107 protein-coding genes, 3 tRNA genes, 1 pseudogene and 1 other annotated feature (2 of these 112 running past the window's edge) are annotated in these 115,343 nt (G+C 52.6%); of the genes and pseudogenes, 42 read left to right on the forward strand and 69 right to left on the reverse strand.

Translation table 11 applies throughout. The features are described 5' to 3' along the window. The 5 genes from OGX91_RS14530 to OGX91_RS14550 all read right to left on the reverse strand — a co-directional run. Nucleotides 1-122 carry the 5' portion of an MFS transporter gene (locus OGX91_RS14530; protein ID WP_005124490.1) on the reverse strand. Its footprint begins 1,222 nt before the window's first position, so 122 of the gene's 1,344 nt are visible here — the first part of the coding sequence; the start codon lies at nucleotides 120-122; its stop codon lies off the left edge, out of view. A gap of 147 nt (nucleotides 123-269) precedes the next feature. After that, complete coding sequence (gene fixX / locus OGX91_RS14535; protein WP_000203736.1) at nucleotides 270-557, reverse strand: ferredoxin-like protein FixX; 288 nt, start codon at nucleotides 555-557, stop codon at nucleotides 270-272. Then, nucleotides 554-1,840 carry an FAD-dependent oxidoreductase gene (locus OGX91_RS14540; RefSeq protein ID WP_199947471.1) on the reverse strand — a complete coding sequence of 429 codons (1,287 nt, stop codon included), beginning with the start codon at nucleotides 1,838-1,840 and terminating at the stop codon, nucleotides 554-556. Before OGX91_RS14540 ends, fixX begins: the two co-directional genes overlap by 4 nt. Before the next feature lie 48 nt (nucleotides 1,841-1,888). Then, a complete protein-coding gene (locus tag OGX91_RS14545; RefSeq protein ID WP_188232450.1) occupies nucleotides 1,889-2,830 on the reverse strand; it encodes an electron transfer flavoprotein subunit alpha/FixB family protein in 942 nt (313 codons plus the stop codon). Nucleotides 2,831-2,845: 15 nt separating this feature from the next. Continuing rightward, a complete protein-coding gene (locus tag OGX91_RS14550; protein ID WP_040230169.1) occupies nucleotides 2,846-3,616 on the reverse strand; it encodes an electron transfer flavoprotein FixA in 771 nt (256 codons plus the stop codon). Nucleotides 3,617-4,096: 480 nt separating this feature from the next. On the opposite strand from OGX91_RS14550, the gene caiT reads away from it, so the two are divergent. The 6 genes from caiT (at nucleotide 4,097) to caiE (ending at nucleotide 11,283) form a co-directional block, all read left to right on the forward strand. Continuing rightward, nucleotides 4,097-5,614 (forward strand): L-carnitine/gamma-butyrobetaine antiporter, encoded by a 1,518-nt coding sequence (gene caiT, locus OGX91_RS14555; RefSeq protein ID WP_040230170.1) that lies wholly within the window; start codon nucleotides 4,097-4,099, stop codon nucleotides 5,612-5,614. A 34-nt stretch (nucleotides 5,615-5,648) separates the two neighbouring features. Continuing rightward, nucleotides 5,649-6,791 (forward strand): crotonobetainyl-CoA dehydrogenase, encoded by a 1,143-nt coding sequence (gene caiA, locus OGX91_RS14560; protein WP_005124373.1) that lies wholly within the window; start codon nucleotides 5,649-5,651, stop codon nucleotides 6,789-6,791. 111 nt (nucleotides 6,792-6,902) lie between these two features. Then, complete coding sequence (gene caiB, locus OGX91_RS14565) at nucleotides 6,903-8,120, forward strand: L-carnitine CoA-transferase (RefSeq protein ID WP_040230171.1); 1,218 nt, start codon at nucleotides 6,903-6,905, stop codon at nucleotides 8,118-8,120. 62 nt (nucleotides 8,121-8,182) lie between these two features. After that, entirely contained in the window at nucleotides 8,183-9,736 is a 1,554-nt protein-coding gene (caiC, locus tag OGX91_RS14570) for a crotonobetaine/carnitine-CoA ligase (RefSeq protein ID WP_286626620.1), read from the forward strand. A gap of 54 nt (nucleotides 9,737-9,790) precedes the next feature. Next, nucleotides 9,791-10,576: a crotonobetainyl-CoA hydratase gene (gene caiD, locus OGX91_RS14575; protein ID WP_199947467.1), complete on the forward strand. Its 786-nt coding sequence runs from the start codon at nucleotides 9,791-9,793 to the stop codon at nucleotides 10,574-10,576. Nucleotides 10,577-10,686: 110 nt separating this feature from the next. Then, nucleotides 10,687-11,283 carry a carnitine operon protein CaiE gene (gene caiE, locus OGX91_RS14580; RefSeq protein WP_199947466.1) on the forward strand — a complete coding sequence of 199 codons (597 nt, stop codon included), beginning with the start codon at nucleotides 10,687-10,689 and terminating at the stop codon, nucleotides 11,281-11,283. A 76-nt stretch (nucleotides 11,284-11,359) separates the two neighbouring features. Here the strand turns inward: caiE and caiF are convergent, their stop codons facing one another. The 11 genes and pseudogenes from caiF to OGX91_RS14635 form a co-directional block, all read right to left on the reverse strand. Continuing rightward, nucleotides 11,360-11,755 carry a carnitine metabolism transcriptional regulator CaiF gene (gene caiF, locus OGX91_RS14585; RefSeq protein WP_003018912.1) on the reverse strand — a complete coding sequence of 132 codons (396 nt, stop codon included), beginning with the start codon at nucleotides 11,753-11,755 and terminating at the stop codon, nucleotides 11,360-11,362. Nucleotides 11,756-12,028: 273 nt separating this feature from the next. Beyond that, nucleotides 12,029-15,256 carry a carbamoyl-phosphate synthase large subunit gene (gene carB / locus OGX91_RS14590; protein WP_005124094.1) on the reverse strand — a complete coding sequence of 1,076 codons (3,228 nt, stop codon included), beginning with the start codon at nucleotides 15,254-15,256 and terminating at the stop codon, nucleotides 12,029-12,031. A gap of 17 nt (nucleotides 15,257-15,273) precedes the next feature. Continuing rightward, entirely contained in the window at nucleotides 15,274-16,422 is a 1,149-nt protein-coding gene (carA, locus tag OGX91_RS14595) for a glutamine-hydrolyzing carbamoyl-phosphate synthase small subunit (RefSeq protein WP_040230177.1), read from the reverse strand. A 454-nt stretch (nucleotides 16,423-16,876) separates the two neighbouring features. Next, nucleotides 16,877-17,698, reverse strand: coding sequence for a 4-hydroxy-tetrahydrodipicolinate reductase (gene dapB, locus OGX91_RS14600; RefSeq protein WP_286626623.1), 822 nt, complete (start codon nucleotides 17,696-17,698; stop codon nucleotides 16,877-16,879). A 173-nt stretch (nucleotides 17,699-17,871) separates the two neighbouring features. Then, the gene (rihC, locus tag OGX91_RS14605; RefSeq protein WP_155021511.1) at nucleotides 17,872-18,786 is read right to left on the reverse strand and encodes a ribonucleoside hydrolase RihC; all 915 of its coding nucleotides are present in this window, start codon (nucleotides 18,784-18,786) and stop codon (nucleotides 17,872-17,874) included. A 66-nt stretch (nucleotides 18,787-18,852) separates the two neighbouring features. After that, nucleotides 18,853-19,803 (reverse strand): 4-hydroxy-3-methylbut-2-enyl diphosphate reductase, encoded by a 951-nt coding sequence (gene ispH / locus OGX91_RS14610; RefSeq protein WP_005124087.1) that lies wholly within the window; start codon nucleotides 19,801-19,803, stop codon nucleotides 18,853-18,855. A 1-nt stretch (nucleotide 19,804) separates the two neighbouring features. Continuing rightward, nucleotides 19,805-20,254 carry an FKBP-type peptidyl-prolyl cis-trans isomerase gene (fkpB, locus tag OGX91_RS14615; protein ID WP_199947465.1) on the reverse strand — a complete coding sequence of 150 codons (450 nt, stop codon included), beginning with the start codon at nucleotides 20,252-20,254 and terminating at the stop codon, nucleotides 19,805-19,807. Nucleotides 20,255-20,370: 116 nt separating this feature from the next. Continuing rightward, nucleotides 20,371-20,868 carry a signal peptidase II gene (gene lspA, locus OGX91_RS14620; RefSeq protein WP_003018932.1) on the reverse strand — a complete coding sequence of 166 codons (498 nt, stop codon included), beginning with the start codon at nucleotides 20,866-20,868 and terminating at the stop codon, nucleotides 20,371-20,373. Further along, nucleotides 20,868-23,684, reverse strand: coding sequence for an isoleucine--tRNA ligase (ileS, locus tag OGX91_RS14625; RefSeq protein ID WP_199947464.1), 2,817 nt, complete (start codon nucleotides 23,682-23,684; stop codon nucleotides 20,868-20,870). The genes lspA and ileS overlap by 1 nt, the downstream gene beginning before the upstream one ends. A 37-nt stretch (nucleotides 23,685-23,721) precedes the next feature. Next, nucleotides 23,722-24,660 carry a bifunctional riboflavin kinase/FAD synthetase gene (gene ribF / locus OGX91_RS14630; protein WP_040230181.1) on the reverse strand — a complete coding sequence of 313 codons (939 nt, stop codon included), beginning with the start codon at nucleotides 24,658-24,660 and terminating at the stop codon, nucleotides 23,722-23,724. Between the two features lie 7 nt (nucleotides 24,661-24,667). After that, a pseudogene (locus OGX91_RS14635) lies at nucleotides 24,668-24,871 on the reverse strand (DUF2575 domain-containing protein). Nucleotides 24,872-24,988: 117 nt separating this feature from the next. Between OGX91_RS14635 and rpsT the strand changes: the two are divergent. After that, nucleotides 24,989-25,252: a 30S ribosomal protein S20 gene (gene rpsT, locus OGX91_RS14640; RefSeq protein WP_003018940.1), complete on the forward strand. Its 264-nt coding sequence runs from the start codon at nucleotides 24,989-24,991 to the stop codon at nucleotides 25,250-25,252. 59 nt (nucleotides 25,253-25,311) lie between these two features. On the opposite strand, the gene nhaR is transcribed toward rpsT, so the two are convergent. The 8 genes from nhaR to dnaK form a co-directional block, all read right to left on the reverse strand. Continuing rightward, on the reverse strand, nucleotides 25,312-26,211 hold the full coding sequence (gene nhaR, locus OGX91_RS14645) for a transcriptional activator NhaR (protein WP_188232445.1): 900 nt from the start codon (nucleotides 26,209-26,211) through the stop codon (nucleotides 25,312-25,314). Nucleotides 26,212-26,249: 38 nt separating this feature from the next. After that, on the reverse strand, nucleotides 26,250-27,416 hold the full coding sequence (gene nhaA, locus OGX91_RS14650; RefSeq protein WP_040230184.1) for a Na+/H+ antiporter NhaA: 1,167 nt from the start codon (nucleotides 27,414-27,416) through the stop codon (nucleotides 26,250-26,252). Nucleotides 27,417-27,549: 133 nt separating this feature from the next. After that, entirely contained in the window at nucleotides 27,550-28,809 is a 1,260-nt protein-coding gene (locus tag OGX91_RS14655; RefSeq protein WP_149691189.1) for an IS1/IS1595 family N-terminal zinc-binding domain-containing protein, read from the reverse strand. Nucleotides 28,810-28,835: 26 nt separating this feature from the next. Further along, entirely contained in the window at nucleotides 28,836-30,032 is a 1,197-nt protein-coding gene (locus tag OGX91_RS14660) for an anaerobic sulfatase maturase (protein ID WP_040230186.1), read from the reverse strand. Between the two features lie 103 nt (nucleotides 30,033-30,135). Then, entirely contained in the window at nucleotides 30,136-31,629 is a 1,494-nt protein-coding gene (locus OGX91_RS14665; protein ID WP_286626628.1) for a sulfatase family protein, read from the reverse strand. Between the two features lie 20 nt (nucleotides 31,630-31,649). After that, nucleotides 31,650-32,414 (reverse strand): outer membrane protein OmpK, encoded by a 765-nt coding sequence (locus OGX91_RS14670; protein ID WP_040230187.1) that lies wholly within the window; start codon nucleotides 32,412-32,414, stop codon nucleotides 31,650-31,652. 441 nt (nucleotides 32,415-32,855) lie between these two features. After that, the gene (gene dnaJ / locus OGX91_RS14675; RefSeq protein ID WP_003837322.1) at nucleotides 32,856-33,989 is read right to left on the reverse strand and encodes a molecular chaperone DnaJ; all 1,134 of its coding nucleotides are present in this window, start codon (nucleotides 33,987-33,989) and stop codon (nucleotides 32,856-32,858) included. Between the two features lie 85 nt (nucleotides 33,990-34,074). Beyond that, nucleotides 34,075-35,997 carry a molecular chaperone DnaK gene (gene dnaK / locus OGX91_RS14680; protein WP_003018959.1) on the reverse strand — a complete coding sequence of 641 codons (1,923 nt, stop codon included), beginning with the start codon at nucleotides 35,995-35,997 and terminating at the stop codon, nucleotides 34,075-34,077. A gap of 384 nt (nucleotides 35,998-36,381) precedes the next feature. Between dnaK and OGX91_RS14685 the strand changes: the two genes are divergently transcribed. The 3 genes from OGX91_RS14685 to satP all read left to right on the forward strand — a co-directional run bounded on the left by OGX91_RS14685 (nucleotide 36,382) and on the right by satP (nucleotide 38,248). After that, complete coding sequence (locus tag OGX91_RS14685; protein ID WP_005124069.1) at nucleotides 36,382-36,786, forward strand: DUF2541 family protein; 405 nt, start codon at nucleotides 36,382-36,384, stop codon at nucleotides 36,784-36,786. A 33-nt stretch (nucleotides 36,787-36,819) separates the two neighbouring features. Next, nucleotides 36,820-37,533: an acidic protein MsyB gene (gene msyB / locus OGX91_RS14690; protein WP_286626631.1), complete on the forward strand. Its 714-nt coding sequence runs from the start codon at nucleotides 36,820-36,822 to the stop codon at nucleotides 37,531-37,533. A gap of 148 nt (nucleotides 37,534-37,681) precedes the next feature. Continuing rightward, complete coding sequence (satP, locus tag OGX91_RS14695) at nucleotides 37,682-38,248, forward strand: acetate uptake transporter (RefSeq protein ID WP_286626632.1); 567 nt, start codon at nucleotides 37,682-37,684, stop codon at nucleotides 38,246-38,248. Between the two features lie 34 nt (nucleotides 38,249-38,282). On the opposite strand, the gene OGX91_RS14700 is transcribed toward satP, so the two are convergent. The 3 genes from OGX91_RS14700 to tal form a co-directional block, all read right to left on the reverse strand. Next, nucleotides 38,283-39,590 carry an MFS transporter gene (locus OGX91_RS14700; RefSeq protein WP_286626634.1) on the reverse strand — a complete coding sequence of 436 codons (1,308 nt, stop codon included), beginning with the start codon at nucleotides 39,588-39,590 and terminating at the stop codon, nucleotides 38,283-38,285. A 124-nt stretch (nucleotides 39,591-39,714) separates the two neighbouring features. Then, nucleotides 39,715-40,302, reverse strand: a complete 588-nt coding sequence (mog, locus tag OGX91_RS14705) for a molybdopterin adenylyltransferase (protein WP_003018973.1) — start codon at nucleotides 40,300-40,302, stop codon at nucleotides 39,715-39,717. A gap of 110 nt (nucleotides 40,303-40,412) precedes the next feature. Further along, on the reverse strand, nucleotides 40,413-41,366 hold the full coding sequence (gene tal, locus OGX91_RS14710) for a transaldolase (RefSeq protein ID WP_005124064.1): 954 nt from the start codon (nucleotides 41,364-41,366) through the stop codon (nucleotides 40,413-40,415). A 274-nt stretch (nucleotides 41,367-41,640) separates the two neighbouring features. Here tal and OGX91_RS14715 point away from each other — a divergent pair, with 274 nt between their 5' ends. Then, nucleotides 41,641-43,071 (forward strand): alanine/glycine:cation symporter family protein, encoded by a 1,431-nt coding sequence (locus OGX91_RS14715; protein ID WP_005124062.1) that lies wholly within the window; start codon nucleotides 41,641-41,643, stop codon nucleotides 43,069-43,071. Between the two features lie 77 nt (nucleotides 43,072-43,148). Further along, nucleotides 43,149-43,922, forward strand: a complete 774-nt coding sequence (yaaA, locus tag OGX91_RS14720) for a peroxide stress protein YaaA (RefSeq protein WP_199947462.1) — start codon at nucleotides 43,149-43,151, stop codon at nucleotides 43,920-43,922. Between the two features lie 84 nt (nucleotides 43,923-44,006). Here the strand turns inward: yaaA and thrC are convergent, their stop codons facing one another. The 6 genes from thrC to yjjY form a co-directional block, all read right to left on the reverse strand. Further along, a complete protein-coding gene (thrC, locus tag OGX91_RS14725; protein WP_005124058.1) occupies nucleotides 44,007-45,293 on the reverse strand; it encodes a threonine synthase in 1,287 nt (428 codons plus the stop codon). 3 nt (nucleotides 45,294-45,296) lie between these two features. Next, nucleotides 45,297-46,226: a homoserine kinase gene (thrB, locus tag OGX91_RS14730; protein WP_005124056.1), complete on the reverse strand. Its 930-nt coding sequence runs from the start codon at nucleotides 46,224-46,226 to the stop codon at nucleotides 45,297-45,299. Between the two features lies 1 nt (nucleotide 46,227). Further along, the gene (gene thrA, locus OGX91_RS14735; RefSeq protein ID WP_199947461.1) at nucleotides 46,228-48,690 is read right to left on the reverse strand and encodes a bifunctional aspartate kinase/homoserine dehydrogenase I; all 2,463 of its coding nucleotides are present in this window, start codon (nucleotides 48,688-48,690) and stop codon (nucleotides 46,228-46,230) included. A gap of 23 nt (nucleotides 48,691-48,713) precedes the next feature. Further along, nucleotides 48,714-48,840 (reverse strand) — a sequence feature (Thr leader region). After that, nucleotides 48,770-48,835: a thr operon leader peptide gene (gene thrL, locus OGX91_RS14740; protein ID WP_032337689.1), complete on the reverse strand. Its 66-nt coding sequence runs from the start codon at nucleotides 48,833-48,835 to the stop codon at nucleotides 48,770-48,772. It overlaps the preceding feature by 66 nt. Before the next feature lie 206 nt (nucleotides 48,841-49,046). After that, nucleotides 49,047-49,733, reverse strand: coding sequence for a tRNA/rRNA methyltransferase (locus OGX91_RS14745; protein WP_149691184.1), 687 nt, complete (start codon nucleotides 49,731-49,733; stop codon nucleotides 49,047-49,049). 399 nt (nucleotides 49,734-50,132) lie between these two features. Then, nucleotides 50,133-50,273, reverse strand: coding sequence for a YjjY family protein (yjjY, locus tag OGX91_RS14750; protein ID WP_001541509.1), 141 nt, complete (start codon nucleotides 50,271-50,273; stop codon nucleotides 50,133-50,135). Nucleotides 50,274-50,368: 95 nt separating this feature from the next. On the opposite strand from yjjY, the gene arcA reads away from it, so the two are divergent. After that, the gene (gene arcA, locus OGX91_RS14755) at nucleotides 50,369-51,085 is read left to right on the forward strand and encodes a two-component system response regulator ArcA (RefSeq protein WP_001194359.1); all 717 of its coding nucleotides are present in this window, start codon (nucleotides 50,369-50,371) and stop codon (nucleotides 51,083-51,085) included. Nucleotides 51,086-51,145: 60 nt separating this feature from the next. Here arcA and creD read toward each other — a convergent pair whose 3' ends face one another. The 4 genes from creD to creA are packed head-to-tail and all read right to left on the reverse strand — an operon-like array spanning nucleotide 51,146 to nucleotide 55,149. Next, nucleotides 51,146-52,492 carry a cell envelope integrity protein CreD gene (gene creD / locus OGX91_RS14760; protein WP_286626638.1) on the reverse strand — a complete coding sequence of 449 codons (1,347 nt, stop codon included), beginning with the start codon at nucleotides 52,490-52,492 and terminating at the stop codon, nucleotides 51,146-51,148. 57 nt (nucleotides 52,493-52,549) lie between these two features. Continuing rightward, complete coding sequence (gene creC / locus OGX91_RS14765) at nucleotides 52,550-53,974, reverse strand: two-component system sensor histidine kinase CreC (RefSeq protein WP_005123957.1); 1,425 nt, start codon at nucleotides 53,972-53,974, stop codon at nucleotides 52,550-52,552. Continuing rightward, a complete protein-coding gene (gene creB / locus OGX91_RS14770; protein ID WP_005123955.1) occupies nucleotides 53,974-54,663 on the reverse strand; it encodes a two-component system response regulator CreB in 690 nt (229 codons plus the stop codon). The genes creC and creB overlap by 1 nt, the downstream gene beginning before the upstream one ends. A 12-nt stretch (nucleotides 54,664-54,675) precedes the next feature. Then, nucleotides 54,676-55,149 (reverse strand): protein CreA, encoded by a 474-nt coding sequence (gene creA / locus OGX91_RS14775; protein WP_005123953.1) that lies wholly within the window; start codon nucleotides 55,147-55,149, stop codon nucleotides 54,676-54,678. 211 nt (nucleotides 55,150-55,360) lie between these two features. Between creA and robA the strand changes: the two genes are divergently transcribed. Continuing rightward, nucleotides 55,361-56,230 (forward strand): MDR efflux pump AcrAB transcriptional activator RobA, encoded by an 870-nt coding sequence (gene robA, locus OGX91_RS14780; RefSeq protein WP_188232436.1) that lies wholly within the window; start codon nucleotides 55,361-55,363, stop codon nucleotides 56,228-56,230. On the opposite strand, the gene gpmB is transcribed toward robA, so the two are convergent. After that, a complete protein-coding gene (gpmB, locus tag OGX91_RS14785; protein ID WP_005123948.1) occupies nucleotides 56,227-56,874 on the reverse strand; it encodes a 2,3-diphosphoglycerate-dependent phosphoglycerate mutase GpmB in 648 nt (215 codons plus the stop codon). The genes robA and gpmB overlap by 4 nt on opposite strands. Before the next feature lie 52 nt (nucleotides 56,875-56,926). On the opposite strand from gpmB, the gene yjjX reads away from it, so the two are divergent. Then, the gene (gene yjjX, locus OGX91_RS14790; protein WP_005123947.1) at nucleotides 56,927-57,442 is read left to right on the forward strand and encodes an inosine/xanthosine triphosphatase; all 516 of its coding nucleotides are present in this window, start codon (nucleotides 56,927-56,929) and stop codon (nucleotides 57,440-57,442) included. 55 nt (nucleotides 57,443-57,497) lie between these two features. On the opposite strand, the gene trpR is transcribed toward yjjX, so the two are convergent. Together trpR and sltY are read right to left on the reverse strand one after the other, a co-directional pair. Further along, the gene (gene trpR / locus OGX91_RS14795; RefSeq protein WP_005123945.1) at nucleotides 57,498-57,824 is read right to left on the reverse strand and encodes a trp operon repressor; all 327 of its coding nucleotides are present in this window, start codon (nucleotides 57,822-57,824) and stop codon (nucleotides 57,498-57,500) included. 89 nt (nucleotides 57,825-57,913) lie between these two features. Further along, nucleotides 57,914-59,851, reverse strand: coding sequence for a murein transglycosylase (gene sltY, locus OGX91_RS14800; RefSeq protein ID WP_005123943.1), 1,938 nt, complete (start codon nucleotides 59,849-59,851; stop codon nucleotides 57,914-57,916). Nucleotides 59,852-60,057: 206 nt separating this feature from the next. Here sltY and ettA point away from each other — a divergent pair, with 206 nt between their 5' ends. Further along, a complete protein-coding gene (gene ettA, locus OGX91_RS14805; RefSeq protein ID WP_005123940.1) occupies nucleotides 60,058-61,725 on the forward strand; it encodes an energy-dependent translational throttle protein EttA in 1,668 nt (555 codons plus the stop codon). A gap of 99 nt (nucleotides 61,726-61,824) precedes the next feature. Here ettA and nadR read toward each other — a convergent pair whose 3' ends face one another. The 3 genes from nadR to serB all read right to left on the reverse strand — a co-directional run bounded on the left by nadR (nucleotide 61,825) and on the right by serB (nucleotide 65,556). Further along, nucleotides 61,825-63,054: a multifunctional transcriptional regulator/nicotinamide-nucleotide adenylyltransferase/ribosylnicotinamide kinase NadR gene (nadR, locus tag OGX91_RS14810; RefSeq protein ID WP_371414855.1), complete on the reverse strand. Its 1,230-nt coding sequence runs from the start codon at nucleotides 63,052-63,054 to the stop codon at nucleotides 61,825-61,827. A 139-nt stretch (nucleotides 63,055-63,193) separates the two neighbouring features. Next, nucleotides 63,194-64,576, reverse strand: coding sequence for a DNA repair protein RadA (gene radA / locus OGX91_RS14815; protein ID WP_001728171.1), 1,383 nt, complete (start codon nucleotides 64,574-64,576; stop codon nucleotides 63,194-63,196). Nucleotides 64,577-64,587: 11 nt separating this feature from the next. Next, a complete protein-coding gene (gene serB / locus OGX91_RS14820; RefSeq protein WP_003019027.1) occupies nucleotides 64,588-65,556 on the reverse strand; it encodes a phosphoserine phosphatase in 969 nt (322 codons plus the stop codon). Between the two features lie 115 nt (nucleotides 65,557-65,671). On the opposite strand from serB, the gene OGX91_RS14825 reads away from it, so the two are divergent. After that, complete coding sequence (locus OGX91_RS14825) at nucleotides 65,672-66,313, forward strand: YtjB family periplasmic protein (RefSeq protein ID WP_040230199.1); 642 nt, start codon at nucleotides 65,672-65,674, stop codon at nucleotides 66,311-66,313. A 21-nt stretch (nucleotides 66,314-66,334) separates the two neighbouring features. Further along, nucleotides 66,335-67,351, forward strand: coding sequence for a lipoate--protein ligase (gene lplA / locus OGX91_RS14830; RefSeq protein WP_286626643.1), 1,017 nt, complete (start codon nucleotides 66,335-66,337; stop codon nucleotides 67,349-67,351). Between the two features lie 140 nt (nucleotides 67,352-67,491). Here the strand turns inward: lplA and OGX91_RS14835 are convergent, their stop codons facing one another. The 5 genes from OGX91_RS14835 to deoC form a co-directional block, all read right to left on the reverse strand. Further along, nucleotides 67,492-67,983 (reverse strand): REP-associated tyrosine transposase, encoded by a 492-nt coding sequence (locus OGX91_RS14835; protein WP_155021504.1) that lies wholly within the window; start codon nucleotides 67,981-67,983, stop codon nucleotides 67,492-67,494. A gap of 183 nt (nucleotides 67,984-68,166) precedes the next feature. Next, nucleotides 68,167-68,886: a purine-nucleoside phosphorylase gene (gene deoD, locus OGX91_RS14840; protein WP_000224864.1), complete on the reverse strand. Its 720-nt coding sequence runs from the start codon at nucleotides 68,884-68,886 to the stop codon at nucleotides 68,167-68,169. A 103-nt stretch (nucleotides 68,887-68,989) separates the two neighbouring features. Then, the gene (gene deoB / locus OGX91_RS14845; protein ID WP_003019037.1) at nucleotides 68,990-70,213 is read right to left on the reverse strand and encodes a phosphopentomutase; all 1,224 of its coding nucleotides are present in this window, start codon (nucleotides 70,211-70,213) and stop codon (nucleotides 68,990-68,992) included. 51 nt (nucleotides 70,214-70,264) lie between these two features. Further along, nucleotides 70,265-71,587 (reverse strand): thymidine phosphorylase, encoded by a 1,323-nt coding sequence (gene deoA, locus OGX91_RS14850; protein ID WP_188232432.1) that lies wholly within the window; start codon nucleotides 71,585-71,587, stop codon nucleotides 70,265-70,267. A gap of 112 nt (nucleotides 71,588-71,699) precedes the next feature. Then, nucleotides 71,700-72,479, reverse strand: a complete 780-nt coding sequence (deoC, locus tag OGX91_RS14855) for a deoxyribose-phosphate aldolase (protein ID WP_223237018.1) — start codon at nucleotides 72,477-72,479, stop codon at nucleotides 71,700-71,702. Nucleotides 72,480-72,740: 261 nt separating this feature from the next. Here deoC and OGX91_RS14860 point away from each other — a divergent pair, with 261 nt between their 5' ends. Both OGX91_RS14860 and OGX91_RS14865 read left to right on the forward strand, forming a co-directional pair. Continuing rightward, nucleotides 72,741-74,291: a YjjI family glycine radical enzyme gene (locus OGX91_RS14860; protein ID WP_286626644.1), complete on the forward strand. Its 1,551-nt coding sequence runs from the start codon at nucleotides 72,741-72,743 to the stop codon at nucleotides 74,289-74,291. After that, complete coding sequence (locus OGX91_RS14865; RefSeq protein WP_286626645.1) at nucleotides 74,263-75,126, forward strand: YjjW family glycine radical enzyme activase; 864 nt, start codon at nucleotides 74,263-74,265, stop codon at nucleotides 75,124-75,126. The genes OGX91_RS14860 and OGX91_RS14865 overlap by 29 nt, the downstream gene beginning before the upstream one ends. 95 nt (nucleotides 75,127-75,221) lie before the next feature. Here OGX91_RS14865 and OGX91_RS14870 read toward each other — a convergent pair whose 3' ends face one another. The 8 genes from OGX91_RS14870 to holD all read right to left on the reverse strand — a co-directional run bounded on the left by OGX91_RS14870 (nucleotide 75,222) and on the right by holD (nucleotide 81,611). Further along, the gene (locus OGX91_RS14870; RefSeq protein WP_286626646.1) at nucleotides 75,222-75,998 is read right to left on the reverse strand and encodes a metal-dependent hydrolase; all 777 of its coding nucleotides are present in this window, start codon (nucleotides 75,996-75,998) and stop codon (nucleotides 75,222-75,224) included. Further along, a complete protein-coding gene (locus OGX91_RS14875) occupies nucleotides 75,995-77,068 on the reverse strand; it encodes a patatin-like phospholipase family protein (protein WP_286626647.1) in 1,074 nt (357 codons plus the stop codon). Before OGX91_RS14875 ends, OGX91_RS14870 begins: the two co-directional genes overlap by 4 nt. A gap of 130 nt (nucleotides 77,069-77,198) precedes the next feature. Next, nucleotides 77,199-77,360 carry a DUF1328 domain-containing protein gene (locus OGX91_RS14880; protein ID WP_003019081.1) on the reverse strand — a complete coding sequence of 54 codons (162 nt, stop codon included), beginning with the start codon at nucleotides 77,358-77,360 and terminating at the stop codon, nucleotides 77,199-77,201. Nucleotides 77,361-77,488: 128 nt separating this feature from the next. Continuing rightward, nucleotides 77,489-78,106, reverse strand: coding sequence for a molecular chaperone OsmY (gene osmY, locus OGX91_RS14885; protein ID WP_005123891.1), 618 nt, complete (start codon nucleotides 78,104-78,106; stop codon nucleotides 77,489-77,491). A 299-nt stretch (nucleotides 78,107-78,405) separates the two neighbouring features. Then, nucleotides 78,406-79,995, reverse strand: coding sequence for a peptide chain release factor 3 (gene prfC, locus OGX91_RS14890; protein WP_005123889.1), 1,590 nt, complete (start codon nucleotides 79,993-79,995; stop codon nucleotides 78,406-78,408). 92 nt (nucleotides 79,996-80,087) lie between these two features. Beyond that, nucleotides 80,088-80,765, reverse strand: coding sequence for a pyrimidine 5'-nucleotidase (gene yjjG / locus OGX91_RS14895; protein WP_005123888.1), 678 nt, complete (start codon nucleotides 80,763-80,765; stop codon nucleotides 80,088-80,090). Between the two features lie 17 nt (nucleotides 80,766-80,782). Beyond that, on the reverse strand, nucleotides 80,783-81,229 hold the full coding sequence (gene rimI / locus OGX91_RS14900; protein ID WP_005123887.1) for a ribosomal protein S18-alanine N-acetyltransferase: 447 nt from the start codon (nucleotides 81,227-81,229) through the stop codon (nucleotides 80,783-80,785). Next, nucleotides 81,198-81,611, reverse strand: a complete 414-nt coding sequence (gene holD, locus OGX91_RS14905; protein WP_005123886.1) for a DNA polymerase III subunit psi — start codon at nucleotides 81,609-81,611, stop codon at nucleotides 81,198-81,200. Before holD ends, rimI begins: the two co-directional genes overlap by 32 nt. A gap of 102 nt (nucleotides 81,612-81,713) precedes the next feature. Between holD and rsmC the strand changes: the two genes are divergently transcribed. From rsmC to OGX91_RS14925, 4 genes are all read left to right on the forward strand, one after another. Further along, on the forward strand, nucleotides 81,714-82,745 hold the full coding sequence (gene rsmC / locus OGX91_RS14910) for a 16S rRNA (guanine(1207)-N(2))-methyltransferase RsmC (protein ID WP_286626648.1): 1,032 nt from the start codon (nucleotides 81,714-81,716) through the stop codon (nucleotides 82,743-82,745). 139 nt (nucleotides 82,746-82,884) lie between these two features. Then, nucleotides 82,885-82,971: transfer RNA gene (locus OGX91_RS14915), tRNA-Leu, on the forward strand. Between the two features lie 28 nt (nucleotides 82,972-82,999). After that, nucleotides 83,000-83,085: transfer RNA gene (locus OGX91_RS14920), tRNA-Leu, on the forward strand. Nucleotides 83,086-83,117: 32 nt separating this feature from the next. After that, nucleotides 83,118-83,203 (forward strand) — tRNA-Leu (locus tag OGX91_RS14925). A gap of 39 nt (nucleotides 83,204-83,242) precedes the next feature. Here the strand turns inward: OGX91_RS14925 and OGX91_RS14930 are convergent. Further along, nucleotides 83,243-83,479, reverse strand: coding sequence for a DUF1435 domain-containing protein (locus tag OGX91_RS14930; protein ID WP_082031706.1), 237 nt, complete (start codon nucleotides 83,477-83,479; stop codon nucleotides 83,243-83,245). A gap of 252 nt (nucleotides 83,480-83,731) precedes the next feature. On the opposite strand from OGX91_RS14930, the gene OGX91_RS14935 reads away from it, so the two are divergent. Together OGX91_RS14935 and fhuF are read left to right on the forward strand one after the other, a co-directional pair. Continuing rightward, a complete protein-coding gene (locus OGX91_RS14935; RefSeq protein ID WP_005134665.1) occupies nucleotides 83,732-84,808 on the forward strand; it encodes a GGDEF domain-containing protein in 1,077 nt (358 codons plus the stop codon). A gap of 108 nt (nucleotides 84,809-84,916) precedes the next feature. Further along, on the forward strand, nucleotides 84,917-85,705 hold the full coding sequence (gene fhuF / locus OGX91_RS14940; protein ID WP_005134664.1) for a siderophore-iron reductase FhuF: 789 nt from the start codon (nucleotides 84,917-84,919) through the stop codon (nucleotides 85,703-85,705). 29 nt (nucleotides 85,706-85,734) lie between these two features. Here fhuF and OGX91_RS14945 read toward each other — a convergent pair whose 3' ends face one another. Then, on the reverse strand, nucleotides 85,735-87,078 hold the full coding sequence (locus OGX91_RS14945) for a PTS sugar transporter subunit IIC (RefSeq protein ID WP_286626650.1): 1,344 nt from the start codon (nucleotides 87,076-87,078) through the stop codon (nucleotides 85,735-85,737). 365 nt (nucleotides 87,079-87,443) lie between these two features. Between OGX91_RS14945 and OGX91_RS14950 the strand changes: the two genes are divergently transcribed. Further along, nucleotides 87,444-87,902: a YbaK/EbsC family protein gene (locus OGX91_RS14950; RefSeq protein WP_005134662.1), complete on the forward strand. Its 459-nt coding sequence runs from the start codon at nucleotides 87,444-87,446 to the stop codon at nucleotides 87,900-87,902. A 45-nt stretch (nucleotides 87,903-87,947) separates the two neighbouring features. Here OGX91_RS14950 and bglJ read toward each other — a convergent pair whose 3' ends face one another. Then, nucleotides 87,948-88,637, reverse strand: a complete 690-nt coding sequence (gene bglJ, locus OGX91_RS14955; RefSeq protein ID WP_149691172.1) for a DNA-binding transcriptional activator BglJ — start codon at nucleotides 88,635-88,637, stop codon at nucleotides 87,948-87,950. Further along, complete coding sequence (locus tag OGX91_RS14960) at nucleotides 88,598-89,323, reverse strand: helix-turn-helix domain-containing protein (protein ID WP_149691171.1); 726 nt, start codon at nucleotides 89,321-89,323, stop codon at nucleotides 88,598-88,600. Before OGX91_RS14960 ends, bglJ begins: the two co-directional genes overlap by 40 nt. Nucleotides 89,324-89,770: 447 nt before the next feature. Between OGX91_RS14960 and OGX91_RS14965 the strand changes: the two genes are divergently transcribed. From OGX91_RS14965 to opgB, 6 genes are all read left to right on the forward strand, one after another. Next, the gene (locus OGX91_RS14965; RefSeq protein WP_040230223.1) at nucleotides 89,771-90,547 is read left to right on the forward strand and encodes a threonine/serine exporter family protein; all 777 of its coding nucleotides are present in this window, start codon (nucleotides 89,771-89,773) and stop codon (nucleotides 90,545-90,547) included. Beyond that, the gene (locus tag OGX91_RS14970; RefSeq protein WP_040230225.1) at nucleotides 90,538-91,011 is read left to right on the forward strand and encodes a threonine/serine exporter; all 474 of its coding nucleotides are present in this window, start codon (nucleotides 90,538-90,540) and stop codon (nucleotides 91,009-91,011) included. Before OGX91_RS14965 ends, OGX91_RS14970 begins: the two co-directional genes overlap by 10 nt. A 122-nt stretch (nucleotides 91,012-91,133) precedes the next feature. Continuing rightward, nucleotides 91,134-91,673 (forward strand): primosomal protein DnaT, encoded by a 540-nt coding sequence (dnaT, locus tag OGX91_RS14975; protein ID WP_188232429.1) that lies wholly within the window; start codon nucleotides 91,134-91,136, stop codon nucleotides 91,671-91,673. 2 nt (nucleotides 91,674-91,675) lie between these two features. Beyond that, nucleotides 91,676-92,413, forward strand: a complete 738-nt coding sequence (dnaC, locus tag OGX91_RS14980; RefSeq protein ID WP_188232428.1) for a replicative helicase loader DnaC — start codon at nucleotides 91,676-91,678, stop codon at nucleotides 92,411-92,413. 70 nt (nucleotides 92,414-92,483) lie between these two features. Continuing rightward, nucleotides 92,484-92,972, forward strand: coding sequence for a YjjA family protein (locus OGX91_RS14985; protein WP_149691168.1), 489 nt, complete (start codon nucleotides 92,484-92,486; stop codon nucleotides 92,970-92,972). A gap of 232 nt (nucleotides 92,973-93,204) precedes the next feature. Next, nucleotides 93,205-95,496, forward strand: coding sequence for a phosphatidylglycerol--membrane-oligosaccharide glycerophosphotransferase (gene opgB, locus OGX91_RS14990; RefSeq protein WP_286626654.1), 2,292 nt, complete (start codon nucleotides 93,205-93,207; stop codon nucleotides 95,494-95,496). Nucleotides 95,497-95,539: 43 nt separating this feature from the next. Here opgB and OGX91_RS14995 read toward each other — a convergent pair whose 3' ends face one another. Both OGX91_RS14995 and OGX91_RS15000 read right to left on the reverse strand, forming a co-directional pair. Continuing rightward, nucleotides 95,540-96,985 (reverse strand): tagaturonate reductase, encoded by a 1,446-nt coding sequence (locus tag OGX91_RS14995; RefSeq protein WP_040230230.1) that lies wholly within the window; start codon nucleotides 96,983-96,985, stop codon nucleotides 95,540-95,542. 12 nt (nucleotides 96,986-96,997) lie between these two features. Further along, nucleotides 96,998-98,020, reverse strand: coding sequence for a zinc-binding alcohol dehydrogenase family protein (locus tag OGX91_RS15000; protein ID WP_005134646.1), 1,023 nt, complete (start codon nucleotides 98,018-98,020; stop codon nucleotides 96,998-97,000). Nucleotides 98,021-98,157: 137 nt separating this feature from the next. Here OGX91_RS15000 and OGX91_RS15005 point away from each other — a divergent pair, with 137 nt between their 5' ends. The 3 genes from OGX91_RS15005 to OGX91_RS15015 all read left to right on the forward strand — a co-directional run bounded on the left by OGX91_RS15005 (nucleotide 98,158) and on the right by OGX91_RS15015 (nucleotide 101,217). Next, nucleotides 98,158-99,072: a GntR family transcriptional regulator gene (locus tag OGX91_RS15005; RefSeq protein ID WP_005134644.1), complete on the forward strand. Its 915-nt coding sequence runs from the start codon at nucleotides 98,158-98,160 to the stop codon at nucleotides 99,070-99,072. 215 nt (nucleotides 99,073-99,287) lie between these two features. Continuing rightward, complete coding sequence (locus OGX91_RS15010) at nucleotides 99,288-100,649, forward strand: MFS transporter (protein WP_005134633.1); 1,362 nt, start codon at nucleotides 99,288-99,290, stop codon at nucleotides 100,647-100,649. Nucleotides 100,650-100,701: 52 nt separating this feature from the next. Beyond that, nucleotides 100,702-101,217 (forward strand): GNAT family N-acetyltransferase, encoded by a 516-nt coding sequence (locus OGX91_RS15015; RefSeq protein WP_199947450.1) that lies wholly within the window; start codon nucleotides 100,702-100,704, stop codon nucleotides 101,215-101,217. A gap of 30 nt (nucleotides 101,218-101,247) precedes the next feature. Here the strand turns inward: OGX91_RS15015 and OGX91_RS15020 are convergent, their stop codons facing one another. Continuing rightward, on the reverse strand, nucleotides 101,248-101,427 hold the full coding sequence (locus OGX91_RS15020) for a hypothetical protein (protein ID WP_286626658.1): 180 nt from the start codon (nucleotides 101,425-101,427) through the stop codon (nucleotides 101,248-101,250). Then, the gene (gene tsr / locus OGX91_RS15025; RefSeq protein WP_286626659.1) at nucleotides 101,399-103,060 is read right to left on the reverse strand and encodes a methyl-accepting chemotaxis protein; all 1,662 of its coding nucleotides are present in this window, start codon (nucleotides 103,058-103,060) and stop codon (nucleotides 101,399-101,401) included. Before tsr ends, OGX91_RS15020 begins: the two co-directional genes overlap by 29 nt. 355 nt (nucleotides 103,061-103,415) lie before the next feature. On the opposite strand from tsr, the gene btsT reads away from it, so the two are divergent. The 4 genes from btsT (at nucleotide 103,416) to OGX91_RS15045 (ending at nucleotide 108,874) form a co-directional block, all read left to right on the forward strand. Continuing rightward, nucleotides 103,416-105,566, forward strand: coding sequence for a pyruvate/proton symporter BtsT (gene btsT, locus OGX91_RS15030; protein ID WP_040230232.1), 2,151 nt, complete (start codon nucleotides 103,416-103,418; stop codon nucleotides 105,564-105,566). A gap of 110 nt (nucleotides 105,567-105,676) precedes the next feature. After that, nucleotides 105,677-105,871 (forward strand): YbdD/YjiX family protein, encoded by a 195-nt coding sequence (locus OGX91_RS15035; RefSeq protein ID WP_003830038.1) that lies wholly within the window; start codon nucleotides 105,677-105,679, stop codon nucleotides 105,869-105,871. Between the two features lie 12 nt (nucleotides 105,872-105,883). After that, on the forward strand, nucleotides 105,884-106,840 hold the full coding sequence (gene yjiA, locus OGX91_RS15040; RefSeq protein ID WP_286626660.1) for a GTPase: 957 nt from the start codon (nucleotides 105,884-105,886) through the stop codon (nucleotides 106,838-106,840). Between the two features lie 186 nt (nucleotides 106,841-107,026). Beyond that, a complete protein-coding gene (locus OGX91_RS15045; RefSeq protein ID WP_005134107.1) occupies nucleotides 107,027-108,874 on the forward strand; it encodes a UvrD-helicase domain-containing protein in 1,848 nt (615 codons plus the stop codon). A gap of 297 nt (nucleotides 108,875-109,171) precedes the next feature. On the opposite strand, the gene OGX91_RS15050 is transcribed toward OGX91_RS15045, so the two are convergent. The 4 genes from OGX91_RS15050 to OGX91_RS15065 form a co-directional block, all read right to left on the reverse strand. Then, on the reverse strand, nucleotides 109,172-110,236 hold the full coding sequence (locus OGX91_RS15050; RefSeq protein ID WP_149691166.1) for a DUF2955 domain-containing protein: 1,065 nt from the start codon (nucleotides 110,234-110,236) through the stop codon (nucleotides 109,172-109,174). Beyond that, nucleotides 110,226-111,293 (reverse strand): HlyD family secretion protein, encoded by a 1,068-nt coding sequence (locus tag OGX91_RS15055; protein WP_286626663.1) that lies wholly within the window; start codon nucleotides 111,291-111,293, stop codon nucleotides 110,226-110,228. The genes OGX91_RS15050 and OGX91_RS15055 overlap by 11 nt, the downstream gene beginning before the upstream one ends. 6 nt (nucleotides 111,294-111,299) lie before the next feature. Further along, complete coding sequence (locus tag OGX91_RS15060; protein WP_286626665.1) at nucleotides 111,300-111,764, reverse strand: MarR family winged helix-turn-helix transcriptional regulator; 465 nt, start codon at nucleotides 111,762-111,764, stop codon at nucleotides 111,300-111,302. A 147-nt stretch (nucleotides 111,765-111,911) separates the two neighbouring features. Continuing rightward, nucleotides 111,912-112,076, reverse strand: coding sequence for a DUF1127 domain-containing protein (locus tag OGX91_RS15065; protein WP_005134111.1), 165 nt, complete (start codon nucleotides 112,074-112,076; stop codon nucleotides 111,912-111,914). Nucleotides 112,077-112,253: 177 nt separating this feature from the next. Here OGX91_RS15065 and OGX91_RS15070 point away from each other — a divergent pair, with 177 nt between their 5' ends. Further along, entirely contained in the window at nucleotides 112,254-113,666 is a 1,413-nt protein-coding gene (locus tag OGX91_RS15070; protein WP_005134112.1) for an aminotransferase-like domain-containing protein, read from the forward strand. 14 nt (nucleotides 113,667-113,680) lie between these two features. Here OGX91_RS15070 and OGX91_RS15075 read toward each other — a convergent pair whose 3' ends face one another. Next, nucleotides 113,681-114,655, reverse strand: a complete 975-nt coding sequence (locus tag OGX91_RS15075; RefSeq protein WP_286626668.1) for an Rpn family recombination-promoting nuclease/putative transposase — start codon at nucleotides 114,653-114,655, stop codon at nucleotides 113,681-113,683. A gap of 499 nt (nucleotides 114,656-115,154) precedes the next feature. On the opposite strand from OGX91_RS15075, the gene mdtM reads away from it, so the two are divergent. Beyond that, nucleotides 115,155-115,343 carry the 5' portion of a multidrug efflux MFS transporter MdtM gene (gene mdtM / locus OGX91_RS15080; protein WP_286626670.1) on the forward strand. 1,053 nt of this gene lie beyond the right edge of the window, so only the first 189 of its 1,242 coding nucleotides appear in the window; the start codon lies at nucleotides 115,155-115,157; the stop codon falls past the right edge of the window.

The raw sequence follows: 115,343 nt of genomic DNA on the forward strand, positions 1-115,343 counted from the left end.
AGCGCCACGCCAATCATCACCAGCACATACCCATCCAGGAATGGCCCACCGCTGCCCCACAGCATTATCCGGCGGTGAATAGAGGTAAATTTGATGTCATCAAAGTTCCTGGGCTGCTGCATAGCGACTTCCTGTTTCAACACGGACAAAGCGTCATCTGTAGGCCGGATAAGGCATTTACGCCGCCATCCGGCATTGGCGCCACATGATTGCCGGATGACGACGCTACCGCATCTTATCCGGCCTACGGGTGCACAACCTGGTACTTATTAGCCGTAGCGGAACTCCACGCCAAACGTCCCACGCGGGTATTCCCATTTCTCCAGCGCCGTATCGAGTCCAAGAATTCGACACGTCCCACACTCCAGGCACCCGGCGTAATCAAAACGTACGCTGCCGTCGTCCTGCTTTTTATACAGTCCAGCCGGGCAGGCCTTAATCAGCACCTCCAGCGCCTGTTTATCAGGATCGGTTTTGAGAATGATGTGCGGGCTGTCTTCATCGACATTGAACTTATTGACGCCCAGTTTGACGTCCACATTGACGGGAGATGTCATAATACGGTCACTCCTTTCAGGCCATCTTTCATCAGGTTGATGAAGCCCACTTTCTTCGCATGGCGCAGGATTTTTTTGCGCATTGGCACTGGGGCGGAACCATCCACGGTGAACAGGTCGCGCGCGATACTGACCGCCATTTCGGGATAGGCGGTAAACATGCGTGGGTTATCAAGAAAAGCAGGCAGCTTCTGGTACATACGCATATCGCGCATCGGGCCATCGTCCAGATGCTGACGGTATTCACCCAGTGACTGCTTGCTAAAGTCGTCGCGCTTCATGGCTGAAAGCACCGTTTTCGCCGCCGCTTCGCCTGCGGAAATGGCGAGATCCATACCGCGAATGGTAAAGCCGAGGTTCATACACATTCCGGCTGCGTCACCAGCAATCAGTACGCCATCACCCACCAGTTCTGGCTGCATGTTGATACCGGCTTCCGGTACGACGTGCGCGGCATATTCCACCAGCTTGCCACCGGCGATCAGCGGGGCAACCGCCGGATGCTGTTTGAAATCTTCCAGCATTTGCGGGACCGATTTTTTCGCGTCTTTCAGATGATGAAGGCCGCAGACCAGCCCCAGAGAAAGGGTTGTGTCGTTCGTATAGAGAAAGCCACCGCCCATCAATCCATCGGTTGGCGACCCGGCAAACAGACAGGCTGCGCCTTCGTTCCCCTGTAACTGGAAACGATCTTCAATCACTGATTTTGGCAATTCGATCAGCTCTTTTACACCGACGGCAACATGTGATGCCTCGACGCGCTTTGCCATGCCCAGCTTTTCCGCCAACAGAGAATTTACGCCATCAGCAAGGATCACGACTTTGGCTTCCAGAATATCGCCATCGGCTTCCACGCCTACGACTTTACCCTCGCGCTGCACAACGTTATCCACGCGAATACCGGTGATGAGCTGAGCTCCCGCCTCTTCGGCCTGTTCCATCAGCCAGGCGTCAAATTTGCTGCGTAAGACGGAATAAGAAACCTGCGACGATGCGGCGTCTTCGCCATTGCAATAGTCGATGGTCATCGCCCCTTTGTCGGTCATAAAGGCGAGTTTTTCGTGGGTGATGATGCGTTCAATGGGGGCCTGCTCAGCAAAACCGGGAATGATGCGCTCCAGGCTATGCGCATACATGCGCCCACCGGTGACATTCTTCGCGCCAGCAGAATTGCCGCGCTCGATAACCAGCACCTGTGCGCCTTCCCGAGCCAGCACCAGCGCCGCAACCGAACCAGCCAGACCTGCACCCACGATGATGGCATCAAAGATATCTTCGGACATATGTACTCCTGTCAGCGGCAGGACACCTTCGCATCCTGCCCGAATGGTTTAACGCGCTAAGGCCGCCGTCAGCGCAGGCAGGATCTTCAGCGCATCACCAACGATGCCGTAATCCGCATACTGGAAAATCGGCGCATTTTTATCTTTGTTAATGGCGAAAATCGTCTGTGCGCCGTTGGCACCGACCATATGTTGGATCTGCCCGGAGATCCCCACGGCCAGATACAGTTCAGGCTTAAGCATCAGGTTGGAGATGCCGACGTAGCGTTCATGCTCCATCCACTTCTCGTTTTCCGCCACCGGACGGGAACAGGCCAGCTCAGCGCCAATCGTCTGGCACAGCGCTTCTGCCAGCGAGATATTTTCTTTGCTACCAATACCGCGTCCCACGCTGACCACCAGACGGGCTTTGTCGAGATCAACGCTGTTGCTCTGACGCGCCTGAGTTGCCGTACGCGTTACGGCAATGGCCGGAGCCTGCCATTGCACGGTATGCATTTCGCCGCTGCGGGTGCTATCCGGTTGCTGCGCGTCAAACGTTCCGCTGCTGAGCGTTACCACGGCAAACGGCGAAGCGATGGTTTCTGCCCCTATCGCCAGGCCGCCGTAAACCATATGTTTGACCGCCGCTTTTCCATCCTGCACGGCGACTGCGCTGGCGTCATTTGAGACTGCCGCTGACAAACGAAAACCCAGTTTTGCCGCCAACAGCTTGCCCCGACGCGTGTTCGGCAGCAGCACTGCGCCGCCCTCACTGTGCTGAAGAATCGTCTCAGCCATTACCCCGGCGTAATCCTCCATCATGCGATCTTCTGGCTTACCGCTGAGCAACCAGGCATGATCCGCACCTAGCTGGAATGCCATCGCGCTATCAGCGTCACTCAGTACGAATGTGTTAACTTTTTCACCTAAAGCCTGCGCACCACTCATCAGTTCCGGCAGACGAGAAGGGGTATCGCTGAATACCCAGACACTGGAAAACTTGTTCATAACATCCCCTGATAATTAAATGATTTTGCGAAGATTCTCGACAAACGCGGCAATCTGTTCTTCACCGTCACCTTCAATCACAACGCGCTGACGCTCGCGCTGTTTCGGCGCAGCAACCTGCTGTGCGGAATACGCCTGCACGCTGTTCAGCCCAATGTCTGCAGGCGACCAAACCTGAACCGGTTTTTTCGCCGCGCCAAGAATGGCTTTCATGGAAGGGATTTGAGGGGTGTTGATGTCAGTTGAGACCGCAATCACCGCTGGCAGCGGTATGCTCAGTGTTTCGACTTCATCTTCCAGTTCACGCTCTACCGTCAGAGTGCTGTCGGTAAGAGAGAGGATTTTACTCACGCCATTAATCGTGGGAACGTTCAGCGCTTCGCCCACCAGCAGACCAACCTGCTGAGCATAAAGATCGGAAGAACCGTCGCCGCAAATAAGCAGATCAAAACCTGATTTTTGCGCGGCGGCAGCCAGCGCAGTGGCAGTTTGTTGCGGCAGCGCCTGTTCAAATTGATCGTCAATGACAACAATCAGTTCATCAGGGCCACGGGAAAGCACATCTTTGCGCCCTTTTGCATTGGTCAGCGCTTTGCCGCCGACGCTCATGGCCACAACCTGGGCCTCGCCTGCCTGTTGTTTTAACTGACAAGCCGCTTCGATCGCATTCAGATCGTATTGGCTGATTTTGCCATCCGCTTTGCTGAAATCGAGCGAACCATCAGCATTATTAATCGCAATATCCTGTTCATCAGGTACGCATTTGTAGCAAGTAATTATCTTCATTGCATCTCCAGAAATCATGAAGGAAACGTATTTATATCGGCGGTGTTAAATACAGATATCACGCTCTTTAATTCGGAAATAAAACCTTAATCACCAATATTGAAAATGTCACACATTGAAATTCGTAACTTTCAATAGTGTTACGTACCTCACCAATATTGAAAGAATTACGTCAAATATGAAAATTTTCAATATTGTCTGCGGGTTCAACAATATTGAACGCCAGTCACTTAAAAAAGTTAAAAAACTACAAACAACATATTGATAAATAACAAAAAATACAGAATATCCAAGCGAATTAACCAGCGTAGAAAAGTGTGACACAGGTAACAGAATCGCCCGAAATGAATACTCATTATGAGTTACTCACTGAGGCGTTCCCAGAGGTTAAAAGTTATCAACAAATCATTAATAACAAATAAACAAAAGATCATGCACGGGCTCGCTAAATAAATTTCGTTTTCACACTGGAATTCACTTATGAAAAATGAAAAGAGAAAGTCGGGAATTGAACCGAAGGTTTTTTTTCCGCCATTAATAATAGTTGGAATACTTTGCTGGCTAACAGTAAGAGATCTTGATGCCGCTAACGTCGTTATTAATGCGGTATTCAGTTATGTCACCAATGTCTGGGGTTGGGCATTCGAATGGTATATGGTCGTCATGCTTTTTGGCTGGTTCTGGCTGGTTTTTGGCCCATATGCCAAAAAGAAATTAGGCGACGAAAAACCGGAGTTTAGTACCGCCAGCTGGATCTTTATGATGTTCGCTTCCTGTACATCCGCCGCAGTGCTGTTCTGGGGTTCCATCGAGATCTACTACTATATCTCTACTCCCCCCTTTGCTCTCGCCCCTAACTCTACAGGTGCGAAAGAAATAGGCCTGGCGTACAGCCTGTTCCACTGGGGGCCGTTGCCGTGGGCAACCTATAGCTTCCTCTCCGTTGCCTTCGCCTACTTCTTCTTTGTGCGCAAGATGGACGTCATCCGTCCCAGCTCTACGCTGGTACCGTTAGTGGGCGAAAAGCATGCGAAAGGGCTGTTCGGCACCATCGTTGATAACTTCTACCTGGTGGCGCTGATTTTTGCAATGGGTACCAGCCTCGGTCTGGCGACGCCGCTGGTAACCGAGTGTATGCAATGGCTGTTCGGTATTCCGCATACGCTGCAATTAGATGCCATCATCATTACCTGCTGGATCATTCTGAACGCCATTTGCGTGGCTTGTGGCCTGCAAAAAGGGGTCAGGATCGCCAGCGACGTGCGTAGCTACCTGAGCTTCCTGATGCTGGGCTGGGTGTTTATCGTCAGCGGCGCCAGCTTCATCATGAACTACTTCACCGACTCGGTCGGCATGCTGCTGATGTATCTGCCGCGTATGCTGTTCTATACCGATGCCATCGGCAAAGGCGGCTTCCCGCAGGGCTGGACTGTTTTCTACTGGGCATGGTGGGTCATTTACGCCATCCAGATGAGCATCTTCCTGGCGCGTATTTCTCGTGGTCGTACCGTACGTGAACTGTGCTTCGGGATGGTGCTGGGCCTGACCGCCTCCACCTGGATCCTGTGGACAGTCCTTGGCAGCAATACCCTGCTGCTGATGGATAAAAACATTCTCAACATCCCACAGCTGATTGAACAGCACGGTGTGGCGCGCGCCATTATCGAAACCTGGGCCGCCTTGCCATTCAGCACCGCCACCATGTGGGGCTTCTTTATCCTTTGCTTTATTGCCACCGTCACGCTGATTAACGCCTGCTCTTACACCCTGGCGATGTCCACCTGTCGCGAAGTCCGCGACGGTGAAGAACCACCGCTGCTGGTACGTATCGGCTGGTCGGTACTGGTGGGCGTCATCGGTATCGTTCTGCTGGCGCTGGGCGGGCTGAAGCCCATCCAGACGGCGATTATTGCCGGAGGATGCCCGCTGTTCTTCGTCAACATTATGGTGACGCTGTCCTTTATTAAAGACGCCAAAGTGCACTGGAAAGACAAGTAATTCTCATTAACTCAATTGATCAAGAGGCTGAAAGATGGATTTCAACTTAAATGACGAGCAGGAGCTGTTTGTCGCCGGTATTCGTGAACTGATGGCCAGTGAGAACTGGGAAGCTTATTTTGCCGAGTGCGATCGCGACAGCGTCTACCCTGAGCGTTTTGTGAAAGCGCTGGCGGATATGGGCATCGATAGCCTATTGATTCCGGAAGAACACGGTGGACTGGAAGCGGGATTTGTCACCGTGGCCGCCGTCTGGATGGAACTCGGCCGCCTCGGCGCGCCAACCTATGTGCTGTACCAGTTACCGGGGGGTTTTAACACCTTCCTGCGTGAAGGGACTCAGGAACAAATCGATAAAATCATGGCGTTCCAGGGAACCGGTAAGCAGATGTGGAACTCTGCAATCACCGAGCCGGGAGCGGGATCGGATGTTGGCAGCCTGAAAACCACTTATACACGTAAAAATGGTAAGGTTTATCTTAATGGCAGTAAGTGCTTTATCACCAGTAGCGCCTATACCCCATACATCGTGGTGATGGCGAGAGATGGCGCATCGCCGGATAAACCTGTTTACACCGAGTGGTTCGTTGACATGAGCAAAGCGGGTATCAAGGTCAACAAACTGGAGAAACTCGGTCTGCGCATGGATAGCTGCTGTGAAATCACCTTTGACGACGTTGAGCTGGACGAGAAAGACATGTTCGGTCGGGAAGGTAATGGTTTCAACCGCGTGAAAGAAGAGTTTGACCATGAACGCTTCCTCGTTGCACTGACCAACTACGGTACGGCAATGTGCGCGTTTGAAGACGCCGCGCGCTACGCCAATCAGCGCGTGCAGTTTGGCGAAGCTATCGGCCGTTTCCAGCTGATTCAGGAGAAGTTTGCGCATATGGCGATCAAACTGAACTCCATGAAAAACATGCTGCTGGAAGCCGCGTGGAAAGCGGATAACGGTACCATTACCTCGGGCGACGCGGCCATGTGCAAATACTTCTGCGCCAACGCGGCATTTGAAGTGGTAGATACCGCCATGCAGGTGCTGGGTGGCGTGGGTATCGCGGGTAACCATCGCATCACACGCTTCTGGCGTGACCTGCGCGTTGACCGCGTTTCTGGTGGTTCTGACGAAATGCAGATCCTGACGTTGGGTCGTGCGGTACTCAAGCAATACCGTTAATCGACCCCTTGTAGGCCTGATAAGACGCTCGCGTCGCCATCAGGCAATTATGCCGGATGGCGCTGTGCTTATCCGGCCTACATACCGCAAAAAAATGCCAGGAGCAAAATTATGGATCACTTACCAATGCCAACCTTTGGCCCACTTGCCGGGGTACGCGTTGTCTTTTCAGGGATCGAGATTGCCGGTCCGTTCGCCGGACAGATGTTCGCCGAATGGGGTGCAGAGGTTATCTGGATTGAAAACGTTGCGTGGGCCGATACCATCCGCGTACAGCCTAACTATCCGCAGCTCTCACGTCGTAACCTGCACGCCCTGTCACTCAATATTTTCAAAGATGAAGGTCGGGAAGCGTTTCTGAAGCTCATGGAAACCACCGATATCTTCATTGAAGCCAGTAAAGGCCCGGCCTTTGCCCGTCGCGGTATTACCGATGAAGTGCTGTGGCAACATAACCCAAAACTGGTTATCGCCCACCTTTCCGGCTTCGGCCAGTTTGGTACCGAGGAGTACACCAATCTTCCGGCGTATAACACTATCGCGCAGGCGTTCAGCGGCTATCTGATCCAAAACGGCGACGTTGATCAGCCAATGCCTGCCTTCCCGTACACCGCCGACTACTTCTCAGGGATGACCGCAACGACAGCGGCGCTGGCTGCCCTGCACAAAGTACGCGAAACGGGCAAAGGTGAAAGCATTGATATCGCCATGTACGAAGTCATGCTGCGCATGGGTCAGTACTTCATGATGGATTACTTTAACGGCGGCGAAATTTGCCCGCGTATGACCAAAGGCAAAGACCCGTATTACGCTGGCTGCGGCCTGTATAAATGCGCCGATGGTTATATCGTCATGGAGCTGGTCGGCATCACGCAAATCAACGAGTGCTTCAACGATATTGGCCTTGCCCACATTCTTGGCACACCGGAAGTCCCGGAAGGCACCCAGCTTATCCATCGCGTGGAATGCCCTTACGGCCCGCTCGTGGAAGAGAAACTGGACGCGTGGCTGGCAACGCACACCATCGCCGAAGTCCAGGCGCGCTTTGCTGAGCTAAATATCGCCTGCGCGAAGGTGCTGACCATTCCGGAACTGGAAGGCAACCCGCAGTACGTTGCCCGTGAGTCTATTACTCAGTGGCAAACGATGGACGGTCGCACCTGCAAAGGACCGAATATCATGCCGAAATTTAAAAACAACCCGGGGAAAATCTGGCGTGGCATGCCGTCACACGGCATGGATACCGCCGCCATTCTGAAAAACATTGGATATAGCGAAGCAGACATAAATGAGCTGGTCGGCAAAGGCCTGGCCAGAGTTGAGGAATAAACACGACGCGCTGACCCGCGAATGGGTTAGCGCTCACGCCTGATTTCAGTGGATAAAGCAATATGGATATCGTTGGCGGACAAAACTTACGTCTGATGTGGGACGACCTGGCCGGGGTGTACGGAGATAAAACGGCGTTAATTTTCGAATCCTGCGAAGGAAACGTTCGGCAGTTTAGCTATGCCTCGCTCAATGAAGAGATTAACCGCACGGCGAACCTTTTCCATTGCTTAGGGATCCGCAAAGGCGACAAGGTCGCGTTGCATCTGGATAACTGTCCGGAATTCATCTTTTGCTGGTTTGGGCTGGCAAAAATTGGCGCCATCATGGTACCAATTAATGCCCGTTTGCTGGGTGAAGAAAGCGCCTGGATCCTGCAAAACAGCCAGGTAAGCCTGCTGGTCACCAGCGCCAAGTTTTATCCTATGTACCGCCAGATACGGCTGGAAAATACCACACCGCTTAATCATATCTGTCTGATTGGCGAACAGCTTCCGGTTGACGACGGCGTGAGCCACTTTACCCAACTGCAATCCCGCCAGTCCGCCACGCTGTGCTATACACCTGCGTTATCCACTGACGATACGGCGGAAATTCTGTTTACCTCTGGCACCACCTCACGGCCTAAAGGGGTGGTGATTACCCACTACAACCTGCGATTTGCCGGCTACTACACTTCCTGGCAAATCGCCCTGCGCGATGACGACGTCTACATGACGGTGATGCCCGCTTTTCATATCGACTGTCAGTGTACGGCAGCCATGGCGGCATTCTCCGCAGGCAGCACCTTTGTGCTGTTGGAAAAATACAGCGCCAGGGCGTTTTGGGATCAGGTACGTAGATACCAGGCGACGGTCACCGAATGCATTCCGATGATGATCCGAACGCTGATGGTTCAACCCCCAGCACCAACGGACAGACAGCATCACCTGCGCGAGGTAATGTTCTATCTCAATTTATCCGAGCAGGAAAAAGACGCCTTTACCGAACGTTTTGGCGTCAGGCTGCTGACCTCCTATGGTATGACCGAAACCATCGTCGGCATTATCGGCGATCGCCCTGGAGACAAACGGCGCTGGCCTTCAATTGGTCGCGTGGGGTTTAGCTATGAAGCCGAAATCCGTGACGATCACAACCGTCCCCTGCCCGCCGGAGAAATTGGCGAAATCTGCATTAAAGGCGTGCCGGGCAAAACCATCTTCAAAGAGTACTATGCCCAGCCGGAGGCTACCGCCAAAGCACTGGAACCTGAGGGTTGGTTACATACCGGAGATTCGGGTTACCAGGATGCGGACGGTTTTTTTTATTTCGTCGACAGGCGCTGCAACATGATTAAACGCGGCGGGGAAAATGTCTCCTGCGTCGAGCTGGAAAATATTATTTCTGCGCATCCGAAAATTCAGGACATTGTGGTTGTCGGTATTAAAGATTCGATCCGTGATGAAGCCATTAAAGCTTTTATCGTCCTTAATGAAGGTGAAACATTAAGCGAAGCTGAGTTCTTCAGTTTCTGCGAAAACAATATGGCGAAATTCAAGGTTCCCTCGTTTATGGAGATCAGAACTGACCTGCCGCGCAATTGTTCAGGAAAAATAATCAAAAAAAATCTGAAATAACCCTTCCGGCTGGAATTCCTCCTGTCGGGAAATCTATTTATCTGGAGATGAACTATGAGTGAATCATTACATCTGACCCGTAATGGCCCGATCCTGGAAATTACATTAGATCGCCCAAAAGCGAATGCCATTGACGCCAAAACCAGTTTTGCCATGGGCGAGGCTTTTCTTAATTTCCGTGACGATCCGGAATTACGCGTCGCGATTATCACCGGCGGCGGTGAGAAATTCTTTTCTGCGGGCTGGGACTTAAAAGCGGCGGCCGAAGGTGAAGCGCCGGATGCCGACTTTGGCCCAGGCGGTTTCGCCGGTTTAACCGAAATTTTCGACCTCGATAAGCCGGTTATCGCCGCGGTCAACGGCTATGCGTTTGGGGGCGGTTTTGAGCTGGCGCTGGCAGCGGATTTTATCGTCTGTGCGGAAAATGCCTGCTTCGCGTTACCAGAAGCCAAACTGGGGATCGTGCCTGACAGCGGCGGCGTACTGCGTCTGCCGAAACTGCTGCCGCCGGCTATCGTCAACGAAATGGTGATGACCGGCAGACGAATGAGTGCCGAAGAAGCGCTACGTTGGGGTATCGTCAACCGCGTTGTCAGCCAGAGCGAACTGATGGATAGCGCGCGCGAACTGGCGCAGCAGCTGGTGAATAGCGCCCCGCTGGCGATCGCCGCGCTGAAAGAGATTTATCGTGCAACCAGCGAAATGCCGGTGGAAGAAGGCTACCGTTACATCCGCAGCGGTGTGCTGAAGCACTATCCGTCAGTGCTGCACTCCGAAGATGCGCTCGAAGGACCGCTGGCATTTGCAGAAAAACGCGATCCGGTGTGGAAAGGTCGTTAATGTGACTATGCCGGATGGCGCTTCACTTATCCGGCCTACAACACATGCACAACCTTAGGCCGGATAAGGTGTTTACGCCGCCATCCGGCAAAAAAAATCGAGGAGCAACTATGAGCTATTACGCCTTTGAAGGCCTGATTCCGGTAGTGCATCCAGAGGCGTATGTTCATCCCAGCGCCGTGTTGATTGGTGATGTGATCGTGGGGGCTGGCGTCTACGTCGGCCCACATGCCTCACTGCGCGGTGACTATGGTCGCCTGATTCTGGAGGCAGGTTCTAACGTGCAGGATGGCTGCATCATGCACGGTTATTGCGACACTGACACTATCGTGCATGAGAATGGGCACATCGGTCATGGCGCAATCCTGCACGGTTGCGTGGTGGGCAGAGATGCGCTGATCGGCATGAACAGCGTCATTATGGACGGCGCAGTGATTGGTGAAGAGAGCATTGTCGCCGCCATGAGCTTTGTCAAAGCCAGGTTTCAGGGGGAGGCAAGGCAGATGCTGGTGGGCTCACCCGCTCGCGTATTGCGTGAAGTCACAGATCAGGAGCTGCACTGGAAACGGCTGAACACCAAAGAGTATCAGGATCTTGCGATCCGCTGTCGGGCAGGTTTACGCGAAACACAGCCCTTAACGCAGGTCGAAGAAAACCGGCCGCGCCTGCAAGGCACGACAGATGTGAAACCGAAATCGGCCCAGTAATCTATGCCGGATGCGCTGACGCTTATCCGGCCTGCGAGTCAATCACCGTTAACGCTGTCATCAGGTAAGCTAATCATTAGCGACGCATGCTTTTTGACAGCATCATCTGCCATTTCTGCTCACGGTTGAGCTCTGTTGGGGGAACGGCAGACAGTCGCGGTGTTTTCGCCACACTCACCTTTTTTTCCTGCAAATTGTGGCTCAATCGGTTGTAGAGGTGAGAATCAATACTGATGACTTTTACCAGACGCTGGCACTGGCAGCCCCGGCCTGCTATCTGGTTAGGGATCATCTTAACTTCACAAACAATTTCTCCCACTTCCGACAGAATATAAGAGAGCGTATTAATTGCTTTGCAGTGTTCAATATCAAAATGGCGGGAAATCTCCTTTGCGGTGATCCAACGATCTTCAGCCATCATCCAGTCAGCAATTAACAAATAGAGCGGTCTTTCAACATATTTTTCACACATAAGCACACCATTTCACAAATTAAAAATCTGGCTACGGCCTGTCCAAATTAATAAAAACTAAGCCATATTAAAATTGTGGATATAAAAGATAGTATGCGACTTGAATGTTGATTAGTGTGAGCAATATCGTGCTTATTACATTGAAAATGTGGTTATGAAACTGCATTTGGCCAGGAATGACCTTACGAGAGATAAAAAAAGGGTTTCTTTACAGAAACCCTTTCAAGATTATATTGCAGGTCCGGTTAACGCAATTATCACCGGACTCTTTGTTTATGACTTTTTGATCTGCGCGTGCATTTCCTGCACCGAGGTCACCTTCTCAGTGGCATCGGCATTCAGCGCCATCGCCGTCGCGAAACCGCCGTTCAGGGTAGTGTCATAATGCACTTTATACTGCAGTGCGCTGCGGCGAATCAGCTTAGAGTCTTCAATCGCCTGACGACCTTCGGTGGTGTTGATGATGTAAGTGTACTCGCCATTCTTGATACGGTCCTGAATGTGCGGACGCCCTTCATGCACCTTGTTCACCAGACGTGGATTGATACCCGCTTCGCCCAGCACAATCGCCGTGCCGTGCGTGGCATCCAGCTCGAAACCAAACTTCAGCAGCTTCGCCGCCAGGTCAACCACGCGCTCTTTATCGCCTTCGCGAACGGAGAGCAATGCACGACCCTGTTTTTTCATGGTGGAGCTGCTACCCAGCTGTGCCTTGGCGAACGCTTCCGCGAAGGTACGGCCCACGCCCATCACTTCCCCGGTAGAGCGCATTTCTGGCCCTAACAGCGGGTCAACGCCCGGGAACTTATTGAACGGCAGCACCACTTCTTTTACCGAGTAGTACGGCGGGATAACTTCTTTGGTGACGCCCTGCTGTGCCAGCGTTTTTCCGACCATTACGCGCGCCGCGACTTTCGCCAATGGTACACCCGTTGCTTTGGAGACGAATGGAACGGTACGTGCCGCACGCGGGTTCACTTCAATCAGGTAAACTTCGTTATTCTTCACGGCAAACTGGACGTTCATCAGACCGCGAACCTGCAGTTCGAAGGCCAGTTTCTGCACCTGCTGGCGCATTACATCCTGAATTTCCTGGCTCAGCGTGTACGCAGGCAGAGAACATGCGGAGTCACCTGAGTGTACACCCGCCTGTTCGATGTGCTCCATGATGCCGCCAATCAGCACCATTTCGCCGTCGCAGATAGCATCGACGTCCACTTCAACCGCATCATCAAGGAAACGGTCCAGCAGCACTGGCGCATCGTTAGAAACGCTGACAGCCGTCTGGAAGTAGCGACGCAGGTCGGCTTCATCATAGACGATTTCCATCGCGCGACCGCCGAGAACGTAGGACGGACGTACCACCAGCGGGTAACCAATCTCTTTTGCCTTTTCAACAGCCTGTTCAATGGCCGTTACGGTGGCGTTCGCCGGTTGTTTCAGCTTCAGACGGTCAACCGCGTGCTGGAAGCGCTCACGGTCTTCCGCACGGTCGATGGCATCCGGGCTGGTGCCGATTACCGGCACGCCTGCGGCTTCCAGCGCACGCGCCAGCTTCAGCGGAGTCTGACCGCCGTACTGCACGATAACGCCTTTCGGCTTCTCGATGCGCACGATTTCCAGCACGTCTTCCAGGGTTACCGGCTCGAAGTACAGACGGTCGGAGGTGTCGTAGTCGGTAGAAACGGTTTCCGGGTTACAGTTGACCATGATGGTTTCATAACCGTCTTCGCGCAGCGCCAGCGAGGCGTGTACGCAGCAGTAGTCAAACTCTATACCCTGGCCGATACGGTTTGGACCGCCGCCCAGCACCATGATTTTATCGCGGTCGACGGACGGATTCGCTTCACACTCCTCTTCATAAGTGGAGTACATGTAAGCGGTGTCGGTGGCAAATTCTGCCGCGCAGGTATCCACGCGCTTGTAGACCGGGTGCAGGTTGTACTGGTCACGCAGCTTGCGGATTTCCGCTTCGCGAACGCCGGCCAGTTTCGCCAGACGCGCATCGGCGAAACCTTTACGCTTCAGCATGCGCAGGAAGTCAGCGTCGAGGCCGTTGATGCCAAGGTCAGCTACTTTTTCTTCCAGGCGCACCAACTCTTCAATTTGCACCAGGAACCAGCGGTCGATGTTGGTCAGGTTGAACACGCCGTCGACGGACAGACCCGCGCGGAAGGCATCGGCGATATACCAGATACGCTCAGCGCCCGCGTCTTTCAGCTCGCGGCGAATTTTGGTCAGCGCTTCAGGGTCGTCCAGGCTTACTTTCGGGTCAAAGCCGGTCGCGCCGACTTCCAGACCGCGCAGCGCTTTCTGCAGAGATTCCTGCTGGGTGCGGCCAATTGCCATCACTTCACCGACAGATTTCATCTGGGTGGTCAGGCGGTCGTTAGCACCGGCGAACTTCTCGAAGTTGAAGCGTGGAATCTTCGTCACAACGTAGTCGATGGACGGCTCAAACGAAGCCGGAGTACGGCCACCGGTGATATCGTTCATCAGCTCGTCGAGGGTATAACCAACTGCCAGCTTGGCGGCAACTTTAGCAATCGGGAAGCCGGTGGCTTTGGACGCCAGCGCAGAGGAGCGGGAGACTCGCGGGTTCATCTCGATAACAATCAGGCGACCGTTTTTCGGGTTTACCGCAAACTGGACGTTAGAACCGCCGGTTTCTACGCCGATTTCACGCAGTACCGCCATCGAGGCGTTACGCATGATTTGATATTCTTTGTCGGTCAGCGTCTGGGCAGGTGCTACGGTGATGGAGTCACCGGTATGGATGCCCATCGCGTCGAAGTTTTCGATGGAGCAGACGATGATGCAGTTGTCGTTTTTATCACGCACCACTTCCATCTCGTACTCTTTCCAGCCAATCAGCGATTCATCAATCAGCAGTTCGTTGGTTGGGGAAAGATCCAGACCGCGTTCGCAGATTTCTTCGAACTCTTCACGGTTGTAAGCGATACCGCCGCCGGTGCCGCCCATGGTGAAGCTAGGGCGGATAATGCACGGGAAGCCAACGTCAGCGGCAACCGCCAGCGCTTCTTCCATGGTGTGAGCGATGCCTGAACGCGCGGTGTCGAGACCAATCTTCTTCATCGCGATGTCGAAGCGACGACGGTCTTCCGCTTTATCAATGGCATCCGCCGTCGCGCCAATCATGGTCACGCCGAACTCAGCCAGTACGCCCTGGCGTTCCAGCTCCAGCGCACAGTTCAGCGCCGTCTGGCCGCCCATGGTTGGCAGCACCGCATCCGGGCGCTCTTTCTCAATGATTTTGCGTACCACTTCCCAGTGAATCGGCTCGATGTAAGTCGCATCGGCCATTTCCGGGTCGGTCATGATGGTGGCCGGGTTGGAGTTCACCAGAATGACACGGTAACCCTCTTCACGCAGGGCTTTACACGCCTGTGCGCCGGAATAGTCAAACTCACACGCCTGGCCGATAACAATCGGACCCGCGCCCAGAATCAGGATACTTTTTATGTCTGTACGTTTTGGCATGGCTCTTTTACTCCTGATTATTTCGCGGACTGACGGTATTGCTCAATTAACTCGATAAAGTGGTCGAACAGCGGTGCAGCGTCGTGCGGACCCGGACTCGCTTCAGGGTGACCCTGGAAGCTGAACGCTGGCTTATCGGTGCGATGAATCCCTTGCAGGGTGCCGTCGAACAGCGACTTGTGGGTCACGCGCAGATTGGCCGGCATGGAGGCTTCATCTACCGCAAAACCGTGGTTCTGCGCGGTAATCATCACCGTGTTGTTGTCGATATCTTTTACCGGATGGTTACCGCCGTGATGGCCAAACTTCATCTTAATGGTCTTCGCACCGCTCGCCAGCGCCAGCAGCTGATGGCCAAGGCAGATACCAAATATCGGAATATCGGTTTCGAGGAATTTCTGAATCGCGGTAATCGCGTAGTCGCACGGCGCCGGGTCGCCAGGGCCGTTGGACAGGAAGATACCGTCCGGATTCATCTTCAGAACGTCTTCTGCTGCGGTTTTCGCTGGAACCACCGTCAGGCGGCAGCCGCGGTCCGCTAACATACGCAGAATGTTACGTTTAGCGCCGAAATCGTAGGCCACAACGTGGAACGGCAGTTCATCGGCAGATTTGGCTTCCGGCAGGTCACCGGCCAACGTCCAGCTACCTTGCGTCCAGCTATACGGCTCCGCGGTGGTGACTTCTTTCGCCAGGTCCATACCGTTGAGTCCTGGGAACGCTTTCGCTTTTTCCAGCGCCAGCGCGGCATCCGGGTTATCGCCCGCGATGATGCAGCCGTTTTGTGCGCCCTTTTCACGCAGCAAACGCGTCAGCTTACGGGTATCAATATCGGCAATCGCCACAATGTTATGGCGCTTGAGGTAAGAAGAGAGGTCTTCGGTATCGCGGAAGTTACTGGCAATCAGCGGCAGGTCGCGGATGACCAGACCTTGCGCATGTACCTGAGAAGATTCTGCATCGGCTTCATTGGTGCCGACATTACCGATATGAGGATAAGTAAGAGTGACGATTTGGCGGGAATAGGAAGGATCAGTGAGGATTTCTTGATAACCGGTCATTGAAGTATTGAAAACGACTTCCCCAACCGCCGAACCTGTTGCCCCTATGGCCCGACCGTGAAACTGGGTTCCGTCTTCCAGAACCAATAGCGCTGACTTAATCAAAACACCCTCCAGAGAATATTCACTCACTTTATTTGCATATTAATTCATTAACACATCATGAATCAATGCAAATTTGCTTACCTATGGATTTCTGGCAAACGGCGGCATTCTAGAGATAGCCCACGTAAAAGTCTACCCAAAAGGACAATTTTTATTATTATTTTGCGCCACTGACGAATTAACCCGCCCCCAGGCATCAAAAAGATCAACTAACTTAGAGTGGAAAACGCTTGCGGAGCAGGAAGAGTATTAAATCTCATGAGAAAGAGATAAAAAGTAGACCAAATGGTCAAAATTCACATTTCACCAACACAAGATGATATAAAATCATATAAAAATAGAAAACCCAATACAAAATCGACTTGAAATTGATAAAATAAAGGGCAATAAAATATTGCCCCATGTAATCAAATAATTACGACTACAATAACCACATCACGAAGGGTAGTAAACATTATAAATTGCGTAAATCAAGCACATCTCGCATATCAAAAAGACCATTTGACTTAGATTTAAGCCAAACCGCCGATCTTACTGCACCGTTAGCGAATGTCATACGGCTGGAGGCTTTATGCGTAATCTCGATGCGCTCACCAATATCAGCAAACATCGCGGTATGTTCCCCAACAATATCTCCCGCACGCACCGTAGCAAAACCGATCGTGCCCGGTACGCGCTCGCCGGTGTAACCCTCACGGGAATAGACCGCGAAGTCTTTCAGATCTTTATCCAGCGCCCCGGCGATCGCTTCGCCCATCGCCAGCGCAGTGCCTGACGGCGCATCCACTTTATGGCGGTGGTGCGCTTCAATAATTTCAATGTCGGTATAGTCACCCATCACTTTCGCGGCTTTCTCCAGCAGCTTAAGCATGACGTTGACGCCCACGCTAAAGTTCGCGGCGAAGACGATGCCAATATCCTGTGCGGCATCGTGAATAGCCTGTTTACCCGCGTCATCAAAGCCGGTAGTACCAATCACCATGCCTTTGCCGTGCTGGCGGCAAAACGCCAGATGCGCCAGCGTGCCTTCCGGGCGGGTAAAATCGATGAAAACATCGAAATCATCTTTCACCGCTTCAAGGCTACTTTGTACCGTAACGCCCGTTTTCCCGGCTCCGGCTAACTCTCCGGCATCGCTGCCCAGTAAGGAAGAGCCTTCGCGCTCCAGCGCCGCGCCAAGCTGTACGCCTTCCATACCCAGCGTGGCCTGAATCAACTGACGCCCCATGCGTCCTCCGGCTCCCGCGATGGCAACGCGGATTTGTGCATCATGCATAGCTATTCTCTTTTGTTAATTTTACGTAAATCGTTTTCAGATTAACCAGCGTATCACTGCGCCGCCAGCCGAAAACATCGATAATTAGAATTTAATGATAAACAGGGAAAGATATCAGTAAAAGGCATGACGCCACGGAATAAGCAGCGTCATATTGTTATATAGCGTGGAAATCAGGGGGCCAGTGCCAGAACGTGCGCCACCCACTGCTGGAAACCCTCGACATCCAGCCCCAGTGCCACCTGGACATTAGCAGGTTGCCCCAGCCGCCCTTCGATATCTACTACCGTTGTGCCAGAGGTATATTCCCCCTGCGTTTCAACGGCGACAAAACAGGGCTTGAGCGTAAAGAGATCCGGGCGCACCAGCCAGGCAATAGCGCACAGGTCGTGCATGCGCAGCCCCGTATTCATACTGCCGCTACGGTAATGGCTAAACAGCGCGTGCAGCATTTTTCCCGTCTGGTTAAGCTGAGGCAACGTCGCCAGGTAGTCCGGGGCGAGCATAGCCTGGTTGGTCACGTCCAGGCCGCACATTACGATCTCCAGCCCACTCTGGAAGACTTTCGCTGCCGCTTCCGGGTCGATAGCAATATTAAACTCGGCGTTTGGCGTGAAGTTCCCGCGCCCGGCAGAACCGCCCATAATTACCAGGCGCTTAATGTTAAATACGCATTCAGGATAATGGGTCAGCAGCAACGCAATATTTGTCAGGGGACCAATTGCCACCAGCGTCACGGGCTGTGAGGCATGCATCAGCGCATCGCGAATGGCCTGGAATGCGGGTTTTGCCATCGCCTGGCGGTCGTGCTCGACAAAATCATACCCTTCCATACCGGACTCGCCGTGCACGGAAGCGGCATCACGCAGCGGCCGCACCAACGGCATTGATGCCCCCTGCGCCAGTGGAACATCCGCATTCCAGAAGTGCAGCAGTTGCAACGCATTACGGGTGGTTTTTTCCACCGACACATTGCCTGCTACCGTGGTCATCAGTTGCAGATCCAGCTCAGGGGCAAACAGCGCGGCGGCAATGGCGGCGGCATCATCAATGCCGGGATCGGTATCAAGAATGATCGGTAAGCGCATGGTTTCTCCATAAAAAAATGCCAGACGTTGAGTCTGGCATCTTCTCATAATCGTAACCGGAAAGACTTACTCTACTTCACGAACATCCACACGCAGCTCTTTCGGCACTTCGAAAACGATGTTCTCTTCGCGGCCTTCCAGCGGGATAGCCTCTCCACCGCCCAACTCCTGCAGGCGAGCAATCACGTTTTGCACCAGGATATCCGGCGCCGAGGCTCCGGCAGTCACGCCCACGCATTTCGCGGCTTTCACCCACGCTTCCTGGATATCAGTCGCATCATCAATCAGATACGCGGCTTTCCCCATTCGCTGGGCCAGTTCAGCCAGACGGTTGGAGTTAGAGGAGTTTTTCGAGCCGACCACCAGCACCACATCGGCCTGTTCCGCCAGCGCGCGAACCGCTTCCTGACGGTTGGTGGTGGCATAACAGATATCGTCTTTGCGCGGCCCGACGATTTTCGGGAAGCGTTGGCGCAGCGCGTCAATGACGTCAGAGGTGTCATCAACGGAGAGCGTGGTCTGCGTCATGAAGGATAATTTGCCTTCATTTTTCACATTCAGTTTCAGCACATCTTCCGGTGATTCAACCAGGTACATTCCCCCTTGCGGGTTGCTGTACTGGCCCATCGTGCCTTCTACTTCCGGGTGACCGGCGTGACCAATCAAAATCGACTCTTCGCCACGACGGCTGGCGCGGGCGACTTCCATATGTACTTTGGTCACCAGCGGACAGGTTGCATCAAAAACCGTGAGGTCGCGGCCTTTGGCTTCGTTACGCACCGCCTGAGACACGCCGTGGGCAGAGAAGATCAGGATCGCGCCATCCGGCACTTCGCTGATTTGCTCAATAAAAATAGCCCCGCGCTCACGCAGGCTATCCACCACATAGCGGTTATGCACCACTTCATGACGGACATAAATCGGCGCGCCGTAAATAGCCAGCGCGTTTTCGACAATGCTGATAGCGCGGTCTACGCCAGCGCAAAAACCGCGCGGGTTGGCCAACAGGATCTGCATTTTACGCCTCCAGTGCCGGTTCGACTTCCAGCACTTCAATATCAAAATGAACGGTATGCCCAGCCAGTGGATGATTGAAATCAACCGTGATCGAGTCACCGTTGATTTCGCGGATAACACCTGGCATCTCACTGCCGTCCATTGCGGTAAAGAGCATGATAGCGCCAATTTCTGGCTCGCCCGCGTCCATAAATTCCCGACGCGAGAAATACTGAATTAAGTCCGGGCTGGTGATGCCAAAGGCCGCATCCGGCTCCAGGGAGAACGTGGTTTTATCGCCTTCTTTTAGCCCCAGCAGGTGTTGCTCCAGTCCTTCAGACAGAGAACCGTCGCCCAGGCGAAACAGCGCAGGCTTGCCGTTATTGCGGGTTGACTCTGCGGTGGAGCCATCGTCGAGCTTAAGGGTGAAGTGCACCAGCACCGCACTGTTACTCTGTACTGATTTAGACATGCAGGTTGCTCTTTAAAATTGCTGCCACCTGTGTGCCCGGGGCGTTACGCTTACCGGGCCTACAAGGATCGCAGTATATTGTAGGCCGGATTAGCATAGCGCTATCCGGCATTTTTTTATGCGGCTTTTTTCTCTTTCGACGGTAAGAAGCCTTCCAGAACAATCAATGCCGCACCGATACAGATAGCCGTATCGGCAAGGTTGAAGGTCGCGAAATGCCAGTCGCCGACGTAAAAGTCAATCATATCAACCACGAAGCCGTGCCACAGGCGATCGAACAGGTTACCCAGCGCACCGCCAATGATTAACGCATATGCGATGTTATTCAGCTTCTGCGTCGCCTTCGAGCGATACATCATCACCATCAGGATGACGCAAATACCGATGGCGATACCGGCAAAGAACCAACGTTGCCAGCCGCCGCTGTCAGCTAAGAAGCTAAACGCCGCACCATAGTTACGCGCGTAGTGCAGATTAAGCGACGGAAACAGCGACACCGTATCCCCCAGAGCAAAGTTCTGGAGGATCAGGTACTTGCTGCCTAAATCGATAATCAGCACGACTACCACCAGCCACAGCCAGCGTAGCCCTGTTGAACAGAGAGGCTTACTCATCAGGCAAACTTACGTTGTTCGCCATCACCGGCGATGTTGCTGACACAGCGTCCACAGATATCTGCATGTTCCGCCACCTGGCCGACGTCGGTAGTGTAATGCCAGCAGCGCGGGCATTTCTCACCTTCGGCTTTGCTCAGTACGATTTTCAGACCTTTGAGCAGTTCGCTCTGCTGAGCATCAGCCGGAGCCGCGGCAAAATCTGCAACCGTCGCGCCGGAGGTCAGCAGAACAAAGCGTAACTCTTCACCCAGCGCGGTCAGTTTCGCCGCCAGTTCAGGTTCAGCGTACAGGGTCACTGCCGCTTCCAGAGAACCGCCGACTTTCTTATCCGCACGCGCCTGCTCGATAACCTTGTTCACTTCGCCACGCACTTTCAGCAGTTCATCCCAGAAAGCGTCGTTCATCGCTTCGGTTTCGCCTAAGCCAAACAGACCTTCGTACCACTCACCGGTGAAGACATACTTCTCGCGATCGCCCGGCAGGTAACCCCAGATTTCATCGGCGGTGAAGGACATGATCGGCGCCATCCAGCGAACCAGTGCTTCCGCAATATGGAACAGCGCAGTCTGGCAGCTACGACGCGCCCGGCTTTCCGCTTTCGCGGTGTACTGGCGGTCTTTAATGATGTCGAGGTAGAACGAACCCATTTCTACGGAGCAGAAGCGCATCAGTCGCTGTACCACTTCGTGGAAGTCATACGCTTCGTAAGCTTTCAGGATCTCTTCCTGCGCCGCTTGCGCACAACCTACCGCCCACCTGTCCAGCACCACCATCTCTTCCGGTTTCACCATGTCTTTAACCGGATCGAACCCGTTCAGGTTCGCCAGCAGGAAGCGCGCGGTGTTACGGATACGACGATAGCTGTCGGCAGCACGTTTCAGGATTTCATCAGAAACGGCCATTTCACCGGTGTAGTCGGTAGAAGCGACCCACAGACGCAAAATATCCGCGCCCAGTTTGTTCATCACGTCCTGCGGAGAAACGGTGTTACCGATAGACTTGGACATCTTACGGCCCTGACCATCCACGGTGAAACCGTGAGTCAGTACCTGACGGTATGGCGCTTTGCCTTTCATGGCGGTGGAGATCATCAGAGAAGACATGAACCAGCCACGGTGCTGGTCGGAACCTTCCAGATACATATCTGCCGCATGCCCTGCAAACTCTGGGCGCACGTCTACGACGGATGAGTGAGTTGAACCAGAGTCGAACCACACGTCCAGCGTATCCGGGACTTTGACATACTGGTCAGCTTCGTCGCCGAGAATATCTTTCGGATCGAGATCCCACCACGCCTGGATGCCGTCAACTTCAACGCGTTTAGCCACTTCTTCCATCAGTTCGATAGCGCGCGGATGCAGCTCTTCGGTGTCTTTGTGAACAAACAGAGACATCGGCACACCCCACGTACGCTGACGGGAGATACACCAGTCAGGACGGTTGGCAACCATCGATTCAATACGCGCCTGGCCCCAGTCCGGGATCCACTGTACGCCTTTGATCTCTTTCAGCGACTGCGCGCGCAGGCCTTTCTGATCCATGCTGACGAACCACTGCGGGGTCGCACGGAAGATGATCGGTGACTTGTGACGCCAGCAGCATGGGTAGCTGTGCTGCATCTTCTCAACGTGCAGCAGCGCGCCTTTTTCGCTCAGCAGCGCAACGATTTTGTCGTTGGCTTTAAAGACGTTCACACCGTCCAGATCCGGATAGGTACCCGCCAGGTATGCGCCGTCCGGGCCAACCGGGTTAGCGATTTCCAGACCGTATTTCTGGCTGATGACGTAGTCATCCGGACCGTGACCGCCAGCGGTATGGACCGCACCGGTACCCGCGTCCAGCGTAACGTGATCGCCAAGGATAGCCGGCACGTCAAAGCCCATAAACGGATGGGTAAAGCGCAGCAGTTCCAGCTCAGCGCCTTTCACTGTGCCGAGAATGGTGTATTCAGCCGCGCCAATACGCTGCATGACGCTTTCAACCAGATCTTTCGCCAGAATCACAGCCTGGCCGTCAATCTGCACCAGCGCATAGTCAAAATCAGGTGCCAGAGAGATTGCGCGGTTCGCCGGTAACGTCCACGGGGTAGTGGTCCAGATAACCAGAGAGATCGGGCCGTTGACGTCAGAAACGCCAAACTTCGCTTTCACCGCATCCTGATCGGCAGCGTGGAACGCCACGTCGATGGACGGGGAGGTTTTGTCATAATACTCAACTTCCGCTTCCGCCAGCGCGGAACGGCAGTCAACGCACCAGTGCACCGGCTTCGCACCTTTGTGCAGGTGACCGTTGCCGATGATTTTACCCAGCGCACGAATGATGTTGGCTTCAGTTTTGAAGTCCATGGTCAGGTACGGATGCGACCAGTCGCCCAGCACGCCAAGACGGATAAAGTCTTTACGCTGACCATCAACCTGGGTCGCTGCGTATTCACGGCACTTGGCGCGGAACTCAGCAGCGGTGAACTTCTCGCCCGGCTTGCCGTATTCCTGCTCTACTTTCAGCTCGATCGGCAGACCGTGACAGTCCCAGCCCGGAACGTAAGGCGAGTCATAGCCCGTGAGTCCTTTGGACTTCACGATAATGTCTTTCAGAATCTTGTTAACCGAGTGACCAATATGAATGCTGCCATTCGCATAAGGAGGGCCATCATGCAGAATGAAGGTTTTTTTGCCTTTTTTGGCCGCACGAATGATGCCGTACAGGTCATCATCAGTCCAACGCGCCAGCATTCCCGGTTCACGCTTGGCGAGATCGCCGCGCATCGGGAACCCTGTTTCCGGCAAATTCAGGGTTGATTTATAGTCACTCATCAGATTCTCGGTTCCGTATTTAAAACTCGTATAGGCATTAAGCCGGTTTTGTTAGCCCAAAAAATTCGCGGGCAGTCAACTCATCACGCGCAATCTGCGCTTTTAGTTCATCCAGCGAGGCAAATCGCTGTTCGCTGCGTATTTTTTTACGCAGCACTACATCTATATGGCGACCATACAGGTCCATTACAACGTCCAACAGATGGACTTCCAACTGTTGGCGTACGCCTGCTACCGTCGGACGGGTGCCGATGTTGGCGACGCCGGGGAAAGGTTTATCACCCAGTCCCATCACTTCAACCGCATAAACCCCTTTCACTGGAGACACCTGGCGACGCAGCGGTAAGTTTGCCGTCGGAAAACCGATAGTGCGCCCTAACTCGTCACCATGAACTACGCGTCCTGAGATAGTAAAAGGATGCCCAAGCAGGCTTTCGGCCAGTTGCAGGTTATCGTCTGCCAGCGCCTGACGTACCGCGGTGCTGCTGATACGCACTCCGCCCTCACAGAAGGTTTGGGTGCTGGTGATATCAAAACCATACTCAGCGCCCGCTTCCTGTAATAACAAGAAATCACCCGCACGGCTAGCGCCAAAGCGGAAATCATCGCCAACGGCAAGAAATTGTACACCAAGGCGCTTAACCAGCAGATCGCTGATAAAAGTCTGCGCCGTTAATGCGGCAAAACGTCGGTCAAAACGCACGCACAGTACGTAATCCACGCCGCATTCCGCCAGATAACGCAGTTTTTCCCGCAGGCGTGTAAGGCGCGCAGGCGACTTGTCCGTCGCAAACAGCTCCAGCGGCTGCGGCTCAAAAATCATCACCATTACCGGTAAATTGCGTTTGCGCCCTTCTTCCCGCAACCCCTGCAGCAACGCACGGTGGCCACGGTGCACGCCGTCGAAATTACCAATAGTCAGCACACACCCATGCGGGGCCTGACTGAGATTATGTATGCCTCGTATCAGCTTCATGTCTGGCTCAAAACAGTGAAAATCGTGAAAGTATACCCTGTACCGCGGTCAACGTTAACCGGCGATTGTTTCTACGAAACAGAAAGAGGATGGTTTTCATTGTTATGAAACAAATTGACGCCCTTCACGGGCACACCAATGCAATTTTTCTCGTGGAAAAGCTGTATTCACGCCACGCAAGCTGGTAGAATCCTGCGCCATCACTACGCAACGAGTGCTGGAATTTAAACGGCGCTTATTTGCACAAATCCATTGACAAAAGAAGGCTAAAAGGGCATATTCCTCGGCCTTTGAATTGTCCATATAGAACACATTTGGGAGTTGGACCTTGGCTAATATCAAATCAGCTAAGAAGCGCGCCGTTCAGTCTGAAAAGGCCCGCAAGCACAACGCTAGCCGTCGCTCTATGATGCGTACTTTCATCAAGAAAGTATACGCAGCTATCGAAGCTGGCGACAAAGCTACTGCACTGAAAGCATTTAACGAAATGCAACCAATCGTGGACCGTCAGGCTGCTAAAGGTCTGATCCACAAAAACAAAGCTGCACGTCATAAAGCAAACCTGACTGCACAGATCAACAAACTGGCTTAATCGCCTGCTTGTTGTCGCTTTGTGAAAAAACCCGCGTAAGCGGGTTTTTTTATGTCTGCTTATTTGCTCACTGGCGTAAAGAGTGCGGAATAGTCCGCATTGCAAATACGCTGCACCGCCGGATGCTGGATCATCCTCTCCGCGAATATGGCGTGATACTCCTCCATCACATTCTCAACGCGTCCAATTTCAACAATAGAATCATCAGCATAGAAATTGTGTGAATACAGTGTAGGGGCAACGAATATAGCGTTATGCGTTGCGCCAAACGCTTTCATCAGCGCGGCGTCATCAAACTCGCCAAGGATTTCAACGTTCAGTCCTTGTGAGTTAATCCAGTTCAACAGCTTACGTCCAAGCATCGAACGACGACCAGGGATCAGCAATCGACGTTCTTCCAGACAGGCCGGAAACGGCTTCTCAGGCAGCGGATTGGTGCACCAGAAACTCACACAACACTCGCCAATTTTCACCGAGAATAGCCCTTCCTGCTGCGTTGAGTCGATCGGGCAATCGGAGATAATCATATCCAGCTTATGCTGGCTGAGCTGCTCCAGCAGCATCTCGTGCGTTGACTCAAAACAGCGCAGGTGGATTTGCTCGTTCTCAACCACCGCAGCATCCAGCACGCTGCTAACCAGTTGCTTCGATAATGCATCCGCCACGCCGACATCAAACAGCAAATTAGACTCTTTGCGATAGTTCACGATATCCAGCATCTCCTGGCTTAAGGTGAACATTTTATCCGCATAACGGAAAACTAATTCGCCTAACTCACTGGGTTCCAGCCCTCGCCCCTTACGCTTAAACAACTTCCCTTGTAAGCGTTCCTCAAGCGCTTTGATCTGCCCGGTAATGGTCTGCGGCGTCAGATAAAGCGCTTCGGCAGCCCCCACCACCGAACCTTCCTTATACACATGCCAGAAGTAATACAGGTGGTTGTAATTGATATGAGACATACTCTCTCCCTGAAAATTGTCACCAAAGCGTCAGCCGATCAGGCTGACACGTTCAATCGAGTGCGTAACCAGCAATAACCGATCACTGCCGACAGTAAAGAACCGATCAGGATCCCCAGTTTTGCCCAGTTAATCAGCTCTGGATCAACGCTGCCAAACGCCAGGCTGGCGATGAAAATCGACATCGTAAAGCCAATGCCGCACAGAATACCCACCGCCATGATCTGTTGGAAATTCGTGCCTTCTGGCAACTGTGCCAGTTTCAGGCGGAGCGCCAGCCAGCAGAACAGGCTAATCCCCAGCGGCTTACCGATGAGCAGGCCAGCGATAATTCCCAGCGGCAGAATCGAGGTCAATCCATCCAGCGTAACGCCCTGCAGCGAAACACCTGCGTTAGCAAAGGCAAACAGTGGCAGAATCAGATAAGCCACCCACGGATGCAGGACGTGCTCCAGACGTTTCGCCGGAGAGCGACCATGCTTTTCCTTCAGCGGGATGAAGAAACCAACGATCACGCCCGCCAGTGTGGCATGTACGCCGGACTTCAGCACTGCCGTCCATAGCACGACGCCAACCAGAATATAAATACCGGTACGTCTGACACCGCACAGATTCAACACCGCCAGAATGAGAATTGCGAACGCGGCAACCCCCAATGAAAGCAGGGAAAGATCGCTGGTATAGAACAGTGCGATGATCACAATCGCGCCGAGATCGTCGATAATCGCCAGCGCCATCAGGAAGATTTTCAGTGCCAGCGGAACGCGACTACCCAACAGTGCCAGTACACCGAGCGCAAAAGCGATATCCGTTGCTGCTGGAATTGCCCATCCTTCACGAGTGATAGGGTCGGCATAGTTGAATGCCAGATACAGCAACGCCGGGACAATCATGCCCCCGATAGCGGCAATGATCGGAAACGCCGCCTGACGTAGGCTGGCAAGCGACCCCTGCATTAACTCACGCTTCACTTCCAGACCAATCAACAGGAAAAACACCGCCATCAACGCGTCGTTGATCCACAGCAGCATATTTTTGTTGATCTCAAGCGCGCCAACCCGCAGTTGGACAGGTGTTTCCAGAAAGGCGTGGTACCATCCACTGGTAACCCCGATATTTGCCATCAGCATAGCGACCACGGCAGCGATGATCAGAATGATGCCTCCCGAGGCGTCGCTACTAAAAAAACGATGCAGATGTTTCACTTTTATTCTCTCTATTGGGTGAATACTTCGTAATTACTATCTTACACCCCCAAAAAGCTCGTTAAAATTAGATTATTTATGATGTATGAATCGGTTTTTCCGAGCGTTATCTAATGAGAGAACACAGTATTAGTTAGTCTGCATCTGAGTGATGCCTCGCATTAAACGCGTATCTTAGATGGTTCAGTGTTGCCGTCACATTTGCCGGAGACATACGGTTGAGGTGTGCCAGAAAAGGATGTGTATCGATAAAATGGATAAAGCGGGTCGCACTCACAAGCGTGGCGCTGCGCTGCATACTCGTTTTTCGGTTCTCCGTTAAGTTGCATACTGCCAGCGCGTAGTCACGCGTGGAGAATGTTCGCCAAACGTTATTACGGATGCCGCCCCCCAGAAACAACCTTGGCGGAATATCTTTTTGCGGTGCTGATTCTCCGCGTTCTCTCACAAAAGCAATATGGCAACGCCCTTGCTGAACATGCTGTATATTCGCCATCATGCATCCTCCCAGGATAAAGCATTCCTGATCGAGGTAATGCTGAATATTGAGAGAGCGTTCATCCGTGAGCATTTTAACCAACTCGAAATGGCGATAAGCTGGTAAAACGGGTTTAACTAACATCCCCGGATCATTTTTGTGCAATATTGCGGGGCCGTAATCCACATCAAAAAGCGTCTCCCGCCGCATCGTTATCACTTCTTTACGTTGCACAATATGCACCAACGTACCGGGGGGAAGGCGTTCTTCATAGTTAGAATAATACTGATACTCAGCTTCTACGGGATGAGCTGAGTAATTTGTGGTCACGGCAACAATTCGACCAGTATTCTCTTCTGCAGTGACCAACACATACAGAAAACTATCACCACCGTTAAATTTGATCCGAAAAGCGCGCGTGCTCATGGCGATATCAAATGTAGGAAAAGTAAATTCGCGTTCTGCCAGATTTGCGCTGCGAGAGAGTTTCTGTAACTCCCGATTCAACCCGGTGCTATCCAGCACGAGCGCGCTGCGAATATCCGAAAGCGTCGCACCTTCCTGAATCAGCGTAGCGAGATAATCCTGACGTGCATCTGTTTTCTGCCTGACAGGAGAAATAAATGTTTTATGACAACGCTGACAGTAAATACGCGGTTCTCCTTGCGCAGAAAAACCGTACTTTTTGAGTGAAATCCCCCCGCAATGAGGGCAGGATTTTATCAGCCCTTTCCATGCCTGATTGACCGACTGACAAAAACGGTTGAGCGACCGTTCCGAAATAATGGGGAAGAGAAAACCGCAGGCCCGGCATAGTATATTTTTCCCTTGGTTTTGGTAATCCGGGCTGTTCAACATACCCATATTTTTGCAACCGAGCGTTTTACAACTATCGACATTAATCCAAGAAAACATATTCACTCCCTGCGAATACGATAAGTTCAAGCAAATACTGATTTTATCTCTACAGGTGAAAAACCATTTTCGTAGAGTGTTTTCATGGCACTCATGGTCATTGCGGTATGAGAGAAAAACGCCTTATATCCCGCGCACAAATAGTTGTGATTTCTTTTACCTGATATTGACGGCAAAAAACGGTGCTTAGGACAACCGCCATAACAGGCGAACTGCCATGAGCAGGCGTCACACTCTTGTGCCATTGTGCGTCGCTTATCCTCGCCAAACTGCCGGTTTTTTTCGCTATTGTTCATCGCGCGCAGCGTCGAATCTTGAATGTTCCCCAACTTATATTGTGGATACACAAAGTGATCGCAGTTATACACATCACCGTTCATTTCCATTGCGAATGCGCTACCGCAGGTTGGCGCAAACACGCATACCTGTGGCGGTAACCCACACCACGCCGCGAGCGTCTGCTCAAACATTTGTATGCCGATATCACCAATATCGTTACGGACCCAGACATCAAAAATAGCGTTGAGAAAATGGCCAAATTGCAATGAAGCAACCGACCACGGCATCATTCTTGTTTGTCCGCCTTCAGGATGTGCCAGACCAACATAGCCCTCTTCAGCGCTTCTTTCGATGAGCGGAATAAACTGCATATAGCGGCTGCCAATGCTTTTCAGATAGTTATAGACCCGCACCGGGTGAAGCATATTCGTGCGATTCACCACCGTCAGCGTATTAAATTCTACACCGTGGCGTACCAGGCATTTAACGGCCTGTTCAACTTTCCCATGCGTCGGTTTACCCGAACGAGTAACCCGCCATTCATCATGTAACGCGGCATCACCATCAATAGAAACGCCCACCAGGAAGGCATGCTGCTTAAAAAAAATAGCCCATTCGTCGTCAATCAATATGCCGTTAGTCTGGAAGGTATTTATAATCGTTTTACCGCCAGAATAACGCTGCTGCAATGCTAGCGCTCGCCGATAAAATACCAGCCCCATCAGCGTAGGTTCTCCCCCCTGCCACGCAAAAATCACGTCATTCACATCCTGCGCGGCAATATGCTGTTTGATGAATAACTCGAGCATGTCATCTGACATTCTGTAATTCGCTTTTCTATCCGGATAAAGCATCTCCTTTTCCAGATAAAAACAGTATTTACAGTCCAGATTACATACCGAGCCTGTCGGTTTAATCATGACCTGACAACTTTTTGTTTGCATCGCGATAGTTCCATAAACAAAAGAACCTGGCTCAACACAAAAGCGCTGAACCAGGCGGGCATAGCCCTAAGTGGCATACCTTATGTTTCTTGTAATTATTCAATTAGCCCCAGGTGACTGGCGTTGGCTTGTCACCGCGAGCTTTCATCAGCGAATCGTTGTCAATATCCTGTTTGTATTTCAGGAAATTGCCATACAGTTGTTTCTCGATTTCAGGTTGTTTCCCAATCTGATTAAGAGTTTCAAAGCGATCTTTTTTCAGGTTGTAGAGGTATTTGGGTTTATTCTCACGATCGATAATCATCTTCCAGTCACCATCACGGATCGCCCATTCGTCAGTAGGATCATCCTGGAACGGCATATCAATGCCAAAGATGAGTGGCTTCTGACGTGCTAACGTTTTCTGTTCCAGTAATGGAACCAGAGACTGCCCATCGTAGGTACGATCTGTTGGCAGTTTAAAATTCATCATGTTTGCTAACGTCGGCACCCAGTCAAGACCATAAACTGGCGTATCCGTTACCATCCCCTGCGGAATATGTTTACCGTACTTGATGATTGCCGGAACACGGATACCGCCTTCCCAAAGGTTATCTTTACGACCGCGAAGCCCATCCGTTTCACCCGCCATGTTCAGTTCATACACTTTGCGAGCCTCGCGTGTCACTGGGCCGTTATCACTGGTGAAAATGACAATGGTGTTATCTTCTTCCCCCATTGCCCTGATCTTATCCATTACTTTACCGACCTGAGCATCCATATAGCTGATGTTCGCGTAGTATTCACCCGTTCCTCGCCACGGCTTATCCGCCCAGTCGCCATAAAACAGATCCGGATGCTGTTTCTGGTAAGCGCTCATATATTGCGAATACATATCGAGGTACTTTTTCGGCGAGGCCAGCGGGCTGTGAACTTCCGTGAACGCGACATATAAGAAGAACGGTTTGTCGTCTTTCTTGTTATCCAGCCAGTTGACGACTTCAGAACTGACAAGCTCGCCGCTCATGGTGTCCGCACGACCAATATGCTGTCCATTACGAATCCAGCCAGTAGGATGCACCATGCCATAGCGGGGACGCTCTTTTGCGTTACCAAGCGTAGCATCCGTGACGAATCCCGCCGGGTTTACCAGGGTGTAGTCAAACCCCATGTCCTTCGCCTGCGGTTGATCGGTGCGATCGCCCCCGGCATTCAGGTGCAATTTCCCCATCATCGCCGTGTCATACCCCTGTTGCTTTAACAGGTTGGCAATCGTCAGTTCATTCCGTCCCAACGCGACATCTTTGCCTTCAGGGATCCAGGAACGGATCCCTGTACGGAATGGCATACGTCCCGTTAATAAACCAGCACGAGAAGGAGAGCACAGCGGCGCGGGCGCATAGTAGTCGGTAAATTTCACCCCTTCCTGCGCCAGCTTGTCGATATTAGGCGTTTTGACGATTTGATGGCCATAAGTCGCGAGATCGCCATAACCCAAATCATCAGCCATAATAATCACTAAATTAGGCTGTTTTGCTGAAGCTGCATATGTTGTTTGTAATGTGCTCCCGGCACATAACGCCAGTCCAACCAAACTCGCCACGACTGTTTTTTTCATTTCCGATCCTTTGGTTTTATTTAAAATGAATACCCAATCATATAAATCATCTGATCCCCGTAACCGTCATAACCCAATTTGTTTTCAAAATAACGATACGTCATCGTAGCTTTCCATCGTGGATAAAATTTCCACGCCAGTGTTAAACCGCCATTTAATCCACTCCGGCCAAATTGCTGCTCCGCATAAGCATCATTCCTATCAAGCTCAATTTCATTCCAGTCAGATAAAACAAATTTCTCGCCAAATAAGGTAAAGTTGTAAGCCGCAGTCCAGCCAATAACGTAGCCATTCCAGCCGCTGGTTTGTCCGTATCGTTGCGAGACATAATCGCCAGATTGATTATGCAAACCTATATAAGGTTTTAAAAACCCCCAATCTCCGCTCCAGCCGAGATAACCCAGCCCATAAAACATATCCAGATCGTCGCCCCATGCGTTATCCCACTGGCCATAAATCTTGCCAAAGAAGGTATAATCAGAATCAAAAAGACGCACATGGGTTATCGCCGACACTGTATGATTTCGACCGGCAACAGCATGATTTAAAACATTACTTTCAATAAATGAGTAAAACTCGGCTTCTCGGAAATTGACACCAAAATCAGCTGTTGCTTTCCAAACCTCGCCACGATGTACATTGACAAATCCGCTATTCCAGTCGGCATAACCGGCATTAATCGATCCAAAAGAATTTTTATACTCCAGAGCTTGTGCTGCATGGCTAAAAAGAGAGGGCACTGTAAGTATAAGACAAGTTAATAGTCCATTTTTTATCCGAGGCATTGAATGTATTCCCCACAATTATAATTAATCCATCAATAAATATTGTATTGCTGCGGTGAAAAATAATAATGGAATATAATGACAGGATAGTGATGTAAATCTCACATCAAGGAAGGTAGATCGTTATTACTGGAAGAGTGTCAGAATATGTTGTTTGAGAGGAGATAAGTAATTATTTCGCCAGAAATATAACTGTAGTTGCCTTTTAAATTAGGTGGATCGTGATTATTTATTGATGTTAAAACAATCACATCAACCAGGTATGCGGCGGTGAATAACCAAAAAAGATGTTAGTTCTAAAACCGTAGCACTACTCCACACATCATACTATCCCAACAAGGTAAAATAATATGTCCGATGCCAGTAAGGGTCTGGATATCCGTCTGCCAGGTAAAAAAAAGGCCATCTCATCGCTGAAATGGCCTTTTCTCTACTTTTATTTTAGCGCGTCAAATCGTCAAAGAATTTCTTCACGCCATCGAAGAAGCTTTTGGAACGTGGGCTGTTTTGTTCACCCGTCGGGCCACCAAAGCTATCCTGCAGATCTTTCAGCAGCTGTTTCTGCTTGTCGTTGAGGCCCACCGGGGTTTCAACAACCACACGGCACAGCAGGTCGCCCTGTGCGCCGCCGCGAACAGATTTAACGCCCTTGCCACGCATGCGGAATAGTTTGCCCGTTTGCGTTTCACCCGGAATTTTTAACTTCACACGGCCATCCAGCGTCGGGACTTCAATCTCGCCGCCCAGCGCAGCCATCGCAAAGTTGATCGGCACTTCACAGTACAGGTTGTTGCCTTCACGCTCGAAAATCGGGTGCTGTTTCACCTGCACCTGAACGTACAAATCGCCTGCCGGTGCGCCATGCTCACCGGCTTCGCCTTCACCAGACAAACGGATACGGTCGCCGGTATCAACCCCAGCCGGGATTTTAACAGACAGCGTTTTGCTCTTCTCAACGCGACCATGCCCGTGGCATTTGTTGCACGGATCTTTGATCAGCGTACCGCGGCCCTGACAGTGTGGACAGGTCTGCTGTACGGCAAAAAAGCCCTGACGCATCTGCACCTGACCGGAACCGTGACAGGTTGGACAGGTTTGCGGCTGAGTGCCCGCCTTCGCGCCGCTACCGTGGCAGACGTCACACTCTTCCAGAGTCGGAATACGGATCTCTTTGGTGACGCCACGCACGGCTTCTTCCAGAGTGAGATCCATGTTGTAACGTAAATCAGCACCACGTGAGGCGCGCTGACGACCACGACCGCCGCCAAAGATATCGCCAAACACGTCACCAAAGATATCGCTGAAGTCAGCCCCGCCGCCAAAACCGCCGCCGCCGCCCATGCCGCCTTGCTCAAACGCAGCATGACCGTACTGATCGTAGGCCGCACGTTTTTGCGCATCGGTCAGGATCTCGTACGCTTCTTTGATCTCTTTAAACTTGGCTTCGGCCTCTTTATCACCCTGGTTGCGGTCCGGGTGATATTTCATGGCCAGGCGCTTGTAGGCCTTTTTGATTTCACGCTCTTCCGCTGATTTGGAAACGCCTAAAATCTCGTAATAGTCTTGCTTAGCCATCTCTTTTTATCTGCCCCTAACATGCGTGCACGGGCGGAGAGGAAACCTCTTCGCCCGTGCCAGTAATTACCCGTTCAAAGGGCGATTATTTTTTGTCTTTCACTTCTTCAAACTCGGCGTCGACAACGTCGTCATCTTTCGCGTTATTTGCAGAAGCATCAGCGCCTGCTGCACCAGCCTGTTGCTGTGCGTGCTGCTGCTGAGCGATTTCCATCAGTTTCTGGGAAACCTGTGCCAGCGCCTGCATTTTCGCTTCGATATCCGCTTTGTCTTCACCTTTCAGAGAAGTTTCCAGCGCGGTCAGTGCAGACTCGATGGCAGTTTTGTCGTCAGCCGGCAGTTTGTCGCCTGCTTCTTCAACCTGCTTGCGAGTGCTGTGCAGCAGATGGTCACCCTGGTTGCGGGTCTGAACCAGCTCTTCAAACTTACGGTCAGATTCTGCGTTCGCTTCTGCTTCGCGAACCATTTTCTGAATTTCTTCTTCGTTCAGACCAGAAGAAGCCTTGATGGTGATCTTCTGCTCTTTACCGCTATTTTTGTCTTTCGCTGAAACGTGCAGAATACCGTCGGCATCGATGTCAAAAGTAACTTCGATCTGCGGCATACCGCGTGGAGCCGGGCTGATACCATCCAGGTTAAACTGCCCCAGATCTTTGTTATCAGCAGCACGTTTACGTTCACCCTGCAGCACATGGATGGTTACCGCAGACTGGTTGTCTTCAGCGGTAGAGAACACCTGGCTGTGCTTGGTCGGGATGGTGGTGTTTTTCGCGATCAGCGGAGTCATCACGCCGCCCATGGTTTCGATACCCAGAGACAGCGGGGTAACGTCCAGCAGCAGCACGTCTTTAACATCACCGGTCAATACACCACCCTGAACAGCAGCACCGATTGCTACGGCTTCGTCCGGGTTAACGTCTTTACGCGGCTCTTTACCGAAGAACTCAGCGACTTTTTTCTGCACCATCGGCATACGCGTCTGACCACCAACGAGGATAACGTCGTTGATATCAGATACGGACAGGCCAGCATCCTGCAGAGCAACTTTCAGCGGCTCGATAGAACGGTTAACCAGGTCTTCAACCAGGCTTTCCAGTTTTGCACGAGTCACTTTGATGTTCATGTGTTTCGGACCGGTCGCATCTGCAGTGATGTACGGCAGGTTTACGTCGGTCTGCTGAGCGGAAGACAGCTCGATCTTCGCTTTCTCAGCGGCTTCTTTCAGACGCTGCATCGCCAGCGGGTCATTACGCAGGTCGATACCCTGATCTTTCTTAAACTCGTCAACCAGGTAGTTGATCATACGGCTGTCGAAGTCTTCACCACCCAGGTGGGTATCACCGTTGGTTGCCAGAACTTCGAAGGTTTTTTCGCCGTCAACTTCGTCGATTTCGATAATAGAGATATCGAAAGTACCACCACCGAGGTCATATACCGCGATAGTACGGTTGCCGACTTCTTTATCCAGACCGTAAGCCAGCGCAGCTGCGGTTGGTTCGTTGATGATACGTTTTACTTCCAGACCTGCGATACGACCGGCGTCTTTGGTTGCCTGACGCTGAGCATCGTTAAAGTATGCAGGAACGGTGATAACGGCTTCAGTTACCGGTTCACCCAGGTAATCTTCAGCGGTTTTCTTCATTTTTTTCAGCACTTCAGCAGAAATCTGCGGCGGTGCCAGTTTCTGACCTTTTACGTCAATCCATGCATCACCGTTGTCAGCACCGATGATTTTGTACGGCATGATGGCTTCATCACGCTGTACTTCTTCGTCCTGGAAGCGGCGGCCAATCAGGCGTTTAATCGCAAACAGGGTGTTTTGCGGGTTTGTCACTGCCTGACGTTTAGCCGGCTGACCAACCAGAGTTTCACCATCCTGGGTATAAGCAATGATAGAAGGCGTGGTGCGATCGCCCTCGGCGTTCTCCAGCACACGTGCAGTAGTGCCATCCATAATCGCTACACAAGAGTTGGTAGTACCCAAGTCGATACCAATAATTTTACCCATCTAAACGTCTCCACTAAAAATTCGGTCATCATGTGGTTGTGAATCTGTAATAAGGGCGAAACGTGCGGTTTCAACTACCCTGAATCGTTTTTTTTCAGACTCACCACTGCGGTTGCTTACAAGATGGGGTCGTAACCCACGTCATCAAGGGGGGCATGAAAATTTTTTTTAGCGTCGTGGCGATAAAATCGTAGAAAAAAGGCAAAAAGCCGAAAAAAATGAATAGTCGCCAATTAAAATTAATTCATAAAACCAATTAAATTGACAAAATCATTCACGATAAAATTGTAATAAAAAGAAAAGATTACAAGCATGAATCGTGATTCTGACAGCGGTAAGATGGTCTGAAACGACACACTTTTACAGCCGTCAAAGAGAAATTCCATGAAATCCGTATTAACCCTTTCCGCCAGCCTGCTTATGGGCCTGCTGCTAAGCGGCGCCGCACAAGCGAACGATCATAAAGTCCTCGGCGTGATCGCCATGCCCCGTAATGAAACCAACGATCTGACGCTGAAACTTCCCGTTTGCCGCGTGGTGAAACGCATTCAACTTACGGCCGATCATGGTGATTTACAGCTCAGTGGTGCATCGGTTTATTTCAAAGCTGCCCGCATGTCCAACCAGAGTCTGAACGTGCCTTCGTCCATCAAAGAAGGGCAAACGACCAGTTGGATCAACATCAATAGCGACAACGACAATAAGCGCTGCGTGAAAAAAATTACCTTCTCCGGCCATACGGTGAACTCTTCTGATATGGCGACGCTGAAAATCATCGGCGACGACTAATTCCGTATACTTTTATTCAGAAGCCATAGAAACATGAATGTCACCTATTTGAATGACGACGATCTCGACTTTCTTCAGCATTGCAGTGAGGAACAGCTCGCCAATATTACCCGCCTGCTTACACATAATGAAAAGGGGAAAGCCCGTCTGTCGAGCGTTCTCAACCACAACGATTTATTTAAATCGATGGAAGGACATCCGGAACAGCACCGCCGCAACTGGCAACTGATCGCTGGCGAACTGCAGCATTATGGGGGCGACAGCATTGCCAATAAACTCCGTGGACATGGAAAATTATATCGAGCAATTTTGCTGGACGTTTCGAAGCGTCTGAAGCTTAAAGCTGATAAAGAGATGCCCACGTTCGAAATTGAACAGTCTCTGCTGGAGCACTTTCTACGCAACGCCTGGCAGAAAATGGATGCAGAGCACAAGCAAGAATTTCTGCAGGCGGTCGATGCAAAAGTTTATGAACTGGAAGAACTGCTACCGTTATTATTGAAGGATCGTCACCTGGCAAAAGGCGTTTCTCACCTGCTCTCCGGCCAGTTAACCAAAATTCTGCGAACCCACGCCGCCGTCAGCGTAATCGGGCACGGGTTACTGCGCGGGGCCGGACTTGGCGGCCCGGTAGGTGCGGCCTTAAACGGGGTTAAAGCGGTAAGCGGCAGCGCCTATCGCGTGACGATCCCAGCGGTACTCCACATCGCCTGCCTGCGCAGAATGCTCAACCACACACAAGCGTGATGACCATCACAGGGAAAATAATTCATTTTCCCTTCGTTAGATCATAGACAGTGCCCTCTCCCCTGATTATTATGCCGCGCCCCGAAGACAGCGATCGTTATTCGGGGAAACTATTTCACCATTCAATCAATGATGATTTTGAGGAATTATGGGCAACACTAAGTTGGCTAATCCGGCACCGCTGGGCCTGATGGGCTTTGGCATGACCACCATTCTGCTTAACCTGCACAACGCGGGTTTCTTCGCTTTAGATGTTATTATTCTGGCGATGGGCATTTTCTACGGCGGTATCGCGCAAATTTTTGCCGGTCTGCTGGAATATAAAAAAGGCAACACCTTCGGTTTAACCGCCTTTACCTCCTACGGTTCGTTCTGGCTGACGCTGGTCGCAATCCTGATCATGCCGAAAATGGGCCTGGCAGATGCAACAAATGGTCAGTTCCTGGGCGCTTACCTGGGTCTGTGGGGCGTGTTCACTCTGTTCATGTTCTTCGGTACGCTGAAAGCCGCGCGCATGCTGCAGTTCGTATTCCTGAGCCTGACCGTGCTGTTCGCCCTGCTGGCCGTTGGCAACATTGCAGGTAACGAAGCAATCATTCACGTAGCGGGTTGGGTTGGCTTAGTGTGTGGCGCAAGCGCCATTTACCTGGCGATGGGTGAAGTGCTGAACGAACAGTTTGGCCGCACCATCCTGCCGATTGGTGAAGCGCACTAATCTGCCTTTATCCCCCCGCAAGGGGGGATAATCCTTACAGACGCTGTAACGCTGCCTGTACGTTCGAATCGCGATGATAAATATCCTGACGCAGCCAAATCCCCAGCCCTAATCCTACCAGCGAAAGCGCCAGTACGTACCAGGCCGGAGCCATTGGCGACACACTCATCAACACCGTTACTGCGATTGGTGTCAAACCACCGAAAATGGCATACGAGACGTTATAGGAAAAGGAGATACCGGTAAAACGGACTTCCGCCGGAAACGCCCGCACCATCACGTAAGGCACTGCGCCGACCACGCCAACGCATAACCCCACCAGCCCGTATAACAGGAACAAGTGCTGAGGATGGCTGCCGGTCAGGTGATAGAAAAACCAGCTCGAACAGGCCAGCAACAGGCTGCCGACAATAAAGGTTTTGCTGGCACCGACCCGGTCGACAATAAACCCAGCCAGCAAACAACCGACGCACAGCATAATGGTGGCGACGCTGTTCGCCTGTAACGTCAGCGCTGGGGCAAAACCATACTGTTTTTGCAGCCAAACGGGGGACATCAGGATCACCACCACAATCCCGGCTGAGAGCAGCCAGGTCAGTAGCATTGACACCACCACCGCTTTTTTATGTTTGCTCACCACCGACTTCACCGGCAGCTCTTGCGCCAGGGCTTTACGCTGCTGCATTTCAAGAAAAATGGGCGTCTCCTGCAGCCAGCGGCGCAGAAACATTGCCACCAGCCCAAACGCGCCCCCCAACAGGAAAGGGATACGCCAACCATAGTCATGCACCGCCTGCTGCGTAAAGCTGGTGTTCACCAACGTCGCGACTACCGACCCCAGCAGAATTCCCACCGTTAGCCCGGCGGTCAGCGTTCCGCAGGCGATGCCGATGCGACGCTCCGGTACATGTTCCGCCACGAACACCCACGCGCCCGGCACTTCGCCCCCAATGGCTGCGCCTTGCAAAATACGCATCAGCAGTAATAGCAACGGCGCGACGATCCCCATTGAGGCGTAAGTGGGTAGCAAACCAATTGCCAGTGTCGGTATCGCCATCAGTAAAATGCTCAGGGTGAACATTTTCTTGCGCCCGACCAGATCGCCAAAGTGCGCCATGATAATGCCGCCCAGCGGACGCGCCAGATAGCCCGCGGCAAAAATACCGAAGGTTTGCACCTGACGTAGCCATTCCGGTATGTCAGCGGGGAAGAAGAGCTCGCCAACAACAGCGGCAAAGAAGACAAAGATAATGAAATCATAAAACTCAAGCGCCCCACCGAGGGCAGCAAGCGTAAGGGTTTTATAATCCTGGCGATTCAGTGGTCGAGTGTGTTGTGACATAGCAAACCATCAGTCAGTGGAGTTATTGAATCTGTCTGTCGATATATGTAAAGCAAAAATTACTATATCGTAAACAATTCAATACTCCACTGTCATTGGCACTTATGCCACGATCGGGCTACTTTCAGGCGTTTGTATCGCGTATTGCGCTTTTCGGACGAAAAGATGCTACGACAGCCGGTGCGGTTTCGACATACGGCCCATCCAATAGCTGTATACAATACGGTACACTTGCAAAAATGCCCGGCACGATAACCTTACCGTCAGCATCTTTTACGCCTTCCAGCGTTTCTTTGATCGATTTCGGCTGCCCTGGCAGGTTCAGGATCAGCGCCTGTTTACGAATCACGCCGACCTGACGAGAGAGGATCGCTGTTGGCACAAAGTGCAGACTTATCTGGCGCATCTGTTCGCCAAAGCCCGGCATCTGACGGTCAGCGACGGCAAGCGTAGCATCGGGTGTCACGTCGCGACGTGCCGGACCCGTTCCGCCGGTTGTCAGCACCAGATGGCAGCTCATTTCATCCACCAGTTCGCATAAGGTCTGTTCGATGATCGCCTGTTCATCCGGGATCAACCGCGTTTGCAGTTCAAAGGGGGTGGTAAGGGCAGACGCCAGCCACTCTTCCAGAGCCGGGATACCTTTATCCTGGTAAACGCCGCTGGAAGCACGGTCAGAAATGGACACCAGGCCAATGCGTAAAGTATTCATGATTATTCCGTTTAAACAGTCTCGTTAAACAGAATGATACACTGCGAAAGGAAGGACAGACAGGTTTCAGAAGAGGTAGCGTGACCCCTATCAGGGCCACGCTCTAATGATTACAGCAGATCGCCGATCATTTTTTCCAGTTTACCCTGGTCTACAGCAAACTTACGGATACCGTCCGCCAGTTTGTCTACAGCCATCGGATCCTGGTTGTGCTGCCACAGGAACTCAGCTTCGGTGATGCGTGCAGGACGCGCTTTCACTTCACCGGAGAAGGACAGTTTACGTTCGATAGCGCCTTCGCTTTCCGCCAGTTCTTTCAGCAGTGCCGGAGCAATCGTCAGACGATCGCAGCCTGCCAGCTCAATAATTTCGCCGATGTTACGGAAGCTCGCGCCCATGACTACGGTTTCGTAACCGTGCTGTTTGTAGTACTCGTAAATTTCCGTTACGGAAACCACACCCGGATCTTCTGCCGGTGCGTACTCTTTCTTGTCAGTATTGGCTTTGTACCAGTCAAGAATACGGCCAACGAACGGAGAAATCAGGTATACGCCAGCTTCAGCACATGCACGCGCCTGCGCGAAGGAGAACAGCAGAGTCAGGTTACAGTTGATGCCTTCTTTTTCCAGCTGCTCAGCGGCACGGATACCCTGCCAGGTTGAAGCCAGTTTAATCAGAATGCGATCGTTGCTGATGCCAGCATCGTTGTACAGTTTGATCAGGCGTTTTGCTTTCGCGATAGACGCGTCGGTGTCGTAGGACAGGCGAGCATCAACTTCAGTAGAGATACGACCCGGGACCAGTTTCAGGATCTCCAGACCGATATTGACTGCCAGTTTGTCAGTCGCGTCGACGACCTGTTGTGCGCGGTCGTTGCTCTGCTGCTTAGCCCATGCCACAGCGTCATCGATCAGCTTGCGGTATTCCGGGATCTGCGCTGCGTTAAGAATGAGAGAAGGGTTAGTTGTGGCATCCTGAGGCTGATACAGCTTCATTGCCGCGATGTCTCCGGTGTCGGCCACTACTGTGGTGAACTGACGAAGGGAGGTCAATTTGTCCGTCATGATAGCGATTCTCTTTAAACAGCTTGTTAGGGGGATGTAACCGATCTTCCCTGATGATAGCACGACGCACTCTCAGCGCAACCGCCGGGATTGTCCAACTCACTGCTCATTCCCGATTACGCATCTTAAAGCCCCTGATGCGCAATTAAGGGTTATCCCCATTGTTATGGTAAACTCCCGCAATCAATCTCCTGACAAGGTATATACTGTTCGATAATTGGTAGCGCTTACATGGGAATATTAGCGCGTACCGGCATCAACAAGAGGGATGTTAATGCCTGATTTTTTCTCATTTATTAATGAAATACTCTGGGGATCGGTGATGATCTACCTCCTGCTTGGCGCAGGATGTTGGTTCACCTGGCGTACCGGGTTCGTGCAGTTCCGCTACATTCGCCATTTTGGCAAAAGTCTTAAAAACAGCATTAGTCCGCAGCCGGGTGGCTTAACCTCGTTTCAGGCATTGTGTACCAGTCTTGCCGCGCGTATCGGTAGCGGAAACCTCGCCGGTGTTGCCCTGGCGATCGCCGCTGGCGGCCCTGGAGCCGTTTTCTGGATGTGGGTTTCAGCGGTCATTGGTATGGCAACGTCATTCGCCGAGTGCTCACTCGCGCAACTGTATAAAGAACGCGATAGCAAAGGACAGTTCCGCGGTGGCCCTGCGTGGTATATGGCACGTGGGTTGGGCATGCGCTGGATGGGCGTCCTTTTTGCCCTCTTTTTGCTTATCGCATACGGCCTGATTTTTAACAGCGTACAGGCAAACTCTGTCTCCCGCGCATTGGCATTTGCGTTCGACATCCCTCCCCTCACTTCCGGCATCACTTTGGCGATACTGTCATTCCTGGTGATCATTGGCGGTATTAAAGGTGTTGCCCGTCTGATGCAATGGTTTGTGCCGATGATGGCACTGCTGTGGGTTGGATGTAGCATCATCATCAGTCTGTGGCATATCGGGCAGCTTCCCGACATTATCGTCATCATTATAAAAAGCGCCTTTGGCTGGCAAGAAGCCGCAGCGGGTGCGGCCGGGTATACGCTGAGTCAGGCCATTGCCAGCGGTTTTCAACGCGGTATGTTCTCTAATGAAGCGGGGATGGGCTCAACCCCTAACGCAGCAGCTGCAGCCGCCTCCTGGCCACCGCATCCGGCGGCACAAGGCATTGTGCAAATGATTGGGGTATTAGGCGACACTCTCGTTGTCTGTACGGCCAGCGCGATGATTATTCTGCTGGCAGGCAGTGGCGCCAGCTATGTGCCCATGGAAGGCATCCAGTTACTCCAGAAAGCAATGGTAACGCTGACGGGAGAATGGGGAGCCGGATTTGTGGCTTTTATTGTGATTCTGTTTGCCTTTAGCTCGATCGTCGCCAACTACATCTATGCGGAAAACAATCTCGTCTTCCTGAAACTGGACAATATGCGCGTCATCTGGCTGTTGCGCATCGCCACCGTTAGCACCGTTATCGGCGGAACGTTAGTCAGCTTCCCGCTGGTCTGGCAGTTGGCCGATATCATTATGGCTTGTATGGCCATCACTAACCTGACAGCGATTCTGCTGCTTTCTCCGGTTGTCCATACCATCGCCAGCGACTATCTGCGCCAGCGTAAACTTGGCGTAAGACCGGAATTTGATCCGCGTCGTTATCCTGATATCAGACAACAGCTTGCGCCCGAAAGCTGGGATGAAACGCCGCGCGGATAGCGCGGCAATCGCAACCATCGATCAATTCTGTCGTTTTTTTTGCTAAAGTCGCAGTAAATTTCCTGCAAGGACTGGATATGCTGATTCTGATTTCACCTGCAAAAACGCTCGACTACCAAAGTCCGCTGGCTACCACACGCCATACGCAGCCTGAACTGCTGGACCACTCCCAGCAGTTAATCCACGTGGCGCGTCAGCTCTCTGCGCCGCAGATCGGCAAGCTGATGGGAATTAGCGATAAGCTGGCGGATCTCAACGCGACCCGTTTCCATGACTGGCAGCCTGACTTCACCCCGGAAAATGCGCGCCAGGCTATTCTGGCATTCAAGGGCGACGTGTATACCGGACTGCAGGCTGAAACCTTCAGCGAGGCGGATTTCGATTTTGCTCAGCAGCACTTACGCATGCTGTCCGGGCTGTATGGTGTTCTGCGCCCGCTGGATTTGATGCAACCCTACCGTCTGGAGATGGGCATTCGTCTGGCCAATGCGAAGGGTAAAGATCTCTACCAGTTCTGGGGAGATACCATCACCGATAAACTTAACGAAGCGCTGGAAGCGCAAGGCGACAGCGTGGTGATTAATCTCGCTTCGGATGAGTATTTTAAATCCGTGAAGCCGAAAAAGCTCAATGCCGAGCTGATTAAGCCTGTCTTCCTTGACGAGAAGAACGGCAAGTTCAAAGTCATCAGCTTCTATGCCAAGAAAGCGCGCGGCCTGATGAGTCGCTACATCATTGAAAACCGCTTAACACAGCCAGAACAGTTGACCGCTTTTAACAGCGAAGGCTATTTCTTTGATGAAGAGGCATCACGGAAAGGTGAACTGGTGTTCAAGCGTCAGGAGCAGTAGTGTACATGCCGGATGGCGGCTAACGCCTTATCCGGCCTACAGGTTTTGTAGGCCCGCTAAGCAAAGCGCCAGCGGGCACCACCGTTAACTGCGGGTCATCATCAGCTTACGCAGTTGCGCAAAATCAGCAGGCAAATGATGAGAGAGCAGCGGTAAGTCTGCACGTTCCGCCAGCTCTTTTGGTAGATCCAGCGTGACATTCAGAATCTGTTCAACGCTTTCTTTAAATTTCGCCGGATGTGCGGTGCCAAGGAACAGGCCATATTCGCCCGGGTTCAACTGGTCACGCAGTACACGATATGCCACCGCAGCATGCGGTTCAGAGGTGTAGCCTAACTCATGCAGCTCACGCATCGTGTCCTGCGTCGTGGCATCGTCAACGGCGGCGTAACCCAGCTCATTCAGACGCCATATTTTACGGCGGAACAGTTCCTCCACTCGCGGCCAGTTGTTTGGCTGGCTGACATCCATCGCATTCGACAATGTTGCCTGGGTCGCTTTCGGCGCCCACTCGCCTTCGGCAAGAAAGCGCGGAACCGTATCGTTAACGTTAGTTGCCGCAATAAAGCGCTTCACCGGCAAGCCCAGTGATTTCGCCAGCAGACCGGCTGTCAGGTCGCCAAAGTTACCGCTGGGAACAGAAATAACCAGTTGGTTACGCGCTTCCTGCGGCAGTTGAGCCACGGCCTCGAAGTAGTAACAGATTTGCGCCAGCAGACGGCTGATGTTGATTGAGTTAGCCGAATTCAGCCCCAGAGCCATCTTCAGCTCTTCATCATCAAACGCCTGTTTCACCAGCGCCTGGCAGGCATCAAAGTCACCATCAATCGCAACGGTTTGAATATTGCCACCCAGCGTACAAAACAGTTTTTCTTGTAATGGACTGATCTTGCCATTTGGGTAGAGGATCACCACACGCACATTTTTCAGGCCATAAAAAGCATGTGCAACTGCTGCCCCGGTGTCTCCGGATGTCGCAGTCAGGATAGTCACCGGTTTGTCGCCGCTGATATGCGTCAGCATTTGCGCCATAAAGCGCCCGCCAAAATCTTTAAACGCCAGTGTCGGACCATGGAACAGCTCCAGACAGCCGACATCACCTTCGACCTGAGCGACAGGTGCCGGGAAGGTAAACGCCGCACGCACACGCTCTTCCAGGATCTCTTGTGGGATCTCCGTGCCAATAAATGCGGAAAGGATCTTAGCGCTGCGGCTAACGAAGTCCTGGTTCAGCATCTCATCCACTTCTGTCAGACTAAATTCCGGCAGATCGTGCGGAAAAAACAATCCCTGATTCTTGCCAAGCCCTTGCGTGACGGCCTGCGCAAAGCTGACCTGTTCGTTGTGATCTTTCAGATTATAGAGTTTCATTGATTATCCCAGTACCCGTGCGCCCGCCGTGTCCAGCCGGCAAATATGAACAAAGCCTTCCTGATTTTGTAGGTAATTTTTACCCAGCCAGTCTGCTACGCGCTGTGCCGTATCCGGCTTATCGCATAAGGCGAACAGCGTCGGCCCTGATCCGGAAATGCCGCTGGCCAGCGCGCCGATTTCCGCTACCGCCTGACGCGCCTGACTAAAGCCAGGCAGCAAGCGGGTACGGTACGGCTCAGCAATAACATCTTTCATCAGCTTCGCGGCAAGCCCCGGCTGACGGGAATAGCAGGCGTGGATAAACCCAGCCAGATGCCGCCCGTGGGCAATACAGTCCTGACGACGATATTGCGCAGGTAAAATCGCCCGCGCTTCTGCCGTCGACACTTTAATCCCCGGATACGCCAGTACCCACAGCCACTCATCAAAGCCTGGCACCTGCTGGCTGATAATGCCGTTTTCTTCGATCATTAACTGCATGCCGCCCAAAAAGCACGGGGCGACATTATCGTAGTGAATACTGCCGGAGATACGCCCTTCCAGTTCACCCATAATCGCCAACAGTCGCGTATCGTTGAGCGGTTTACCGCAATATTCGTTCATCGCCACCAGTGCGGCCACAACGGAACAGGCGCTGGAGCCTAACCCGGAACCAATCGGCATATTTTTTTCCAGCGTCATTGCCACCGGAACGCTTTTACCCAGCTCCTGACAAAAACGCTCCCAGCACTGGTAGACGATATTTTCCCGCGGCGCTGACGGAAGCTTATTCGCAAAGCGCCCAAGGTTGTTCAGGCTGAACTGGTCTGCCGCCTCGACGGACACCACATCTCCCAACAGCGAACCGTCTACCGGGGTTACCGCCGCCCCGAGCACATCAAACCCGACGCTCATATTGGCACTGGAAGCCGGGGCATAAACTCTCACCATGTCAGACTCCTAACTTCCATGAAAGGGTGCGAAGAAGATCGGCAAATACACCTGCCGCGGTGACATCATTACCCGCACCGTATCCGCGCAGCACCAGCGGTAATGGCTGATAGTAATGGCTGTAGAACGCCAGCGCATTTTCACCGTTTTTCACTTTGAACAGCGGATCGTTGCCGTCTACTGCCTCTATTTTCACGCGACAGACGCCGTCTTCTTCAATATTGCCAACATAGCGCAATACTTTTCCCTCATCACGAGCTTTCGCCACGCGCGCGGCAAAGACGTCATCCAGCTGCGGCAATTTCGCCATAAACGCGGATACATCACCGGAATCATCAAACTCTTTTGGCAGAACTGGCTCAATGACCACGTCTGAAAGCTCCAGCTCACGACCGGTCTCACGGGCGAGGATCAGCAGCTTACGTGCCACATCCATGCCGGAAAGATCGTCACGCGGATCGGGTTCGGTGTAACCCAGTTCACGCGCCAGGGTGGTGGCCTGAGAGAAGCTCATCCCCTCATCCAGCTTGCCGAAAATAAATGACAGCGAGCCGGAAAGAATGCCGGAGAAACGCTGTAGTTCATCACCTGCGCTGAGCAGGTTTTGCAGGTTTTCAATTACCGGCAAGCCCGCGCCCACGTTGGTGTCGTAGAGGAATTTACGCCGGGACTTCGCGGCGGCAAAACGCAACTGATGGTAGTAATCCATCGACGAGGTGTTGGCCTTTTTGTTCGGCGTAACCACATGGAAGCCTTCGCGCAGAAAATCAGCATATTGATCCGCCACCGCCTGGCTAGACGTACAGTCGACGATCACCGGATTAAGCAGATGATATTCTTTCACCAGGCGAATTAAGCGCCCAAGGTTGAATGGCTCTTTCGCGCTTTCCAGTTCCGCCTGCCAGTTTTCCAGATTCAAACCATGGACGTTGGTCAGCAAGGCCTTCGAGTTCGCCACACCGCACACGCGCAGATCGATATGTTTGCCCTTCAACCAGCTTTGCTGGCGCTTGAGCTGCTCAAGCAGTGCTGAACCCACCCCGCCTACGCCAATGACAAACACTTCAATCACCTGGTCGGTGTTGAACAGCATCTGATGGGTGACGCGTACGCCAGTGGTGGCATCGTCGTTATTCACCACCACCGAAATAGAACGCTCAGACGACCCCTGGGCGATGGCCACGATATTGATGTTGGCGCGGGCCAGCGCGGCAAAGAATTTCGCCGAGATGCCGCGCAGCGTGCGCATGCCATCACCCACAACCGAGATGATCGCCAGACGCTCAGTCACCGCCAGCGGCTCCAGCAGGCCTTCTTTCAGTTCGAGATAGAATTCATCCTGCATCGCGCGTTGCGCACGCGCGCAGTCGCCCTGCGGAACGCAGAAGCTGATGCTGTATTCAGAAGAAGACTGCGTGATCAGCACCACCGAGATGCCCGCACGCGACATCGCGGCAAAAACGCGCGCCGCCATGCCTACCATGCCTTTCATTCCAGGGCCGGAGACGCTAAACATCGCCATGTTATTGAGGTTAGAAATACCTTTTACCGGCAAATCGTCTTCATCACTGCTGGCGCCGATCAACGTGCCAGGCGCTTGTGGATTGCCGGTATTTTTAATCAGGCACGGGATCTGGAACTGGGCAATTGGGGTAATGGTGCGCGGATGCAGAACTTTGGCGCCGAAGTAAGAAAGCTCCATCGCTTCCTGATAAGACATCGACTTCAGCAGTCGGGCATCGGGTACCTGGCGCGGATCGCAGGTATATACGCCGTCGACATCGGTCCAGATCTCACAACAGTCCGCGCGTAAACAGGCAGCCAGCACAGCGGCAGAGTAGTCAGAGCCATTGCGCCCCAACACCACCAACTCACCTTTTTCATTCCCGGCAGTAAAGCCTGCCATCAAAATCATATGATCTGCTGGAATACGACTGGCGGCAATGCGGCGCGTAGATTCGGCGATATCAACGGTAGATTCGAGGTAATGGCCTACCGCCAGCAATTTCTCGACCGGATCGATAACGGTAACGTGATGACCGCGTGCTTCCAACAGGCCTGCCATGATAGCGATCGACATTTTTTCGCCACGGCAAATAAGCGCAGCGTTAATGCTGTCCGGGCACTGTCCCAGCAGGCTGATGCCATGCAGGACATGTTTAATCTGGGCGAATTCTTGTTCAACAAAGGCTTTGAGCGGAGCCAGCGGAAAACCCGGCTGCGCGGCGGACAAACCCGCCAACAGCTCAGAGAAAATACGTTCGGCGTCGCTGATATTGGCTAAAGCATCCTGACCACCGATGGTCTTCTCAATCATCGCCACCAGATGGTTGGTAATTTTTGCGGGGGCAGAAAGAACCGTCGCGACCTGCCCCTGCCTGGCATTGCTTTCCAGAATATCGGCTACCCGCAGAAAGCGTTCTGCATTTGCCACTGATGTACCGCCGAACTTCAACACTCGCATGGTTTACCTCATTGCCTTTGGTCGAAAAAAAAGCCCGCACTGTTTAGGTGCGGGCTTTTTCTTGTGTTTCCTGTACGCGTCAGCCCGCACCGTTACCTGTGGTAATGGTGATGGTTGTGGTAATAGTGATGCTGATGCGTTTCATGATGTTGTGTGCTCTGTAATTATTTATGACCTGTCTTGTATTCTTTTAGGGTTAAAGTATCTGCTGACCTAAGTCAATAAATTTTTAAATTGATCACATTCCGAAACTTGTTCACGAGCGACTGCTTGCCCTTTTACTTTCAACCAATACAGCGTGTCCCGCCCACTTGAAACCAGAATAAAACACCACACAACAAAAACAGACCAACACTTTATTTTGTTAGGTTTTTTTCTATATCATGTAAAAAACGGTGCAACATTGCCGTGTCTCGCTGTCCTAACAGACCCATTCGCTGTTGCAGCCAGTCCGTCAACTTAATGTCGTCAGAAACGTTCAACGTGGCTAATAATTGCAAAACCCGGGCACGTAACGCCTGCAGCTGAAGCTCATCCGTCACCTCAATGTTTTTTGCCGGTTGTTGTATTAAACCTGCTAATTGATAGCAATACACCATCACCGCCTGACCCAAATTGAGTGAAGGATAGTCAGCCACCATCGGCACGCCGGTTAGCACATCCGCTAGCGCCAACTCTTCGTTTGTCAGGCCTGAATCTTCACGACCGAACACCAACGCGGCGTGATCCATCCACGTTGATTTTTCCTGCAACAGGGGAACCAGCTCGACCGGAGTGGCGTAATAATGGAACTTCGCGCGACTACGCGCCGTGGTGGCAATGGTAAAATCAACGTCGTGCAACGCATCGGCTAACGTTGGAAAAACGTTAATATTATCAATAATGTCACCTGAACCATGTGCCACCCATCGCGTCGCAGGCGCCAGATGAGCCTCGCTATCAACGATCCGCAATTGCGTGAATCCCATGGTTTTCATAGCACGAGCTGCCGCGCCAATATTTTCGGCTCTGGCTGGAGCAACCAGAATAATTGTTAAACGCATTTTGATACTCTTTTTAACCGGCCTGTAGATAATTATGTGATGTGCATCAACATATTACGCAGCGCGAATTTACATATTTTTAACAAAAATCACTGAAAAAGCATTTCACATTCAGTAAAAAATGCTAAACTATTTCCTGCATGTACTATTGCTTTTTATGTTAACAGAAGTTGCATATCCTTCTGTTTATCCATGATAATTTGATTTAGAATGGTTCTCATAGATTGGATTCATTACATTTATTAATTAGCGCGTGCAACTAGTTGTAATATTGCAATTTTGTGATGAAAGCTACCATTTAGATACGTTGATTTCATCAAACTGTTAACGTGCTACAATTGAACTTGATATATGTCAACGAAGCGTAGTTTTATTGGGTGTCCGGTACGTCTTAGCCTGTTATGTTGCTGTTAAAATGGTTAGGATGACAGCCGTTTTTGACACTGTCGGGTCCAGAGGGAAAGTGCCCACGACCAAGCTAATGATGTTGTTGACGTTGATGGAAAGTGCATCAAGAACGCAATTACGTACTTTAGTCATGTTACGCCGATCATGTTAATTTACGACATGCATCAGGCAGGTCAGGGACTTTTGTACTTCCTGTTTCGATTTAGTTGGCAATTTAGGTAGCAAACATGCAGACCCCGCACATTCTTATCGTTGAAGACGAGTTAGTAACACGTAACACGTTGAAAAGCATTTTCGAAGCGGAAGGCTATGATGTATTCGAGGCGACAGATGGCGCGGAAATGCATCAGATCCTCTCTGAATATGACATCAACCTTGTGATTATGGATATCAATCTGCCAGGTAAAAATGGCCTGCTGTTAGCGCGCGAACTTCGCGAACAAGCTAACGTTGCACTGATGTTCCTGACGGGCCGTGATAACGAAGTCGATAAAATTCTCGGCCTCGAAATCGGCGCTGACGATTACATCACCAAGCCGTTTAACCCACGCGAACTGACTATCCGTGCTCGTAACCTGCTGTCCCGTACCATGAATCTGGGCACAGTGAGCGAAGAGCGTCGTAGCGTCGAAAGCTACAAGTTCAATGGCTGGGAGCTGGACATCAATAGCCGCTCTCTGATTGGCCCTGACGGCGAGCAGTATAAACTGCCACGTAGCGAATTCCGTGCCATGCTTCACTTCTGCGAGAATCCGGGCAAGATCCAGTCTCGCGCAGAACTGCTGAAAAAAATGACCGGTCGCGAACTGAAGCCGCATGACCGTACCGTTGACGTAACAATCCGCCGTATTCGTAAGCACTTCGAATCCACGCCGGATACACCAGAAATCATCGCTACCATTCACGGTGAAGGTTACCGTTTCTGCGGCGACCTGCAGGATTAATGTCATCCTGACTGGTATAAAAACGGCGCCTTATGCGCCGTTTTTCATTTCACTACGCCCCTATTTCCACAACCGTAATTCATCATCCTCAGTTGCGTTCTCCTTTTTGGGCTTTGGCTGTGCAAGCGCGTGCCAGTCAAGATGACGCGTCAGGAACATGACCCCACAAAGCGCCAGTAACAGCACACCCGTTCCCAGCAGTAACGCGCTGTCCTGTGAACGCAGCAGCACCCACATCACGCCATCCAATCCCAGCAATGCTGCGGTAAAAAACAGACTGTTACGCCATCCCTGTAGTATCGCCTGTAAATACACGCCGTTTATCAGCGCGCCAACCAGGCTGGCGACAATCCACGCGGCAGTAAAACCCACATGCTCCGACAGCGCCAATAACAACAAATAGAACATCACCAGTGATAATCCCACCAACAGATATTGCATCGGGTGCAGACGCAGGCTGGTCATACTCTCGAGCACAAAGAAAGACATGAAAGTCAGTGTAATCAATAAAATGGCATACTTTGTCGCCCGATCTGTCAGTTGATACTGATCCGCAGGCGTAGCCACAGCGACGCTAAATGCGGGCATCCCCAGCCATCCAATCTTCTCATCGCCGAAGCGTTCTCCCAGATTATTCGCGAACCAGCTACTTTGCCATTGCGCCTTAAACCCAGATTCACTGACTTCACGCTTAGCCGGAAGAAAATCACCGAGGAAATTAGGATGTGGCCAGTTGCTGGTTACAGTCATTTCGCTATTACGACCAACCGGGACGACAGAAAAATCACCGGTTCCACTCAGATTAAGCGACAACACGACGCTGAGATTTTTTTCCGCCCAGCCGGCATCCGGTAGCGGAATGTGGATCCCCTGAGCACGTCCATCCAGCCCCGTCCCCGGCTCAACCGCCAACGACGTTCCATTGACCTGTGGCGTATTTACCACGCCAATCCCGCGCGCATCGCCCACGCCAACCACAATAAACGGTTTGCCGACGCTGACATTGGGATGGTTTAAATCGCTCAACCGTTCAGCATTAAACTCGGCCTTCACCGATAAATCGTTGTGCCAGACCTGTCCTTCATAAATACCTATCTTACGCGCTTCAACGTTCTGGTTACCCTCAACAACCAGCGATTCCGGCAACCAGAAGTGGATGTAGCTCCGCTTTCGCGGGATCTGTTTGTCACCTTCCAGCTCGGTATACAGTTCCGTCACCGGGACGGCAATCAGCGGGCCTACCACCTTTTGCGGTCCGCTGGTGCTCTGTCGGATAGCATCTTCTACCTCACTACGATAGTCCGACCTCTCAACAATAATCTGCCTGACCATCGTCAGTGGAATTAACAGCAGCAGCATAGCGCCACCTAAGGTGACGATTTTCCAAAACAGGGGGGATTTAAACATAGCGTTCTCCTTTGCAATATCAGCAAGGTAAAACAGCTATGTGCGGGGAATTTGAAGTTATGTGAAGTAACGGTGAAGTGTAAACGAGGCCTGCGCCCCGCCTTCTGGTCGGTTGCATAACGTCACGTCACCTCGATGCAATCGCGCAACCTCACTGACAAACGCCAGCCCCAGCCCACTACTCTTATGCCCATTCTCGCGGGGCAGCGAATAGAAGCGATCAAAAATGCGCGGCAACGCAAAGTCAGGTATGCCACTGCCGTTATCACTGACCTGAATTGTGACGCGGTCCTCCTGCGGATGCGCGCTCAATACAATTGCCCCGTTCTCCGGCGTAAAATCGATGGCGTTATCCAGTAGATTACCCAACGCTTGCTCCAACAGTGCGGCATCGGCGGCAACCGTCAGCGATGAAGGTACAATGGTAAGCGTGATGTTTTTTGCGACCAGTTGCACGCTACGCGCCTCGTTAAGCTGGGTAAAAAGTGCATCTACCGCCACGGGCGTCAACGTAATGTCCTGTCGATTCTCCAGTCGCGCCTGGCGTAGCAGAGTTTCGACCAGCGCCTGCATGCGGGCATTCTGCGTCAAAATATTCTCGGTGAAACGTGCCACTACGTCAGGCGGAGGCCCTTCGCGCAAAATTTCAGCTGCACCGCGAATGGCCGCCAACGGGCTTTTCAGTTCATGCGTTAACGCATACACATATTGCTCAATATAATTCTTGCCCTCCAGCTTCAGACGCATACTTTCCAGCGCCTGCGCCAGTTTACGCAGCTCGCTGCTGCCTAAATCGGGCAATGGGACGGGGCGATTCTCGGTAACGGAGTCGGCATAACGTGCCAGCCGGGCAATCGAGCGATTTATCCACCATACCATCCCGACGCCAATCACTAAGGCGATGCCCAGCAATACGGCGCTGGCCCACAGCATCCGCCGTTCACTGCGTTTAATTACCGGCGCCATCGCTGCATTCGGCTTACCGACGCTCAGCACCCCGATAATACGCCCACCGTCAACGATCGGCGCGGCAACGTACATCACCGAACTTTCCGGATCGTCCGGGGTTTGCGGCGTGCTACGAGCGCCGTATTGCCCGCGTAACGTTAACCATACGTCGTTCCAACGGGAATAATCTTCGCCAACGGCTTTATTAGCGGAATCAAACACCACCTTGCCCTGCGCGTCCGTCATGTAGACATGGTATTCATTACGGACTTTGTTAATGCCGCTGATATTAGCGCGGAATGGGCGGTTATTCAGTTGCGAAAAGGCCTGCGCCAGCTTGCCGTTGGCGGGGGTGTCAGAGAGTAAGTCATCACGCGCCAGCGCAGCCAGCAGCGTGGCGGTATCAATCAATGTGCCTTCAGTCGCTCGACGGACGCCTGGCTTAATTTCCTGCACAAAGATCGACAGAACGAACCAGGCAGCGACGGCAACAATCAGAAAATAGCCGAGCAGCAAACGCATGCCAATGCGCATCAGACGCTCCTCAGGCTATATCCCATACCGCGATGCGTATTGATGGGGGAAAGCTCAGGATTGATCGCCCGCAGCTTGGCGCGCAGCGTTTTGATGTGGGTATCAACCGTTCTGTCAAAGGTGTCCTGCGCATCGGCCCAGACCGAATCCATCAACTGCTGGCGAGAGTAAATGCGCCCCGGCGACATCAGCAACGTTTTCAGCAACAGAAATTCATAGCGCGTCAGGTTTAACGACGTACCGAACCAGGTAATCTGCGCGGCCAGCTCATTAAGTTCGAAATCCCCACAGCGCGTCGTTGATGAAGGCGCGGAGAATTTTTGCACCCGCCGCAGCAGCGTACGCACGCGGGCGCACACCTCGCGCGGCGAGAAAGGCTTGGCAACATAGTCATCCGCGCCAATTTCCAGTCCCAGCAGGCGATCCACCTCATCGCTGCGTGCGGTCAGAAAGAGGATCGGTAATGCCGGGTGGCGTTCCAGCAAGCGTCGACACAGTTCAAAACCACTGATATCCGGCAGCCCGACATCCAGAACGATCGCATCAGGGCATCGCTGGCGAGATTTTTCCAACACGGGTAACCCGCGCTCAAACGCTTCGACGCTAAAACCTTCCTGCTGCAGCATGTAGATAAGCGTATCCGCAATCCCCTGCTCGTCCTCAACCAACCAAATCAGCGCCTGTTGCATTTTGCCTACCTGTTATCGCTGCCACGGCATGATGGGTACCGCGCTGATAGCATTTTTGGGCGATCCATCAACCACCTTATCGGAATAGGCCAGATAGGCCAGCGTGTTGCGTTTCGCATCGTAAAAACGCACGACCTGTAAAGATTTAAACACCAGCGATGTCCGTTTCTTAAAGACCACTTCGCCCTGCGCTTTGCCGTTCTTGATTCTGTCGCTCAGTTCTACTGGCCCCACCTGCTGACAGGAAATGGCGGCATCGGAGGTATCTTCCGCCAGCCCCAGCCCACCTTTGATGCCGCCGGTCTTCGCCCGACTCACGTAGCAGGTCACATTGGTGACATCAGGATCATCAAATGCCTCGACCACAATTTTATGATCCGGTCCAAACATTTTGAACACGGTATCGACAGATCCAATCTGCTCCGCATGGGCAACCTGCGCCATCATCAGCAGAATTGAGGAAATGATTAAGCTCTTATATTTCATATTGTTACCATTTTTAAAAGTTACTCTGTGCAATTATTCGACATTCTAAGATAAAACGTATACAGATCACAGGATTACAATAATCACGCTTTCGTATGTTCGAAAAAAGCATTTATGAGCAAAAAAAACACTGAATGCTAAAACAGCAAAAAATGCTATTATCCTCATACCTGACGTCAGGTACTCGTTGTTGAAAGGATGAGGATATTTTATGGATCAGGCTGGCATTATTCGCGACCTCTTAATCTGGCTGGAAGGCCATCTGGATCAGCCTTTGTCGCTTGACAATGTGGCGGCAAAAGCAGGCTATTCCAAGTGGCATCTGCAGAGAATGTTCAAGGACGTGACGGGCCATGCTATTGGCGCCTATATCCGCGCCCGTCGTTTATCGAAGTCCGCAGTGGCGCTACGCCTGACTGCGCGTCCAATACTGGACATCGCCCTGCAGTATCGCTTTGACTCTCAACAAACCTTTACCCGCGCGTTCAAGAAACAGTTTTCTCAGACGCCTGCGCTGTATCGTCGTTCACCGGACTGGAGCGCTTTCGGTATTCGCCCGCCGATGCGCCTCGGGGAATTTGCCATGCCAGCGCATGAATTCGTAACGCTGGAAGATACACCACTGCTGGGTACCACGCAGAGTTATTCCTGCTCGCTTGAGCAGATTTCAGATTTCCGTCATGAAATGCGGATCCAGTTCTGGCGCGACTTCCTTGCTCATGCTCCTGCGATCCCGCAGGTTCTGTACGGACTCAATGAAACGCGCCCCAGCATTGAGAAAGATGACGAACAGGAAGTGTTTTATACCACCGCGCTCACACCAGAGCAGGCCAACGGATACGTGCAGTCGGCGCAACCCATCCTGTTACAGGGCGGCGAATATGTGATGTTTACCTATGAGGGTCTGGGGACGGGCGTGCAGGAGTTTATCCTGACGGTTTACGGCACATGCATGCCAATGCTGAACCTGACGCGCCGTAAAGGGCAGGATATCGAGCGATACTACCCGGCAGAAGATGCCAAAGCGGGAGATCGCCCGATCAACCTGCGCTGCGAATTCCTGATTCCGATTCGCCGCTAACGCTGCAGTTCATCCAACGCAGGGGCGTCCAGATGAGAGATGTCCCCTGCCGTTTCAACTACCCATCCCGGCGCCAGCCACAAACTTTCCTGATAATCGACGCGAGAAATAGAACAGTTGCGCAGACGCAGGCGACGTTCAGCCCATGCCGGTAATCCCAGAATCGTACTCACCAGGCAACCCAGCGCGATACCATGACTGACCAGCAGCGGACGACTCCCCGGCGGCAGTTCCAGACAGGATGCCAGCGCCGCGTTAACGCGATCGCTCAGTTCCTGCATCGATTCCCCTTCCGGAATACGACCATCCACCGTACCGTTCACCAACTGGCGACGCCAGCCCTCTTCCTCCGGCGTCAACGTATCGATATGGCGTTGCTCCAGCACGCCCATATTCAGTTCGCGCAAACGAGAGTCATAGGTGATATCACAGCCGCAGGCCTGGGCGATGATTTCTGCGGTGCGTCGTGTACGACCTAAATCGCTACTGATGACATGCGTAATACCAAATGAGCGGGCGCGTTCACCCACCTGCATGGCTTGCTGCTCACCTTTAGCGGTCAGTGGGCTGTCTGACTGGCCTTGAATACGTCGCTCGGCGTTCCACTGCGTTTCGCCATGGCGAACAAGGTATACCTGTAACATGCTTTTTTTCCGTTATACTGCGATGCGATGAATTTTCAAACTGAGCTTAATTATGCACAAGGTTATCTCTGCGACCACCAATCCTGCCAAAATTCAGGCAATTCTGCGGGCATTTGAAGAGATTTTCGGGGAAGGATCCTGCCATATTGAACCCGTCGCCGTCGAGAGTGGCGTGCCGGAACAGCCTTTCGGAAGCCAGGAAACGCGCACTGGCGCACGAAATCGCGTTGATAACGCGCGTCGTCTGCACCCGCAGGCTGATTTCTGGGTCGCGATTGAAGCGGGAATCGACGATGACGCCACCTTCAGTTGGGTGGTGATTGATAACGGCGTCCAGCGCGGTGAAGCCCGTTCAGCCACGTTGCCATTGCCTGCTGTCATTCTCGACAGAGTACGCCTGGGTGAAGCGCTCGGCCCGGTAATGTCGCAGTACACGGGCATTGACGAGATCGGCCGTAAAGAGGGCGCAATCGGTGTCTTTACCGCGGGCAAGCTGACGCGCTCAAGCGTCTACCACCAGGCGGTGATTCTGGCGCTCAGTCCGTTTCATAACGCGGTGTATTTATAGCATTGTGCCGGATGTTCAATCGTAGGCCGGATAAGGCAAAGCCACATCCGGCGGATCAATTTTTCCCGAGCAACACCTGCTCCAGCCAATGACGCAGATCCACCGGTGCGGATTTGAGGCTGTTTGAACCCCGCGTAATGGTGGCAATCCCCGCCCCAAGCTCATTTTTCAGCTCGCGCTGGCTCATCTCGCCGCGCAGCAGCTCTTCTATGATCCGCACGCGCGTGCCCAACGCTTCGCGCTCATCCGGCGTTAACATCAAGTTGAGCAGCGGCAGGTGTAAGTCTTGTTCATAGGCGTGTTTAAGCAGATCGACAAAACGTAACCACTCCTGGTGACGCTGTTCTGCCATCTCTGCTGAATAGGGTGATTGCTGAGTCATAAGTTATCGCCATCGTTGCGGGGGGAAGCGTGCTTGCTTCCCCCTTTGTACTCTTTAACGAGTACAATAGCATAACACAACCGACACGATCAGTAACGACGTTGCCATTCTGCGTCGCTCATCAATTCCGGTTGATCGCCGAGGAAATAGCGATAGTACGCATCGTAAGCCAGCACGTTCTTCACATAGCCCCGCGTTTCTGAGAACGGAATGCTCTCGACAAACGCGACGGCATCGATACGGCCCGCGCTATTGCCAAGCCAGGTACGAACGCGCCCCGGTCCGGCGTTATACGCCGCAGAAGCAAAAATGCGGTTATTGCCGAATTGCTGATACACATACTGTAAATAGCTGGTACCAATGTTGATGTTGGTATCAGGATCCAGTAGCTGGCTCGGACTGCTGTAACCTGGAATCGAGAACATTTTCACCGTATGCGTCGCCGTGCCCGGCATAATCTGCATCAGTCCGCTGGCGCCAACCGGCGATTTCACCTTTGGATTCCAGGCGCTTTCCTGACGCGCTATCGCCATCGCATAGCTTGGCGGAATATCCTTGCCGCTGGTATAGCGGGTAAACAGATCTTTATAGGCCAGAGGGAAACGCTCTTCCAGATGATCCCACAGCTTACCGGCGATCGTGGCCTGTACGCTTAGATCCCACCAGTGATTGTTGAACGCGTAACGCGCCAACTGAGCCTGCTCGGACTTGGTACGGCTGGTGACCAGATTCGCCCACTCACTGCGCGCGGTATTGTCCATGTTCCAGTACATTAGCTCGCGTACGCGCGCCATTTCTGGCCCCTGAGTTAGCGTAGAGTCAACGTTGTCCGGCGCTTTATCCACTTTCAGCACGTACTCTTCGCCCAGGCGCTGTGCCGCCACCATCGGATAGAAACCGCGCTGCTGCATGAGTTGGTGCAGGATCTCTTTGGCTTCCGCATCGCGTCCGCGCTCCAGCAGCAGATCCGCTTGCCAGTAGCGCCACTCATCTTTTTCTTTGGCTTCCATTGGCAGACGCGCCAGCCAGGTATTCAGGCCACGGCGATCGCCGGTTCCCAGCGCCATGCGCACACGCCGCTCCACAAGCGTTGTGGAATTCGAGCGCATAATGGCATCATCGCGCCATTTGGCCTGCTCGTCGGTCACATCATTACCCATCAGGCGCCAGGCAACAATATCGCGCAGCTCCTGGGTTTGCTCGTCATTCAGCTGCTGCGCCTGCACCAGCGAGGGGATCATCAGGCGGGCGTTTTCCGCATCCTGACGCGCCACGCTGGCAAAAGCCACCGCCGCCATCTGGCGCGTAAAATCTGTTGCTCCGGTTGTCCGCGCAAAGGTCATTACCGAATTCGGATCGTTGGCCAGCGCGATGATCGCTGAAGCGATGGTTTGATATTCTGCGGGCATCTGTCCGGCCAACGCCGTGACCAGCCCGGTATTCCCGGCTTTCATCGCCAGACGAATACGCTCCAGATACGCCAGCGGATCCTGGGTGCCTGAAGCCCGCCATACGCCGAATAATTTGTCACAGGCGTTCGGCTGACTTTTTCCGCTCAGCCACAGTTCTTTCGCCCCCTGCCAGGCTTCTTCAGTTTGTCCGGTACTCCATTTCGCGAAGTAATAGTTACATTGCGCTTCGGTGGTGCCCGGTTTTTCCGGACTGAACGCCAGCAGCCCACGCCAGTCTTCGCGGCGCGCCAGTTCATTCACGAAACGCGATTGCAAAGTACGCGCGGGCGGCAGCGTCGGGTTGGCGCGCACAAAATTGGTGACGGTAATGGTCGGCTGATTCATCAGATCGTCAGTAATCTGGCGATATTCCAGATACGGATACAGAGGATAGTTCTTCAGGCCAGGCATCATCTGCTCGACGACATCCATCTGTCGGTTATCCCAGGCCTGCTTAATTTGCGCATAGCGATTGCGCTGCTCATCCAGGGAATCCGCTCGCGCTACTTGACTGACCGTCAGCAGACATACGCTGGCAGCCAGCAGGCGCCAGGTAAATTGTTTGGCTTTGTCCACAAGCTCTTCCTCTTGTCGTTTACGTCTGTGCAGCATCGTGCCGCTTAATTCATTCATGCTAACCAGACATTGCAGAATGCGCCACGTCACGGACACTTTTTTACTTTTGTTGCGAGTGAGATCTGCTGGCTGGGATTGAGCAATGAAAAAGGCTACACTTCGCCTTTGAAAACTCTACTCATCACTATAAAAGAGGCGAAGTCCACGTGGCTCAATTCGTTTATACCATGCATCGTGTCGGCAAAGTCGTTCCGCCGAAACGTCATATTCTTAAAAACATCTCACTGAGCTTCTTCCCTGGCGCCAAAATCGGTGTACTCGGTCTGAACGGTGCGGGTAAATCTACCCTGCTGCGCATCATGGCTGGTATTGATACCGATATCGAAGGGGAAGCTCGCCCACAGCCTGGCATTAAAATCGGTTACCTGCCGCAGGAACCGAAACTGAACCCGGAACATACCGTTCGCGAATCCGTTGAAGAAGCGGTTGCCGAAGTGGTTAACGCGCTGAAAGGCCTGGATGAAGTGTACGCGAAGTACGCCGAACCGGACGCTGACTTCGATAAGCTGGCCGCGCAACAGGGCAAGTTTGAAGAGATCATTCAGGCGCACGACGGTCATAATCTGAATGTACAGCTCGAACGCGCCGCCGATGCCCTGCGTCTACCGGACTGGGATGCCAAAATTGAGAAGCTCTCCGGTGGTGAACGCCGCCGCGTCGCGCTGTGCCGCCTGCTGCTGGAAAAACCAGACATGCTGCTGCTCGACGAACCGACTAACCACCTGGATGCCGAATCCGTCGCGTGGCTGGAACGCTTCCTGCATGACTTTGAAGGCACCGTGGTGGCGATTACCCACGACCGTTACTTCCTCGACAACGTTGCCGGCTGGATCCTGGAACTTGACCGCGGCGAAGGCATTCCGTGGGAAGGCAATTACTCCTCCTGGCTGGAGCAGAAAGATCAGCGTCTGGCCCAGGAAGCCTCTCAGGAAGCGGCTCGCCGTAAATCCATTGAGAAAGAGCTGGAGTGGGTTCGTCAGGGCGCGAAAGGCCGTCAGTCTAAGGGCAAAGCCCGTCTGGCACGCTTTGAAGAACTCAACAATACCGAATACCAGAAACGTAACGAAACCAACGAACTGTTTATTCCGCCAGGACCTCGTCTGGGTGATAAAGTCGTTGAAGTGACCAATCTACGTAAATCCTACGGCGATCGCGTACTGATCGACGACCTGAGCTTCTCAGTACCGAAAGGCGCCATTGTCGGCATTATCGGTCCGAACGGTGCAGGTAAATCCACCCTGTTCCGCATGATGTCCGGTCAGGAACAGCCTGATAGCGGCACCATTGAGCTGGGTGAAACCGTGAAGCTGGCGTCTGTTGACCAGTTCCGTGATGCCATGGACAACAGCAAAACCGTGTGGGAAGAAGTGTCCGGCGGGCTGGATATCATGCGTATCGGCAACACCGAAATGCCAAGCCGCGCCTACGTAGGCCGCTTTAACTTCAAAGGTGTGGATCAGGGCAAACGCGTCGGCGAACTGTCCGGCGGTGAGCGTGGTCGTCTGCACCTGGCGAAGCTGCTGCAGGTTGGCGGCAACATGCTGCTGCTCGATGAACCGACCAACGACCTGGATATCGAAACCCTGCGCGCGCTGGAAAACGCCCTGCTGGAGTTCCCAGGCTGCGCGATGGTTATCTCGCACGACCGTTGGTTCCTCGACCGTATCGCGACCCACATTCTGGACTACCAGGATGAAGGTAAGGTGGAATTCTTCGAAGGTAACTTTACCGAATACGAAGAGTACAAGAAACGCACGCTGGGCGCGGATGCGCTGGAGCCGAAGCGTATCAAGTACAAGCGTATTTCTAAGTAATTAGCGCTAAGCGCCGGATGCTGGCGTGATGCTTTATCTGGCCTACGAGGTTAGTGCGACTTGTAGGCCGGATAATCGCAGCGCCATCCGGCATTTAAACTATCTCTGTTCGCCCATCAACTCTTTCACCAACTCCACGCAGCGCAGGAAGCGACCATCGTAGTCCGGGTCCTGAACGTGCACAAAATTGATATTGTTCTCCTGCAGCATCTCGACCAGCAGCGTCTGAAACGCTTTTCTGTCAACTGAGCTGCCAAGGCTGCGCAAGCCATCTGCCACCCACGGGGTGTTGTTTTCCAGCAGGATCACCAGGTCAAAGCGATACTCATCAATCAACGCCTGCACAAACGGGTGTTCACGCCCTTCATATTTTTTGCAGAAAGCCTGAGTGGTCACGAAATCGGTGTCGATGAACGCCACTTTATTGGCATACTTAACTGCAAAATCAATGTATTGCGCTTGTCCCAGAGCGATTTTATCGTAGTCGGAATATTGTAACGCCATCTCATCACCACCCAAATGGGAAAAGACGTAATCACGCCCATATTCCCACGCACTGGTGGTGTTGAAGATATTGGCGAGCTTATTCACCAGCGTCGATTTACCGCTCGACTCCCCGCCGAGGATCGCCACGGTGCGCACGAAAAACGGCTTCACTTCAGTCGGGATATATTCCCAGTAGCGAAACGGGTTCTCACGGATTTGCCCGCCGCTGATGCTCATAAACGTCCGTTTGGGATCAACCAGTACCGTTTCAATGCCCAGATGTTCAAGATATTGCGGAGCATCAGATTCTTCAGAGGTGTAGATCCAGTTTGGCTGGATCCCTTTCTCCTGCATAAACGTTTTGATGCCGTTGCTCCACACATCCCAACCGTGCGGATAAGGCTCCATGCCTTCCTCATTGAAGGCATGGATACGGATGTTTTTCTGATATTTGAAGGTCTGCAACAGCCAACGCAGACGATCGGGAACCGTGGGTTGTTGTGACATAGCGCTGTCTTCAAACAGGCTTCTATCGCGCGTGTCGTCATAGCCCATAATGATATGCAGTTCATCTACCTGGCTACAGGCGCGCTGGATAAGATAGATATGGCCGGTATGCAGCGGATAAAACTTACCGAATACCACACCGATATTTTTCTGCTGACGCGGAAACTCCAGTCCGAGAAAACGGTGCAACGCCTCCAGCTTTTGCGCGCTGGGGCTTTTAATTTTGGCATTCAGCAGTTGGCTTAGATATCCCTTGGTCATGCCACTGGCATCCGCCACCTGTTGCAGGGTACAGCCCTTTTGCTTAATGGCGGTTTTCAGATAATCAAATGACACAAGAGCCTCCTGCTGAAAAAACATGTAACAATGCCTGATGGCGCTGCGCTTATCAGGCCTACAACATCAATCCGTAGGCCGGATAAGACGCATTGCGTCGCCATCCGGGAAATTATACAACATCAGTGCATACAGAGAATTATAAGTCATCAAACACGCTTAACGCATCAGCAAGCTTCTTAACGCCAAAGACCTGCATCCCTTCCGGCACTTTTTTCGGTACGTTGGCGGCAGGAACAATCGCCCGGCGAAAGCCGTGCTTCGCCGCTTCCGAAATACGCTCCTGACCGCTGGGCACTGGGCGGATTTCTCCCGCCAGCCCCACTTCACCAAAGACCACCAGATCCTGCGGTAGCGGTCTGTCGCGTAAGCTGGAAACCATCGCCAGCAGCAACGCCAGGTCGGCGCTGGTTTCAGTGACTTTTACGCCACCCACCACATTGACGAACACGTCCTGATCCGCCATCTGCAAACCGCCATGGCGATGTAACACCGCCAGCAGAATCGCCAGACGGTTTTGTTCCAGACCGACCGCCACGCGACGTGGGTTCGCCATCATTGAGTGGTCGACCAGCGCCTGAATCTCTACCAGCAGCGGGCGCGTACCTTCCCAGACCACCATCACCGAACTACCGGAAGTGACTTCATCACCACGGCTTAAGAAGATTGCAGACGGGTTGCTGACTTCGCGTAGCCCCTGTTCGGTCATAGCGAAGACGCCCAGCTCATTCACCGCGCCAAAGCGGTTTTTATGGCTACGCAGAGTGCGAAATCGGGAATCGGCGTCACCGTCGAGCAACACCGAGCAGTCAATACAGTGCTCCAGCACCTTCGGCCCGGCCAACGAGCCGTCTTTGGTAACGTGGCCGACCATCACAATCGCTACGCCGCGCGTTTTGGCAAAGCGCGTCAGGTAAGCCGCGGTTTCACGCACCTGCGCCACGCTGCCCGGCGAAGACTGAATGTCCGCCATATGCATCACCTGAATGGAGTCGATCACCATCAGCTTCGGCTGTTCTTCTTCCGCAATCAGGCAAATTTGTTCGATACTGGTTTCAGACAGCATGTTCAGGTTCGCCGTCGGCAGGCCAAGTCGATGCGCGCGCATCGCCACCTGTTGCAGCGACTCTTCGCCGGTGACGTACAGGGTTTTCATCTGCTCGGCGAGCCTGCACAGCGTTTGCAACAGCAGCGTTGATTTACCCGCGCCGGGGTTACCGCCAATCAGTATGGCGCTGCCGGGTACCACACCACCGCCCAGCACGCGGTCGAACTCTTTAAATCCGGTGGAAAAACGCGGCAGTTCCTCAAGGCTGATGTCAGAGAGCTTCTGCACTTTTGCGACGCCCGCATTTCCGGCATAACCGCTGAGTCGCTCGTTGCGCGCCACCGTTGGCGACGCGGCAAGGCGCACCTCGGTTATGGTGTTCCAGGCCTGACAGGCGCTGCATTGCCCCTGCCAGCGCGGGTAATCGGCCCCACATTCATTACAAACAAAGGCGCGTTTAGGAGCTTTTGCCACGTTTTACCTCATTATTTCTGGTTCATGCTGCCGGAGAGAATGCAGAACACGCCCATCAGGTCAGCGTGACGGATAGTAATCTCCGTCTTTTCATTCACTTTCGGTTTCGCATGATACGCAATGCCCAGCCCGGCCGTTTTGATCATCGGCAGATCGTTGGCGCCATCGCCGATCGCTACCGTCTGCGCCATCGGGATTTCATACTCTTGCGCCAGGCGGGTCAGAGTACTGGCTTTGTACTGCGCATCGACGATATCGCCGATCACGTTGCCGGTGAATTTACCGTCCATGATCTCCAGCTCATTCGCTACAGCTGCCGTCAGGCGCAGCTTGTTACGCAGATAATCGGCAAAGAAAGTAAACCCGCCAGAAGCGATAGCCACTTTCCAGCCGAGCGTTTCCAGTTTTAACACCAGCTGAGTCAGGCCTGGCATCAGCGGCAATGTTTCGCGCACCTGGTGCAGAATGTTGGCATCAGCCCCCTTCAGCGTCGCTACGCGGCTGCGCAGGCTGGCGGTAAAATCCAGCTCGCCGCGCATCGCACGTTCGGTGACTTCGGCAACCATTTCACCGGTCCCGGCCAGTTTGGCAATTTCATCAATGCATTCGATCTGGATAGCCGTTGAATCCATGTCCATCACCAGCAAACCCGGCGTGCGCAAATGCGGAATTTTACCCAACGGGGCAACATCCAGTTTGGCATCATGCGCCAGTTTTGCCGCACGCGGCGTTAACGAGCCCGCCAGACGAATCACCTGATAATCCTCAACGCACCACGCCGCCACGATCACCATCGCCGCGCCCAGTTTGCTCTGGTATTGCGTTAAACGTTGTTTATCCAGCCCACGACCGTACAGCAGCCAGCCACTGCGGCCCGCGTGGTAATCCAGCGGCATGACTTCATCACCGCTTAAAGAGAGGGGCAGACCTGGCCACAGAGAGACATCTTCAGGTAGATCGCACCAGGTAATGTTAGGCATTAAAGCTCCTGTAAAATCGTTCGGGTCGGAATCATCAGGGGAAAATAACGCATGAGGCTACCCTGTAACCAGCGCTTCTGGCAACATTAAGTCTCAAATTTTCAGCAGGTGGAATATGGCTCGCACAAAACTGAAATTCCGACTTCATCGTGCAGTGATTGTATTGTCCTGCCTTGCGCTGCTCGTCGCGCTGATGCAGGGCGCATCCTGGTTCAGTCAAAGCCACCAGCAGCAGCGTAATCCGCAGCTCGAAGAGCTGGCCCGCACGCTGGCTCGCCAGGTTGCGTTAAACGTCGCCCCGCTGATGCGTACCGAAACGCCGGATGAAAAGCGCATTAAAACGGTGCTCACACAGTTGACGGAGAGTAGCCGTATTCTGGATGCGGGCGTGTACGATGAGCAGGGCGATCTGATTACCCGCACTGGTGAGAGTGTCGATGTCCGTGACCGGCTGGCGCTCGATGGCAAAAAAGCCGGGGGCTATTTTAATCAGCAAATCGTTGAGCCCATTCAGGGGAGAAACGGCCCGCTGGGTTATCTGCGCCTGACGTTGGATACCCACACGCTTGCCACCGAAGCGAAGCAGGTAGACAACACCACCAACATCTTACGCCTGATGCTGCTTCTGTCACTGGCTATTGGTGTCGTCCTCACACGTACATTATTGCAAGGCAAGCGTACCCGCTGGCAGCAATCTCCTTTCCTGCTGACCGCCAACAAACCGGTGCAGGAAGAAGACAACGAGAAAAAAGAGTAATTCAAAGAAAGGAAATCGACCATGACCACACTACGCCTGCTTATCTCTGACTCTCACGATCCCTGGTTTAACCTGGCCGTTGAAGAGTGCATTTTCCGCCAGATGCCCGCCACGCAGCGCGTCCTGTTCTTGTGGCGTAACGCCGATACGGTGGTGATTGGCCGGGCGCAAAACCCGTGGAAAGAGTGTAATACCCGCCGAATGGAAGAGGATAACGTCCGGCTCGCCCGTCGCAGCAGCGGCGGCGGCGCGGTGTTCCATGACTTAGGTAATACCTGCTTTACCTTTATGGCCGGTAAACCGGAATACGACAAAACCATCTCCACGGCAATAGTCCTCAATGCGCTGAATACGCTGGGCGTAGAGGCTGATGCCTCCGGGCGTAACGATCTGGTGGTGAAAACGCCGGACGGCGATCGTAAAGTCTCTGGTTCTGCCTATCGCGAAACGAAAGATCGCGGATTCCACCACGGTACGCTATTGCTGAATGCCAATCTCAGCCGCCTGGCAAACTATCTCAATCCCGATAAAAAGAAACTTGCCGCTAAAGGCATCACCTCGGTTCGCTCGCGCGTGGCGAATTTGACCGAACTGTTACCGGGCATCACTCATCAACAGGTCTGTCAGGCCATTACGGAAGCCTTTTTCGCCCACTACGGCGAACGCGTAGAAGCCGAGATTATCTCCCCGGACAAAGCGCCGGATCTGCCGAACTTTGCCGAAACCTTTGCCCGCCAGAGCAGTTGGGAGTGGAACTTTGGTCAGGCGCCGGCCTTCTCGCACCTGTTGGACGAGCGTTTCACCTGGGGCGGCGTTGAGCTGCATTTCGACGTTGAAAAAGGCGTGATTACCCGCACCCAGGTCTACACCGATAGCCTCAATCCCGCGCCGCTGGAAGTACTGGCAGAGCGGCTACAGGGTTGCCAGTATCGTGCCGATATTTTACAGCAGACTTGTGAAACGCTGGTTGCGGAATATCCGGATCAGGAAAGCGAGTTGCGTGAGCTGGCAGCGTGGGTAACGAAGGCCGTGCGTTAAGCGATTGGTGGCGAATTGCCGGATGGCGGCTGCGCCTTATCCGGCCTACAAGACCGCTCCCGTAGGCCTGATAAGCGAAGCGCCATCAGGCATTAATAGCGGCATTCCCGTAGACCCGGTAAGCGCAGCGCCACCGGGCATTACCGACGCTCCCCGGCCTCAAAATCGCTCATTTCCCCCGCCCAATCAATGGGGTAAATCCCTTCCCGAACATCGCGATGAAACGTCGAAAACGGCCAATCCTGCACACGTGTCACCCAGCCATGTTTCACTGGATTGATGTAGATGTAATCTTTATGGCGACGATAATCTTCGTCATCACGAATTGCGTGTTCCCAGAAGCGAGGTTGCCACATCTCATGGCACATTATCGATTTGGTAAAAAATTTTTTAAGCTCTCGCCAACGGGACGAGAAGTCACAATCGTGCTCAGGAAGCGTCCATATGCAATGCAAATGCTCAGGTAACACGACAAACGCATCTATCTGAAAAGGCTTTGTCTCTTGCACTCGGCGAATAGCAGAGCGTAATTCCGTAATCTGGCGGACAAGCAAATCGCTTTTCCGGTTTTTCAGATTCACGGTGAAAAACCAGGTTCCACCGTTGATGTAATAACGACGATAGTTCGACATTTTGTTTATTCCTTAAACAAAGCTCGAACATAACGGGTTAATAGTCAATGGCAATACGAAGAGGATAATTCAGGAAGGAGGCTCGCAGTTAGTGCGAAAAATTGCCGGATGGCAGCTGCGCCTTATCCGGCCTACATACTGCTGTAGGCCCGGTAAGCGCAGCGCCACCGGGCAACACAACACTTACTCTTTATCGCCCAGCAGAACGGATTCCAGTGCGATTTTGATCATGTCGTTGAAGGTCGTCTGACGTTCAGCGGCAGTGGTCTGTTCGTGAGTACGGATATGGTCGGACACGGTGCAGATGGTCAGCGCTTTCGCACCAAACTCAGCAGCAACGCCGTAGATGCCCGCCGCTTCCATTTCCACGCCCAGCACGCCGTATTTTTCCATCACGTCGAACATTTCGCCGTCCGGAGAGTAGAACAGGTCAGCGGAGAACAGGTTACCCACGCGCGCGTCTACGCCCAGTGCTTTTGCCGCATCAACGGCGTTACGCACCATGTCGAAGTCAGCGATAGCCGCGAAATCATGATCTTTAAAGCGGATACGGTTAACTTTGGAATCGGTGCAGGCACCCATGCCGATAACCACGTCACGCAGTTTGACGTCCATACGCACGGCGCCACAGGAGCCTACGCGAATGATTTTCTTCACGCCGAAATCGGTGATCAACTCTTTGGTGTAGATGGAGCAAGACGGGATACCCATACCGTGGCCCATCACGGAGATCTTACGGCCTTTGTAGGTACCGGTGAAACCTAACATGCCGCGAACGTTGTTCACTTCACGGACATCTTCGAGGAAAGTTTCAGCAATATGCTTCGCACGCAGCGGGTCGCCCGGCATCAATACGACGTCAGCGAAATCACCCATTTCTGCATTAATATGTGGAGTTGCCATCTTCAGTTCCTTTTATATTGTTGTTTTTGCCGGGTGGCGGCTGCGCCTTACCCGGCCTACAAAACCGTAGGCCCGGTAAGCGAAGCGCCACCGGGCAATTGCATCAGAGCATGTTTTTACCGTAGTCCATCGGCGACGTACCAAAGTAGCTCGCCAGCGTCTGGCCGATATCCGCGAAGGTTTCACGGTGGCCTAAAGAACCTGGTTTCACTTTCGGGCCGTAAACCAGTACCGGAATGTGTTCACGGGTGTGGTCAGTGCCGGTCCAGCTTGGGTCGCAGCCGTGGTCAGCGGTCAGGATCAGAATGTCATCTTCACCCACCAGCTCCATCAGCTCAGGCAAACGGCGGTCGAACAGTTCCAGACCTGCAGCATAACCGGCGATATCGCGACGGTGGCCCCAGGAAGAGTCGAAATCAACGAAGTTAGTAAAGACGATGGTCTTATCACCCGCTTCTTTCATCTCTTTGATGGTGGCGTCAAACAGCGCGTCCAGACCGGTGGCTTTCACTTTTTTGGTGATGCCGCAGTTCGCATAGATATCCGCGATTTTACCAACGGAAACCACGTGGCCATCTTTCTCGTCGACCAGTTTCTGCAGCACGGTCGGTGCTGGCGGCTCAACGGCCAGGTCGTGACGGTTACCGGTACGCTGGAAGTTACCGGCTTTATCACCGATAAACGGACGGGCGATAACACGACCGATGTTGTAACCACCTTCGGTCAGCTCTTCACGGGCGATTTCGCACAGCTCGTAGAGTTTATCCAGGCCAAAAGTCTCTTCGTGACAGGCAATCTGGAACACGGAGTCAGCGGAGGTATAGAAAATCGGCTTGCCGGTTTTCATATGCTCTTCACCCAACTGATCCAGAATCACGGTACCGGAAGAGTGGCAGTTACCGAGGTAGCCCGGCAGGTTGGCACGTTTTACCAGCTTATCCAGCAGTTCCTGCGGGAAGCTGTTTTCATGATCGGAGAAGTAACCCCAGTCAAACAGAACCGGCACACCCGCGATTTCCCAGTGACCAGACGGCGTATCTTTCCCGGAAGAGAGTTCATGCGCCCAGGCGTAGGCACCAATCACTTCCGCATTACCGTCCATGCCGGCAGCAATTTTGCCGGTAGAACCTTCGTGAGCTTTCACCAGGCCCAGACGGGTCAGGTTAGGCAGATTCAGTGGGCCTTTGCGACCATTGTCAGCTTCACCTTTCGCACAGGCTTCTGCAATGTGTCCCATAGTGTCTGAGCCTACGTCGCCAAAGCGATCCGCATCTTCAGTCGCACCAATACCAAAGGAGTCCAGCACCATAATAAATGCACGTTTCATCTTGTTCTCCATACATCTGCGCCGCAAAAAAGCGATCAGATCAGTATACAGTTATTCGGTAATACGACGATAGACTGTCGGTGTAATTTCTGGCGCTTTATCGTCAAGGCTAATTGCCGCTTTGACCGCTTTCGCCGCGTCCTGCCAGCTGGCTTCGTCTTTGGCGTGGATCACCGCCAGTGGGCGCTGTCCGTCTACGCTGTCGCCCAGACGCGCCATATCGCTAAAGCCAACGCTGTAATCAATGGTGTCCGATGCCTGACGACGACCGCCGCCCATGGAAACAACCGCCATTCCCAGCGCACGGGTATCCATCGCGCTGACAAAGCCTTCGGTATCAGCATATACCGCTTTGCTGAGCATTGCCGTCGGCAGGTACTTCGCATAATTCTCGACGAAATCGGTCGGGCCTTTCTGCGCCGCAACCATGCGACCAAAAATCTCTGCCGCTTTGCCGTTATCCAGCACCGCCTGCAATTTCGCACGGGCTTCGGCGTCATCTTTCGCCAGCTTGCCGGAGATCAGCATTTCCACGCACAGCGCCATGGTGACGTCTAACAGACGTGGGTTGCGGTATTCACCGGTCAGGAACTGCACAGCTTCGCGGACTTCAACCGCGTTACCCGCGCTGGAAGCCAGCACCTGATTCATATCGGTTAACAAGGCGGTGGTGCGTACACCCGCGCCGTTCGCCACGCCAACTATCGCTTCGGCAAGGGCTTCAGAGAGCTCGTAGGTCGGCATAAAGGCGCCGCTGCCGACTTTCACATCCATCACCAGCGCATCCAGCCCTTCCGCCAGCTTTTTCGCCAGAATGGAACCGGTGATCAGCGGAATGGAATCCACCGTCGCGGTAATATCGCGGGTGGCATAAAAACGTTTATCCGCCGGTGCGAGCGAGCTGGTTTGCCCAATAATCGCCACACCCACGTCTTTAATAATTTCACGGAAACGGGCGTCGTCCGGGAAGATGTCAAATCCCGGGATCGCTTCCAGTTTATCCAGCGTGCCGCCGGTATGTCCCAGGCCACGCCCGGAAATCATCGGAATAAAGCCACCGCAGGCTGCAACCATCGGGCCTAACATCAGTGACGTCACGTCACCCACGCCACCGGTAGAGTGTTTATCCACAATCGGACCGTTCAACTGCAGTTTTTTCCAGTCCAGCACGGTTCCTGAATCACGCATTGCCATGGTCAGTGAAACACGCTCAGGCATTGTCATATCGTGGAAGAAAATGGTCATCGCCAGGGCGGCGATTTGCCCTTCAGAGATGGTGTTGTCACGGATCCCATTGATAAAGAAACGAATCTCTTCATCGCTCAGCGCATGACCATCACGTTTTTTACGAATAATTTCTTGTGCGAGAAACACGGTAACCCCCAGGGGAAAAGAGTAGAAGGCCGTTGTAAGCCGGGTAAGCAACGCGCCACCCGGCAGTCGTATTGATGCCGGATGGCGGCTGCGCCTTATCCGGCCTACGGGCTTAGTAGCTGCTTGCGCTCTTACCGTCGCCGTGACCCAGCGCTTTCAGCAAGCTAGCCAGCAGGCTGGATGCGCCAAAACGGTAGTGACGAGAATCAGCCCAGTCAGCGCCAAACAGTTCATCGGCAATCGCCAGGAACTGCTGTGCATCTTCTGCAGTACGCACGCCGCCAGCCGGTTTGAAACCTACAGTTTTAGAAACACCCATGTCGCGGATCACTTCCATCATGATGCGTGCGCTTTCCGGCGTCGCATTGACCGGCACTTTACCGGTAGACGTTTTGATGAAATCAGCACCGGCTTTGATGGAGATTTCAGACGCTTTACGAATAAGCTGCTCTTCTTTCAGCTCACCGGTTTCGATGATCACTTTAAGCAGCACATTTGCCGCCGCACACGCGTCTTTACACGCTTTAACCAGATCGAAACCAACCTGTTCATTACCGGCGATCAGCGCACGGTACGGGAACACCACGTCAACTTCGTCGGCACCGTAGGCAATCGCCGCGCGGGTTTCCGCCAGCGCAATCTCGATGTCGTCATTACCATGCGGGAAGTTGGTGACGGTTGCAATGCGGATGTCCGGCGTACCCTGCTCTTTCAGAGTCTTACGCGCAATAGGGATGAAACGCGGATAGATACAGATTGCGGCAGTGTTGCCAACCGGAGTCTTCGCCTGATGACACAGCGCGATCACTTTTTCATTGGTGTCGTCGTCATTCAGGGTGGTCAGGTCCATCAGTTTCAGTGCACGCAGGCTGCTTGCTGTTAAATCGGTCATAACATTCTCCAACGGCATCGCCGTATAAAATTTCACCTCGCGAGTTTGTTAGTATTCTAACATCCGCTCGCTATTACACTTCGATATACATCACAGTTAATGAAAACCACATACAGATTTGCATTACTCTAATGAGATCTACTTCAAATAAATGACCTTTACTGGTGGCATCCGGTGGCATCAGGCGCATCCGGATCAAAGGTTGGCACTGCGTTGCTTTCTACAATGGCGTTACACCTTCGGGACAAAAAGGAATCAACGATGCCCACTTCAAGCGAACTCGCGCTGCAACAGCGTTGCCAACAAATCGTGACCAGCCCGGTGCTCAGCCCTGAGCAGAAACGCCACTTTCTGGCGCTGGAGGCTGAAAACGCGCTGCCTTACCCGCAACTTCCTGCTGAGGCACGCCAGGCGCTGGATGACGCGGTGATCTGCGATATGTACGAAGGTCATGCTCCGTTCAAACCGCGCTACGTATTACCCGATTACGCGCGTTTTCTGGCCAACGGTTCATCATGGCTGGAACTGGAAGGCGCAAAGGATCTCGATGACGCATTATCCTTACTCACCATCCTGTACCATCACGTTCCGTCAGTGACGTCGATGCCGGTCTATCTCGGTCAGCTCGATGCTCTACTGCAACCGTATGTTAGAATTCTAACACAAGATGAGATCGATATTCGAATAAAACGTTTCTGGCGTTATCTCGACAGAACGCTGCCAGACGCGTTTATGCATGCCAATATCGGCCCCGCCGATACTCCAGTTACCCGTGCAATTTTACGTGCAGATGCAGAGTTAAAGCAGGTTTCGCCCAATCTGACATTCATTTATGACCCGCAAATCACACCTGACGATCTGCTGCTCAACGTCGCGCAAAATATTTGCGAATGCAGTAAACCGCACATTTCTAACGGCCCTGAAAATGATAAAATTTTCACAAAAGGCCACTACGGCGTCGTCAGTTGTTACAACTCACTGCCACTTGCGGGCGGTGGAAGTACGCTGGTCAGGCTCAATCTGAAAGCCATCGCAGAGCGCAGCACCTCTGTCGATGACTTCTTTACGCGCACCCTACCGCATTACTGCCAACAGCAAATCGCCATCATTGATTCACGATGTGAATTCCTCTACGAGAAATCACATTTCTTTGAGAATAGCTTCCTGGTGCAGGAAGGGTTGATCGATCCCGAACGTTTTGTGCCTATGTTTGGCATGTACGGCCTGGCAGAAGCCGTAAACCTGCTGTGTGAGCAAGCAGGACGCAACGCACGCTACGGCAAAGATGAGTTTGCCAATCAGCTCGGCTATCGCATTAGCGCCCAACTGGCGGAATTTGTAGAAAGCACGCCGGTGAAATATGGCTGGAAGCAGCGCGCGATGCTGCATGCACAGTCGGGGATCAGTTCTGACATCGGCACCACGCCGGGCGCTCGCCTGCCTTATGGTGATGAACCGGACCCGATCACCCACCTGCAGACCGTTGCGCCGCATCACGCGTATTATCACGCCGGTATCAGCGACATTCTCACGCTGGACGAAACCATCAAACGTAATCCTCAGGCGCTGGTGCAATTGTGCCTCGGCGCATTTAAAGCCGGGATGCGTGAGTTTACCGCCAACGTGAGCGGCAACGATCTGGTTCGCGTCACCGGTTATATGGTGCGTCTGTCGGATCTGGAAAAATATCGTGCCGCAGGTTCTCGCACCAACACCACCTGGCTGGGCGAAGAAGCCGCGCGCAATACGCGTATTCTGGAACGACAACCTCGTGTGATTAGCCATGAACAGCAGATGCGCTTCGGTAAGTAAGATTATCCCTTTCTCCTGCGTCGACGGGCCGGGCAGTCGCCTGGCTCTGTTTCTGCAGGGGTGCAATCTGCGCTGTAAAAATTGCCACAACCCGTGGACGATGGGACGCTGCAACGATTGCGGGGAGTGTGTCCTGCATTGCCCGCATGAGGCGCTCAGCCTGAGTGCGGGAAAAGTGTGGTGGCAGTCCGAGGAGTGCCAGCAATGTGACACCTGCCTGCACATGTGCCCACAGCAGGCTACGCCGATGGCGCAGACCATGAGCGTCGATGAGGTGCTGCGCCATATTCGTAAGGCATCGTTGTTTATTGAAGGGATTACTGTTAGCGGCGGTGAGGCAACAACGCAGCTTCCCTTTGTGATTGCGCTATTCTCAGCGATCAAAACCGATCCGCAGTTGCAACACCTGACCTGCATGGTGGACAGCAATGGCATGCTGAGCGAAACCGGCTGGCAGAAGCTGCTACCGGTGTGTGACGGCGTGATGCTCGACTTAAAAGCCTGGGATAGCGCATGCCATCGTCAGTTGACAGGCCGCGATAACACGCTGATTAAACAAAGCATTACCTTTTTATCCGCACAAGGGAAACTGGCGGAACTGCGCCTGCTGATAATTCCTGGTCAGGTGGATTATCTCCAGCACATCGATGCGCTGGCGGCGTTTATCAAGCGTTCAGGTGACGTGCCGGTGCGGCTAAATGCCTTTCATGCGCACGGGGTTTACGGCGAAGCAAAAGACTGGCCGAGCGCCACGCCGGAGGATGTGGAACACCTGGCGCAAAGATTGCGCGAGCGCGGGGTGGATAATTTGATTTTCCCGGCTTTGTATCTGTGAAATGCCGGATGGCGGCTATGCCTTATCTGGCCTACCCATGCCTTCGACCCGTAGGCCGGATAAGACGCTTTTGCGTCGCATCCGGCACTCAACAATCACACATTAAACAACGCCCTTGTATTGCGGTATAGCGCCTCGGCTATCACCTCCGCAGGTTCAGGGCGCAGCTCGCATAAGGCGTCAAATACTCTGACGACCTGTTCAGGACGGTTGGGCTGTCCCTGAAAGCCGTTGAGCGGCATATCCGGCGCGTCGGTTTCCAGCAACAGCGACTCCAGCGGCAATCGCGCCATCACTTCGCGGGTTTTACTGGCGCGGGGATAGGTAATGGTGCCACCCACGCCAATTTTGTAGCCCAGTTGCACAAAGCGTTCGGCCTGCTGCACGCTCCCGGAAAATCCATGCACCACGCCTGTTCGTGGCAAAGCATGGCGTTTAAGGTACATCGCCAGCTTGTCATGCGTGCGTCGCGAATGCAGGATCACCGGAAGATCGTACCGCTTCGCCAGCTTAAGCTGTGCTTCCAGCACCCTTTCCTGCTTATCAAACTGCGGATCGTCACGCCAGAGATCCAGCCCGATCTCACCGACCGCCACCAGCTTCTGCGGTCGTTGCTCCAATTCCTGTTGCAACCTGTCCAGACCGTCATCATCGTGATCTTCAATAACAATGGGATGCAGGCCCAGCGCGGCATACAACGAAGGATAACTTTCCGCTAACGCCAATACGCGTGAAAAGTTCATCGCCTGCGTTGCCGGAACAATAATATGGTGCACACCGACGTCAGCCGCACGCTGAAGACTGGCTGGCTCATCGCCGGTAAAGGGGGGAAAATCAAAATGACAATGCGTATCGATAAACCGGAGACTCACGCCAGATCCTCATTATTAAACGTCGTATCGTTGGCCAGGGGCGCGCTGCTCGCAACGGACGCATGGGCATCGTTGGCAACGGGGGCAGGTGGAACCACCACCGGGCTGGGCACCACAATCTTCGGCGCCTGACGAGGCAGTGGCGCATTTTTCGCCAGCATTTTACCAATTGTTGCCAAAAAATAGCGCCCGCACAGGCGTCCGGTTTTGTAGTCTTCACGCAATGCCGGAATGCGACTCCCCAGTGCCATACTATGGAGTGGCTTTGGTGGGTAGATCTCAAAAATACGCAGCTTGCCCGGCGGTTTTTCGATAAAGCGCTGAATAGCGCGGTAGCTGGCTTCATGATGTTGAACCAGATTCACCAGCGGCTGCAGACTGCTCTCCCCCAGCCAACGCTCCATACGTTTGAACCATTGTGGGGTGTAGTACATTTGCGAAGGCACGGTGCGGATCACCACCAGCGTTTTCGCCCCTTGCTTCGCCGCCTCCTGAACGGGTATGGCGTCACTGACTCCTCCATCCAGGTAATTCACCCCATCCAGCGCAACCCCAGCGCGATAGAACCCGGGAATCGCACTGGATGCGCGAATGAGATCCAGCCAATTGTGCCGGTTCGGCGAAAAATAGCCTGGCGTGTAGTCATCACCCCGACAGGCGCACATATAAAACGTTTTCCCTGCGGCAAACAGGCGTTCGGCGTTATCCATTGCCAGCGGCATTTGGGACGAGGTCGAATCCACCAGCCAGTCGAGGTCGATTAAGTTCCCCCCGCGCACAAAGCGTACCGGGTCAAAAAACTCACGTCGGGTGGTGTAGCGCATGATCACTTTGCGCCCGTAGCCGGGTTGGTTACAGAGATAGGCCGACAGATTTTGCGCGCCAGCAGATGTCCCGTAGAAGAGATCGAAAGGATTGAACTGAGCGCGCATGAACTCATCCAGTACGCCGGCAGTAAAGATCCCCCGCTGCCCTCCACCTTCGCATACCAGCGCCATACTGCCTGGTTGAAATGGACGTAACGATAACGGCGCTATATTACCGAGCGTGACGGGTATTCTCTGCCCCACCTCTGCCTTCCTGTTTTTTGTAATAGAGCAACAAGGTAACGCAAATTGCCTGGCGCTAAAACCGTAAAAGCCAGTCCGGTGGACTGGCTTAGTAGCAAGTTATCTTTACGGTTTTCTTTGCAGTTGCATGCTAGGGTCGTTTACGACCGGTAAACAGGCTGACCAGAAACAGAATGATCCCTACCACAAAAACAATTTTTGCAGCACCTGCTGCGGTACCCGCCAGTCCACCAAATCCCAGAGCGGCGGCAATTAACGCGATAACCAGAAATATGATGCCCCATCGAAACATATGCTTCTCCTTTACCATAGTTAATGTCGACCGCTTGATATGAGCGCTCAGGCAGCTCATCGGCGATATTTTTAGTGTGGTGCACAATACGCCTCCCGACAAACGTCAGGAGGACGAATTAAGTCGAATTACTGAGTTTTGAGGTCGTTTTTGACGCTTTTCACGCCATCAATTGCTTTAGCAATACTCTCAGCACGCTCACTTTGCGCCTGTGAATCGACGGTTCCTGAAAGCTGGACCACACCATCGGTCGTCTCTACTTTCACTTTACGAGAAGGGACAATGTCATCGGCCAGCAGCTTGGCTTTCACTTCGCTGGTGATGGCCGTATCACCGGCATAGCCTTTTACGGAGGTGTTTTTGCTGTCACGCACGTGCAGTTTGTCGCTAACGGAGGTCACACCCTCAACGCCTTTCGCGACTTTAACGGCCTCTTCGGCCTGAGCCTGGCTTTCAACGAAGCCACTTAACGTCACCACTTTCTGGTCCGTTTTGACGGAGATATCGGTGCTCTTAATGCTTTCGTGATCCACCAGCGCGGCTTTTACTTTGGCGGTGAGGGTGCTGTCATCCATGAAATTACCGACTTTGTTCATAGAGCTATCGACTTTCTGCCCCGCACTTTCGAGCCCGGATTGCGCTTTATCCATTGTGGCGTTTTCTGCATAAGCAGAACCCGTTGCGACAGCGGAAGTCAGCATCACGGCCAGTAGCGTTTTAGAAATCTTGAGTCCTGTCATTGTCATCGATGTATTCCTGTTTGTTGTGCTTATAGCGATGTTCTGCCGCTTAGCGGTCAGAACCAGCAACTAATCTCGTGACTGAAATAAATATCAGCTAAAGGGGCTGCAAAATGCTTAATGAAGAGCATTAAAAGCCGATATTTATGTCATCACATTGTTAAATATAGTTCACGATTTCGCGGCTGTTGCCTGGGTTGATTAAAAAACAAACAAAACCCAGGGGATTTAAGAACATTCCGCAAGGAATTTAAAAGACAGGAAAAGTTGCAGGGCGCGGTGAGTACCGCGCCCTGGGGGGCAGATTAGTGTTCGCGTGTCTTGCGGAACTGAACGTCAGGGTAACGTTCCTGGGTGAGATTCAGGTTAACCATGGTCGGCGCGATGTAGGTAAGGTTATCGCCGCCATCCAGCGCCAGCTGAATTTCGTTTTTACGCTTAAATTCTTCGAATTTTTTCACGTCAGAACACTCTACCCAGCGCGCAGTCGCCACGTTGACCGACTCGTAGATCGCTTCGACGTTGTATTCGCTCTTCAGACGAGAAACCACCACGTCGAACTGCAGCACACCGACGGCACCTACAATCAGATCGTTGTTGGCAATCGGACGGAAGACCTGCACTGCGCCCTCTTCTGACAGCTGAACCAGCCCTTTCAGCAACTGCTTCTGCTTCAACGGATCTTTCAGACGGATACGGCGGAACAGTTCCGGTGCAAAGTTCGGAATACCGGTGAACTTCATCATTTCACCCTGAGTAAAGGTATCGCCGATCTGGATCGTGCCGTGGTTATGCAAACCAAGAATATCGCCAGGATACGCTTCTTCCACATGAGAACGGTCACCGGCCATAAAGGTCAGCGCATCGGAGATCACCACGTCTTTACCAATGCGCACCTGGCGCATTTTCATGCCTTTCTCATACTTGCCGGACACCACACGCATGAACGCCACGCGGTCACGGTGTTTCGGGTCCATGTTGGCCTGAATTTTAAACACGAATCCGGTGAACTTCTCTTCAGAGGCTTCCACAACGCGGGTGTCGGTTTTACGCGGCATCGGCGCAGGCGCCCACTCCACTAAGCCATCCAGCATATGATCAACGCCGAAGTTACCCAGCGCAGTACCAAAGAAGACCGGAGTGATTTCGCCCGCGAGGAACAGCTCATGGTCGAACTCATTGGACGCGCCCTGCACCAGTTCCAGCTCGTCGCGCAGCTGCTGCGCCAGGTCTTCACCCACGGCAGTATCAAGTTCCGGGTTGTTCAAACCTTTAACAATGCGGACTTCCTGAATGGTGTGGCCTTTACCTGTCTGATACAGGTAAGTTTCGTCTTTATAAAGGTGATAGACGCCCTTGAACAACTTCCCGCAGCCAATCGGCCAGGTGATCGGCGCACAGCCGATTTTCAGTTCGTTCTCGACTTCATCCAGCAGCTCCATCGGGTCGCGGATGTCACGGTCGAGTTTGTTCATAAAGGTCAGGATCGGCGTATCGCGCAGACGGGTAACTTCCATCAGCTTACGGGTCCTGTCCTCAACGCCTTTCGCGGCATCAATGACCATCAGACAGCAGTCCACCGCCGTCAGGGTACGATAGGTATCTTCGGAGAAGTCTTCGTGCCCCGGGGTGTCCAGCAGGTTCACCAGGCAGTCATGATACGGGAACTGCATCACGGAGGTGGTAATGGAGATCCCACGCTGCTTTTCCATTTCCATCCAGTCAGACTTCGCATGCTGGCTGGAGCCACGGCCTTTTACCGTGCCGGCGGTCTGAATCGCCTGTCCGAATAACAAAACCTTTTCAGTAATTGTCGTTTTACCGGCATCCGGGTGAGAAATAATGGCAAAAGTGCGGCGTTTGGCCACCTCTTGCAAATAAGGAGACAACGTCATAGTCAAATCTTCTTAGGTAAACACGGCAACGGGCCGTGCAAGTTGAATACGAAAAATTGCGGCTATTTTACCCATCAACGGGGGGGAGGCAATCAGTGTTTACACAGGAGCTGCTCCAGTTCGCTTAATGACGTGACCGTCCAGGTCGGCTGAATGCCCGCAGGCTGCTCGCGATGATGCGTATTGAGCCAGCAGGTGGAGAGCCCGGCGTTAATGCCGCCAAGGATATCGGACTCTGCGGTGTCGCCCACCATCAGCACGCGGGAACGGTCAGGATTGCCCGCCTGCTCCAGCGCATGGTCAAAAATGCGGGAGTCAGGTTTTGCCACGCCAACCTGCTCAGAAATCACCAGCAGATCGAAATAATCGCGCAGTCCCGTCCGTTCAAGGCGGATTTGCTGCAACGCCGTGAAGCCGTTAGTAATAATGCCGATTTTCGCTTTATCACGAATCGCATTGAGCAGCGAAACCGCCCCTGGCAACGGCGAGCAGATCTCCGCCATTGCATTAATAAATGCATCGTTTAGCTGACCTGGCTCGACCTTCAGGCGCTCAGCCCAGCTCTGGAAACGGGCGTGCTGCAGCTGTAATGAGGTAATCGCACCGTTTTGATAATCCACCCACAGCGGTTTATTCACAGCCTGGTAGTCCTGAAAATCTTCAGCGGTAAAGGTAATGCTATAGTCGAGAAACATCCGCTGTAAGCCAGTAAACGAGTCAAACGTAAACAGCGTTTCGTCGGCATCAAAGAAAATCCAGTCCCACTTCATCATCATTACACCTTGTCTTACATACTGATTGGCAATGCCATTATGATGGCATCTTCGTGACCATCGGCTGTCGGATAGTAATTGCGCCGAATCGTCGCCTCGTTAAAGCCAAGGCTTTCATACAATGCGATTGCCGCAGCATTCGAGGCGCGAACCTCAAGCCACAGCGTCAGAATACCGCGCTTTTCCAGCTCATCGATCAAGTATTCCAGCAGCTCACGCCCCAGGCCCCGGCGCTGAAAGTCAGGATCGACGGCAATATTGAACAGCGTAGCTTCATCCAGCACGACCTGCGTAATCGCAAAGGCCGCCATCACGTCATCAACCCTCAACTGAAAATTGAGGTAACGATCGCCCTGGTTGCTGGCAAAGGTTTTTTCACTCCACGGGAAAGCGTGGGCGCGTTTTTCAATCTGAAATGCTGCAGGTAAATCAGTCGGTTCGAGGGAAGAAATCGTGTTCATATGCGCAGATTTGTTGCCATAACGCGGCGCGGGCCGCGGGGTTTTCCCGTAATTCATTAAACGCAGGACTCGCGACCTGAGCGCCCTCCAGCAGCAGCGGCTCTTCGGTTCCCAGCCGCCAGCTATTACAGCGGCTGCCCTGCGGCAGCATGGCGACACGGTCAGGCGTCAGTTGTAAAACCTGATCCGGGCTGACGGTTAATGCGCGTAAAATATCGCTCATCAATGGTTCGGTTAGCGCGGGTAACTGTGCAGCAACCATCACCAAACGGACATGCGCAGGAATGGAAATCGCGATTTCGCCCTGCAGTGCGCCAGGACGACGCAACGACCACTGCGTAATGCCCAGTTGCTGTAACTGCCAGTCTCGTCGGGATGTCATAGCGAAACGCTCCTGTAATCAGGGGCGCAAATATAGCAAATTTGTCGAATCCGTGCCATCAAACAACTATAATCCCCCGCTGTACAATTTAAGGAGCACTCCATGTCTGCTTTTACCCCGGCAAGTGAAGTCTTGCTGCGCCACAGTGATGATTTCGAACAAAGCCGTATTCTGTTTGCCGGTGATTTGCAGGATGACCTGCCTGCCCATTTTGAAAGCGCCGCCAGCCGTGCGCACACTCAGCAACTTCACCACTGGCAGGTGCTTAACCGCCAGATGGGCGCCAACGTCCGCTTCAGCCTCGTCGCTCAAGCCGATGACGTCGGCGATAGCGATACGCTGATTTACTACTGGCCGAAGAATAAACCTGAAGCCCAGTTCCAGTTGATGAACCTTCTTTCGCTGTTGCCGGTGGGTACCGATATTTTTGTTGTTGGTGAGAACCGCAGCGGCGTACGTAGCGCAGAGCAGATGCTGGCCGAATACGCACCGCTGAACAAAGTCGACAGCGCACGCCGCTGTGGCCTGTACCACGGTCGTCTGGAAAAGCAGCCGGTTTTTGATGCTGAAAAATACTGGGACGAATACCAGACCGACAATCTGACCATCAAAACGCTGCCGGGCGTATTCAGCCGTGACGGCCTGGATGTTGGTAGCCAACTGCTGCTCTCTACGCTGACGCCGCACACCAAAGGCAAAGTTCTGGATGTCGGTTGTGGCGCAGGGGTTCTCTCCGTCGCGCTTGCCAGCCACTCGCCAAAAGTGCGCTTAACCCTGTGCGATGTTAGCGCAGCCGCTGTTGAAGCCAGCCGCGCAACGCTTGCCGCCAACGGTATTGAAGGTGACGTCATCGCCAGTAACGTCTTTTCTGACGTGACGGGTCGCTTTGATATGATCATCTCCAACCCGCCGTTCCACGATGGCATGCAGACTAGCCTGGATGCCGCGCAAACGCTGATTCGCGGCGCAGTGCGTCACCTTAACAGCGGTGGCGAACTGCGTATTGTAGCCAACGCCTTCCTGCCTTATCCGAAAGTACTGGATGAAGTGTTTGGCTTCCACGAAGTTATCGCGCAGACCGGGCGCTTCAAGGTCTATCGCACCGTCATGACGCGTCAGGCGAAAAAAGCGTAATTGTCTCGCAGTGAACGGCCATTCACATGGCCGTTTTTGCATCAATCGGCCCGGCCTGTACAATTAACTATTGACGAAAAGTTGAAAACAACTAGAATGCGCCTCCGTGGTAACGATACTTTTTGAGTGTCGATGGTATGCGAAGGTGGCGGAATTGGTAGACGCGCTAGCTTCAGGTGTTAGTGTCCTTTCGGACGTGGGGGTTCAAGTCCCCCCCCTCGCACCATAATCCACGTTGATATTGCTCGCACTGGGCGAAGGTGGCGGAATTGGTAGACGCGCTAGCTTCAGGTGTTAGTGTCCTTAGGATGTGGGGGTTCGAGTCCCCCCCCTCGCACCAACGAGGCGATATCAAAAAAATAAGATGACTGTGCGAAGGTGGCGGAATTGGTAGACGCGCTAGCTTCAGGTGTTAGTGTCCTTAGGATGTGGGGGTTCGAGTCCCCCCCCTCGCACCAATTATCTTATTTCCCTCTCGATTTTCTTCCCTGTTTTGCTCATCCCTGATTCCAGTTCATCATCACCAGAACAATGCCGCCGATCAGCGCCGCGCATGAAGGTAATAAAACAAAGTGCCGTAAACGCTTGTGGTATAACATGAGTGAAGTCAGTAGTAATCCTAATACAATCATCGCCTTCCATGCGTCGAGTGACAGGTCAGTAAATGCCAGCCCGGCAATAAGTATTCCCGGCAGCAGAACTCCCCATCCACTGCCCAGCGTACGTTGCAACATGGTACCACCTATGACATTGATAATGATAACCAATATCATATGATAAATTTTCTCATTTGTCAGCCGTGAGGCACTATCAATTATATGAGTTTTACTTAACGATTGATGACATAAATAGTTTAAGGTGATAAATTGCTCGCCGGTTAGCTTTTCATCAAAAAACAATAATGACCAGAACGAATGATTTTTCGCTCATCATTTTTCCTTACAAACACACCTTCGTATATTGCAGATAAATAATAATATTTACCTATGACAGTACAATCCTGGCGAACTCTGCGCACTAAGAAATATCAACTCTCTTTACGTCTGTTTCTGCTTCTCAATGCAGTCTCCGCGCTGTTTACGCTTGTTTTCCCACTTTTTGCCGTCAAATCCGTATCTGTCCCGGCGTTGCTCATCCTGGCCGCCAGTACATTGCTGTTTGTATGGCATGGCAAATATGCGAATAAAAGAATTAATCTTCCTTTTATTTCAATCATTTTCGGCTTGTTGTGGGCAGCTCATATTGTGTTGAAATTCACAACACTGGGTAATAATGATTATTATTTTCTGTTAATTGCACTTCTCAGCGTGCTGTTTATTGGCTCTATCGCTTTTGCCAACAATATCATCGCCTTTACGCTACATTCGTTACCCTCAGTCGTCGTCTGTTTATGGCTTAACGGTAGCGAGCATGGTCTGCGAATTTTCTATTTTATGGCGCTGCCCATGGCCGGTATTGCCATTCAACACGTGATCCAAAAGCGCTACGACGGCTTCGCCCAACAGCTGATGTACAAACTGCTGGAAGAACGGGAAACCCTGAACGGCCTCAGTATGCTCGATCCGCTGACGGGGCTGTATAACCGTCGAGGGCTGCAACACCGGCTCGATACGTTACTGGCACTGAGCAACGCGAAGCATTACGTCTTATTGCTGGATATCGATCATTTCAAAGCCTATAACGACCATTACGGACACATGATGGGCGATCAGGCGCTGATTCGCGTTTCTGCCGCGATTCGTGATTCCGTACGCTCCCGGGATGTGGTCGCGCGTTTTGGTGGCGAAGAATTTATGGTGTTACTGACCGCCGTCGATCCACAACAGGCGCAGGCCGCAGCCGAGCGCATCCGCCAGAAAGTATACGACCTTAAGATTCCTCATATGTTTAATGAGAGCGTAGCAACCAATGTGACGGTCAGCATCGGTATTGCGCCTTTAGTGGAACAGGATATTGACTCCGCTATTACCAGGGCAGACAAAGCGCTTTATGAGGCCAAGAATATGGGTCGAAACAACACCCTGGTCAGCGATGAGCTGCGGATAAACTACACCTCTTCCTGAGTTTTCCGTGCAGAACTGCCCGGTATTGCAACAAAGATCTTGCCATCGTTTGCCCTCGCTTATAGGATTAGCAATCATTATCATTTAGATTAACATCCTTATATCAACATGGCCTATCGTTCCGCACCGATCGTTGAAGATGTCATCTGGCGTAGTCATCTCCCTGCAAAGATGCCCTCGCTGGCGGCTTCCGTGCGTGCAACGATAGCCAAAACCCGTGAACACCTGCTGGACTTCATTCGTCTGGACGAAACGCCTGTGCCTGGTGCAATGACGTTGCATGAATGGACGCAACCGACGACACTAAGTTCATTGCTGGCTGTTTATTCAGACCATATTTATCGCAATCAGCCCACGCTGCCACGCGAAAATAAGCCGCTGATTTCCCTCTGGGCGCAGTGGTATATCGGTCTGATGATGCCTCCGCTGATGGTGGCCCTACTGACGCAAAAAGAGGCCATCGACGTCTCTCCTGAACACATGCACGTAGAATTCCACGAAACGGGTCGCGCAGCCTGCTTCTGGATCGACGTGCATCAGGATCAGCAGGCCACGGCCCTGTCTCCTCAACAACGTATGGAAACACTGATTCTCTCAGCTCTGACGCCGGTTGTGCAGGCGCTGGAAGCGACAGGCGAGATCAACGCGAAGCTTATCTGGAGCAACACGGGGTACTTAATTCACTGGTACTTAACGGAAATGAAGCCGCTGTTAGGTGAAGAATTGCTGAACACGCTGCGCCAGACCTGCTTTTTTGAAAAACAACTCTCCTGCGGCCAGGATAACCCTCTGTGGCGTACCGTTGTTCCACGCGAGGGACTGTTAGTACGCAGAACCTGCTGCCAGCGCTATCGTCTGCCCGATGTTCAGCAATGCGGCGACTGCACGCTGAAGTAAGCGAGGAGTCGTACCCCCCCGCCAACACTTTATGCAACCTGCTGATTTTCCTCTTCTATACGCTGTGCTTCTTCGTTTTCCTGCGCTAATAGCTGCTTTTCGTAAACCTTAAAGAACGGGAAGTAGATAACAGCCGACACCAGCGCCAGCAGAACCACCAGGATCGCCGCGCGATAATCCCAACCTAACGCCCATGCGGCGCCAACGGGTGCCGGTGCGGTCCAGGGAACCACTGAAATCACCCGCCCAATTAGATCCAGTTTCATCGCAGCCCAGGCCAGCACCGCGTTCACCATTGGGGCCAGCAGGAAGGGAATAAAGAACACCGGATTCATGACAATCGGCGTACCGAAAATCACCGGCTCGTTAATGTTGAAAATGCTGGGGACCACGCTCAAACGCCCAATCGATCGTAGATGGGTCGAGCGGCTACGCAGGTAGCAAATCACCAGCCCCATCGTCGCCCCCGATCCCCCCACGACGATGAAGAACGTCCAGAATGCTTCCATAAAGATATGCGGCAAAGGCGCGCCCTGCGCCAGCGCCGACTGGTTCATGCCGAGGTTGGTCAGCCAGAACATTTGCAGCATTCCCGACACAATCGCCGCACCGTGAATACCGGCAAACCATAGCAGATGGCCGATCAGTACTGCCAACAGTATCGCCGGCAGAGAATCCGCAGCGGACACCAGTGGTTTAAAGATGGCCATGATGGCCTGCGGGATTAGCATGTCAAACTGGGACTGTATGACCAGGCTCAGCGGGTACAGCGTCAGCACCACCACCAGCACCGGGATCAGCAGATCGAAGGAGTTTTTGATCATTGGCGGCACTTGATCAGGTAAGCGGATCCCGATGTTGTGCGCCTTCAGGAAGCGCATCATTTCAACGCAATAAATCGCCACGAGGATGGCGGTGAAGATCCCCGTCCCTCCCAGGCTATCAACCGGCATCGTACCTTTGGTTTTCGGTGCGGCAATCAGCAAAAACGCCATGATAGAAAGCATCGCGCACATAAATGGATCCACCTGATGCGACTTCACATAGTGTTTACCCAGGTTATAAGCAATGGCGGCACAGATGTAGACCGACATGATCCCCATCGTCATATCAAACGGTGTGAGTATCTGGCCTTCGAACTGTTTTGCCAGATCCAGCCACGTACGGGCGAATCCCCAGGTGGTATCCGGAGAAAAAGGCGGGTAGGCAAAAACCAGCAGAAACGAGCCTACAATCATAAAAGGCATCGCCGAGATAAAACCATCACGAATTGCCATGACATGACGCTGTGAAGAAATACGCCCGGCCACGGGGCTGACGTAATTTTCAACAAAGCGGAAAATCGCATTAAATACAGCATGGTTAGTAGACATAGCTGTTCTCCCGTTGTGCGAAACCCTGCAACCGTGCTGGTATCAACACCACCACGTAAAACCCATTCCAACTATTCACAACCATGCCGGGAGAAAAACCAGCCTTACCGCTTTTTGAGTTAAGTTTCATAGATGGCTCTTATTATGTGATACAGAGGAAGTGACAACATCAGTATTAATCGCCATTTCAGCATTCTGCAACCGGTTACTGTAACCGGTTTCTTTGATTGTGAAGGTGATCGAAAAACTGCCAATGTTGCTGTGTTGTTACAATAAAATATTTACAGTAACGCTGCCCCTATGACAAATTACGCCAGGCGGTTTTCTGCTATGCAGGACTGCGGATAAGCGAGAGGGAGAGAAGAATGAGTTTACAATCAGTACGGCAGTTTTTAGCACAACATGCGCCAGATATTGAAATCATCGAATTAGATCAAAGCACCGCCACCGTCGATCTGGCAGCCAGGGCCCATAACGTCGAACCAGGGCAGATAGCAAAAACGCTGTCACTAAAGGTGAAAAACGACATTATCCTGGTCGTCGCCAGAGGCGATGCTCGCCTCGATAATAAAAAACTGAAAAATACGTTTGGCGCCAAAGCACGCATGCTGAGTAGCGATGAAGTGATCAACGCAACAGGTCATCCCGTAGGAGGCGTATGTCCTTTCGGGTTGGAGACACCTATATCGGTGTACTGTGATGTCTCGTTGAAACACTATACTGAAGTGCTCCCTGCGGCTGGAGCCACTCACAGCGCAGTTCGCATTGCGCCAGAGAGAATTGCAGAACTGACTGCGGCAACCTGGGTTGATGTGTGCCAGTGATCGATTTACCTTTCCATACCAATGACTACGCCGATACGCATCTTTTCAAGCACGCCATAACGGGGCAGTACGACGAAAAGATGACGGTTCTGCAGAGCGTACATGTAGCAGGATATCGGCAGCATCCAGTAATCCGGCATCTGAACTAACGCCCAGTTTGGACATCACATTAAATTTATGCGCGCGAATCGTTTTAATGTTTCGCTCAAGCTCAATCGCGATCTGCAGCATCGAATAACCATTCGACATATAGCGCAGAATTTCGCGCTCGGTTGGGCTAAGCATACGGCATTGATTGATATACCAGAGTTTCTTCGTGTCTTCTGTTTCCCCTCTGGCGCAATCCAGCACTGCAAATAATTCTTCCTGTAACACACTCAGCGTGGATGCTTTGCTAATCACGGCATCCAGTGGTGACGGTGACAGCGAGCCAATTAGCCGCGCCTCGCCATCATCATCGGCAATGACCACCCGCTTGATGCGAGGGTGTTTCACCGCCAGCTCCGTCATGTAAGCCAGTCCGGTGCGGCGATCGGTTCTTTTCGCGGAAAGTGAAAAAATAACCGCGGAAAATGACGTCTGTGACATAGCCTGGCTTAAGGCTGGCAGTCCTGAAAAGAGATGAAGTTGGTATTGGTTGTTCGGTCTGGCATTAAATAAATTATAAATACCCACACTGCTCATTACACACTTTTCTACCAGTGCGACATTTCTTTTGATACTTCTGTCTTCCATTCCGTGGTCGCTCCATAAACTGAAGGTAGATTCAATTCTCGTGCTCCTTGAGAACTATTTATCCAGGCATACATCTCCGCATTGCTGTGTATTGACAGACGACGCATCGCACTATTTTTTTGAGCGCTGATTGTCTTATTACTTTTTTTAAGTAATGTGGCAATCTGATTAATCCCCCAGCCCTTTCCCAGAAGCCGTAGCACTTTCCGTTCAGATAGCGTCAGAATAATTGAGTGTACGCTATGATTCTGTCTTTCTGGTGCTATTACCGGAGAGAGCAATACCGGGCTAATTCTGTCGGCATAAACATTCCCTGCATCAATAACATTTACTAAACTATCGATCGGTTCGGCATCAGATAACAGCGTACTGATTGGGCACATCAGCAGCTCAACGGCCACAGGATAATAATTTCGAGAAACGAGAAAGACCCAGTGAATATCACGGTATTGAGGTAACAAAGAATAATATTGTTCGCAGATCGCACGCGGATGACTGCAGTCTCCGGTTAAATCAGCGATAACCAGATCTGAACGTCGCAGTTGCATCAATGTCAGTTCTTCTACGGCGCGGCAGTAGGTCAGTTTGTAATCGGAGAAATGCGCTTGCATTACCCCTTTAAGCCCAATTTGTATGATAGGTAATTTACTAATAATAATTGCGTTCTTGCAGCGTCCTGGCAACATAACTCCTCCATATTCACATGTCTTAAATCTTGTGCGCGCAAGTATCACCTACAATCAAATAAAATAATTAATAAATAAATAGGCATGCGTTAAACAATAGACAGGATGAATTATTTATCCTTATTCTAAATAGAAAATGGCGATGCTACGTTCCCAATAGCATCACACTATAAATCTATCATGTCATAATCACGCACATGTACATTCATTGTACAATTAAAATAACTACATTAAATTATTAGCATTCCTTACGTAATTACTGTTCATCTCGAAAAATTTAGCCCTGATTCAAGAGGGGCTCCCACGATACGATTTCCTACAACCACCAAGTGACCTGTTTCTTTTTTCAACACAAAGATTGATCTTAGCCAGAGCCAACGGACTCACGCTTCATGATAAAAAGAAGATATTATTCATTAAGAGAGCATCTTTTAGTCAGAGCGAGCTATGCAAACAGAGCAGTCGTCACAAAGAACGGTTACACGGTTATGTATACAATGCGGACTTTTTTTACTGCAACATGGCGCAGAAAGCGCGTTGGTCGATGAACTCGCCACCCGCCTGGGTCTGGCGCTTGGGATGGACAGTGTAGAAAGTGCCATATCATCCAATGCCATCGTCCTGACGACGATCAAAGACGGACAATGCCTGACATCGACCCGAAAAAATCAGGATCGTGGCATCAACATGCATGTTGTGACGGAAGTGCAACACATCGTTATTTTGGCAGAGCATAATCTGCTGGATGAAAAAGGGGTAGAGAAACGGTTTAACCAAATCAAACCGCTGCGCTATCCCAGATGGCTGGTTGCTTTCATGGTAGGATTGTCCTGCGCCTGCTTTTGTAAACTCAATAACGGCGGCTGGGATGGCGCGATGATCACCTTTTTCGCCAGCATGATCGCCATGTATATCCGCCAGATTCTGGCGTCCCGGCATTTGCATCCACAAATCAACTTTTGTATTACCGCTTTTGTCGCGACCACCATATCCGGCCTGCTGCTTACGCTACCGACGTTTAATCACACGCCTACCGTAGCCATGGCCGCCAGCGTGCTGTTATTGGTCCCCGGTTTTCCGTTAATCAATTCGGTTGCGGATATGTTTAAAGGGCACATTAACACCGGCCTCGCTCGCTGGGCGATTGCCAGTCTGCTTACGCTGGCAACCTGCATTGGCGTGGTGATGTCTATGACCTTATGGGGGCTTCGCGGATGGGCGTAATCGATTTTATTTTTGCACTCATACAGGACATGCTCCTTTCTGCCATTCCGGCAGTAGGATTTGCCATGGTTTTTAATGTGCCACATCGGGCGCTTCCCTGGTGTGCGTTGTTGGGTGCCCTGGGACACGGTTCCCGAATGGTTATGATGACCGCTGGACTCAACATCGAATGGTCCACCTTTATGGCCTCGCTGCTGGTCGGCTGCATTGGGATCCAGTGGTCGCGCTGGTATCTGGCACACCCGAAAGTCTTCACCGTTGCGGCAGTGATCCCTATGTTTCCTGGGATCTCCGCCTACACTGCCATGATATCCGCCGTAAAGATCGGTCATTTCGGCTATAGCGAAGCGCTGATGATCACCCTGCTGACCAACTTCCTGAAAGCATCATCGATTGTGGGCGCACTCTCAATTGGGCTTTCCGTGCCAGGATTATGGCTGTATCGCAAACGTCCGCGCGTGTAACGAGTGAACCTGTTTACCCCTTCGCAGATGGGGGAACCTTCCCTCATCTGCTGCTCTCCTCTTTCTCTGTGTTACTATAAAAGCAGTCCCTTCTCGGTTGTTGTTCAGTATTGAGAAACATTATGTCCTGCAAAATTTTGACTCCGGACGTCATCAGTATTGACGCCTTATTACACGATCACAACGCGGTGCTGGCGAAGTCGACGGCTGGCGCAGTGGCTGTTTTTGCCAATAATGCGCCTGCTTTTTACGCAGTAACCCCAGCACGGCTGGCAGAGTTGCTGGCGCTTGAAGAGAAGCTGTCACGCCCGGGAAGCGATGTAACCTTAGATGCCCAATTCTATGAAGAGCCGCAAGCGGCACCGGTTGCCGTGCCAATGGGTAAATTTGCGATGTACGCTGACTGGCAGCCAGATGCTGACTTCCAGCGTCAGGCGGCGTTATGGGGAGTGGCGCTAAGAGAGCCCGTCACCGCTGAAGAACTGGCTTCATTTGTTGCCTACTGGCAAGCCGAAGGCAAAGTCTTTCACCATATCCAGTGGCAGCAAAAACTGGCACGCAGCATACAAATAGGCCGGGCCAGCAATGGCGGGATGCCCAAGCGCGATGTTAACAGTGTCAGCGAACCTGACAGCCATATTCCACCAGGTTTTAGGGGATAACGATGAAAAACGTTGGCGACCTGATGAAACGTTTGCAAAAAATGATGCCGCCCAATGTTGAGCCAGCCTTCAAAACAAGCGAGGAGCTGCTGGCGTGGCAAAAGGAGCAAGGTGAAATTCGTGCCGCTGCATTGGCGCGTGAAAATCGGGCCATGAAAATGCAAAGAACCTTCAACCGTTCCGGTATCCGTCCACTACACCAGAACTGCTCGTTCGAGAACTATCGCGTCGAGTGCGAAGGTCAGATGAACGCCCTGAGCAAAGCCCGCCAGTATGTTGAAGAGTTTGACGGCAACATCGCCAGTTTTATCTTCTCTGGCAAACCCGGCACAGGTAAAAACCATCTTGCCGCCGCCATCTGCAACGAACTGCTACTGCGCGGCAAGTCGGTATTGATTATTACCGTGGCCGATATCATGTCGGCGATGAAAGAGACATTCAGCAATCGTGAGACCAGTGAAGAGCAACTGCTCAACGATCTCAGCAATGTGGATCTTCTGGTGATCGACGAGATCGGCATGCAAACAGAATCCCGCTACGAGAAAGTGATCATCAACCAGATCGTCGATCGTCGATCGTCGTCTAAACGTCCAACCGGCATGTTAACGAACAGCAATATGGATGAAATGAACAAACTGCTCGGCGAGCGGGTGATGGACCGTATGCGTCTGGGCAACAGTCTGTGGGTGATCTTTAACTGGGAAAGCTACCGGAGTCGGATCACCGGCAAAGAGTATTAGCGTATTGGGAACACTCCTAAGGCAGCCAGCGCTATACTGCGCTGAAAATGCATAACACGAGTTACACATAATGATGAAAACTACCAAACGTCTGTTGTGCTGTGCGGTTGCCGCCAGCACGCTTCTCTCCACCAGCGTTTTCGCTGCCTCCTGGCAGGATTCGCTCTCCAGCGCGGCTGGCGAACTGAGTAAGCAAAGCACTGGCTCACAGGGCAGCACCTCACTCTCGTCCCTGACCAGCTTGCTGAGCAGTAATCAGTCGCTCACCTCAAACAGCATGAATAACGCGGCCGGGATTCTGGAGTATTGTGCAAAACAGAAACTCGCCTCGGTCACCGATACCGAAAACGTCAAAAACCAGGTGCTGGATAAACTAGGCCTCAGCGCGCCTGAGCAGAAACAAGACACCAACTATATGGACGGTATTCAGGGTCTGCTCAATGCCAAAGATGGGCAACAGCTTAACCTGGACACGATTGGTAACAGCTCGCTGGCGAAGCAGGTAAAAACCAAGGCCTGCGATCTGGTGTTAAAACAGGGTATGAACTTCATTTCCTGAAGCTCTACATGCCGCGTATAACCTGCGCGGCATCACTTTGCTTACTCCATTACATTCACACGTCAAATAACCAGTCATTCCCCCGCAAAAAACACGCATATCTAAACCAATTCTGAATAACAACGTAATTAAATGTCACTACAATTGCAGCAATATAACAACGCTATTACATTGTACTGTCCAGAAATGATTAGCCTGTCAGGCATATGCCCGGCTTACTGAGGATCGTCCGTTGTCTGAATTATTCTCCATCACTCTGTTTCTCGCTTCGGTACTGATTTACGCCTGGAAAGCGGGTCGCAACACCTGGTGGTTTGCCGCCACGTTAACGGTGCTGGGGATTTTTATTGTCCTGAATATCACGCTGTATGCCAGCGACTATTTCACCGGCGATGGCATCAACGATGCGGTTCTGTACACCCTGACCAGCAGCCTGACCGGCGCGGGTCTTGGCAAATATGTTCTGCCAGGCGTCGGGATTGCGCTGGCGCTGGCCGCTGTCTTTGGCGCACTGGGTTGGGTACTTCGCCGACGTCGCCACCACCCTCATCACGTTGGCTACAGCCTGCTGGCGTTGATGCTGGCGCTGGCTTCAGTTGATGCCAGCCCGGCATTTCACCAGATAACCGAACTGGTGAAATCCCAGTCGCGCGATGGCGATCCGGACTTCGCGACGTATTACAAAGAGCCATCGAAAACCATTCCCAACCCGAAGCTGAATCTGGTTTATATCTACGGTGAAAGTCTGGAGCGTACTTATTTTAACAACGACGCCTTCCCGGATCTGACCCCGGAACTCGGCGCGTTGCAAAACGAAGGTCTGGATTTCAGCAACACCATGCAGCTGCCGGGTACAGATTACACCATCGCCGGCATGGTCGCCTCACAGTGTGGCATTCCGCTGTTTGCGCCATTTGAAGGCAACGCCTCAGCATCGGTTTCCAGCTTCTTCCCCAACAACATCTGTCTGGGCGATATCCTGAAGAACTCCGGTTATCAGAACTATTTTGTGCAGGGTGCCAACCTGCGCTTTGCCGGGAAAGATGTATTCCTGAAATCTCACGGATTTGATTATCTGTACGGCGCTGAAGAGTTAAAGGGCGTCGTTGCAGACCCTGCTTATCGCAACGACTGGGGCTTTTATGATGACACCGTACTGGATGAAGCATGGAAAAAATTCGAAGAACTGTCACGTTCAGGGCAGCGTTTTTCACTGTTTACCCTGACCGTGGATACTCACCACCCGGACGGTTTCATCTCACGCAGTTGTAACCGTAAGCGTTATGATATTGACGGTAAAACCAACCAGTCGTTCAGCGCGGTCAGCTGCAGCCAGGAAAATATCGCCGAGTTTATTCATAAAATTAAAGCCTCACCGTGGTTTAAAGATACCGTGATCGTCGTCTCTTCCGATCATCTGGCAATGAACAACACCGCATGGAAGTATCTCAACAAGCAAGATCGTAACAACCTGTTCTTCGTACTACGCGGCGATCAGCCCCAGCAGGAGACGCTGGCGGTGAAACGTAATACCATGGATAACGGTGCTACTGTACTGGATATTCTGGGCGGCGATAACTTTATCGGCCTTGGACGCAGCAGCTTGTCCAGCGAATCCGTATCGGAAGTGTTCCTGAACATAAAAGAGAAAATGCTGGCGTGGAAGCCCAACATCATCCGTTTATGGAATTTCCCGAAAGAGATGAAAGCATTCACCATCGATCGGGACAAAGAGATGATCGCTTTCTCCGGCAGCCATTTCCGTCTGCCGCTGCTGCTCCGAGTGTCGGATCAACGCGTCGAACCGCTGCCGGAAAGTGAATATTCAGCCCCGCTGCGCTTCCAGCTGGCTGATTTTGCCCCGCGTGACAACTTTGTCTGGATAGACCGCTGTTACAAAATGGCGCAGCTGTGGGCGCCGGAGTTGGCGCTTTCTACCGACTGGTGCGTTTCACAGGGGCAACTGGGCGGGCAGCAGATCGTGCAGCTTGTCGATAAAGCCAACTGGAAAAGTAAAACCGTATTTAAAGACACGGTGATCGACATGGAGCGCTACAAAGGAAACATCGATTCGCTGAAAATTGTCGATAACAACATTCGCTACAAAGCCGACAGCTTCGTCTTCAACGTGGCGGGCGCACCGGAAGAGGTGAAACAGTTTAGCGGAATTTCACGCCCTGAATCCTGGGGACGCTGGTCCAATGCGCAGCTCAGCAAAGAGGTAACCATCGAATACAAGGCCCCGCTGCCGAAGAAATTCGATCTGGTCATCACCGCGAAAGCCTTCGGCGACAACGCAAATCGCCCTATTCCCGTGCGCGTTGGCAACGAGGAACAGATGCTGGTGTTAGGCCATGATGTCACCACCACCACCTTGCATTTTGATAATCCGGCGGACGCCGATACGCTGGTGATTGTCCCACCCGATCCGGTTGCCACCAACGAGGGCAATATTCTCGGCCACTCGCCGCGTAAGCTGGGGATCGGGATGGTTGAAATCAAAGTAGTGGCTGCTCAGGGATAAAAAAAACAGCGCCCAACACCACACCGGGCGCTGCATGGCAACCTTATTCCAGACTTTTCACCGCCTGACGCATACCCTGCACCAGAATCATCTCCAGGTTGGCCGTTACCTGCCCGGCAAGCCCGGGCAGCAACGTCAAATCGTCTCCCCAGTGCGCCGCATCGCCGAGCGCAGTGTCCACCAGTTCACGCAGCGTCAGATCGCTGCCGACTCGCGGCCACAGACTGGCATACAGGCTTATCCACTGCTCATCATCCTGTAGTGGGTAGCGTTCGCCCGCGCGTTCCCCGCGATAAAATGCCAACAATGCAGCAAGGGCAAACGTTAACCGTACGGGCCAGCGCCCATTTTGCTCACCCGCCAGCAGTTGCGGCAAAATTCGGGTGCGGAATTTGGTCATCCCGTTAAGTGCAATGGAAAGCAACTGGTGACGAATGTAGGGATTCTGAAAACGCCCGCTCACGGCGCCAGCAAATTCACGTAGCTCATCAGCCGGAAGATCCAGCACCGGGATAATTTCCTCGCCAATCGCCCGCTCGACAAAGTGGCGGACATCGGCATCCTGCATCGCCTCGCCGACGGTTTCCAGCCCGCACAGCCAGGCCACCGGCACCAGCGCCGTATGTGCGCCGTTAAGAATGGCCACCTTACGCTCTTTGTATGGCTTGATATCGCTCACCACGCGGATGTTCAGCGGGCACTGCGTTAACTTCAGTTCCTCTGCCAGCCACTGCGGCCCCTGAATCACAAACAGATAAAAATGCTCCGCAGTATCGAGAAACGCATCGTGATAGCCCAGCGTTTCCTCCAGCGTAGCGGCTTCCTCACGTGGGTAGCCGGTCACAATGCGGTCGACCAGCGTGGAACAGAAGGTATTGGCTGTTTCCACCCAATCGGCAAACGCCGGAGGAAGCTGCCAGGCCTGCGCATATTGCAACACCAGAGCTTTAAGCGCCTCACCGTTATAGTCGATAAGCTCGCACGGGATAATCACCCAGCCCTTATCTGCCGCGCCCTCAAAGTGATTAAAGCGTTCGAGCAGCAGGCGCGTCAGTTTGGCCGGAAAGCTCACCGGTGGCGTATCATCCACGCAGTCTGCCGGGTGATAGCTTATTCCGGCTTCGGTGGTATTCGAAAATACAAAACGGATATCCGCATTGTGCGCCAGCGCCAGATACGCGGCGAAGTCCTGATACGGATTGATCTCGTTATTGACCGAGCGGATCAGCCGCGCTTCGCTCACGGCATCACCCTGTTCGTTCAGGCCACGAATCAGCGTGGTATACAGCCCGTCCTGGGTATTCAGCGACGGCGGAAAATCGGTATTAATTGGCCGAACGATGGTCACGCCCGCGTTCAGATCGGTATGCTCGTTGAGGATATCCAGTTGCCAGTCGACAAACGCCCGCAGAAAGTTACCTTCTCCAAACTGGATCACGCGCGTTGGGTAGCTGGCCCCCGGAAAATCAAGTCGATTCAATGTGTTCATCGCATTACCCTCTCAGAACGTGATCACGCCTTTAATCAGTTCACGGTTGTTAATCACATCCCGCTCGTATATTTCTGCCAGAGTGTCAAACGCATAGCGGTGCGTGAGCATCATGTCAGCCGTCAGTTTGCCTTCCGACATCAGACGCCCGACTTTGGCAAAATCTTCCGGCGTGGCGTTGCGACTGCCCATCATGGTGGTTTCTTTCTTGTGGAACTCCGGATCGGAGAACTGTAAATCACCTTTGAACAGCCCGACAAAAACGATGCTGCCGCCGTGGCGAATCAAATTCACCGTGTTGTTCATCGCGTGCTGATTCCCCGTAGCATCAATGACTTTTTGCGCCAGCGAACCGCCAAACTGGTCACGCAGTTGCGCGTCAAAATCTTCAGCGGACGGATCGATAACCGGGAGCCCTAATCGGGAAACCACATGCTCTCTGCGTGCCAGGCTGGTATCCGCGACAACCACCTGTGCACCGTCCGCTTTGGCTATCGCCGCGGCACCGAGCCCAATCGGGCCGGCACCGACAACAAGAACATGCTCGCCAGGTACCACCGCCGCCCGACGCACCGCATGGGCGCTGATGGCATAAGGTTCGATCAATGCCGCGGCATGCGGGTCAATCCCCTGTGCATCCAGTAGATTCGTCACCGGAACGGATAAGTACTCGCTAAAGCCACCATCCTGGTGCACACCAATCACCGAAATCTTCTCGCAGCAGTTAGTACGTCCGCTCTGGCACGCCGGACACTGTTGGCAGGCCACGTAAGGAATAACGGCTACCTGCTGACCATTTTTCAGGTCTTGTATATTTTTCCCCAGCCCGACAATTTCACCACATATTTCATGGCCTAGCACACGTGGATAGCTGAAAAAAGGTTGATTGCCGCCCCAGGCATGGATATCAGTTCCACAAATCCCTACGGATTTAATTTTAATTAATGCTTCGCCCTCACCCGGAATAGGTATTTCGCGTTCTTTCCAGACTAATTTTTTAGGTTCCTGGCAAATCAACGTATTCATCGTAGACATGATTCTGCTCTCCTGTTTTTTTGTTGCCTCAGATATCAACGAAAATAAAAACGCTGGAGAAAGCGGAAACATAATCTGTGAATCTCAACGCATAAAAATGTTTTAAATCGGGTTTTAATAGGCAAAAAGGAGAAGCCATGAGCCGTTCGCAGAACTTACGCCACAATGTGATTAACCAGATAATTGATGATATGGCGCGGGGTCATATCCCTTCCCCGCTGCCTTCGCAAAGCGCGCTGGCAGAAATGTACAACATCAGCCGCACCACCGTGCGCCATATGCTGAGCCACTTAGGTGAATGCGGCGTACTGACGCAGGTCGGTAGTCACTACGTTATCGTACGCAAACCAAACCATGATGATGGTTTTTCGTGTACCACGGCGTCCATGGCTGAGCAAAATCGAATTTTTGAGCAAGCCTTTTTCACCATGATTAACCAGCGCCAGCTGCGTGCGGGTGAAAGCTTCTCTGAACTGCAACTGGCCAGAGCTGCGGGCGTCAGCCCGGTCGTGGTACGGGAATATCTTTTAAAATTCGAGCGTTACAATCTGATTAAAAATGAAAAGCGCGGTCAGTGGAGCATGAAGCAGTTCGATCAGGCCTACGCCGAGCAGTTGTTCGAACTACGAGAAATGCTGGAGACTCACTCTCTGCAGCATTTCCTCAACCTGCCTGACGATGATCCTCGCTGGCTGCAGGCCAAAACGCTGCTGGAGCGCCACCGGATACTGCGTGACAGCATCGGCAGTAGCTTTCGCATGTTTTCGCAGCTGGACCGTGAATTTCATGCTTTACTGCTTTCCGCAGCCGATAATATATTTTTTAATCAATCACTTGAGATTATTTCTGTAATTTTCCACTTCCACTATCAATGGGATGAAAGCGACCTTAAGCAGCGCAACATCATTGCTATTGATGAACATATGACCATCCTCAGCGCGCTGATTTGCCGCAGTGACCTGGATGCCACCCTGGCGCTGTGTAACCATTTGAATTCAGCCAAACAATCGATGATTCGCTCCATCACCCAACGTCGCCATAATGTTTATTAAGAACAGATTAAAAACAGCAAACCATTACCGGGAGCACGATTTTATAAAAATAAAAACGCCGGAAAAATACCTCTTGCCTATGCTCACGCTAAGTCGACTGCATTAAAAACTTTCGTGAGCGGTGATGAAAAAAGTTGATTTATCACCGGTACTTTTTCAATACAGCACAGCCTGCCGCTGTGTAAAAATAAATTATTGAGGTTCAGGAGTCCGGCGTGGAAAAAAATAATATTACCCTCGACCCGAGTTCTTCGTTTGGCACCTCGTCATCTGCGGATATTAATGTTCCGCCAGAAGGCATGGTGCAACGCAGTAGTCGAATAAAGCGCATTCAGACCACAGCAATGATTTTATTATTTTTGGCTGCGGTGATTAATTACCTCGACCGCAGTTCACTGTCGGTCGCTAACTTAACCATTCGCGAAGAACTGGGACTCAGCGCCACACAAATCGGCGTACTGCTGTCGGTTTTTTCTCTCGCTTACGGTATTGCACAACTTCCCTGCGGCCCGCTGCTGGATCGTAAAGGTCCGCGCATCATGCTGGGACTGGGGATGTTCTTCTGGTCGCTGTTCCAGGCGATGTCTGGCATGGTGCACAGCTTCACCCAGTTTGTACTGGTACGTATCGGGATGGGGATCGGCGAAGCGCCAATGAACCCTTGTGGCGTAAAGGTCATCAACGACTGGTTTAACATCAAAGAGCGCGGCCGCCCGATGGGGTTATTCAACGCAGCGTCCACCATCGGTGTGGCCATTAGCCCGCCGATTCTGGCTGCCATGATGCTGGTCATGGGCTGGCGCTGGATGTTTATTACCATCGGCGTGCTGGGTATTTTCCTCGCTATCGGCTGGTATATGCTGTACCGCAACCGCGAACAGATTGCGCTGAGCGCTACCGAACAGGCGTATCTGAACGCCGGCAGTGTCAATGCGCGTCGCGATCCTTTGAGCTTTGCCGAATGGCGCAGCCTGTTCCGCAACCGTACCATGTGGGGCATGATGCTGGGCTTTAGCGGCATCAACTACACCGCATGGTTATATCTGGCCTGGCTGCCGGGCTACCTGCAAACCTCCTACAACCTGGATTTAAAAAGCACCGGATTAATGGCCGCCATCCCGTTCCTGTTTGGCGCAGCAGGCATGCTGATCAACGGTTTTGTCACCGACGGGTTGGTGAAACGCGGTATGGCGCCGATTAAGAGCCGTAAAATTTGTATTATCGCCGGGATGTTCTGCTCTGCAGCCTTCACGTTTGTCGTGCCACAGGCAACAACATCAATGGCTGCGGTACTCCTGATCGGTATGGCGCTGTTCTGCATCCACTTCGCCGGAACGTCCTGCTGGGGTCTGATCCACGTTGCAGTGGCTTCACGTATGACCGCCTCTGTGGGCAGTATTCAGAACTTTGCCAGTTTTATCTGCGCATCATTCGCGCCGATCGTCACCGGATTTATTGTTGATACCACCAACTCTTTCCGTCTGGCGCTGATCATCTGCGGCTGCGTCACCATGGTGGGCGCTCTCGCCTACATCTTCCTGGTGCGCCAGCCAATCAGCGACCCGCGTAAAGATTAATCCTCACGATGCCCGATAACATCAAGCTTATCGGGCATGTTATGCTCCACGTATGAACATTACCTTTCGCCCCACCACGCTTGCGGACACTGCCGCACTTCCTGCCATCGAACGATCGGCTGGGCAACGTTTTTTACAGATCCCTGAACTGGCGTGGATTGCTGATGATTGCGGCATAACGCTTGCGCAACATCGCCAATATACAGAAAACAAAATGAGCTGGCTGGCGATCGCGGATGAAATCCCGGTGGGATTTTTACTGGCAGAAGCGCTGCCGTCTTCACTATTTATTGCCGAGATTTCTCTACAAAAAGAATGGCAGGGAAAAGGCATTGGCCGCCGATTAATTTGCTATGTTGCCGAACAGGCTCGCGAGAATGGTTACACGTCGCTTACGCTGACCACCTTCCGCGATGTGCCGTGGAATGGGCCATTGTACGCGCGACTGGGTTTTGAACGACTGGCTGATGAGACGCTTCCTGCATTGCTGCACCAGAAAAGAGAAGAGGAAGCGGCGCATGGTCTGGCGTATGAATCACGCTGCGCCATGCGCCTGATGTTGCGCTAATTGCCCGATGGCGGCTACGCCTTATCGGGCCTACATAACATTCCCGTAGGCCGGATAAGCGACAGCGCCATCCGGCAACCACATAACTTTCCCGTAGGCCGGATAAGCGACAGCGCCATCCGGCAACCACATAACTTTCTCGTAGGCCGGATAAGCGACAGCGCCATCCGGCATCACAGGTTTAGAACGTTTCCCAGTTTTCCCCGGCATCCGTTACCGCAGCTTTACGCGGCTGGACCGTTGACACCGGCTTAGCAGCGGCAACATCACGTGCGCGCTGTTGGTCATGCTGAATACGGAATACGGCAACGGCCTGAGTCAGACGGCTGGCCTGTTCTTCCAGCGCTGCTGCAGCGGCGGCGGATTCTTCCACCAGCGAGGCGTTCTGCTGCGTGACGCGATCCATCTCGGCAACAGCCAGACCGACCTGGTCGATCCCGCGGCTCTGTTCGTCAGAAGCGGAGGCGATTTCACCCATAATATCGGTCACACGGGTCACCGCATTGACGATCTCATCCATGGTTTCACCCGCGCTTTCAACCAGCGTTGAACCGACGTCCACGCGGCTGACCGAGTCTTCAATCAGGCTCTTGATCTCGCGCGCAGCCTGCGCACTACGCTGGGCCAGGTTACGGACTTCACCCGCCACCACCGCAAAACCACGACCCTGTTCACCCGCACGCGCGGCTTCTACCGCGGCGTTGAGCGCCAGAATGTTGGTCTGGAAGGCAATGCCGTCGATGACGCTAATAATGTCGGCGATCTTCTGCGAACTGGAAGCGATATCACGCATGGTTTGCACCACGTTATCCACCACTTTGCCGCCTTTCTGCGCGGTTTCCGAAGCACTCAGCGCCAGATGGCTGGCCTGACGCGCGTTTTCGGCGTTCTGCTTCACGGTCGCCGTCAGCTGTTCCATGCTGGCTGCGGTTTCTTCCAGAGAGGCAGCCTGCTGTTCGGTACGCGAGGAGAGATCGTTATTGCCCATGGCAATCTCGCTGGCCCCGCTGTAAATCGCGTTGGCACCGTTACGCACATCACCCACGGTGCTCATCAGCTCGCCCTGCATGTGGCGCAGACTTTCGGCCAGTTGCCCAATCTCGTTGGAACCTTCCACCTCAATACGTTTCACCAGGTCGCCGCTGGCGATATGGCGAATGCTGTCGATCAGACGATTCATTGGAGAGATAAGGGTCAGTTTGATACCAAACCAGACCGCAATAATCGCCGCCAGTACGGTGATCAGCACAATCACCAGCACCCACATCGCCTGGCTGTAAGAGCTGTTGTTATCGGCTACCGCGATGTCATACAGGCGATCGTTCTGCTGCATATAGTTGACATAAGCTTTCTCAAAACCATCCTGATAGCTCTGAGTCGGTTGATCAAAGAACGCGTTGATCTTCCCGTCACCCAGGAGCTGGATCAGTTCCGCCAGCGCGCCGTGGTAGATGTCATAGGTGCGGTTAATCTCCTGGAATGCGGCTTCGCTTTGACGCGGATCGCGTGGCAGCGACTCGTAAATCGCCCAGTTTTTTTCCGTCAGTTTCAGCGCATTGCTCGCTACCTGCATCAGCTCAGCAACGGTCGCGCCGCTGCCGATATTGCTCTGATCCATCATGTAACGAATACCCGCCCGGTTCAGGGTATTACGCGTTTGCAGCAGTTCAACCCAGGTCCCATTCAGCGCAGACTGTTGCTGGCGAATGGTTTGCAGAACGGTAAAGTTCTCTTTGTCATTCTTCAGTGAGTTAAAGAACAACCCGCCCGAGGCCAGTTGTAAAACGCCAAATAGCGCCAATACCAGCAGTAAGCTGGTAACAATCTTCATTCGTTTTAACATGTTTTCTCTTTCCGCTAGACAGATGTCAGAATTTTCGGCCTGGAAAGGGAAAACTTTATGGAATTCGTGCTAACTGAATCGATCTCAGCATCGACGATTCGTCGATCCCCGCAATCAACCAAGGATCTAAAGGCGTTTATCAGTGATCTCAATCACATAATTCTCCCCACTCACCGGCACCTGGAACCGCTCACTGACACTTGGAACCGCTTAAGCTGACATACAACCACTCACTTATTTACCTTACTTTACGCGCGTAACTCTCTGGCAAGATCCTCCCAACATAGCAGTCAACTTATCTCCTCAAACACACAATCAACCCCCCAGCGGCCTCGGCCAATTATTAGGTTTTACTATGGATACGAAAAAGATATTCAAGCACATACCCTGGGTCATTCTCGGAATCATCGGTGCATTCTGCCTCTCGGTAGTGGCATTACGTCGGGGTGAACACATCAGCGCCCTGTGGATCGTGGTCGCCTCTGTCTCCGTTTATCTGGTGGCCTATCGTTACTACAGTCTCTACATCGCTCAAAAGGTGATGAAACTTGACCCAACGCGTGCCACGCCAGCGGTCATCAACAATGATGGTCTGAACTACGTCCCAACCAACCGTAACGTATTGTTTGGTCACCACTTTGCTGCTATCGCCGGTGCAGGTCCGCTGGTTGGGCCAGTACTGGCTGCGCAGATGGGCTACCTGCCCGGCACGCTGTGGCTGCTGGCCGGCGTGGTGCTGGCCGGTGCGGTGCAGGACTTCATGGTGCTGTTTATCTCTTCTCGCCGTAACGGCGCATCTCTGGGTGAGATGATCAAAGAAGAGATGGGCCCGGTGCCGGGAACCATTGCGCTGTTCGGCTGCTTCTTAATCATGATCATTATCCTCGCGGTGCTGGCACTGATCGTGGTGAAAGCACTGGCTGAAAGCCCGTGGGGTGTGTTCACCGTCTGCTCAACCGTACCTATCGCGCTGTTCATGGGGATCTACATGCGATTCCTGCGCCCAGGACGCGTGGGCGAAGTGTCGGTGATTGGTATTGTGCTGCTGGTTGCTTCTATCTACTTCGGCGGCGTGATTGCGCACGACCCGTACTGGGGCCCGGCGCTGACCTTTAAAGACACCACCATTACCTTCACCCTGATCGGTTACGCGTTTATCTCTGCGCTGCTGCCGGTATGGCTGATCCTCGCCCCGCGCGACTATCTGGCTACCTTCCTGAAAATCGGCGTTATCGTCGGTCTGGCGGTGGGGATTGTTATCCTCAACCCGGAACTGAAAATGCCGGCGATGACCCAGTACGTTGATGGTACTGGCCCGCTGTGGAAAGGCGCTCTGTTCCCGTTCCTGTTCATTACCATCGCCTGTGGTGCGGTATCTGGCTTCCACGCGCTGATCGCCTCCGGTACTACACCGAAGCTGCTGGCCTGTGAAACCGACGCGCGTTTCATTGGTTATGGCGCGATGCTGATGGAATCCTTCGTGGCGATTATGGCGCTGGTTGCTGCGTCCATCATCGAACCGGGTCTGTACTTCGCAATGAACACCCCGCCTGCGGGCCTTGGCATCACCATGCCGAACCTGCATGAAATGGGTGGAGAGAACGCGCCGCTGATTATGGCGCAACTGAAAGACGTCACCGCACACGCGGCGGCAACCGTCAGTTCCTGGGGCTTCGTGATTTCGCCTGAGCAGATCCTGCAAACCGCGAAAGACATCGGTGAACCGTCCGTTCTGAACCGCGCAGGTGGCGCACCAACGCTGGCTGTCGGTATCGCCCACGTGTTCCACAAAGTCCTGCCGATGGCGGACATGGGCTTCTGGTACCACTTCGGTATTCTGTTCGAAGCACTGTTCATCCTGACCGCACTGGATGCGGGTACCCGTTCTGGCCGCTTTATGCTGCAGGATTTACTGGGTAACTTCGTCCCGTTCCTGAAGAAAACCGACTCCCTGGTTGCCGGTGTCGTCGGTACTGCGGGCTGCGTAGGCCTGTGGGGCTACCTGCTGTATCAAGGCGTGGTTGACCCGCTGGGCGGCGTGAAGAGCCTGTGGCCGCTGTTCGGTATCTCTAACCAGATGCTGGCGGCTGTGGCGCTGGTTCTGGGCACCGTGGTACTGGTTAAAATGCAGCGTACCAAATACATCTGGGTGACCGTGATTCCGGCAGTATGGCTGCTGATCTGTACCACCTGGGCGCTGGGTCTGAAACTGTTCAGCACCAACCCGCAGATGGAAGGCTTCTTCTTCATGGCGAATCAGTACAAAGAGAAGATTGCTAACGGCGGCGAACTGACCGCACAGCAGATTGCCAATATGAACCATATTGTCATCAACAACTACACCAACGCAGGCTTAAGTATTCTGTTCCTGGTGGTGGTGTACAGCATCATTTTCTACGGGTTCCGTACCTGGCAGAAAGCCCGCACCATCAACGGTCGCTCTGATAAAGAGACACCGTATGTACCGGTGCCAGAAGGTGGCGTGAAAACCTCTTCACATCATTAAGCCGTAATTGCCGGATGACGCTGCGCTTATCCGGCCTACAAAATGTGCAGTATGTAGGCCGGATAAGGCGCAAGCCGCCATCCGGCTTTATTCATTAACAGGACGGCAGAATGTTTGGTACTTTAGGTCAGGCAAAAAAATATCTCGGTCAGGCGGCGAAGATGCTGATTGGCATTCCGGACTACGACAACTACGTCGAGCACATGAAGACCAACCATCCCGATAAGCCGTACATGACCTACGAAGAATTCTTCCGCGAGCGCCAGGAAGCCCGCTACGGTAGCGGCGGAAGCAGTTGCTGTTAGAAGGAGAAGTGAATGACCCCGATTGCAGTTACCCTACTCACCGGTTTTCTTGGCGCGGGAAAAACCACCCTGCTGCGCCATATTCTCAACGAGCAGCACGGTTTCAAGATTGCCGTTATCGAAAACGAATTCGGCGAAGTCTCGGTAGACGATCAGCTGATTGGCGACCGTGCCACGCAGATCAAAACCCTGACCAACGGCTGCATCTGCTGTACCCGCTCCAGTGAGCTGGAAGACGCGCTGCTCGATCTGCTCGACAACCTCGACAAAGGCGCCATCAATTTTAATCGTCTGGTGATCGAATGCACCGGCATGGCCGATCCTGGCCCGATTATTCAGACCTTTTTCTCCCATGAAGTAATTTGCGAACGCTACCTGCTGGACGGCGTAATTGCGCTGGTTGACGCGGTGCATGCCGACGAACAGATGAACCAATTCACCATCGCCCAGTCGCAGGTAGGCTATGCCGACCGTATTCTGCTGACCAAAACCGACGTAGCCGGTGAAAGCGAAAAACTGCGTGAGCGCCTGGCGCGCATCAACGCCCGCGCCCCGGTGTATACCGTCACGCATGGCGATATCGATCTCTCGCTGCTGTTCGACACCAACGGTTTTATGCTGGAAGAAAACGTGGTCAGCGCCAAACCGCGCTTCCACTTTATCGCCGACAAGCAAAACGATATCTCCTCGATCGTCGTCGAGTTGGATTACCCGGTCAATATCAGCGACGTGTCCAGGGTGATGGAAAACCTGCTGCTGGAATCCGCCGAGAAGCTGCTGCGCTATAAAGGAATGCTGTGGATTGAAGGCGAACCGAACCGCCTGCTGTTCCAGGGCGTCCAGCGCCTGTACAGCGCCGACTGGGACCGCCCGTGGGGCGACGAACAACCGCACAGCCTGCTGGTGTTTATCGGCATTAACCTGCCGGAAGACGAGATCCGAGCAGCGTTTGCGGGGTTGAAGAAGTAAACAGCCGCTCCCTTTTATTTGTGAAAGGGAGCAAATATCTCTGAAGCAAATATCTCGCATCACGCTTTCTGTTTGTAATATTGTCTGTTAATGTCATTAACCATGATGAATTCATGTTTTTATTAATATCCCTCAGAATATTAATTTAACATATTTATATAATTTTCATGAATTGGTAGGTGTAACATGGCAATCATTATTCCCACAATAAGCAGTTGTAGCGAGAAAATTACTGCCGGCGAAAAAAGACTGGCAAGACTTCTTGAGGGGGGACTCAGCGAACAGTGTACCTGCTGGTATGACACCCGAATGGGAGACAAGCAAGAGCATCCGGATTTTGTAATTCTAACCCCCGAAAAAGGTTTGTTATTTATAGAAGTGAAAGACTGGTTTATTACAAAAATTAAATCCGCCAACAAATTACATATTCATTATGAAACTAAAGACGGCATTCAACCGTTCAAGAATCCACTCGAACAGGTTCGTCAATATACCTTTCACACTATCGATAGCCTAAAAAAAGATCCGCTGCTCCGTCAGCAACAAGGAGATTATGAAGGCAGCTTTATTATGCCGTATGGATTTGGTGTTTATTTAAGCAATATCACCCGAGCACAGCTAGAAAAGAGTTTTCCACCCGAAGCGATAAATGAACTATTCCCAGCCAGTCAGGTTATTTGCAAAGACGAGCTCAGCGAGTTTATGACCAGGGAACAAATCTCTGCCCGGCTCGAATCCCTTCTCAGACATAACTTCACTCATCATACAACACCACAGCAACTCGACCGTATCCGATGGCATCTATATCCCGATGTACGCATTAACGCATCCGTTACGCATGTTGATCTGGACAATTTTACGTTCCACACCCCCGATGTGGTTTGCATGATGGACAGGAACCAGGAACAACTCGCCAGAAGCATGGGTGCAGGGCACCGCGTTATTCATGGCGTGGCAGGATCCGGTAAAACGCTCATTTTGCACCACCGTTGTATTGAGCTTGCCAACAATATTGAAAACACCAAGCCGATCCTGGTGATTTGCTACAACATCACGCTGGCCAAAAAACTCAAATCACAGCTTGAGCAGCACACTTTAAGACTTCCCGTCGAAGTCATCCATTTTCATGCCTGGTGTTATCAACAGCTAAATGCACATCATTGTCTTCCGCCGAAAAGCAAAAACTTTATTGAGCTGATGGAAAATGCGCTGACGGTGGCATTTGAAGAGGGGATTATAAAACCGGAGCAATACAGCGCAGTCCTAATAGACGAGGGACACGATTTCAAACCGGAGTGGCTGAGAATACTCGCACGTATGCCAGACAACAAAGATAACTCCCTTCTTTTCCTCTACGATGACGCCCAGTCTATCTACCAGAAAAAGAAAGCCCTCGACTTCACACTCTCTAGTGTCAATATTAAGGCCCTCGGCCGTACTACGATCCTGAATACCAACTATCGTAATACCCGGCAAATACTCCATTTTGCCAGCAACATTGCCTTTAATTATCTCAATAATCACATTGAAGAGGCGCTCAAGTACCAGCAACCCGATGCCGGAGGCTTGTCCGGCACTTATCCGGCACTGGCCAGCTTTGATAATCAGGACGAGGAGATTACTCACGTGCTCGATTGGGTGACAAAGCAGCGACAACAAGGTATTGCATGGTCAGAGATCGCCATACTGTGCCCTTCAACATACAGCATTTCGGGGATGCTGGGGCCACGTCTCGCGGCGCGTAGCATCCCCTACCAAATGATTGTGACCAGCGATGACAAAAAGCACTGGTCGCCGCAAAATGATTTCCTTTGTGTAATGCCTTTACCAAGCAGTAAGGGGCTTGAATTTCACTCAGTGGCTATTATGGATGCCGCAAAGGAAAGGGATGAGGAAGATCTGAGTGACGACATCAAGCGTCTGTATGTCGGATTTACCCGCGCGCGCCAGAATCTTTTGGTGACAATGCACGGAACAGGGAGCTTGCGCGACCATCTTCTCAACACCTACGAAAATAGCGCGAAGGCTTTCTAACGGAGCCACGCCAGGAATCCGTAAACATTCCCCTCTCCCTACAGCGGAGAGGGGTGAATCCTATTTCAACACTCCCTGCTGCGTTACAACCCACTGTTCACTGGTGGTAACCGGTTTAGCATCCCGGCCTGATGCCGCAGGTGTTCCACTAATTTGACAGCCGCGGTTATTTTAGCGGAGAACCGCAGCAGAAATAACCTCGCAGATGTCCGGTGGCGCTACACTTACCGGGCCTGGAAATTCTGCTTCCCGTAGGCCGGATAAGGCTCAGCTGCCATCCTGCACTCACAGCCCCACTCACTCGGTGATCACAAATCGTGTCGCCGCAAAGCAGTTCAATATCCGGTGCACCAGAAATACCATGGTGAGCGTAGCTACCAGCGCGACGGTAACGGAGGTGATGCGGTAGAGATCGCTGAACACCAGATCCTGATCCGGGTGCAGGTTCTGGCCAAACATAATGCCGATGGTGGTGATACTGGCAAAACCCACGCCCGCGCCGACTTTTTCCATTACGTGCAGGCGGGCGCTGAACGCCAGCCCGAGGCCAATCAGCGGCATCATCAGCAGCATATGGTTGCTGAAATCATAAATAAGCAGCTGCACCAGCAGAATGTACAGACAAGCCAGTACCACGCCGACCACGCGCCAGACAGAACTCAACACCGCGCCGCGATAATGCATCGGAAACAGGATCAAAATGCCCGCCATCAGCGCCGACAGCGAATCGCTCAGGTCACAAACCTGAAAGACCACAAAAATCATTGTCGCCACCGAACCGGAAAGCAGCGACTCGTGGCGAACCCGGGCGGCATCTTTCTCAATACGCGGCGGCGGATGGCGGGGATCCGCATCTGGGATCAGATAATGCAGCAGCGCGCTCAGCGCCACCGCCATGACGCAGGCTTCCATATTGGAGAACATCAGCGTATGCCAGTTGGTGGTGGGATAGCTCATAAAATTGAGCATCGTGCTCTGGCACACCACGCCCATTGAGCCGAACAGAAACAGCGGTCCTTTGCTCATCAAACGAAAACGCATCACGTACAGGCCAAATACCACCAGCGTTATAATCAGCGGCCACTGTGAGAGATAGCCGACAATCAGCACCATTTCGACGCAGTTCACCGCCGCGCTGAACACAAACTGTTTTGCCACATGACGGTTGAATACCGGCACCAGCGACAGCAGCATCAGCGGATAAACCACAAAGAACACGCCGTATTGCACGTTGTAGAAGGTCGAGATACTCAGCGCTATCGTTCCGGCAACGGCAATACGCAGGGTCTGGCGAAAATCATTGGCGGTGTAGACAATATTCCCGTGCGGCGTAAAAACGTGGGCCAGGGTGTTAATAGACATAGTGCAGCCAGCTGACAAGGTGGATCTGCGCCCCGGCAAAAGTGCGGGCGAACATCCCCTCGCTGTTGTACAGCTGTACCGTGGCGCGCGCCCCGGTCGGCAACGGCGTGTCGAGCGGTTCGTTCAGCGCGACGTGAATACGCATACGCTGGGCATCGCGCACCCAGCGGGTGGACTGTTCCGGTTGCGACAGCTGGCCATTAACCAGCTCCTGTCCTGCCAAAATGCCAGCATCGCTGCTGATGACGCGGGCAGAGAAAACTTTGCCCGGCATGGCGTCGAACACCACGGCGGCATCGGTATCCACCCGGGTGTGGCGCAGGCTTTTCTCGCGAAAGTCAGCCACAATGTCGGTCTGGTGGCTGACCAACGCCAGCAATGGCGTGGCGGCAGTGGCGTAAAGTCCGGGGCTAAGCTGGAGGTTGCTCACCGTGCCGTCGGTCTGTGCATAGACTTTGCTCCAGCCGAGGTTCAGTTGCGCCTCTTCCAGCGCATTACGGTATTTTTGCAGCGTCACGTTGCGGTTTTCATCGCGCTCGCCGCGTTGGATCAGCAGGTTCTGAATACTGGCATTAAGCGCCGACACCGACTGCTCGCTGGTTTGCCAGGTGGTGCGCACCTTGTCGAGATCGGCTTGCGACACGTTCTGCATGGCGCTCAGGCGCTGATAACGGTCAAAGGTGGTCTTGTCGTTCCGGGCGTTGAATTGCGCTGTGCGCAGGTTGGCGCGCGCAGAAGCGATCTGCGCATCCAGCTGTTGGTTGCTCAGCTTCGCCTGCTCAAGGGCGATTTGCGCGGCCTCGACCTTATTGATAAACGGCGTCGGATCCAGTTCGTACAGCAAATCGCCCTTCTTCACCGGGCTGTTATTGTGTACATGCACCTGCGAGACGTAGCCGGATACGCGTGAGGAAACCGGCGTTACCACGCGCATCACCGTGGAGTCCGGCGTCAGCGGGATCCAGATATCGGCAACGATAAACCAGGCGAATATGACCAGGAAAGCGGCAATACTCACCCTTACCCAACGGGCAAATTTTTGTTCTGGGGTCATCATAGTTTTTTAGTGTTGATTGTCTTCTTCGCGGATTGTCCGCAAATTGCAGGCGAGTTGATTTAAGGTTGCGCTGAAGGCGGCAAGCTCCGCTTCTGGGATAGTACACGTGACGCGATGTTGGTATGTCTCTATCACCCGGTTGAGTTCTTCCAGCCTTAAGCGGCCTTGCGCGGTCAGCGTGAGCAGGCGAATGCGTTTGTCATAAGGCGATGTGGAACGCAGCAGATAGCCGTGCTTTTCCAGCTGTGAGAGGGTACGCATCAGCGGCGGCAGTTCAATACCCTGCACCTCCGCCAGTTCACTGACCGAGACGTTGTCTCCCAGTTGATACAGTTGCATCAGTACCGTCCAGCTTGACTGCGTCAGGCCAGTATCAGTAATGGCTGCGTCAATAGTGGCCCGCCACTGGCGCACCACCATTGCCATGCGCATCCCCATCGGGCGGCGGGCAAACCGTTCATCTTCAGTCATGTTTCCTTCCCCTCATCGCTGAGAAGAAAATAATACTTATCAGGGTAAGTATCAAGAAACGGACTAACCAGAAGCATAAATTGATAAATACCGCGAATATAAAAGAGGCCGGGGCAGTAGTCCCCGGCCTTTGTTGGTGGAAAAAAATCACTCCACCTGATCACGTCGCAACCCGACGTCCCGCAGCCGTTCATCGCTCATCTGTTGCAATACACGTCGCGTTTGCGCCCGAAGTCGCCACCGTTTTATCACCTGCCAGATCTGCACAAACCCAACAAACGGCTGTTTTGCGTGGTTCTCGTGAAATTCCATACCTTGCCTCCCCGTCTTGCCAGAGGCTTTATCTTCACGGATTTGGCCAGGTACAATACAGACTCACAAAGTACTTTTCTTTAACATACAGATTGGTTAAAAAGAGCTCTGCATCGCTTTTTTCACGCCAATCTGTACTGGTTTTTTAATCTGTATGGTACCCATGAGGGATACAGCATGACGCGTTACCAACATCTGGCCAATCTGCTGGCCGAACGCATTGAGCAAGGGCTGTATCGCCATGGCGAAAAACTGCCTTCGGTACGCAGCCTGAGTCAGGAGCACGGGGTCAGCATCAGCACCGTACAGCAGGCCTATCAGACGCTGGAACAGCGACAGCTGATCACCCCCCAGCCACGTTCCGGTTATTTTGTCGCGCCGCAAAAAGCAAAGCCGCCCGTGCCGCTGATGTCGCGCCCGGTACAGCGTCCAGTGGAGATAACCCAGTGGGATCAGGTGCTGGATATGCTGAAAGGTAACGCGGACAAATCCATCACACCTTTCAGCAGTGGCGTGCCCGATATTAATCAACCCAGCCTGAAGCCACTGTGGCGCGAGTTAAGCCGCGTGGCGCAGCGTAATCTCAAGGCAATTTTGGGCTACGATGAAATCTCCGGGTGCCGTGAGCTGCGTCACCAGATTGCGCGCCTGATGCTGGACAGCGGCTCTGTCGTCAATGCGGATGATATTGTCATCACCAGCGGCAGCCAGAGCGGAATGTCGCTGGCGCTGCTGACGGTCTGCCAGCCTGGAGACATTGTTGCCGTTGAATCCCCCGCCTACTACGGCACAATGCAGCTGCTGCGCGGCTTAGGGATCAAAGTCATTGAGATCCCGACCGATCCGGATACCGGGATCAGCATTGAAGCACTGGAACTGGCACTGGATCAATGGCCGATCAAAGGCGTGCTGCTGGTTCCCAACTGCAACAATCCGCTCGGATTTATTATGCCGGATGCGCGGAAGCGGGCGGTACTCGCCCTCGCCCAACGCCACGATATCGTGATTTTTGAAGATGATGTGTATGGCGAACTGGCAACGGAGTACCCGCGCCCACGCACCATTCACTCCTGGGACAGTGACGGTCGGGTTATGCTGTGCAGTTCGTTTACCAAATCCGTAGCACCAGGTTTGCGCGTCGGTTGGGTCATTCCCGGTCGCTATTATGACAAACTGCTGCATATGAAATACGCCGTCATTGGCACCAACGTTCCTGCCACGCAACTGGCGGCCGCCACCTTCGTGCGCGAGGGGCATTACCATCGTCATATCCGACGCATGCGCCAGATTTATCAGCGCAATATGGAGATCTACACCTGCTGGGTACGGGAGTACTTCCCCTGCGGGATCTGCGTCACCCGACCAAAAGGCGGCTTTATGCTGTGGGTGGAATTGCCGCAGCAGGTCGATATGGTCTGCGTGGCTAAACAGCTCTGTCGCCTGAAAATCCAGGTCGCGCCTGGCTCGCTGTTCTCCGCATCCGGAAAGTATCGCAACTGCGTGCGTATTAACTGTGCGTTACCGCCAAACGAGAAGCATCAGGAAGTGATGCAAAAACTCGGTGAAGCAGTGAAGGTGGCGATGGAGTAAATCGCTACACCCGGCTAAACCTCTGCCTGGTGGCTTAACCCCTGGATATCCTCAGCGGAAAGTCGGGTAATTTTTTGTACCGTGCTGATATCAATACCGTCTGCCAGCATGGTGCAGGCAATACGGAGCGCCTCAGTTCGTTGCCCCTCTATCAGCCCTTCCTGTTTGCCTTCCTGTTTGCCTTCCTGTTTGCCTTTCTGCTGACCTTTGAGCCATCCTTTTTGAAAACCTGCCTCATGTAATCTGTCTGCGATCGTCATCAAATGCTCCTTATGCTGCGGTGAACGTTCGGCAATCTCCCTGATAAACGCATTGAAGCGGGGCGCATCGCCGGTTCGCAAAATATAATTAAACAGCGTCTTTAGCTGGCTGTCATTAGTCAGTCCAGTAACCAACAGGGAAACAATTTGCTCTACCAGTCCCATAAGGTCGCGCTGACGGATATGTTTTTGGATTAACTCCAGCAGCGCCATGCGTCGATGCTGCACAATTTCGTCATCCGGAATAACGGTAATATCTACCAGCGGAAACGCGGCAGCATACAACTGACGAGCCAGCTTCGGGTTAGCAAACTCGTCCAGCCAGCACAATGACCAGGGATACGGGCTTTTAGCACCATGATAAAAAAGCATCGGCACCACCAGTGGCAATTGCTGATGCCCGGCATCTAAATGTTTCTGCATAGCCGCTATCGCATAGCGCATCAATCTGAATGCCATATGCGCATCCGGTGTACTTTGGTGTTCAATCACCACATAAATATATCCATCCCCTTCAGTCGTTTTCACCGACCACAGCACATCGGAGTAATACGCATGTAAATCCTCTTCAATAAAACTGTCAGGCTCAAGTTTCAGGGTTTGAAAATTGCAAAGTTCGCGCAGCGAAGCGGGAAGATGTATTTGTAGAAAATCCCGGGCAGTCTCAGGATGACGTAAAAATGTTTTAAAGACCGCATCATGCGGTGTGGAAGTCGCTGCTGTATTCATGGCGGCCCGTCACCTGGAAATAAGATGCCATAACTTTAGCGTCAGAAAATCACACTCTCACCTGCGATATCCTCTCTTTGCGAAGCGTTATCAGAGATAAAAACGTCCCGTTGCAACGTCTGCATTTGTCTGGAAGACATCACGCAGAAACGCGGCTTCAATGTACATTCCCGCGTTAACTCCCTTTAATTTCTACACACTAACCCGCTAAACTCGTTTAATTAATATCCAATCCGCATTACACTTTGGGTGGCTATTATCCATTCAACCAATTCTTCCCGAGGTGCGATGTGCTGATTGTTACCTGTAATCGTTACGTTTTCTGACCCGAGTCTGAAAACGTTTCTCCTGTTTGCGCCTCGCGCGGGCAGCGTTTTTGATTACATGAAATTCAGTACATTTGCAGTCTGCTGTTTTCTGCCATCGGCCTGACGTCTCAAAGACGGTATTGAATTTCGCTATTCCCGTTGAGGGTTTTCTCCCGACAAGGAGCTGTTTTATGCAACGGATTTTCGCGTTTTTCTCCCAACGCGCCACGACGCTATTTTTCCCCATCGCGCTGATTCTGTACGACTTCGCCGCCTATCTGTCGACGGATCTGATCCAGCCCGGCATCATTAATGTCGTGCGCGATTTCAACGCCGATGTCAGCCTGGCCCCCGCTGCAGTCAGTCTGTATCTGGCAGGC

Origin of the sequence: Citrobacter sp. Cpa228 (genome assembly GCF_030333085.1) — a bacterium.
Classification (GTDB): Bacteria; Pseudomonadota; Gammaproteobacteria; order Enterobacterales; family Enterobacteriaceae; genus Citrobacter; species Citrobacter pasteurii.

Excerpts from the sequence above, each read along its gene's own strand:
- fixX (WP_000203736.1), bottom strand. The coding sequence starts at position 557 with ATGACATCTCCCGTCAATGTGGACGTCAAACTGGGCGTCAATAAGTTC.
- OGX91_RS14540 (WP_199947471.1), bottom strand. The coding sequence starts at position 1,840 with ATGTCCGAAGATATCTTTGATGCCATCATCGTGGGTGCAGGTCTGGCT.
- OGX91_RS14545 (WP_188232450.1), bottom strand. The coding sequence starts at position 2,830 with ATGAACAAGTTTTCCAGTGTCTGGGTATTCAGCGATACCCCTTCTCGT.
- OGX91_RS14550 (WP_040230169.1), bottom strand. The coding sequence starts at position 3,616 with ATGAAGATAATTACTTGCTACAAATGCGTACCTGATGAACAGGATATT.
- caiT (WP_040230170.1), top strand. The coding sequence starts at position 4,097 with ATGAAAAATGAAAAGAGAAAGTCGGGAATTGAACCGAAGGTTTTTTTT.
- caiA (WP_005124373.1), top strand. The coding sequence starts at position 5,649 with ATGGATTTCAACTTAAATGACGAGCAGGAGCTGTTTGTCGCCGGTATT.
- caiB (WP_040230171.1), top strand. The coding sequence starts at position 6,903 with ATGGATCACTTACCAATGCCAACCTTTGGCCCACTTGCCGGGGTACGC.
- caiC (WP_286626620.1), top strand. The coding sequence starts at position 8,183 with ATGGATATCGTTGGCGGACAAAACTTACGTCTGATGTGGGACGACCTG.
- caiD (WP_199947467.1), top strand. The coding sequence starts at position 9,791 with ATGAGTGAATCATTACATCTGACCCGTAATGGCCCGATCCTGGAAATT.
- caiE (WP_199947466.1), top strand. The coding sequence starts at position 10,687 with ATGAGCTATTACGCCTTTGAAGGCCTGATTCCGGTAGTGCATCCAGAG.
- caiF (WP_003018912.1), bottom strand. The coding sequence starts at position 11,755 with ATGTGTGAAAAATATGTTGAAAGACCGCTCTATTTGTTAATTGCTGAC.
- carB (WP_005124094.1), bottom strand. The coding sequence starts at position 15,256 with ATGCCAAAACGTACAGACATAAAAAGTATCCTGATTCTGGGCGCGGGT.
- dapB (WP_286626623.1), bottom strand. The coding sequence starts at position 17,698 with ATGCATGATGCACAAATCCGCGTTGCCATCGCGGGAGCCGGAGGACGC.
- rihC (WP_155021511.1), bottom strand. The coding sequence starts at position 18,786 with ATGCGCTTACCGATCATTCTTGATACCGATCCCGGCATTGATGATGCC.
- ispH (WP_005124087.1), bottom strand. The coding sequence starts at position 19,803 with ATGCAGATCCTGTTGGCCAACCCGCGCGGTTTTTGCGCTGGCGTAGAC.
- fkpB (WP_199947465.1), bottom strand. The coding sequence starts at position 20,254 with ATGTCTAAATCAGTACAGAGTAACAGTGCGGTGCTGGTGCACTTCACC.
- lspA (WP_003018932.1), bottom strand. The coding sequence starts at position 20,868 with ATGAGTAAGCCTCTCTGTTCAACAGGGCTACGCTGGCTGTGGCTGGTG.
- ileS (WP_199947464.1), bottom strand. The coding sequence starts at position 23,684 with ATGAGTGACTATAAATCAACCCTGAATTTGCCGGAAACAGGGTTCCCG.
- ribF (WP_040230181.1), bottom strand. The coding sequence starts at position 24,660 with ATGAAGCTGATACGAGGCATACATAATCTCAGTCAGGCCCCGCATGGG.
- nhaR (WP_188232445.1), bottom strand. The coding sequence starts at position 26,211 with ATGTCTCATATCAATTACAACCACCTGTATTACTTCTGGCATGTGTAT.
- OGX91_RS14655 (WP_149691189.1), bottom strand. The coding sequence starts at position 28,809 with ATGTTTTCTTGGATTAATGTCGATAGTTGTAAAACGCTCGGTTGCAAA.
- OGX91_RS14660 (WP_040230186.1), bottom strand. The coding sequence starts at position 30,032 with ATGCAAACAAAAAGTTGTCAGGTCATGATTAAACCGACAGGCTCGGTA.
- OGX91_RS14665 (WP_286626628.1), bottom strand. The coding sequence starts at position 31,629 with ATGAAAAAAACAGTCGTGGCGAGTTTGGTTGGACTGGCGTTATGTGCC.
- OGX91_RS14670 (WP_040230187.1), bottom strand. The coding sequence starts at position 32,414 with ATGCCTCGGATAAAAAATGGACTATTAACTTGTCTTATACTTACAGTG.
- dnaJ (WP_003837322.1), bottom strand. The coding sequence starts at position 33,989 with ATGGCTAAGCAAGACTATTACGAGATTTTAGGCGTTTCCAAATCAGCG.
- dnaK (WP_003018959.1), bottom strand. The coding sequence starts at position 35,997 with ATGGGTAAAATTATTGGTATCGACTTGGGTACTACCAACTCTTGTGTA.
- OGX91_RS14685 (WP_005124069.1), top strand. The coding sequence starts at position 36,382 with ATGAAATCCGTATTAACCCTTTCCGCCAGCCTGCTTATGGGCCTGCTG.
- msyB (WP_286626631.1), top strand. The coding sequence starts at position 36,820 with ATGAATGTCACCTATTTGAATGACGACGATCTCGACTTTCTTCAGCAT.
- satP (WP_286626632.1), top strand. The coding sequence starts at position 37,682 with ATGGGCAACACTAAGTTGGCTAATCCGGCACCGCTGGGCCTGATGGGC.
- OGX91_RS14700 (WP_286626634.1), bottom strand. The coding sequence starts at position 39,590 with ATGTCACAACACACTCGACCACTGAATCGCCAGGATTATAAAACCCTT.
- mog (WP_003018973.1), bottom strand. The coding sequence starts at position 40,302 with ATGAATACTTTACGCATTGGCCTGGTGTCCATTTCTGACCGTGCTTCC.
- tal (WP_005124064.1), bottom strand. The coding sequence starts at position 41,366 with ATGACGGACAAATTGACCTCCCTTCGTCAGTTCACCACAGTAGTGGCC.
- OGX91_RS14715 (WP_005124062.1), top strand. The coding sequence starts at position 41,641 with ATGCCTGATTTTTTCTCATTTATTAATGAAATACTCTGGGGATCGGTG.
- yaaA (WP_199947462.1), top strand. The coding sequence starts at position 43,149 with ATGCTGATTCTGATTTCACCTGCAAAAACGCTCGACTACCAAAGTCCG.
- thrC (WP_005124058.1), bottom strand. The coding sequence starts at position 45,293 with ATGAAACTCTATAATCTGAAAGATCACAACGAACAGGTCAGCTTTGCG.
- thrB (WP_005124056.1), bottom strand. The coding sequence starts at position 46,226 with ATGGTGAGAGTTTATGCCCCGGCTTCCAGTGCCAATATGAGCGTCGGG.
- thrA (WP_199947461.1), bottom strand. The coding sequence starts at position 48,690 with ATGCGAGTGTTGAAGTTCGGCGGTACATCAGTGGCAAATGCAGAACGC.
- OGX91_RS14745 (WP_149691184.1), bottom strand. The coding sequence starts at position 49,733 with ATGCGTTTAACAATTATTCTGGTTGCTCCAGCCAGAGCCGAAAATATT.
- yjjY (WP_001541509.1), bottom strand. The coding sequence starts at position 50,273 with ATGACTAAAGTACGTAATTGCGTTCTTGATGCACTTTCCATCAACGTC.
- arcA (WP_001194359.1), top strand. The coding sequence starts at position 50,369 with ATGCAGACCCCGCACATTCTTATCGTTGAAGACGAGTTAGTAACACGT.
- creD (WP_286626638.1), bottom strand. The coding sequence starts at position 52,492 with ATGTTTAAATCCCCCCTGTTTTGGAAAATCGTCACCTTAGGTGGCGCT.
- creC (WP_005123957.1), bottom strand. The coding sequence starts at position 53,974 with ATGCGCATTGGCATGCGTTTGCTGCTCGGCTATTTTCTGATTGTTGCC.
- creB (WP_005123955.1), bottom strand. The coding sequence starts at position 54,663 with ATGCAACAGGCGCTGATTTGGTTGGTTGAGGACGAGCAGGGGATTGCG.
- creA (WP_005123953.1), bottom strand. The coding sequence starts at position 55,149 with ATGAAATATAAGAGCTTAATCATTTCCTCAATTCTGCTGATGATGGCG.
- robA (WP_188232436.1), top strand. The coding sequence starts at position 55,361 with ATGGATCAGGCTGGCATTATTCGCGACCTCTTAATCTGGCTGGAAGGC.
- gpmB (WP_005123948.1), bottom strand. The coding sequence starts at position 56,874 with ATGTTACAGGTATACCTTGTTCGCCATGGCGAAACGCAGTGGAACGCC.
- yjjX (WP_005123947.1), top strand. The coding sequence starts at position 56,927 with ATGCACAAGGTTATCTCTGCGACCACCAATCCTGCCAAAATTCAGGCA.
- trpR (WP_005123945.1), bottom strand. The coding sequence starts at position 57,824 with ATGACTCAGCAATCACCCTATTCAGCAGAGATGGCAGAACAGCGTCAC.
- serB (WP_003019027.1), bottom strand. The coding sequence starts at position 65,556 with ATGCCTAACATTACCTGGTGCGATCTACCTGAAGATGTCTCTCTGTGG.
- OGX91_RS14825 (WP_040230199.1), top strand. The coding sequence starts at position 65,672 with ATGGCTCGCACAAAACTGAAATTCCGACTTCATCGTGCAGTGATTGTA.
- lplA (WP_286626643.1), top strand. The coding sequence starts at position 66,335 with ATGACCACACTACGCCTGCTTATCTCTGACTCTCACGATCCCTGGTTT.
- OGX91_RS14835 (WP_155021504.1), bottom strand. The coding sequence starts at position 67,983 with ATGTCGAACTATCGTCGTTATTACATCAACGGTGGAACCTGGTTTTTC.
- deoD (WP_000224864.1), bottom strand. The coding sequence starts at position 68,886 with ATGGCAACTCCACATATTAATGCAGAAATGGGTGATTTCGCTGACGTC.
- deoB (WP_003019037.1), bottom strand. The coding sequence starts at position 70,213 with ATGAAACGTGCATTTATTATGGTGCTGGACTCCTTTGGTATTGGTGCG.
- deoC (WP_223237018.1), bottom strand. The coding sequence starts at position 72,479 with ATGACCGATTTAACAGCAAGCAGCCTGCGTGCACTGAAACTGATGGAC.
- OGX91_RS14860 (WP_286626644.1), top strand. The coding sequence starts at position 72,741 with ATGCCCACTTCAAGCGAACTCGCGCTGCAACAGCGTTGCCAACAAATC.
- OGX91_RS14865 (WP_286626645.1), top strand. The coding sequence starts at position 74,263 with ATGAACAGCAGATGCGCTTCGGTAAGTAAGATTATCCCTTTCTCCTGC.
- OGX91_RS14880 (WP_003019081.1), bottom strand. The coding sequence starts at position 77,360 with ATGTTTCGATGGGGCATCATATTTCTGGTTATCGCGTTAATTGCCGCC.
- osmY (WP_005123891.1), bottom strand. The coding sequence starts at position 78,106 with ATGACAATGACAGGACTCAAGATTTCTAAAACGCTACTGGCCGTGATG.
- prfC (WP_005123889.1), bottom strand. The coding sequence starts at position 79,995 with ATGACGTTGTCTCCTTATTTGCAAGAGGTGGCCAAACGCCGCACTTTT.
- yjjG (WP_005123888.1), bottom strand. The coding sequence starts at position 80,765 with ATGAAGTGGGACTGGATTTTCTTTGATGCCGACGAAACGCTGTTTACG.
- rimI (WP_005123887.1), bottom strand. The coding sequence starts at position 81,229 with ATGAACACGATTTCTTCCCTCGAACCGACTGATTTACCTGCAGCATTT.
- holD (WP_005123886.1), bottom strand. The coding sequence starts at position 81,611 with ATGACATCCCGACGAGACTGGCAGTTACAGCAACTGGGCATTACGCAG.
- rsmC (WP_286626648.1), top strand. The coding sequence starts at position 81,714 with ATGTCTGCTTTTACCCCGGCAAGTGAAGTCTTGCTGCGCCACAGTGAT.
- OGX91_RS14930 (WP_082031706.1), bottom strand. The coding sequence starts at position 83,479 with ATGTTGCAACGTACGCTGGGCAGTGGATGGGGAGTTCTGCTGCCGGGA.
- OGX91_RS14935 (WP_005134665.1), top strand. The coding sequence starts at position 83,732 with ATGACAGTACAATCCTGGCGAACTCTGCGCACTAAGAAATATCAACTC.
- fhuF (WP_005134664.1), top strand. The coding sequence starts at position 84,917 with ATGGCCTATCGTTCCGCACCGATCGTTGAAGATGTCATCTGGCGTAGT.
- OGX91_RS14945 (WP_286626650.1), bottom strand. The coding sequence starts at position 87,078 with ATGTCTACTAACCATGCTGTATTTAATGCGATTTTCCGCTTTGTTGAA.
- OGX91_RS14950 (WP_005134662.1), top strand. The coding sequence starts at position 87,444 with ATGAGTTTACAATCAGTACGGCAGTTTTTAGCACAACATGCGCCAGAT.
- bglJ (WP_149691172.1), bottom strand. The coding sequence starts at position 88,637 with ATGGAAGACAGAAGTATCAAAAGAAATGTCGCACTGGTAGAAAAGTGT.
- OGX91_RS14960 (WP_149691171.1), bottom strand. The coding sequence starts at position 89,323 with ATGTTGCCAGGACGCTGCAAGAACGCAATTATTATTAGTAAATTACCT.
- OGX91_RS14965 (WP_040230223.1), top strand. The coding sequence starts at position 89,771 with ATGCAAACAGAGCAGTCGTCACAAAGAACGGTTACACGGTTATGTATA.
- OGX91_RS14970 (WP_040230225.1), top strand. The coding sequence starts at position 90,538 with ATGGGCGTAATCGATTTTATTTTTGCACTCATACAGGACATGCTCCTT.
- dnaT (WP_188232429.1), top strand. The coding sequence starts at position 91,134 with ATGTCCTGCAAAATTTTGACTCCGGACGTCATCAGTATTGACGCCTTA.
- dnaC (WP_188232428.1), top strand. The coding sequence starts at position 91,676 with ATGAAAAACGTTGGCGACCTGATGAAACGTTTGCAAAAAATGATGCCG.
- OGX91_RS14985 (WP_149691168.1), top strand. The coding sequence starts at position 92,484 with ATGATGAAAACTACCAAACGTCTGTTGTGCTGTGCGGTTGCCGCCAGC.
- OGX91_RS14995 (WP_040230230.1), bottom strand. The coding sequence starts at position 96,985 with ATGAACACATTGAATCGACTTGATTTTCCGGGGGCCAGCTACCCAACG.
- OGX91_RS15000 (WP_005134646.1), bottom strand. The coding sequence starts at position 98,020 with ATGTCTACGATGAATACGTTGATTTGCCAGGAACCTAAAAAATTAGTC.
- OGX91_RS15005 (WP_005134644.1), top strand. The coding sequence starts at position 98,158 with ATGAGCCGTTCGCAGAACTTACGCCACAATGTGATTAACCAGATAATT.
- OGX91_RS15015 (WP_199947450.1), top strand. The coding sequence starts at position 100,702 with ATGAACATTACCTTTCGCCCCACCACGCTTGCGGACACTGCCGCACTT.
- OGX91_RS15020 (WP_286626658.1), bottom strand. The coding sequence starts at position 101,427 with ATGCCGGGGAAAACTGGGAAACGTTCTAAACCTGTGATGCCGGATGGC.
- tsr (WP_286626659.1), bottom strand. The coding sequence starts at position 103,060 with ATGTTAAAACGAATGAAGATTGTTACCAGCTTACTGCTGGTATTGGCG.
- btsT (WP_040230232.1), top strand. The coding sequence starts at position 103,416 with ATGGATACGAAAAAGATATTCAAGCACATACCCTGGGTCATTCTCGGA.
- OGX91_RS15035 (WP_003830038.1), top strand. The coding sequence starts at position 105,677 with ATGTTTGGTACTTTAGGTCAGGCAAAAAAATATCTCGGTCAGGCGGCG.
- yjiA (WP_286626660.1), top strand. The coding sequence starts at position 105,884 with ATGACCCCGATTGCAGTTACCCTACTCACCGGTTTTCTTGGCGCGGGA.
- OGX91_RS15045 (WP_005134107.1), top strand. The coding sequence starts at position 107,027 with ATGGCAATCATTATTCCCACAATAAGCAGTTGTAGCGAGAAAATTACT.
- OGX91_RS15050 (WP_149691166.1), bottom strand. The coding sequence starts at position 110,236 with ATGTCTATTAACACCCTGGCCCACGTTTTTACGCCGCACGGGAATATT.
- OGX91_RS15055 (WP_286626663.1), bottom strand. The coding sequence starts at position 111,293 with ATGATGACCCCAGAACAAAAATTTGCCCGTTGGGTAAGGGTGAGTATT.
- OGX91_RS15060 (WP_286626665.1), bottom strand. The coding sequence starts at position 111,764 with ATGACTGAAGATGAACGGTTTGCCCGCCGCCCGATGGGGATGCGCATG.
- OGX91_RS15065 (WP_005134111.1), bottom strand. The coding sequence starts at position 112,076 with ATGGAATTTCACGAGAACCACGCAAAACAGCCGTTTGTTGGGTTTGTG.
- OGX91_RS15070 (WP_005134112.1), top strand. The coding sequence starts at position 112,254 with ATGACGCGTTACCAACATCTGGCCAATCTGCTGGCCGAACGCATTGAG.
- OGX91_RS15075 (WP_286626668.1), bottom strand. The coding sequence starts at position 114,655 with ATGAATACAGCAGCGACTTCCACACCGCATGATGCGGTCTTTAAAACA.